At 70.6% G+C, this 112,633-nt stretch carries 105 protein-coding genes (1 of these 105 cut by a window edge); 40 read left to right on the forward strand and 65 right to left on the reverse strand.

Annotation, left to right across the window (positions count from 1 at the left end):
* Positions 1–176 precede the first annotated feature (176 nt).
* A complete protein-coding gene (locus tag ABEA82_RS06680) occupies positions 177–929 on the reverse strand; it encodes a GntR family transcriptional regulator (protein ID WP_345660437.1) in 753 nt (250 codons plus the stop codon).
* 147 nt (positions 930–1,076) lie between these two features.
* Positions 1,077–2,216: a DUF4190 domain-containing protein gene (locus tag ABEA82_RS06685; RefSeq protein ID WP_345660438.1), complete on the reverse strand. Its 1,140-nt coding sequence runs from the start codon at positions 2,214–2,216 to the stop codon at positions 1,077–1,079.
* Between the two features lie 464 nt (positions 2,217–2,680).
* Here ABEA82_RS06685 and ABEA82_RS06690 point away from each other — a divergent pair, with 464 nt between their 5' ends.
* Positions 2,681–2,983 carry a hypothetical protein gene (locus ABEA82_RS06690; RefSeq protein WP_345660439.1) on the forward strand — a complete coding sequence of 101 codons (303 nt, stop codon included), beginning with the start codon at positions 2,681–2,683 and terminating at the stop codon, positions 2,981–2,983.
* A gap of 41 nt (positions 2,984–3,024) precedes the next feature.
* Here ABEA82_RS06690 and ABEA82_RS06695 read toward each other — a convergent pair whose 3' ends face one another.
* Complete coding sequence (locus tag ABEA82_RS06695) at positions 3,025–3,924, reverse strand: LysR family transcriptional regulator (RefSeq protein ID WP_425588489.1); 900 nt, start codon at positions 3,922–3,924, stop codon at positions 3,025–3,027.
* An 87-nt stretch (positions 3,925–4,011) separates the two neighbouring features.
* Between ABEA82_RS06695 and ABEA82_RS06700 the strand changes: the two genes are divergently transcribed.
* The gene (locus ABEA82_RS06700) at positions 4,012–4,842 is read left to right on the forward strand and encodes an oxidoreductase (protein ID WP_345660441.1); all 831 of its coding nucleotides are present in this window, start codon (positions 4,012–4,014) and stop codon (positions 4,840–4,842) included.
* A 22-nt stretch (positions 4,843–4,864) separates the two neighbouring features.
* Here the strand turns inward: ABEA82_RS06700 and ABEA82_RS06705 are convergent, their stop codons facing one another.
* Positions 4,865–5,743: a helix-turn-helix transcriptional regulator gene (locus ABEA82_RS06705; protein ID WP_345660442.1), complete on the reverse strand. Its 879-nt coding sequence runs from the start codon at positions 5,741–5,743 to the stop codon at positions 4,865–4,867.
* A gap of 134 nt (positions 5,744–5,877) precedes the next feature.
* Here ABEA82_RS06705 and ABEA82_RS06710 point away from each other — a divergent pair, with 134 nt between their 5' ends.
* Positions 5,878–6,198 carry a carboxymuconolactone decarboxylase family protein gene (locus ABEA82_RS06710; protein WP_345660443.1) on the forward strand — a complete coding sequence of 107 codons (321 nt, stop codon included), beginning with the start codon at positions 5,878–5,880 and terminating at the stop codon, positions 6,196–6,198.
* A gap of 79 nt (positions 6,199–6,277) precedes the next feature.
* Positions 6,278–6,709, forward strand: coding sequence for a (R)-mandelonitrile lyase (locus ABEA82_RS06715; protein ID WP_345660444.1), 432 nt, complete (start codon positions 6,278–6,280; stop codon positions 6,707–6,709).
* Positions 6,710–6,751: 42 nt separating this feature from the next.
* On the opposite strand, the gene ychF is transcribed toward ABEA82_RS06715, so the two are convergent.
* Complete coding sequence (gene ychF / locus ABEA82_RS06720; RefSeq protein WP_345660445.1) at positions 6,752–7,840, reverse strand: redox-regulated ATPase YchF; 1,089 nt, start codon at positions 7,838–7,840, stop codon at positions 6,752–6,754.
* 169 nt (positions 7,841–8,009) lie between these two features.
* On the opposite strand from ychF, the gene ABEA82_RS06725 reads away from it, so the two are divergent.
* Positions 8,010–8,585 (forward strand): DUF6542 domain-containing protein, encoded by a 576-nt coding sequence (locus ABEA82_RS06725; RefSeq protein ID WP_345660446.1) that lies wholly within the window; start codon positions 8,010–8,012, stop codon positions 8,583–8,585.
* An 89-nt stretch (positions 8,586–8,674) separates the two neighbouring features.
* Here ABEA82_RS06725 and ppgK read toward each other — a convergent pair whose 3' ends face one another.
* A complete protein-coding gene (gene ppgK / locus ABEA82_RS06730) occupies positions 8,675–9,421 on the reverse strand; it encodes a polyphosphate--glucose phosphotransferase (RefSeq protein ID WP_345660447.1) in 747 nt (248 codons plus the stop codon).
* Positions 9,422–9,490: 69 nt separating this feature from the next.
* The gene (locus ABEA82_RS06735) at positions 9,491–10,528 is read right to left on the reverse strand and encodes a 4-hydroxy-3-methylbut-2-enyl diphosphate reductase (protein WP_345660448.1); all 1,038 of its coding nucleotides are present in this window, start codon (positions 10,526–10,528) and stop codon (positions 9,491–9,493) included.
* 193 nt (positions 10,529–10,721) lie between these two features.
* Here ABEA82_RS06735 and xseA point away from each other — a divergent pair, with 193 nt between their 5' ends.
* The 3 genes from xseA (at position 10,722) to ABEA82_RS06750 (ending at position 12,913) form a co-directional block, all read left to right on the forward strand.
* Positions 10,722–11,930, forward strand: a complete 1,209-nt coding sequence (gene xseA, locus ABEA82_RS06740) for an exodeoxyribonuclease VII large subunit (RefSeq protein ID WP_345660449.1) — start codon at positions 10,722–10,724, stop codon at positions 11,928–11,930.
* Between the two features lie 9 nt (positions 11,931–11,939).
* Entirely contained in the window at positions 11,940–12,194 is a 255-nt protein-coding gene (locus tag ABEA82_RS06745) for an exodeoxyribonuclease VII small subunit (RefSeq protein ID WP_345660450.1), read from the forward strand.
* A gap of 128 nt (positions 12,195–12,322) precedes the next feature.
* A complete protein-coding gene (locus ABEA82_RS06750) occupies positions 12,323–12,913 on the forward strand; it encodes a malonic semialdehyde reductase (protein WP_345660451.1) in 591 nt (196 codons plus the stop codon).
* Positions 12,914–13,022: 109 nt separating this feature from the next.
* Here ABEA82_RS06750 and ABEA82_RS06755 read toward each other — a convergent pair whose 3' ends face one another.
* Positions 13,023–13,547, reverse strand: coding sequence for a DUF4245 domain-containing protein (locus ABEA82_RS06755; protein WP_345660452.1), 525 nt, complete (start codon positions 13,545–13,547; stop codon positions 13,023–13,025).
* A gap of 126 nt (positions 13,548–13,673) precedes the next feature.
* On the opposite strand from ABEA82_RS06755, the gene glpX reads away from it, so the two are divergent.
* The gene (glpX, locus tag ABEA82_RS06760; RefSeq protein WP_345660453.1) at positions 13,674–14,708 is read left to right on the forward strand and encodes a class II fructose-bisphosphatase; all 1,035 of its coding nucleotides are present in this window, start codon (positions 13,674–13,676) and stop codon (positions 14,706–14,708) included.
* Positions 14,709–14,808: 100 nt separating this feature from the next.
* Here the strand turns inward: glpX and ABEA82_RS06765 are convergent, their stop codons facing one another.
* Positions 14,809–15,186 (reverse strand): WhiB family transcriptional regulator, encoded by a 378-nt coding sequence (locus ABEA82_RS06765; protein WP_345660454.1) that lies wholly within the window; start codon positions 15,184–15,186, stop codon positions 14,809–14,811.
* Positions 15,187–15,360: 174 nt separating this feature from the next.
* Positions 15,361–16,062: a DUF1707 SHOCT-like domain-containing protein gene (locus ABEA82_RS06770; protein ID WP_345660455.1), complete on the reverse strand. Its 702-nt coding sequence runs from the start codon at positions 16,060–16,062 to the stop codon at positions 15,361–15,363.
* A 180-nt stretch (positions 16,063–16,242) separates the two neighbouring features.
* On the opposite strand from ABEA82_RS06770, the gene ABEA82_RS06775 reads away from it, so the two are divergent.
* A complete protein-coding gene (locus ABEA82_RS06775; RefSeq protein WP_345660456.1) occupies positions 16,243–17,913 on the forward strand; it encodes a fumarate hydratase in 1,671 nt (556 codons plus the stop codon).
* 51 nt (positions 17,914–17,964) lie between these two features.
* On the opposite strand, the gene ABEA82_RS06780 is transcribed toward ABEA82_RS06775, so the two are convergent.
* Both ABEA82_RS06780 and ABEA82_RS06785 read right to left on the reverse strand, forming a co-directional pair.
* Positions 17,965–18,477: a hypothetical protein gene (locus tag ABEA82_RS06780; protein WP_345660457.1), complete on the reverse strand. Its 513-nt coding sequence runs from the start codon at positions 18,475–18,477 to the stop codon at positions 17,965–17,967.
* Positions 18,474–18,989 carry a SigE family RNA polymerase sigma factor gene (locus ABEA82_RS06785; protein WP_345660458.1) on the reverse strand — a complete coding sequence of 172 codons (516 nt, stop codon included), beginning with the start codon at positions 18,987–18,989 and terminating at the stop codon, positions 18,474–18,476. Before ABEA82_RS06785 ends, ABEA82_RS06780 begins: the two co-directional genes overlap by 4 nt.
* Positions 18,990–19,131: 142 nt before the next feature.
* On the opposite strand from ABEA82_RS06785, the gene ABEA82_RS06790 reads away from it, so the two are divergent.
* From ABEA82_RS06790 to ABEA82_RS06800, 3 genes are all read left to right on the forward strand, one after another.
* Positions 19,132–20,517: a class II fumarate hydratase gene (locus ABEA82_RS06790; RefSeq protein WP_345660459.1), complete on the forward strand. Its 1,386-nt coding sequence runs from the start codon at positions 19,132–19,134 to the stop codon at positions 20,515–20,517.
* Between the two features lie 83 nt (positions 20,518–20,600).
* Positions 20,601–21,293 carry a cytidylyl-2-hydroxypropylphosphonate hydrolase gene (gene fomD / locus ABEA82_RS06795; protein ID WP_345660460.1) on the forward strand — a complete coding sequence of 231 codons (693 nt, stop codon included), beginning with the start codon at positions 20,601–20,603 and terminating at the stop codon, positions 21,291–21,293.
* A gap of 301 nt (positions 21,294–21,594) precedes the next feature.
* Positions 21,595–23,739: a SpoIIE family protein phosphatase gene (locus ABEA82_RS06800; protein WP_345660461.1), complete on the forward strand. Its 2,145-nt coding sequence runs from the start codon at positions 21,595–21,597 to the stop codon at positions 23,737–23,739.
* Between the two features lie 98 nt (positions 23,740–23,837).
* Here ABEA82_RS06800 and ABEA82_RS06805 read toward each other — a convergent pair whose 3' ends face one another.
* Positions 23,838–26,129 carry a transglycosylase domain-containing protein gene (locus tag ABEA82_RS06805; RefSeq protein ID WP_345660462.1) on the reverse strand — a complete coding sequence of 764 codons (2,292 nt, stop codon included), beginning with the start codon at positions 26,127–26,129 and terminating at the stop codon, positions 23,838–23,840.
* A gap of 261 nt (positions 26,130–26,390) precedes the next feature.
* On the opposite strand from ABEA82_RS06805, the gene ABEA82_RS06810 reads away from it, so the two are divergent.
* From ABEA82_RS06810 to ABEA82_RS06830, 5 genes are all read left to right on the forward strand, one after another.
* A complete protein-coding gene (locus ABEA82_RS06810) occupies positions 26,391–27,326 on the forward strand; it encodes an SPFH domain-containing protein (protein WP_345660463.1) in 936 nt (311 codons plus the stop codon).
* Positions 27,323–27,583, forward strand: a complete 261-nt coding sequence (locus ABEA82_RS06815; RefSeq protein WP_345660464.1) for a type II toxin-antitoxin system antitoxin — start codon at positions 27,323–27,325, stop codon at positions 27,581–27,583. Before ABEA82_RS06810 ends, ABEA82_RS06815 begins: the two co-directional genes overlap by 4 nt.
* Before the next feature lie 139 nt (positions 27,584–27,722).
* Positions 27,723–28,247 carry a PadR family transcriptional regulator gene (locus ABEA82_RS06820; protein WP_345660465.1) on the forward strand — a complete coding sequence of 175 codons (525 nt, stop codon included), beginning with the start codon at positions 27,723–27,725 and terminating at the stop codon, positions 28,245–28,247.
* Positions 28,244–28,933: an ABC transporter ATP-binding protein gene (locus ABEA82_RS06825; RefSeq protein ID WP_345660466.1), complete on the forward strand. Its 690-nt coding sequence runs from the start codon at positions 28,244–28,246 to the stop codon at positions 28,931–28,933. The genes ABEA82_RS06820 and ABEA82_RS06825 overlap by 4 nt, the downstream gene beginning before the upstream one ends.
* Positions 28,930–31,269, forward strand: coding sequence for an ABC transporter permease (locus ABEA82_RS06830; RefSeq protein WP_345660467.1), 2,340 nt, complete (start codon positions 28,930–28,932; stop codon positions 31,267–31,269). Before ABEA82_RS06825 ends, ABEA82_RS06830 begins: the two co-directional genes overlap by 4 nt.
* A 338-nt stretch (positions 31,270–31,607) precedes the next feature.
* On the opposite strand, the gene ABEA82_RS06835 is transcribed toward ABEA82_RS06830, so the two are convergent.
* Entirely contained in the window at positions 31,608–32,552 is a 945-nt protein-coding gene (locus ABEA82_RS06835; RefSeq protein ID WP_425588500.1) for a LysR substrate-binding domain-containing protein, read from the reverse strand.
* 139 nt (positions 32,553–32,691) lie between these two features.
* Between ABEA82_RS06835 and ABEA82_RS06840 the strand changes: the two genes are divergently transcribed.
* Both ABEA82_RS06840 and ABEA82_RS06845 read left to right on the forward strand, forming a co-directional pair.
* Positions 32,692–33,246 (forward strand): peroxiredoxin, encoded by a 555-nt coding sequence (locus ABEA82_RS06840; protein ID WP_039933591.1) that lies wholly within the window; start codon positions 32,692–32,694, stop codon positions 33,244–33,246.
* A gap of 6 nt (positions 33,247–33,252) precedes the next feature.
* Complete coding sequence (locus ABEA82_RS06845; protein WP_345660469.1) at positions 33,253–33,786, forward strand: alkyl hydroperoxide reductase; 534 nt, start codon at positions 33,253–33,255, stop codon at positions 33,784–33,786.
* Positions 33,787–33,870: 84 nt separating this feature from the next.
* Here the strand turns inward: ABEA82_RS06845 and ABEA82_RS06850 are convergent, their stop codons facing one another.
* The 9 genes from ABEA82_RS06850 to ABEA82_RS06890 all read right to left on the reverse strand — a co-directional run bounded on the left by ABEA82_RS06850 (position 33,871) and on the right by ABEA82_RS06890 (position 43,623).
* Positions 33,871–35,187, reverse strand: a complete 1,317-nt coding sequence (locus ABEA82_RS06850) for an AI-2E family transporter (RefSeq protein WP_345660470.1) — start codon at positions 35,185–35,187, stop codon at positions 33,871–33,873.
* A 135-nt stretch (positions 35,188–35,322) separates the two neighbouring features.
* Entirely contained in the window at positions 35,323–36,024 is a 702-nt protein-coding gene (locus tag ABEA82_RS06855; protein WP_345660471.1) for an aggregation-promoting factor C-terminal-like domain-containing protein, read from the reverse strand.
* Between the two features lie 420 nt (positions 36,025–36,444).
* Positions 36,445–37,770 (reverse strand): RNA 5'-3' helicase PhoH2, encoded by a 1,326-nt coding sequence (gene phoH2, locus ABEA82_RS06860; RefSeq protein WP_345660472.1) that lies wholly within the window; start codon positions 37,768–37,770, stop codon positions 36,445–36,447.
* A 395-nt stretch (positions 37,771–38,165) separates the two neighbouring features.
* Entirely contained in the window at positions 38,166–38,939 is a 774-nt protein-coding gene (locus ABEA82_RS06865) for an isoprenyl transferase (RefSeq protein WP_345660473.1), read from the reverse strand.
* A gap of 837 nt (positions 38,940–39,776) precedes the next feature.
* Positions 39,777–40,571, reverse strand: a complete 795-nt coding sequence (locus ABEA82_RS06870; RefSeq protein WP_345660474.1) for a class I SAM-dependent methyltransferase — start codon at positions 40,569–40,571, stop codon at positions 39,777–39,779.
* Positions 40,572–40,588: 17 nt separating this feature from the next.
* A complete protein-coding gene (locus tag ABEA82_RS06875; protein WP_345660475.1) occupies positions 40,589–41,050 on the reverse strand; it encodes a GNAT family N-acetyltransferase in 462 nt (153 codons plus the stop codon).
* 95 nt (positions 41,051–41,145) lie between these two features.
* A complete protein-coding gene (locus ABEA82_RS06880) occupies positions 41,146–42,027 on the reverse strand; it encodes an LLM class flavin-dependent oxidoreductase (RefSeq protein WP_345660476.1) in 882 nt (293 codons plus the stop codon).
* A gap of 90 nt (positions 42,028–42,117) precedes the next feature.
* Positions 42,118–42,936, reverse strand: coding sequence for a hypothetical protein (locus ABEA82_RS06885; RefSeq protein ID WP_345660477.1), 819 nt, complete (start codon positions 42,934–42,936; stop codon positions 42,118–42,120).
* A 30-nt stretch (positions 42,937–42,966) separates the two neighbouring features.
* Positions 42,967–43,623: a hypothetical protein gene (locus ABEA82_RS06890; protein WP_345660478.1), complete on the reverse strand. Its 657-nt coding sequence runs from the start codon at positions 43,621–43,623 to the stop codon at positions 42,967–42,969.
* 191 nt (positions 43,624–43,814) lie between these two features.
* On the opposite strand from ABEA82_RS06890, the gene ABEA82_RS06895 reads away from it, so the two are divergent.
* Positions 43,815–44,234 (forward strand): DUF192 domain-containing protein, encoded by a 420-nt coding sequence (locus tag ABEA82_RS06895; protein WP_345660479.1) that lies wholly within the window; start codon positions 43,815–43,817, stop codon positions 44,232–44,234.
* 289 nt (positions 44,235–44,523) lie between these two features.
* On the opposite strand, the gene ABEA82_RS06900 is transcribed toward ABEA82_RS06895, so the two are convergent.
* The 17 genes from ABEA82_RS06900 to ABEA82_RS06980 all read right to left on the reverse strand — a co-directional run bounded on the left by ABEA82_RS06900 (position 44,524) and on the right by ABEA82_RS06980 (position 60,091).
* Positions 44,524–45,843: a hypothetical protein gene (locus tag ABEA82_RS06900; protein WP_345660480.1), complete on the reverse strand. Its 1,320-nt coding sequence runs from the start codon at positions 45,841–45,843 to the stop codon at positions 44,524–44,526.
* A 36-nt stretch (positions 45,844–45,879) separates the two neighbouring features.
* The gene (locus ABEA82_RS06905; RefSeq protein WP_345660481.1) at positions 45,880–48,060 is read right to left on the reverse strand and encodes a hypothetical protein; all 2,181 of its coding nucleotides are present in this window, start codon (positions 48,058–48,060) and stop codon (positions 45,880–45,882) included.
* A complete protein-coding gene (locus ABEA82_RS06910; RefSeq protein WP_345660482.1) occupies positions 48,057–48,452 on the reverse strand; it encodes a hypothetical protein in 396 nt (131 codons plus the stop codon). Before ABEA82_RS06910 ends, ABEA82_RS06905 begins: the two co-directional genes overlap by 4 nt.
* 201 nt (positions 48,453–48,653) lie before the next feature.
* Entirely contained in the window at positions 48,654–49,301 is a 648-nt protein-coding gene (locus ABEA82_RS06915; protein ID WP_345660483.1) for an OmpA family protein, read from the reverse strand.
* An 8-nt stretch (positions 49,302–49,309) separates the two neighbouring features.
* The gene (locus tag ABEA82_RS06920; protein WP_345660484.1) at positions 49,310–49,891 is read right to left on the reverse strand and encodes a hypothetical protein; all 582 of its coding nucleotides are present in this window, start codon (positions 49,889–49,891) and stop codon (positions 49,310–49,312) included.
* A 16-nt stretch (positions 49,892–49,907) separates the two neighbouring features.
* Positions 49,908–50,522: a pilus assembly protein TadG-related protein gene (locus tag ABEA82_RS06925; protein WP_345660987.1), complete on the reverse strand. Its 615-nt coding sequence runs from the start codon at positions 50,520–50,522 to the stop codon at positions 49,908–49,910.
* Complete coding sequence (locus ABEA82_RS06930) at positions 50,522–50,755, reverse strand: hypothetical protein (protein ID WP_345660485.1); 234 nt, start codon at positions 50,753–50,755, stop codon at positions 50,522–50,524. The genes ABEA82_RS06925 and ABEA82_RS06930 overlap by 1 nt, the downstream gene beginning before the upstream one ends.
* 138 nt (positions 50,756–50,893) lie before the next feature.
* Positions 50,894–51,823 carry a response regulator gene (locus ABEA82_RS06935; protein ID WP_345660486.1) on the reverse strand — a complete coding sequence of 310 codons (930 nt, stop codon included), beginning with the start codon at positions 51,821–51,823 and terminating at the stop codon, positions 50,894–50,896.
* 20 nt (positions 51,824–51,843) lie between these two features.
* A complete protein-coding gene (locus ABEA82_RS06940; protein WP_425588490.1) occupies positions 51,844–53,259 on the reverse strand; it encodes a sensor histidine kinase in 1,416 nt (471 codons plus the stop codon).
* A 17-nt stretch (positions 53,260–53,276) separates the two neighbouring features.
* Entirely contained in the window at positions 53,277–54,164 is an 888-nt protein-coding gene (locus ABEA82_RS06945) for a DUF5936 domain-containing protein (RefSeq protein WP_345660487.1), read from the reverse strand.
* Between the two features lie 16 nt (positions 54,165–54,180).
* Positions 54,181–55,125 (reverse strand): type II secretion system F family protein, encoded by a 945-nt coding sequence (locus tag ABEA82_RS06950; RefSeq protein ID WP_345660488.1) that lies wholly within the window; start codon positions 55,123–55,125, stop codon positions 54,181–54,183.
* A 9-nt stretch (positions 55,126–55,134) separates the two neighbouring features.
* On the reverse strand, positions 55,135–56,472 hold the full coding sequence (locus ABEA82_RS06955) for a TadA family conjugal transfer-associated ATPase (protein WP_345660489.1): 1,338 nt from the start codon (positions 56,470–56,472) through the stop codon (positions 55,135–55,137).
* A 15-nt stretch (positions 56,473–56,487) separates the two neighbouring features.
* Positions 56,488–56,841 (reverse strand): TadE/TadG family type IV pilus assembly protein, encoded by a 354-nt coding sequence (locus tag ABEA82_RS06960; RefSeq protein ID WP_345660490.1) that lies wholly within the window; start codon positions 56,839–56,841, stop codon positions 56,488–56,490.
* Between the two features lies 1 nt (position 56,842).
* A complete protein-coding gene (locus ABEA82_RS06965) occupies positions 56,843–57,223 on the reverse strand; it encodes a pilus assembly protein (RefSeq protein WP_345660491.1) in 381 nt (126 codons plus the stop codon).
* Positions 57,220–58,470, reverse strand: coding sequence for a CpaE/TadZ family protein (locus tag ABEA82_RS06970; RefSeq protein WP_345660492.1), 1,251 nt, complete (start codon positions 58,468–58,470; stop codon positions 57,220–57,222). The genes ABEA82_RS06965 and ABEA82_RS06970 overlap by 4 nt, the downstream gene beginning before the upstream one ends.
* A gap of 9 nt (positions 58,471–58,479) precedes the next feature.
* The gene (gene cpaB, locus ABEA82_RS06975) at positions 58,480–59,187 is read right to left on the reverse strand and encodes a Flp pilus assembly protein CpaB (RefSeq protein WP_345660493.1); all 708 of its coding nucleotides are present in this window, start codon (positions 59,185–59,187) and stop codon (positions 58,480–58,482) included.
* Positions 59,188–59,257: 70 nt separating this feature from the next.
* Complete coding sequence (locus tag ABEA82_RS06980) at positions 59,258–60,091, reverse strand: hypothetical protein (protein WP_345660989.1); 834 nt, start codon at positions 60,089–60,091, stop codon at positions 59,258–59,260.
* Positions 60,092–60,374: 283 nt separating this feature from the next.
* Here ABEA82_RS06980 and ABEA82_RS06985 point away from each other — a divergent pair, with 283 nt between their 5' ends.
* Entirely contained in the window at positions 60,375–62,063 is a 1,689-nt protein-coding gene (locus ABEA82_RS06985; RefSeq protein ID WP_345660494.1) for a chitinase, read from the forward strand.
* 12 nt (positions 62,064–62,075) lie between these two features.
* On the opposite strand, the gene ABEA82_RS06990 is transcribed toward ABEA82_RS06985, so the two are convergent.
* The 5 genes from ABEA82_RS06990 to ABEA82_RS07010 all read right to left on the reverse strand — a co-directional run bounded on the left by ABEA82_RS06990 (position 62,076) and on the right by ABEA82_RS07010 (position 68,529).
* Positions 62,076–62,525: a hypothetical protein gene (locus ABEA82_RS06990; RefSeq protein WP_345660495.1), complete on the reverse strand. Its 450-nt coding sequence runs from the start codon at positions 62,523–62,525 to the stop codon at positions 62,076–62,078.
* 17 nt (positions 62,526–62,542) lie between these two features.
* On the reverse strand, positions 62,543–63,859 hold the full coding sequence (locus tag ABEA82_RS06995; RefSeq protein ID WP_345660496.1) for an Nramp family divalent metal transporter: 1,317 nt from the start codon (positions 63,857–63,859) through the stop codon (positions 62,543–62,545).
* Between the two features lie 180 nt (positions 63,860–64,039).
* A complete protein-coding gene (locus ABEA82_RS07000; RefSeq protein WP_345660497.1) occupies positions 64,040–64,522 on the reverse strand; it encodes an ATP-binding protein in 483 nt (160 codons plus the stop codon).
* A 96-nt stretch (positions 64,523–64,618) separates the two neighbouring features.
* Positions 64,619–65,530: an anti-sigma factor RsbA family regulatory protein gene (locus tag ABEA82_RS07005; protein WP_345660498.1), complete on the reverse strand. Its 912-nt coding sequence runs from the start codon at positions 65,528–65,530 to the stop codon at positions 64,619–64,621.
* 50 nt (positions 65,531–65,580) lie between these two features.
* The gene (locus tag ABEA82_RS07010) at positions 65,581–68,529 is read right to left on the reverse strand and encodes a LuxR C-terminal-related transcriptional regulator (protein WP_345660499.1); all 2,949 of its coding nucleotides are present in this window, start codon (positions 68,527–68,529) and stop codon (positions 65,581–65,583) included.
* A gap of 276 nt (positions 68,530–68,805) precedes the next feature.
* Here ABEA82_RS07010 and ABEA82_RS07015 point away from each other — a divergent pair, with 276 nt between their 5' ends.
* A complete protein-coding gene (locus tag ABEA82_RS07015; protein ID WP_345660500.1) occupies positions 68,806–70,158 on the forward strand; it encodes a M14 family metallopeptidase in 1,353 nt (450 codons plus the stop codon).
* On the opposite strand, the gene ABEA82_RS07020 is transcribed toward ABEA82_RS07015, so the two are convergent.
* The 5 genes from ABEA82_RS07020 to ABEA82_RS07040 form a co-directional block, all read right to left on the reverse strand.
* Complete coding sequence (locus ABEA82_RS07020) at positions 70,155–70,688, reverse strand: hypothetical protein (protein ID WP_345660501.1); 534 nt, start codon at positions 70,686–70,688, stop codon at positions 70,155–70,157. The genes ABEA82_RS07015 and ABEA82_RS07020 overlap by 4 nt on opposite strands.
* Before the next feature lie 65 nt (positions 70,689–70,753).
* On the reverse strand, positions 70,754–72,232 hold the full coding sequence (locus ABEA82_RS07025; protein WP_345660502.1) for a GntP family permease: 1,479 nt from the start codon (positions 72,230–72,232) through the stop codon (positions 70,754–70,756).
* Between the two features lie 102 nt (positions 72,233–72,334).
* Positions 72,335–72,745, reverse strand: a complete 411-nt coding sequence (locus ABEA82_RS07030; RefSeq protein ID WP_184908926.1) for a RidA family protein — start codon at positions 72,743–72,745, stop codon at positions 72,335–72,337.
* Positions 72,742–73,503 (reverse strand): IclR family transcriptional regulator, encoded by a 762-nt coding sequence (locus ABEA82_RS07035; protein ID WP_345660503.1) that lies wholly within the window; start codon positions 73,501–73,503, stop codon positions 72,742–72,744. Before ABEA82_RS07035 ends, ABEA82_RS07030 begins: the two co-directional genes overlap by 4 nt.
* Positions 73,500–74,534, reverse strand: a complete 1,035-nt coding sequence (locus tag ABEA82_RS07040) for a sugar kinase (RefSeq protein WP_345660504.1) — start codon at positions 74,532–74,534, stop codon at positions 73,500–73,502. Before ABEA82_RS07040 ends, ABEA82_RS07035 begins: the two co-directional genes overlap by 4 nt.
* Before the next feature lie 210 nt (positions 74,535–74,744).
* Between ABEA82_RS07040 and ABEA82_RS07045 the strand changes: the two genes are divergently transcribed.
* Both ABEA82_RS07045 and ABEA82_RS07050 read left to right on the forward strand, forming a co-directional pair.
* Positions 74,745–76,022, forward strand: coding sequence for an amino acid deaminase (locus ABEA82_RS07045; RefSeq protein ID WP_345660505.1), 1,278 nt, complete (start codon positions 74,745–74,747; stop codon positions 76,020–76,022).
* Between the two features lie 11 nt (positions 76,023–76,033).
* Entirely contained in the window at positions 76,034–77,647 is a 1,614-nt protein-coding gene (locus ABEA82_RS07050) for an N-acyl-D-amino-acid deacylase family protein (RefSeq protein ID WP_345660506.1), read from the forward strand.
* A gap of 28 nt (positions 77,648–77,675) precedes the next feature.
* Here the strand turns inward: ABEA82_RS07050 and ABEA82_RS07055 are convergent, their stop codons facing one another.
* Positions 77,676–78,602 (reverse strand): S1 family peptidase, encoded by a 927-nt coding sequence (locus ABEA82_RS07055; RefSeq protein WP_345660507.1) that lies wholly within the window; start codon positions 78,600–78,602, stop codon positions 77,676–77,678.
* A 202-nt stretch (positions 78,603–78,804) separates the two neighbouring features.
* Here ABEA82_RS07055 and ABEA82_RS07060 point away from each other — a divergent pair, with 202 nt between their 5' ends.
* The 4 genes from ABEA82_RS07060 (at position 78,805) to ABEA82_RS07075 (ending at position 81,899) form a co-directional block, all read left to right on the forward strand.
* The gene (locus ABEA82_RS07060; RefSeq protein ID WP_345660508.1) at positions 78,805–79,191 is read left to right on the forward strand and encodes a hypothetical protein; all 387 of its coding nucleotides are present in this window, start codon (positions 78,805–78,807) and stop codon (positions 79,189–79,191) included.
* Between the two features lie 342 nt (positions 79,192–79,533).
* On the forward strand, positions 79,534–79,749 hold the full coding sequence (locus ABEA82_RS07065; RefSeq protein WP_345660509.1) for a hypothetical protein: 216 nt from the start codon (positions 79,534–79,536) through the stop codon (positions 79,747–79,749).
* A gap of 398 nt (positions 79,750–80,147) precedes the next feature.
* Entirely contained in the window at positions 80,148–81,359 is a 1,212-nt protein-coding gene (locus tag ABEA82_RS07070) for a pyridoxal phosphate-dependent aminotransferase (RefSeq protein ID WP_345660510.1), read from the forward strand.
* 120 nt (positions 81,360–81,479) lie between these two features.
* Complete coding sequence (locus tag ABEA82_RS07075; RefSeq protein WP_345660511.1) at positions 81,480–81,899, forward strand: SCO4983 family protein; 420 nt, start codon at positions 81,480–81,482, stop codon at positions 81,897–81,899.
* 223 nt (positions 81,900–82,122) lie between these two features.
* Here the strand turns inward: ABEA82_RS07075 and ABEA82_RS07080 are convergent, their stop codons facing one another.
* Both ABEA82_RS07080 and ABEA82_RS07085 read right to left on the reverse strand, forming a co-directional pair.
* Positions 82,123–83,856, reverse strand: coding sequence for a WD40 repeat domain-containing protein (locus ABEA82_RS07080; RefSeq protein ID WP_345660512.1), 1,734 nt, complete (start codon positions 83,854–83,856; stop codon positions 82,123–82,125).
* 240 nt (positions 83,857–84,096) lie between these two features.
* Positions 84,097–85,926 carry a phosphoenolpyruvate carboxykinase (GTP) gene (locus tag ABEA82_RS07085; protein WP_345660513.1) on the reverse strand — a complete coding sequence of 610 codons (1,830 nt, stop codon included), beginning with the start codon at positions 85,924–85,926 and terminating at the stop codon, positions 84,097–84,099.
* A 329-nt stretch (positions 85,927–86,255) separates the two neighbouring features.
* Here ABEA82_RS07085 and trhA point away from each other — a divergent pair, with 329 nt between their 5' ends.
* From trhA to ABEA82_RS07105, 4 genes are all read left to right on the forward strand, one after another.
* Positions 86,256–86,975 (forward strand): PAQR family membrane homeostasis protein TrhA, encoded by a 720-nt coding sequence (trhA, locus tag ABEA82_RS07090; protein ID WP_345660514.1) that lies wholly within the window; start codon positions 86,256–86,258, stop codon positions 86,973–86,975.
* Between the two features lie 114 nt (positions 86,976–87,089).
* Complete coding sequence (locus tag ABEA82_RS07095) at positions 87,090–88,649, forward strand: DHA2 family efflux MFS transporter permease subunit (protein WP_345660515.1); 1,560 nt, start codon at positions 87,090–87,092, stop codon at positions 88,647–88,649.
* 5 nt (positions 88,650–88,654) lie between these two features.
* Positions 88,655–89,281 carry a TetR/AcrR family transcriptional regulator gene (locus ABEA82_RS07100; protein ID WP_345660516.1) on the forward strand — a complete coding sequence of 209 codons (627 nt, stop codon included), beginning with the start codon at positions 88,655–88,657 and terminating at the stop codon, positions 89,279–89,281.
* A gap of 33 nt (positions 89,282–89,314) precedes the next feature.
* On the forward strand, positions 89,315–90,046 hold the full coding sequence (locus ABEA82_RS07105) for a Mut7-C RNAse domain-containing protein (RefSeq protein WP_345660517.1): 732 nt from the start codon (positions 89,315–89,317) through the stop codon (positions 90,044–90,046).
* Between the two features lie 117 nt (positions 90,047–90,163).
* Here ABEA82_RS07105 and ABEA82_RS07110 read toward each other — a convergent pair whose 3' ends face one another.
* The 6 genes from ABEA82_RS07110 to ABEA82_RS07135 all read right to left on the reverse strand — a co-directional run bounded on the left by ABEA82_RS07110 (position 90,164) and on the right by ABEA82_RS07135 (position 100,211).
* The gene (locus ABEA82_RS07110; protein ID WP_345660518.1) at positions 90,164–92,569 is read right to left on the reverse strand and encodes a galactose oxidase early set domain-containing protein; all 2,406 of its coding nucleotides are present in this window, start codon (positions 92,567–92,569) and stop codon (positions 90,164–90,166) included.
* Positions 92,566–93,759: a glycosyltransferase gene (locus ABEA82_RS07115; protein WP_345660519.1), complete on the reverse strand. Its 1,194-nt coding sequence runs from the start codon at positions 93,757–93,759 to the stop codon at positions 92,566–92,568. The genes ABEA82_RS07110 and ABEA82_RS07115 overlap by 4 nt, the downstream gene beginning before the upstream one ends.
* A complete protein-coding gene (locus ABEA82_RS07120; RefSeq protein WP_345660520.1) occupies positions 93,756–95,405 on the reverse strand; it encodes an ArnT family glycosyltransferase in 1,650 nt (549 codons plus the stop codon). The genes ABEA82_RS07115 and ABEA82_RS07120 overlap by 4 nt, the downstream gene beginning before the upstream one ends.
* A complete protein-coding gene (locus tag ABEA82_RS07125) occupies positions 95,402–96,682 on the reverse strand; it encodes a glycosyltransferase (RefSeq protein ID WP_345660522.1) in 1,281 nt (426 codons plus the stop codon). Before ABEA82_RS07125 ends, ABEA82_RS07120 begins: the two co-directional genes overlap by 4 nt.
* A gap of 146 nt (positions 96,683–96,828) precedes the next feature.
* The gene (locus ABEA82_RS07130) at positions 96,829–98,862 is read right to left on the reverse strand and encodes a thioredoxin domain-containing protein (protein WP_345660523.1); all 2,034 of its coding nucleotides are present in this window, start codon (positions 98,860–98,862) and stop codon (positions 96,829–96,831) included.
* 14 nt (positions 98,863–98,876) lie between these two features.
* The gene (locus ABEA82_RS07135; RefSeq protein ID WP_345660524.1) at positions 98,877–100,211 is read right to left on the reverse strand and encodes a recombinase family protein; all 1,335 of its coding nucleotides are present in this window, start codon (positions 100,209–100,211) and stop codon (positions 98,877–98,879) included.
* Positions 100,212–100,394: 183 nt separating this feature from the next.
* On the opposite strand from ABEA82_RS07135, the gene ABEA82_RS07140 reads away from it, so the two are divergent.
* A complete protein-coding gene (locus tag ABEA82_RS07140) occupies positions 100,395–103,592 on the forward strand; it encodes a tetratricopeptide repeat protein (RefSeq protein ID WP_345660525.1) in 3,198 nt (1,065 codons plus the stop codon).
* Positions 103,593–103,664: 72 nt separating this feature from the next.
* Here ABEA82_RS07140 and ABEA82_RS07145 read toward each other — a convergent pair whose 3' ends face one another.
* Both ABEA82_RS07145 and mca read right to left on the reverse strand, forming a co-directional pair.
* The gene (locus ABEA82_RS07145; RefSeq protein WP_345660526.1) at positions 103,665–103,943 is read right to left on the reverse strand and encodes a hypothetical protein; all 279 of its coding nucleotides are present in this window, start codon (positions 103,941–103,943) and stop codon (positions 103,665–103,667) included.
* Positions 103,936–104,796: a mycothiol conjugate amidase Mca gene (gene mca / locus ABEA82_RS07150; RefSeq protein WP_345660990.1), complete on the reverse strand. Its 861-nt coding sequence runs from the start codon at positions 104,794–104,796 to the stop codon at positions 103,936–103,938. Before mca ends, ABEA82_RS07145 begins: the two co-directional genes overlap by 8 nt.
* A gap of 168 nt (positions 104,797–104,964) precedes the next feature.
* Here mca and ABEA82_RS07155 point away from each other — a divergent pair, with 168 nt between their 5' ends.
* Positions 104,965–105,363 carry a DUF4307 domain-containing protein gene (locus tag ABEA82_RS07155; protein WP_345660527.1) on the forward strand — a complete coding sequence of 133 codons (399 nt, stop codon included), beginning with the start codon at positions 104,965–104,967 and terminating at the stop codon, positions 105,361–105,363.
* Between the two features lie 176 nt (positions 105,364–105,539).
* Positions 105,540–106,037 carry a transcription elongation factor GreA gene (gene greA, locus ABEA82_RS07160; protein WP_345660528.1) on the forward strand — a complete coding sequence of 166 codons (498 nt, stop codon included), beginning with the start codon at positions 105,540–105,542 and terminating at the stop codon, positions 106,035–106,037.
* A gap of 56 nt (positions 106,038–106,093) precedes the next feature.
* On the opposite strand, the gene ABEA82_RS07165 is transcribed toward greA, so the two are convergent.
* The 3 genes from ABEA82_RS07165 to ilvA form a co-directional block, all read right to left on the reverse strand.
* Positions 106,094–106,951 (reverse strand): ABC transporter permease, encoded by an 858-nt coding sequence (locus ABEA82_RS07165; RefSeq protein WP_345660529.1) that lies wholly within the window; start codon positions 106,949–106,951, stop codon positions 106,094–106,096.
* Positions 106,948–107,925: an ATP-binding cassette domain-containing protein gene (locus ABEA82_RS07170; RefSeq protein WP_345660530.1), complete on the reverse strand. Its 978-nt coding sequence runs from the start codon at positions 107,923–107,925 to the stop codon at positions 106,948–106,950. The genes ABEA82_RS07165 and ABEA82_RS07170 overlap by 4 nt, the downstream gene beginning before the upstream one ends.
* A gap of 149 nt (positions 107,926–108,074) precedes the next feature.
* Positions 108,075–109,304, reverse strand: coding sequence for a threonine ammonia-lyase (gene ilvA / locus ABEA82_RS07175; RefSeq protein WP_345660531.1), 1,230 nt, complete (start codon positions 109,302–109,304; stop codon positions 108,075–108,077).
* A gap of 163 nt (positions 109,305–109,467) precedes the next feature.
* On the opposite strand from ilvA, the gene ABEA82_RS07180 reads away from it, so the two are divergent.
* From ABEA82_RS07180 to ABEA82_RS07190, 3 genes are all read left to right on the forward strand, one after another.
* Entirely contained in the window at positions 109,468–109,974 is a 507-nt protein-coding gene (locus ABEA82_RS07180; RefSeq protein WP_345660991.1) for a MarR family winged helix-turn-helix transcriptional regulator, read from the forward strand.
* 269 nt (positions 109,975–110,243) lie between these two features.
* Entirely contained in the window at positions 110,244–110,747 is a 504-nt protein-coding gene (locus tag ABEA82_RS07185; RefSeq protein WP_345660532.1) for a sigma factor-like helix-turn-helix DNA-binding protein, read from the forward strand.
* Between the two features lie 25 nt (positions 110,748–110,772).
* A complete protein-coding gene (locus tag ABEA82_RS07190; RefSeq protein ID WP_345660533.1) occupies positions 110,773–111,021 on the forward strand; it encodes a hypothetical protein in 249 nt (82 codons plus the stop codon).
* Between the two features lie 16 nt (positions 111,022–111,037).
* Here ABEA82_RS07190 and ABEA82_RS07195 read toward each other — a convergent pair whose 3' ends face one another.
* Complete coding sequence (locus ABEA82_RS07195; RefSeq protein WP_345660534.1) at positions 111,038–112,192, reverse strand: cystathionine gamma-synthase; 1,155 nt, start codon at positions 112,190–112,192, stop codon at positions 111,038–111,040.
* Between the two features lie 185 nt (positions 112,193–112,377).
* Here ABEA82_RS07195 and ABEA82_RS07200 point away from each other — a divergent pair, with 185 nt between their 5' ends.
* Positions 112,378–112,633: the start of a hypothetical protein gene (locus ABEA82_RS07200; RefSeq protein ID WP_345660535.1), read on the forward strand. The gene runs 863 nt beyond the window's last position; only the first 256 of its 1,119 coding nucleotides appear in the window; it begins with the start codon at positions 112,378–112,380; the stop codon falls past the right edge of the window.

Here is a 112,633-nt window from a genome sequence, read left to right on the forward strand (position 1 = left end):
CGCCCTCCAGGCACCTCGTCGCACCCTCCCGGAGACATACCTCGGACGCCGCTGCCGACCTGCGCAAACGACGTCCGGCTACAGGCCGTCGACAGCCCCGGATCGTGACGGCCGTCACGGCGATCGCGTGAGCGGGGCGCACGGGGAGTGCGCTCCGGGACTGATGTGAGCGTTCGCTACTTGACCGGAAGGTGGTAGGCGACCCGGTACCGATCGGCCGGAATGACCACGTCGGCCGTCTCGACCGGGCGGCCGGAGGCATAGAACGTGCGTGAGACGACCAGGACCACATGGCCGGGAACGCCCCCCAGGACGAGCAGTTCCTCGGCGAGACCGGGCCGGGCGCCGACCTCCTCGGCGACGTTGTCCACGATCACGTCGATCGCGCGCATGCGCTCGACGACGCCCATGCCGCCGAGCGGGCCCTCCTCCGGCAGCATCACGGGCGTACGGCCCGTCACGGCGAGGGGCTCCCAGGACGTGGAGAGCATCATCACCTCACCGCCCTCGCGGAAGAGGTACTTGGTGCACATCACCCGCTCGCCCGGCTCGATGCCCAGCCGTTCCGCGACCGCGACACTCGCCTCGGCCTGCTCGCTGCTGGACTCCCAGGTGCCGCGCCCCTCACCGTCGGCCTGCTCCTGGCGGAACGGGGTGGCCCCGCCGCTCGGGCGGTATCCGGAGCGGGAGATGCGCCGGGGCACGGGCCGCTCCCGCACATACGTCCCCGAGCCGGAACGGCCCTCGACCAGCCCCTCCGCCATGAGCACCTTGCGGGCCTCCAGGGCGACGGTGTCCGAGACGCCGTACTCCTGGCGGATTCTCGCCTGCGACGGGAGACGGGTGTGCGGAGGCAGCTGACCGTCGACGATCTTCTGGCGGAGATCACCTGCGACGCGCAGGTACGCCGGCTGCTCACCGAATGTCACTGGCCGCTCCCATCAGGTTGTACAGACAGCAACAGCGTGGCAACCGTAGGTTGTGCGGTGCAAGCAAAGGCCAGAGAATCACTCGATGTGATGACATGGTGGCCCCGGGGGCTTTACGCAGGCACTTTCTCCCCGCTATAGCCGCCGTCACACCTGCGCTTCGGAGTCCGCGTCCGCGCGCCCCTCGTACGACGGCGGGGCGGTGGCCAGTCCGAGGGCCTTGCGCGCGGTGACGGTGGCCGGGCCGTCGACGTACGCATACGCCTTGTCGTGGTGCGCGGAGTACGAGTCCGCGTCGGTGGCCGCGCTCGCCCGCGCCCACTCCTCGCGGGCGTCCTCCATGTCTCCGACCAGGTCGGCGACGGGCTTCTCCGCGTCCGACGGCCAGGAGTGCCCGCGCAGTGCCTCGATCTGCTCGCCGAGCACGTCGCGCACCTGCGTGGCCCAGGCCCGGTGGCCGGCCAGGTCGTCCTCGGGGGTGTCCTCGGGCTCCTCGTACAGCGCGGCGTCGACGGCGCCCGCCGCCGACAGGAAGACGACCTGGCCGGTGTCGAGGGTCGTGGGGTCGCCGCGCAGCGAGCCGGTCAGCCCCGCCTTCTCGTCGGTGTTGCCGAAGATGCAGGTGATCGCGCGGTCGCCGTAGCGCCAACTGTCCCTGGACGGCAGGAGGAAGTAGACGTCGACGTCGCCCGGCATCGCCCAGGTGTCCATGGCGTACTGGTCCTGGAGCGCGTAGCACTTCTCGCCGGCGATGTCGGTGACCTTCGCGTCCCCCGGGAAGGCACCGCCCGGCAGCGTGACGACCGCGAACACCTCGCCGTCGTGTCCGCCCGCGCAGGAGACCCGGTCGACGTCGTAGGTGTCGCCCTCCAGCCCGCCGGGCGCGTCGAAGCAGTCGCCCTTGCGGAGCGAGAGGCTCTCGTTGCCCCGCGCGCCGTCCTCGAACGCCTCCCAGGCGTCGGACGCCACGCCGGTGGACAGCGTCACGGCCCACAGCACGATCCCGGCGGACGACAGCACGGCCCCCGCGATCGCCATGCCCCGGCCGCTCTGCCCGCTCCGCCTGATCTGCCACAACGCGACCAGCCCCAGCACGAGCCCGGCGGCCGGGAGGAAGCAGAGCACACCGAGCACGAGCGCGGCGACGGCGAGCGCGTTGACGGAGACCGGGGTGCCGTACGGACGCCCCGCCGGGCCGTACGGACCGTAAGCCTGAGGCCAGTTGGCAGGGGGCGGGCCGTACGGGTCCTGGGGCTGCCGGCTCCCAGGGGGCGGGGGTATGGACACGGGTACGGGGCTCCTGGTCGAGGCGGTGGGCGGGGGATCGGACGTACGGCTGGGCGCATCGTAAGCGGCGCGGCGTTCCGCGGTGGCACCGGTGTTGCGGCCGGGGGTCCTGAAATGACGTGATTTCACGATCACCCGACGAGCCGTCGCGGTTGCTTGCGCCGCGCTGCCGGGGCCCTTTAGCCTGAAAGCGCCAACTGACCCACGGGGGTGGGCAGTCGGCGAAGCGCCCCGGTTTGGTCCACGGGGCCTCGAGGACGGGTGGGGACCCCACATCGACGATGGGGCTCGTAACGAAGCTTGGGTTCTCGCACACCGGACCAGTGCGACAGAACTCGACCATGGAACACAACTGTGGGCCCAACGGCTCGCGGGGGAGGTTCCGTCACCTGTGCACACAGGTGACCGGTCGGGACTGTCGCGGGCTCAACCGGTCACCCCTCGGAAGGGAAGGAAGGACCGGGGTGAGCCCCAACCAGAAGAAGGCCCTGGCAGTGGTCGTGGCGTTCCTGTCCTCCGTCATAGTCGGCTTCGTCTGCGGCCTCACGGTCATGGCCCTGTCCGAGAAGCCCGACGCCGCCATGTGCGTCGGGACCGGGGCCGCCGCGTTCCTGGGCGTCTTCGTCGCCTCCGTCGCGGTCATCGCGCTGTTCGAGTTCAGCGACAGCCGCCCGCTGCCGGCACCTGTGCCACCCGGGCAGGTCGACCACGGGAACACCGGGCAGACACCCCCGACCGCCCCCAGTTCAGGGGCGCCCGCCGCCTGACGAAGGGGCCGTTCGCAGGGCATCTGAAGCCGGGAGCGCTGCTAAGTCCGCCCCGTCACCCGCCGGCAGGCCTCCGCGTACGCCCCTACCAGTGGCCGTCGCCCGTCCTCCCGGCGCCAGGCCAGGACGTAGCGGCTGGGGGTGACGCCGTGCACCGGGCGGGCGGTGACGCCGCCCAGCGTGAGGAGCGGGACGTTCCCCGCGGCCACGAGGCAGACGCCGAGCCCGGCGGTCAGGGCCTCGTACGTCTCCTCCGTGCTCGCGATCTCGGCCCCGATGCGGGGCGGGCGGCCGTCGCGGGCGTCCAGGGCGAGCCAGTAGTCGCGCAGCGGCCCCGTGCTCTCGGGCAGCGCGAGGAACGGCTCGTCGAGCAGGTCCGCGAAGTCGACCTCGCTGCGGGCGGCGAGGGGGTGCGTGTCCGGGAGGGCGACCAGGACCGGTTCCTCGGCGATGACCGTCCAGTCGTAGCGGTCCTGGCCGGGCAGGGGCAGCCAGACGAACGCGACGTCGGCGGCCCCGTCGGCGAGGCCGGCCGTCGGATCCTCCCAGTTCACCTGCCGCAGCCGGATGACGGCCTCGGGGTGCGCGGCCGTGAAACGGGAGCGGATCGCGGGCAGCAGCCCGCCGCGGACCGGGCTGGTGCTCATGCCGACCACCAGTGTGGTGCGCTGCGCCGCCCGGGCCGACTCCACCGCGGCCGCGCCCTCCGACCAGTCCGCCAGCACCCGCCGGGCGTGCGGCAGCAGCGCCGTACCGGCTTCGGTGAGGACCACACCGTGCCGGTCGCGCCGGAACAGCTCGACGCCCAACTGCCGCTCCAGCGCCCGGACCTGCTTGCTCAGGGCGGGCTGGGACACGTACAGGCGCTCGGCGGCGCGGGTGAAGTGCAGTTCCTCGGCCACCGTCACGAAGTAGCGCAGCTCCCGCAGATGAACGTCCATAACCACTGGTTATCACCACAGGTCTTGGACGGGCCACCGGACCCGGCGAGAGGGTGAGGGCATAACGACACGAGACGGGGAGCTGTCATGAACAAGGTATGGCTGGTCACGGGCGCGAGCAGCGGTTTCGGGCGGGCGATCGCCGAGGCGGCGCTCGCCGCGGGCGATGTGGTGGTCGGTGCCGCCCGGCGTCCCGAGGCGCTGGACGACCTGGTCGCCGCCCACCCCGACCGGGTGGAGGCGCTGCGCCTCGACGTCGCCGACACGGGCGCGGCCGAGGCCGCCGTACGGGACGTCCTCGCGCGGCACGGGCGGATCGACGTCCTGGTCAACAACGCGGGCCGGACCCACGTCGGGGCTTTCGAGGAGACCACCGAGGACGAGCTGCGGGCCCTGTTCGACGTGCACGTCTTCGGCCCGGCCGCCCTCACCAGGGCCGTGCTGCCGCACCTGCGGGAGCGGCGGTCGGGCGCGATCGTGCAGATGAGCAGCATGGGCGGGCAGCTGTCCTTCGCCGGCTTCTCGGCGTACAGCGCGACGAAGTTCGCCCTGGAGGGCATGTCCGAGGCGCTCGCGGACGAGGTCGCGGAGTTCGGCATCACGGTGCTGATCGTCGAGCCGGGCGCCTTCCGCACGGGCCTGTTCGAGACCGGGCGGGCCGGGGTGAGCGCGGACAGCGGCCTGTACGGCAAGGTGGGCGAGACCCGTGGCGTCGTCGCCGGTGGCGACGGCACCCAGCCCGGCGATCCCGCCAAGGCCGCCGCGCTCGTGCTGGCCGCACTGGACGCCGACACCACGCCGCTGCGGCTGCCCCTCGGCGACGACGGGGTGAGCGCGGTCCTCGGCCATCTCGACCAGGTGCGGGACGAGGTTCTGGCCTGGGAGAAGCGCAGCCGGGACACCGGGTTCGACAACTGACGGGCCCTCACGAGCGGCCCGGTTATGGGTCGGTGATCCGGTCCTCCGGCTCCTCGGTGGCGGCCCAGGCGGCGAGGAGCCGGAGGGCGTCGTGGTCGGGTGTGCCGGGGGCCGCGCTGTAGGCGGTGAGGGTGAGGCCGGGCAGGGCGGACAGTTCCATGGCGTCGAAGTCGAGGGTGAGGACACCGACGGCGGGGTGGTGGAAGGACTTGCGGCCGGTGCGGTGCAGGCGCACGTTGTGCTTGGCCCAGGCGGTGCGGAACTCCTCGCTGCGGGTGACGAGCTCGCCGATCAGACCGGTCAGCCCGGCGTCGTGAGGGGCCCGCCCGGCCTCGGTGCGCAGCAGGGACACGGTGGTGTCCATGGACTCCTCCCAGTCGGGGAAGAAGTCGCGGCCGCGCGGGTCGAGGAACTGGAACCGGGCGATGTTGGCCGTCTCGGTGCCGGCGTCGGGGAACAGCGGGGAGTACAGGGCGCGGCCGAGGTCGTTGGTGGCGAGGATGTCCAGGCGGCCGTTGCGGATGAAGGCCGGGCAGTCGGTCATCGACCGCAGGACGCGCAGGACGCTGTCCGGCAGCGGGCCGCGGGAGCGTCCGGTGCGGCGGCGGGCGGGGCGCTTGGCGGCGGCGCGGGCCAGGTCGAACAGGTGGGCTCGTTCGGCCTCGTCCAGCTGAAGGGCATTCGCGACGGCGTCGAGGACCTCCTCCGAGACGCCGGCGAGACGACCGCGTTCGAGACGGACGTAGTAGTCGATGCTGACACCGGCGAGCAGGGCGACCTCTTCGCGGCGCAGGCCCGGCACACGCCGGTTGCCGCCGTAGGCGGGCAGACCCGCCTGCTGCGGGGTGATCCTGGCACGACGGGAGGCCAGGAACTCACGGACGTCGCTCTCGGTGCTCACACGCTCCAGGCTAGGCCGGGCGGTCCGGGTGTGGGGGGTTCTGTCAGTACCTGTAACGGCGGTCCCTTCCCCACCACTTCCGGCTGACGTTTCCTCGAACCGGCAACCCAGGATCCGACCGAGGAGCAGCAATCATGCCGAAGCAGTCCGCGCCCCAGGAGCTGGCCGGGATCGCGCCCAAGCTCGTGGAGGTCACCGACGAGGTCCTGTTCGGTGACGTCTGGGAGCGCCCCGGGCTGTCCCCGCGCGACCGCAGTCTGGTGACCGTGAGCGTGCTGGCCGCCCTGTACCGGGCCGAGCAGTTGGACTACCACCTAGGGGTGGCCCTCGACAACGGCCTGAGCGTCGAGGAGCTCTCCGAGGCGATCACGCACCTGGCCTTCTACGCGGGCTGGCCCAACGCCATGACCGCGATCACCCGGCTCAAGCGCATCGCCGACGAGCGAGCCGCCTGACCCGACGTCACGGCACTCCCCCCGGCCCCCGGCCCTCCGCACTACGCACTACGCACTCCGCACGACAGGGAAGAAACTCGTGGATCACGTCACCAGCACCCCCACCCTCAAGGCCCCGGCCGAGCGCTTCACCGGCGACGTCTACCTCAACATGATCTCGACCCCCACCGAGCCGGCCCGCCTGGCCGCCGCCCTGGTGCGCTTCACCCCCGGCGCCCGCACCAACTGGCACTCCCACGCCCTCGGCCAGGTCCTGCACATCACCGACGGCGTCGGCCTGGTGGGCACCCGCGACGGCGATGTCGTCCGCGTCAGCGCCGGTGAGACGGTCACGTGCCCGGCGGGCGAGGAGCACTGGCACGGCGCCCTCGACACCAACCTCATGGCCCACATCGCCATGGTCGTCGGCGACGGCACCGGCGACGGCACGACCTGGCTGGAGCCGGTCACCGACGAGCAGTACACCGCGGCCCTCGCGACCGTCACCGACGGGCTCGCCGACCCGTCGTGAACATCGTCGGAGCTGTCCGCCGCGGTGTTGCGCCCGAGAGGTTCAGACGTTGAAGCGGAACTCCACGACGTCCCCGTCCTGCATCACGTAGTCCTTGCCCTCCATGCGGGCCTTGCCCTTGGCGCGGGCCTCGGCGACCGAGCCGGTCTCCACCAGGTCCTCGAAGGAGATGACCTCGGCCTTGATGAAGCCCTTCTGGAAGTCGGTGTGGATGACGCCGGCGGCCTCGGGGGCCGTGGCGCCCTTCTTGATGGTCCAGGCGCGGGATTCCTTGGGGCCGGCCGTGAGGTAGGTCTGCAGGCCGAGGGTGCGGAAGCCGACGTGGGCGAGGGTGGCGAGGCCGGGCTCGTCCTGGCCGACGGACTGGAGGAGTTCGAGGGCCTCGTCCTCGTCGAGCTCGGCCAGGTCCGCCTCCAGCTTGGCGTTGAGGAAGATCGCCTCGGCGGGGGCCACCAGGGCTCGCTGCTCGTTCTTGAAGTCCTCGTCGGTCAGCTCGTCCTCGTCGACGTTGAAGACGTAGAGGAACGGCTTGGTGGTCAGCAGGTGCAGGTCGTGCAGGAGCTCGTTGCGCTCGGTGCCCTGGACGATGCCGTGCGCGAAGAGCGTGTCGCCCTTCTCCAGGATCTCCTTGGCCTCCTCGACCGCCTTGACCTTCGGCGCGAGGTCCTTCTTGATGCGCGACTCCTTCTGGAGCCGGGGCAGGACCTTCTCGATCGTCTGGAGGTCCGCGAGGATCAGCTCCGTGTTGATCGTCTCGATGTCGTCCTTGGGCGAGACCTTGCCGTCGACGTGCACGACGTTCTCGTCCTTGAAGGCCCGGATGACCTGGCAGATCGCGTCGGACTCGCGGATGTTCGCGAGGAACTTGTTGCCCAGGCCCTCGCCCTCGGACGCACCGCGGACGATGCCCGCGATGTCGACGAAGTCGACGGTCGCCGGGAGGACGCGCTGGGAGGAGAAGATCTCGGCCAGCTTTCCGAGGCGGGGGTCGGGGACGCCGACCACGCCGACGTTCGGCTCGATGGTGGCGAACGGGTAGTTGGCCGCCAGCACGTCGTTCTTGGTCAGGGCGTTGAACAGGGTCGACTTGCCGACATTCGGCAGACCGACGATTCCGATCGTGAGCGACACGTTGCGACTTCCCGTGAGTGGAGGGCCAGGAGGCCAGGAGACCGGCCGATCCACCAGTCTACGGCGTGCCCGGAACCGTCCCGGGCGGCGTATCGAACGCTTGGCCAAGCCTCGACGCTCGGCGTGTCTGAGGGGCCATTCGGCATATTGAACGACCTAAGTTGGTGCGGTGGAGCGATACAGGACGCGACCTGCCCAGTACGGACCGCGACGTGACCGGCCGGGGTCGTCCCTGCCGCCCCAGATGGGACGGGCCACGGGCGATGGAGCGGTCCGGCGGCCGAGGCCGCAGCGCCGTCCGGGGGCTGTGCGGCGGCCGGTACCCGAGTCGGCTCCCGCTGCGGGCGGAATGCCGAACCCCCGGCTGACCGGGCTGGGCAGCGGACTGTTCTGCGCGGCGGTGATGTTCCTGCTCGGCGGGGTCTGCGCCCTGCTGTTCGGGGCGTCCCTCACGGCCTACGGGGTGCTGTTCCTGCCGGTGTGCGTGCTGACGGCCGTGTGGGTGCGCCGGGGGGACCTGATGACCGCGCCCGTCGTCGTGCCGATCGCGTTCGCCGTGGGGCTGCTGCCGGTGGCGGACAGCGACGGGGGTGTCGCCGGCAGGCTGATGGGGCTCGTGACGGCGCTGGCCACGCAGGCGGGGTGGTTGTACGGGGGGACCCTGATCGCCGGGCTGATCGTGATCGTCCGGCGGATCCGGCTGGTGCGGTTGCGGCGGGCGGCCGGGGCTCGCCCGCCGGTGTGACGTCCGGTGACGTGACGTCCGGTGTGTGACGTCTGGCGCTGTGTGGCGTCCGGCGGTGTGACGCCCCGTATCAGGGCGGTATCAGTGCCCTAGTGGCCCGCGGCCCGCATCGCCGCCCCCACGATCCCCGCGTTGTTCTGCAGCTGCGCCGGGACGATCTCCGCCTGGATGCCCTCGATGTAGGGCAGGAACTTGTGGGACTTGCGGCTGACGCCGCCGCCGATGATGAACAGGTCGGGCGAGAACAGCATCTCGACATGGGCGAGGTACTTGCGCAGGCGGTGCGCGGCCCAGTGTTCCCACGACATGTCGTGGTCCTCCCTGGCCTTGCTCGAGGCCCGCTTCTCCGCGTCGTGCCCGTCGAGCTCCAGATGGCCCAGCTCGGTGTTGGGGACGAGGACGCCGTCGGCGAAGACGGCGCTGCCGATGCCGGTGCCGAGGGTCAGCAGGATCACCGTGCCCGTGCGGCCGCGGCCGGCGCCGAAGTGCATCTCGGCGACGCCCGCCGCGTCCGCGTCGTTCACCACCGTCACCGGCAGTCCGCCCAGCCGCTCGCCGAGCAGCGCACGCGCGTCGGTGTCGATCCAGCTGTCGTCGACGTTCGCCGCCGTGCGGATCGTGGCGCCGTCGGTGACGACGCCCGGGAACGTGACCCCGACCGGCCCTGTCCAGCCGAAGTGGTCGACGACCTGCTTGACGCCGTCGGCCACCCCGCCGGGCGTGGCCGGGTGCGGGGTGAGGACCTTGTGGCGCTCCTGCGCCAGGTCGCCCCTGTCCAGGTCCACCGGGGCGCCCTTGATCCCGGAACCGCCGATGTCCACACCGAAGATCTGCATGGCCCTACGTTACGACGTACGACTGACAGTCACGGGCCGAACAGCGGTGGCTGCCCGACCCGTCCGCGATCACTTCGCGGAATTTTCACCGGTCCCGATCCCGGTCCCGGCCCCGCCGCGCTCGGCGACCAGCGACGCCGCCTCCTCGCGCAGGTCGCGGCGCAGCTCCTTGGGCAGCGAGAAGGTGATGGACTCCTCGGCCGCCTTGACGATCTCGACGTCCTCGAAGCCGCGCTGGGAGAGGAACTCCAGGACCTGCTCGACCAGGACCTCCGGCACCGAGGCGCCCGAGGTGACACCGACCGTGGAGACGCCCTCCAGCCAGGCCTCGTCGATCTCGTCGGCGTAGTCCACGAGGTAGGCCGCGCGAGCTCCGGCGATCTTGGCGACCTCCACGAGCCGCTTGGAGTTGGAGGAGTTGCGGGAGCCGACCACGATCACGAGGTCGGACTCGGCGCCCATCTGCTTCACGGCCAGCTGGCGGTTCTGCGTGGCGTAGCAGATGTCGTCGCTGGGCGGGGAGATGAGCTGCGGGAACTTGTCCTTCAGGGCGTCGACGGTCTCCATGGTCTCGTCGACGGACAGCGTGGTCTGGGAGAGCCAGACGACCTTGGACGGGTCGCGGACCTCGACCTTCGCCACATCGCCCGGCCCGTCGACGAGCTGGATGTGGTCGGGGGCCTCGCCGGAGGTGCCGATGACCTCCTCGTGGCCCTCGTGGCCGATCAGGAGGATGTCGTAGTCCTCGTCGGCGAAGCGGACGGCTTCCTTGTGGACCTTGGTGACCAGCGGGCAGGTGGCGTCGATGGTGGCGAGCTTGCCGCGCTCGGCCTCCTGGTGGACGACGGGGGCCACGCCGTGGGCGGAGAACATGACGATGTTCCCCGGGGGCACTTCCTCCGTCTGCTCGACGAAGATCGCACCCTTCTTCTCCAGGGTCTGCACGACGTACTTGTTGTGGACGATCTCGTGCCGGACGTAGACCGGAGCGCCGTACTGCTCCAGCGCTTTCTCGACGGCGATCACGGCGCGGTCCACACCCGCGCAGTAGCCACGGGGGGCGGCGAGCAGGACACGGCGGCCAGGCGAAGCAGACATGCGTCCCATCGTAAGGCCGCGTTCGGCAGGGCGAAGATCACATCCGTGTGACCCTCCCGGGAAGACTGACGGGACGCGAGCCGAATGACGGATGCCCAATGCCGCATGACGGATGCCGGATGCCGGATGCCGGATGCCGAACGACGGATGCGTGCGCGAGCGGTGAGCGGTGTTGTCAGCGGTGCCCACTACGCTCGCGGGCATGGCTGTGAACACGTCTGCGGAGTCCCCGCTGCCCGTCGGTGAGGTGTCGCGGCTCATCGGGGGGTGGATCGACCGGCTCGGGGCGGTGTGGGTCGAGGGGCAGATCACGCAGTTGTCGCGGCGGCCGGGCGCGGGTGTGGTGTTCCTGACGCTGCGGGACCCGTCGTACGACATCTCGGTCAGCGTCACCTGCTACCGGCAGGTGTTCGACGCGGTGGCGGACGTGGTGAGCGAGGGTGCCCGGGTCGTCGTCCTCGCGAAGCCGGAGTGGTACGCCCCGCGGGGCCAGCTGTCGCTGCGGGCCACCGAGATACGGCCCGTCGGGGTCGGGGAACTGCTCGCGCGTCTGGAGCAGCTGAAGAAGGCGCTCGCGCGGGAGGGCCTCTTCGCGCCGGAGCGCAAGAAGCCGTTGCCCTTCCTGCCGCAGCTCGTGGGGCTGGTGTGCGGGCGGGCCTCGGCCGCCGAGCGGGACGTCCTGGAGAACGCCCGGCACCGCTGGCCCGCGGTGCGCTTCGAGGTGCGCAACGTCGCCGTGCAGGGCGTGCACGCCGTGCCGCAGGTCGTGCAGGCCGTGAAGGAGCTCGACGCGATCGAGGACGTGGACGTGATCATCGTCGCGCGAGGCGGCGGCAGCGTGGAGGACCTGCTGCCGTTCTCCGACGAGCAGCTGATCCGGACGGTCGCGCAGTGCCGTACGCCGGTGGTGTCCGCGATCGGTCACGAGCCCGACAACCCGCTCCTCGACCATGTCGCCGACCTGCGCGCCTCCACCCCGACCGACGCGGCCAAGAAGGTCGTGCCGGACGTCGGCGAGGAGTACGAGCGGGTGCGGCTGCTACGGGACCGGGCGCGGCGGTGCGTGGCCGCGCTGATCGAGCGGGAGGAGCGCGGGCTGGCCCACGCCCTGGCCCGGCCGTCGATAGAGGACCCGCACCGGATGATCGACGAGCGGGCCGACCATGTGGCCGACCTGCTCGACCGGGGCCGGCGCTGCCTGCGGCACCAGCTGGACCGGGCCGACTCGGAGCTGACGCACACGCACGCGCGCGTGGTGGCCCTCTCCCCCGCCGCGACGCTGAAGCGCGGGTACGCCGTGCTGCAGAAGGCGGACGGGCACGCCGTCCGCGACCCGGGCGAGGTGGAGGCCGGCGAGGCCCTGCGCGCGCGGGTCTCCGAGGGGGAGTTCTCCGTACGAGTGGACACATAGGGTGGGTGGATGACCAGCGAGGTTGATGAGACGCCGGACATGACCGAGGCGCTCGGGTACGAGCAGGCGCGGGACGAGCTGATCGAGGTCGTCCGGCGCCTGGAGGCGGGCGGTACGACGCTGGAGGAGTCCCTCGCGCTCTGGGAGCGGGGCGAGGAGCTGGCCAAGGTGTGCCGGCGCTGGCTGGAGGGCGCGCGGGCTCGGCTGGACGCGGCGCTGGCGGACGAGGCCGTGCAGGACGAGGACGAGGGCGACAGGCCCTAGTCACGGGCGGTGCTGCACTGCGGGGTGACTTACGACACCCTCAGGTTAGTTGAACGTTGAACTTCATTCGCGTACGGTCGGAGACGTCAGCCGATCCACCGGACCGACAGTCGAGAGAAAGTGCGTTCATGTCCCTCGTTCTTGACCCCGCCGCCCAGGACCTTCTGTTCCGCGAGGCCCGTTCCGCCAACACCTTCACCGACGAGCCGGTGACCGACGAGCAGGTGCAGGCGATCTACGACCTGGTCAAGTACGGTCCGACCGCCTTCAACCAGACCCCGCTGCGCATCACCCTGGTCCGCTCCCCCGAGGCCCGCGAGCGCCTGGTGGCGCACATGGCCGAGGGCAACCGGCCCAAGACGGCGAGCGCCCCGCTGGTGGCGATCCTCTCCGCGGACAACGAGTTCCACGAGGAACTGCCGCACCTGTTCCCGGCCGCCCCGCAGATCAAGGACGTCTTCTTCTCGGAGCGCCCGGCCCGCGAGAACGCCGCCGCGCTGAACGCCGCCCTCCAGGCCGCGTACTTCATCGTCGGTGTCCGCGCCGCCGGCCTCGCCGCCGGCCCGATGACGGGCTTCGACTTCGAGGGCGTCCGCAAGGAGTTCCTGGACGACGACCACACCCCGCTGATGGTCGTCAACATCGGCCGCCCGGGCCCGGACGCCTGGTACCCCCGCTCCCCGCGCCTGGAGTACGACCAGGTCGTCAAGACGGTCTGAGAGCCGTACACCCGGCCTGAGAACCAAGAACAGGAAAGGCCCCCGGCAGCGTGCCGGGGGCCTTTGCCACGTGCCGGGGGGCGTGTGCGGCGGGGAGCGCCGGAGGGCGTCACTCCGTCTTCAGCGCGTCCGCCATCTTCGTCAGCTGCGCGAACGACGCCGTGCCGGTCACGACCGTCGTCGAGCCCTTGGTGCCCTCGAGGACCAGCGCGTCGTACCGGCCGCCCGCGTAGCGGGTCCATGTCCGGCCGTCGATCTTCTCGGTCCGTCCGGTCTCCTTCGCCCCCTGCGTCCGCTCGTCGACGAAGACGGGGCGCCGCTGAGTGGACTGCTCGACCGCCACGTACTCCCCCTCGGGATCGTGGAAGCCGAGGTGCCAGGCCTCGAACTCGTCACCCTGATAGCGGACGGAGGTGGCCTTCCATGCGTCGGGCAGGCCGTCGGGCGCGGCCACGGGGTACGAGGCGGCGCGGCGTGCCGTGAGCAGTTCGACCCGGTAGTCGACGCGCTTGGTCTCCCGCGGGCTGTCGTCGTGGGGGATGAAGAGGTATATGACGCCCGCGACGAGGACGATGACCCCCATGGAGAGGATCATGTCCCGGGCCGTCTTCTGCTTGCCGTTCGTGCCTGCCACGCCCTCTATCGTCGCAGGTCTCCGGTTTGCTCATCCGTGGGGGCCCCTGCTCATTTTGCCGTCCCGGAGATAGAGTCAAGGACTGAACCCTCATCCGGCCGTCGTCGTACAGAAAGGTGCGCTCCGATGACCGAGCATCATCACTTGCCGTCCGAACTGGATGTGCCCTCCGAGGCCCCCGACCGCAACCTCGCCCTGGAACTGGTCCGGGTGACCGAGGCGGCGGCGATGGCCGCGGGCCGCTGGGTGGGACGCGGTGACAAGAACGGCGCCGACGGAGCCGCGGTACGTGCCATGCGGACCCTCGTCTCCACCGTCTCCATGAACGGCGTCGTCGTCATCGGCGAGGGCGAGAAGGACGAAGCCCCGATGCTGTTCAACGGGGAGCACGTGGGCGACGGGACGGGGCCCGAGTGCGACATCGCCGTGGACCCGATCGACGGCACCACGCTGACCGCGAAGGGCATGACGAACGCGATCGCGGTGCTGGCCGCCGCCGAGCGCGGCTCCATGTTCGACCCGTCGGCGGTCTTCTACATGGACAAGCTCGTCACCGGGCCCGAGGCGGCCGACTTCGTCGACATCAACGCGCCCGTGTCGGTGAACATCCGCCGCGTCGCCAAGGCCAAGCGGTCCGCGCCCGAGGACGTGACGGTGGTGATCCTGGACCGGCCGCGGCACGAGGGCATCATCAAGGAGATCCGGGACACGGGCGCGCGCATCAAGCTGATCTCCGACGGCGATGTGGCCGGCTCGATCCTGGCGCTGCGCGAGGGCACGGGCGTCGATCTGCTGCTCGGCATCGGCGGTACGCCGGAGGGCATCATCTCGGCCTGCGCCGTGAAGTGCCTGGGCGGAACGATCCAGGGCAAGCTGTGGCCCAAGGACGACGAGGAGCGGCAGCGGGCGATCGACGCGGGGCATGACCTCGACCGGGTGCTGACGACGGAGGACCTCGTCACCGGCGAGAACGTGTTCTTCGTGGCGACCGGGATCACCGACGGTGAGCTGCTGCGCGGTGTGCGGTACCGGGCCGAGACGGCCACGACCGACTCGATCGTGATGCGCTCGCGGTCGGGGACGGTGCGGAGGATTTCCTCCGAGCACCGCCTGAGCAAGCTGCGGGCGTACAGCGCGATCGACTTCGACAAGGGGAAGTAGCGCCGCCTGGCGGGGCGGGGACTGCGGATCACCGGCGTGTGCGGCCGGATCGTGGTTGATCGCGCAGTTCCCCGCGCCCCCAGGAAGTGCTGCTCGGCTGTCAGCCTGCCGCGGCTATCCGGTTCGCCGAGCGCGCCGCCTTCTTCAGTTCCATGTCGCGGCGGCGGCGCCGGGCCAGGACCACGCGGCGTTCGGCGGCGGTGAGGCCGCCCCAGACGCCGTAGGGCTCGGGCTGGAGCAGGGCGTGTTCGCGGCATTCGACCATGACCGGACAGCGGGCGCAGACCCGCTTCGCCGCCTCCTCCCGGGAGAGCCGGGCGGCCGTGGGCTCCTTGGACGGGGCGAAGAAGAGGCCGGCCTCGTCGCGCTGGCACACCGCCTCGGTGTGCCACGGGGCGTCCTGGTCCCTGTCTCGCGCTGGCACCCGCGGGGCCGGAACGGCAGCTACCTGCAGGGACGAATGCGGCGGTTGCAGCACGGTCTACTCCTGACGACGGCTTCGCGAGCGAGAGACGATGCAGCAAGCCCTACCCGCTGTACGCGCGCCTATGCACTGAGTTCCGAACCGCTGGTTTCGCCCCCGTTCCAGGAGTCCGCGGGCCGGTGTCACCGGTGACCGATTTGCTCCGAACCGCGGGCGGATTCGCGACTGTCAATGGTTCAGATGCTTGCGCAAACTCTTGTCGACCTTGCGGTGCACCCGGTCCAGTATGTCCGCGACGACCTTGCCCCGCCGGGGGCGCGCCTCGACGCTGCCCAGGACGGCCCAGCCGTCGACGTAGACCACCGGGGCCTGCGGTTCGCCCGAGTCGAGGGTGTCCACCTCGAAGCTGCCGAGCACGCCGCCGCCCATGCCGCGCAGCGAGACGTTCTCCGGGACGCGGATGTCGACGCTGCCGAAGATCGCGAACGACTTGATGACGACCTGCTGGTGGTCGAAGAGGGCCTCACTGAGGTCGATCTCGACACTGCCGAAGACCGCGTACGCGTGGATTCGGCGGCCCGTACGCCAGCGGCCCTTGCGGACGGCGCTGCTGAAGATCGCGACCACATTGTCGTCCGGGTCGACCGGAATGGCGCCGGCGGTGGGGCGGTACGGGGCGGGTTCCGGGGCGCGGCCGGGGCCCTGGCGGTGTGCCGCGGGCAGGTCCCGTATGAAGACCTCCAGCTCACCGACCGTCTTGGCGCTCAGCACCCCCTCGACCCGCTCCGCGTGCTCGTCCGCGGTGAGACGGCCCTCGGCGAGGGCCTCGCGCAGGATGTCGGCGACGCGGTCGCGCTCGGCGTCGGAGGCGCGGAGTTCGGAGCCGACGGGCGAGCCCTGCTTCTGAGGGTCTGACTTCTGAAGGTCCACGGCAGCAGCGTACCGAAACACGATAGATCGCGACACCCCCTGTATCGCGGTCGGGTGCGACGCCGAGTGTGACGAACTGAGCCTTACCTCACGAGCTCAGCTGTCAGCGGCAGGTTCTAGTCTGGTGGGCGCTCGCCGGAGGAGGCGGGCCGCCGTCTGTCGAGTGAGGAATGGGCGAAGATGCCTGAGTTCGCGTACACCGATCTGCTCCCCCAGGGAGAGGACACCACGCCGTACCGGCTGGTGACCTCCGAGGGTGTCTCCACCGTGGAGGGGCCGGACGGGCGGACCTTCCTCAAGGTGGAGCCGGAGGCGCTGCGCAAGCTCGCCGAGGAGGCCATCCACGACATCCAGCACTACCTGCGGCCCGCGCACCTGGCCCAGCTGCGCCGCATCATCGACGACCCCGAGGCCTCCGGCAACGACAAGTTCGTCGCACTCGACCTGCTGAAGAACGCGAACATCGCGGCCGCCGGCGTGCTGCCCATGTGCCAGGACACCGGCACGGCGATCGTCATGGGCAAGCGCGGGCAGAACGTGCTCACGCAGGGCCGTGACGAGGAGGCCCTGAGCCGCGGCATCTACGACGCCTACCAGAACCTCAACCTGCGCTACTCGCAGATGGCTCCGCTCACCATGTGGGAGGAGAAGAACACCGGCTCCAACCTCCCGGCGCAGATCGAGCTGTACGCGACCGACGGCGGCGCCTACAAGTTCCTGTTCATGGCGAAGGGCGGCGGCTCGGCCAACAAGTCGTTCCTGTACCAGGAGACGAAGGCCGTCCTGAACGAGGCCTCCATGATGAAGTTCCTGGAGGAGAAGATCCGCTCGCTGGGCACGGCGGCCTGCCCGCCGTACCACCTCGCGATCGTGGTCGGCGGCACGTCCGCCGAGTACGCGCTGAAGACCGCCAAGTACGCCTCCGCGCACTACCTGGACGAGATCCCGGCGGAGGGGTCGGAGCTCGGGCACGGCTTCCGGGACGAGGACCTGGAGCAGAAGGTCTTCGAGCTGACGCAGAAGATCGGCATCGGCGCGCAGTTCGGCGGCAAGTACTTCTGCCACGACGTGCGCGTGGTCCGCCTGCCCCGGCACGGCGCGTCCTGCCCGGTCGCCATCGCCGTGTCCTGCTCCGCCGACCGCCAGGCCGTCGCGAAGATCACCGCCGAGGGCGTCTTCCTGGAGCAGCTGGAGACGGACCCGGCGCGGTTCCTGCCGGAGACGACGGACGAGCAGCTCGAGGAGAGCGGTGACGTCGTCAGGATCGACCTGAACCAGCCGATGGAGACGATCCTCGCCGAGCTCGGCAAGTACCCGGTGAAGACCCGGCTGTCCCTCACCGGTCCGCTGGTCGTGGCCCGTGACATCGCGCACGCCAAGATCAAGGAACGGCTGGACGCGGGCGAGGAGATGCCGCAGTACCTGAAGGACCACCCGGTCTACTACGCGGGTCCGGCCAAGACGCCCGAGGGCTACGCGTCCGGCTCCTTCGGTCCGACGACGGCCGGCCGGATGGACTCGTACGTGGAGCAGTTCCAGGCGGCGGGCGGCTCCAAGGTGATGCTGGCCAAGGGCAACCGCAGCAAGCAGGTCACCGACGCGTGCGGCACGCACGGCGGCTTCTACCTCGGCTCCATCGGCGGCCCGGCCGCCCGGCTCGCCCAGGACTGCATCAAGAAGGTCGAGGTCGTCGAGTACGAGGAGCTCGGCATGGAGGCCGTCTGGAAGATCGAGGTCGAGGACTTCCCGGCGTTCATCGTCGTCGACGACAAGGGCAACGACTTCTTCCAGGACCCGGCGCCCGCGCCGACGTTCACGTCGATCCCGGTACGGGGCCCGGGTCTGGCGTAGGCGGATGAGCGGACGCCCGCCCCTGATTGGCGCAGGGGCGGGCGTCTCGGATCAGCGTCCGCCCGCGCAGAGGACCACGCTGATCGTGTCGCCGGACTTGACGACCTTGGGGGTGTGCGGGCTGACCGCTATGACACTGCCCGGCTTGCAGCCCGTGACCGGCCGCTCGGAGACCGTGCCGAGCTTCGTCTGCATCTTGCTCATGTAGGCCTTGAAGCCCCGCAGGTCCCACCCGTGGAAGTCGATCGGGAAGGGCCTGCCGCTGTCGGCGTCGATGCCGTACAGCACGGTGGCGGCGTCGTGGTTCTCGGCCTCGGTCGACCTGCTCGGCGTGGAGTGCGAGCCGCCGGCGACCGAGGTGGCCAGGGCCGTTCCCCCGCCTCCCAGGATGAGGACGGCGGCGACGGCGGCGATGCCGGCGTTCCGCCTGCGGCGGGTACGGCGCACGATCCCCGGCGCGTCGAACGCGGGCGTGTCGGCGGAGTCGGCGTAGTTCTTCAAGACGTTCACCAGTTCCTCTTCGAAAGGTGTGCAGCCGGAGGGCCGCGCATCGTGCGACGTCATCGGATTCCTCCCTGGGGCTGCCGCGGTGAAGGGCGGGAGAGTGCGGGGACCTCGCTCCTGAGCTTCTCCAGGCCCCGGGCGAGCTGTGAGCGCACGGTGCTGGGCGAGATGGCCAGGTCGGCCGCGATCTCCGCGTCGGAGAGGTCGTGGAAGTACCGCAGCACCACGACCGTACGCATCCGCATGGGCAGTCGCTGCAACGCGCGCACCAACTGGTCCCTGCTGTCGACCTGTCCGTACTCGTCGGACGGCGCGGCCCGGTCCGGGCCGTCCGGCTGCGGCACCGTACGCCGGAAGCGCCGCCAGCGGTCGTTGGCCAGGTTCACCATGATCCGGCGCACGTAGGCGTCCGGGGCGTCCTTGGCCGCTATGGTGCGCCACTTGCGGCAGGCCCGCTCCAGGGTCTCCTGGACCAGGTCCTCCGCCGCGTCCCGGTTCCCCGTCAAGACGAGGGCGCCCCGGAACAGCGCGGCCGACCGGGCGGTGACGAAACCTTGGAAGTCCGTCTCCACACGCTCCTCCCTTCCTGTCACCCCTCCACGACGTGGACATGTCCTCGTCTGCTGCACGGCCGTATGGAGACCTGGGTCACACCTTCGGACCCGAACCGTGGCAGTCCGGAACATCCGCACCATCCGGATCGCTGTACGGGGTATGAGCGAATACCGGATCGAGCACGACTCCATGGGTGAGGTACGCGTCCCGGCGGACGCCAAGTGGCGGGCGCAGACGCAGCGCGCCGTCGAGAACTTCCCCGTCTCCGGCCAGCGCATCGAACGCGCGCACATCGAGGCCCTCGCCCGGATCAAGGGGGCCGCCGCCAAGGTGAACGCGCGACTCGGGGTGCTCGACAAGGAGATCGCCCAGGCGATCCAGGAGGCGGCCGAGGAGGTCGTCGAAGGCAAGTGGGACGAGCACTTCCCCGTGGACGTGTTCCAGACGGGGTCGGGGACCTCGTCCAACATGAACACCAACGAGGTCATCGCGACGCTGGCGAGCGAGCGGCTCGGCCGGGGCGTGCACCCCAACGACCATGTGAACGCCTCCCAGTCCTCCAACGACGTCTTCCCGTCGAGCATCCACATCGCGGCCACGGCCGCCGTCACCCGTGACCTCGTCCCGGCCCTGGACCACCTCGCGCGCGCCCTGGAGCGCAAGGCCGAGGAGTTCGCCGACGTCGTGAAGTCCGGGCGCACCCACCTCATGGACGCCACGCCGGTGACCCTCGGTCAGGAGTTCGGCGGCTACGCGGCGCAGGTGCGGTACGGCATCGAGCGCCTGGAGGCCTCCCTGCCCCGGCTCGCCGAACTGCCCCTCGGGGGGACGGCCGTCGGCACCGGCATCAACACCCCGCCCGGTTTCTCCGCCGCCGTGATCGAGGAGGTCGCCCGTACCACCGGGCTGCCGCTCACCGAGGCCCGTGACCACTTCGAGGCGCAGGGCGCCCGGGACGGCGTCGTGGAGACCAGCGGGCAGCTGCGGACCATCGCGGTCGGTCTGACGAAGATCGCCAACGACCTGCGCTGGATGTCCTCCGGGCCGCGCACCGGCCTCGCCGAGATCGCCCTGCCCGACCTCCAGCCCGGCTCCTCGATCATGCCGGGCAAGGTGAACCCGGTCATTCCGGAGGCCGTGCTGATGGTCGCCGCGCAGGTCGTGGGCAACGACGCGACCGTCGCCACCGCCGGCGCCGCGGGCAACTTCGAGCTCAACGTCATGCTGCCCGTCATCGCGAAGAACGTCCTGGAGTCGGTCCGGCTGCTCGCCAACGTGTCGCGGCTGCTCGCCGACCGGACCGTCGACGGCATCACCGCCGACCGCGAACGGGCCCGGGAGTACGCCGAGTCCTCCCCCTCCGTCGTCACCCCGCTCAACAAGTACATCGGGTACGAGGAGGCCGCGAAGGTCGCCAAGAAGGCCCTGGCCGAGCGGAAGACCATCCGTCAGGTCGTCCTGGACGGCGGGTACGTGGAGCGCGGCGACCTCACCATGGAGCAGCTCGACGAGGCGCTGGATGTCCTGCGGATGACACGTCCGTGACGATCGGAGGCGTGCGTGCGCCCGGCGCGTGAACCGTGACACGCGCCGCAGCGTCGTATGCCTATGGCACCTAATATCTGTGCATGGCAGAGGGCGGAGCGGTGAGACGCGTGGAAACGGGTGGTGCGGCTGGCTTCTGGGCGCCCGGGAGCCGGATCCTGTGGCGGTACCGGGAGAACGGCGGCGCGCGTTTCCACATCGCGCGTCCCGTCACCGTCGTACGGGACGACGCGGAGCTGCTCGCCGTGTGGCTGGCGCCCGGCACCGAATGTGTGAAGCCCGTGCTCGCCGACGGCACGCCCGTGCACCAGGAGCCGCTGGAGTCCCGCTACACCAAGCCCAGGACCGTGCAGCGCGACCGCTGGTTCGGCACCGGTGTCCTGAAGCTCGCCCGGCCCGGTGAGCCCTGGTCCGTGTGGCTGTTCTGGGAGCCGGGCTGGCTCTTCAAGAACTGGTACGTGAACCTGGAGGAGCCGATGGCCCGTTGGGAGGGCGGCGTCGACTCCGTCGACCATTTCCTGGACATCTCCGTCCACCCGGATCGCAGTTGGCACTGGCGCGACGAGGACGAGTTCGCCCAGGCCCTGCGGGACGGGCTGATGGACGACCGGCAGGCCGGGAAGGTACGGGCGGCGGGGCGGGCCGCGGTCGAGGTGATCCGCGCCTGGGGGCCGCCGTTCTCGGAAGGATGGCAGCACTGGCGCCCGGATCCGTCCTGGGCTGTACCGTCACTTCCGGAGGACTGGGACCGTACGCCCGCGCATGTGTCCTCATGAGACCCTTGATGCGCCCCCGGGCAAGAAACGTAGGATCGTCCTCCGCAAGGGCGCGCGGCGGCAACTACGGGAGCACGCGCTGAGCTTGACCGATCGTCACCGAGGGGCGGCAGGACGTGAGCGAGGGGTACGAGGGCAACACCGGCGGGGCCTGCGTCAAGGCCCCCGTGGACCGCAGACGGTCCGCCGGTGGCACAGGCACAACCTCTGACCACGCGGAAATTCCGTTCCTGGGGCACGTAATCCGGGTATCGGAGTTTCGGCGGGACCACCTGCACCTCTGGCGTGCAGCCCCGGACGGATGGATTCGACACGCGTGACGGAGCAGCCGACCTCCTGCGAGCGCCCGCAGCCGGGCGTCGACCCCGCGGACCCCCGCGGGGCGCTCGTGCATACCTCGACACCGGTTCGTGCGCCCGGCACGGGCGCCTTACCCGTACAGGGCCGCTCAGGCGGCGACGCCACCGTTCCGGTCTCGACGGCTCACACTTCGCCGGGTACGTCGCAGCCGGGCACCTCCACGCCGTTCGGCAAGGGCAAGGACACCGTGAGCGACCCCGCCTCCGAGCACTCCCAGCCGGGTGCCGAGCAGACCGCCGAGCGCGACACCCCGCGGCCGCGGCCCTCCCCCGAAGGCATTCCGGTCCAGCCGGCCGACGAGCAGGACCGGCCGGCGCCGAACCCCGAGGGACAGGAGCGCCGCAGCGGGCAGCCCCTGCCGCCCGGCCGGCCCACGCCGATGCGGCGGGACGGCGACCGGCTCAGGTTCGTCGGTGCCGCCACCCGGCGGATCGCCCGGGGCATCGACCTCGACGAGATCGTGATGGGGCTGTGCCGGGCCACCGTGCCCACGTTCTCCGACGCGATCCTGGTCTATCTGCGCGACCCGCTGCCGGTCGGCGACGAGCGGCCCACGGGCCCGCTGGTGCTGCGGCTGCGGCGCACCGACCGGATACCGGCGGAGCGCGACACCGAGAACGGCTTCCTGCCGGCCGCGCAGCCCGAGCCCAACGAGCTGGACACGGTCGGCGCCGAGTTGTGCGAGGTACGGCCCGGCAGTGCGCTCGCCGAGGTGCTGCGCGGTGTGCGCCCGGTGTTCACCGACGCCCCCGCGGCGCGTGCCGCGCTGCCCGAGCTGCTCGGTGACGGCGGTGAGTTCGCCGTGCCGGAGGGCCAGCGTGCGATCCTCGCGCCGCTGCGCGGCCGGCGCCGGGTCATCGGCGCCGCGCTGTTCCTTCGCCGCCCGGAACGCCTCGCCTTCGAGGCGGACGACCTGCTGGTGGCCGCGCAGCTCGCCACGCACAGCGCGCTCGGCATCGACAAGGCCGTGCTGTACGGCCGCGAGGCCTACATCGCGGACGAGCTCCAGCGCACCATGCTGCCCGAGACGCTGCCCCGCCCCACCGGCGTGCGGCTCGCGTCCCGTTACCTCCCGGCCGCCGAGACGGCCCGGGTCGGCGGCGACTGGTACGACGCCATTCCGCTGCCGGGCAGCCGTGTCGCCCTGGTCGTGGGTGACGTCATGGGCCACTCCATGACGTCCGCCGCGATCATGGGCCAGCTGCGCACCACGGCCCAGACGCTCGCCGGGCTCGACCTGCCGCCGCAGGAGGTGCTGCACCACCTCGACGAACAGGCCCAGCGCCTCGGCGTGGACCGCATGGCGACCTGCCTGTACGCCGTCTACGACCCGGTATCGCACCGCATCACCATCGCCAACGCCGGTCACCCGCCGCCCGTCCTGCTCCATCTGGGCGGCCGGGCCGAGGTGCTGCGGGTGCCCGCCGGTGCTCCCATCGGGGTCGGCGGTGTGGACTTCGAGGCGGTGGAGCTGGACGCGCCCGCCGGGGCGACGCTGCTGCTGTACACCGACGGTCTGGTCGAGTCCCGTCTCAGGGACGTGTGGACCGGCATCGAGCAGCTGCGGGAGAAGCTCGCCGCGGTCGCGCAGCTCACCGGGCCGGACCATCCGCCGCCCCTGGAAGCGCTGTGCGACGAGGTGCTCGACATGCTCGGCCCGGGCGACCGGGACGACGACATCGCGCTGCTCGCCGCCCGCTTCGACGGGATCGCGCCGAGCGACGTGGCGTACTGGTTCCTGGAGCCGGAGGACGCCGCCCCCGGCCGGGCCCGCCGCCTGGCCCGGCGCGCCCTGGCGCGGTGGGGCCTGGAGGAGCTCAGCGACTCCGTCGAGCTGCTGGTCAGCGAGGTCGTGACGAACGCGGTGCGGTACGCGTCCCGGCCGGTCACCGTGCGGCTGCTGCGCACCGATGTCCTGCGCTGCGAAGTGGGCGACGACGTCCCCCAGTTGCCGCGGCTGCGGCAGGCCCGCGCCACCGACGAGGGCGGCCGTGGCCTGTACCTGGTGAACCGGCTGGCCCGGCGCTGGGGCGCGACCCGGCTCAGCACCGGCAAGGTGGTGTGGTTCGAGCTGAACCGGAGCTGACCGTCGCGCACGCGTGACGGCAACCGGGCACGGCAGGACGACAGCACCGCACAGCGCGAAGGGCGCCCGGTCTCGACCGGGCGCCCTTCGCGCGTCTCCTATCCTTCTTCGCCCCGTCTGATCGGGTCGAACGGGTCGCCGTCGGTCGGCGGTGACGTACCCGGACTCGCCGGCGGCGAGACGGTGGGCGGTGTCGTCGACGGGCTCGTCGACGGTGTGGTGCTCGGCTCCTCCGTCGTCGGCGGCGGGGACGACGACGGCTCCTCGGTCGTCGGCTCCTGCGTGGGCTCCTCCGTCGTCGGCTCCTGGGTGGGCGTCGGCGTCCACGTCGGCTTGACGGCCGCGCCCTGCTGGGTGTCCAGGTCGAACTCGGTGACGTCGCCCATCACGCCGAAGGTGTACTCGGCCCAGATCTTCGCCGGGAAGTCGCCGCCGTTGATCCGGGCCTCGCCGGCCGCCTTGTACATCGGCATGTGCTTGTAGGGCGGCTTGGTGTCCTCGCCGAACAGGCCGACCGAGGTGACCAGGTTCGGTGTGTAGCCGGTGAACCAGGCCGACTTGTTGTTGTCGGACGTACCCGTCTTGCCCGCGACCTGCTGGCCGTCGCGCCGCGGGTTGTCCCGCACGGACGTCCGGGCGGTGCCGTCGTCGACCACGCCGGTCAGCACCGACGTCACCGAGTCGGCGGCCTCGGGGCTGATGACCTGGTCTCCGACGGCATCGGGCATGGTCACGGTGCGGTTCAGGTGCTCCGCCGACTTCACGACGGCCGGCGTGACCTTCTTGCCGTGGTTGTCGAGGGTCGCGTAGACACCGGCCATCTGCAGGGGGCTCGCGCCCATGCTGCCCAGGGTCTGGGCGGGCACGGCCTCCATGTTCTCGGTGTCCATGCCGAGCTTGCCGGCGACCTTCACCACCTCGGACATGCCGACGTCGACGCCCATCTGCGCGAAGACGGAGTTGACGGACTTGTTCATCGCCGTCTGGACGGAGATCGGGCCGTAGTTCCGGTCGTCCTCGTTCTCGGGGGCGAAGCCGACCTTGCTCCCGTTGTCCATGACCTGGCGCTTGCTCGTGCCGTCGTAGACCGTGTTCGCGGTGATCGGGTCGCCGTCCTGCGTCTTCGCCTGCTCCTCCAGGGCAGCGGCCAGGATGACCGGCTTGAAGGTGGAGGCGGGCTGGTAGTCGGTGCGGGTGGCGTTGTTGGTCCAGTGCTTGAAGTAGTCCTGGCCGCCGTACATCGCGACCACGGCGCCCGTCTTCGGGTTCACGGACGCGGCACCCGCCTGGATGTACGCGTCGACCTTGCGCTTTTCGGGGTCGAGCTTGCTGGTCAGCTGCTGCTTGACGGACTTCTCCAGCGCCGCCTGCTTCTTCTTGTCGATGTTGAGCGTGATGGTCCAGCCGCCGGCGCTGACCATCGCCTCGGCTTCCTTGCGGCTGCTCGCGGTGCCCTCCGCGACGAGCTGCTTCTCCAGGGTCGCGTTGGCCGCGTTGACGAGGTAGCCCTTCTGGCCCTCCATGCCGGGGGCGGGCTTGGGCTCCTCGGGCACCGGGAACTTCATGCCGGCGCGCTCGGACCGGCTGAGCCAGCCCTCCTCGACCATGTTGTCCAGGACGTAGTTCCAGCGCGCCTTGACCAGCTTCTTACCGCCCTCCGAGGCGACGGCCCAGTCGTACTGGCTGGGGGCCTGGAGCAGCGCGGCGAGGTAGGCGCCCTGCGCGACGTCGAGCTTCTCGGCGTCGGTGCGGTAGTAGGCCTGGGCGGCGGCCTGGATGCCGTAGGCGTTGCGGCCGTAGTAGCTGGTGTTGATGTAGCCGGCGAGGATGTAGTCCTTGGACTTCTCCCGGTCCAGCTTCAGCGAGATGACCAGTTCCTTCAGCTTGCGCGAGACGGTCTGTTCCTGGGACAGGTAGTAGTTCTTGACGTACTGCTGGGTGATCGTCGAACCGCCCTGCGAGCCACGGCCGGAGAGCGTGTTGAACAGGCCGCGGGCGGTGCCCTTGAGGTCGACGCCGGCGTCCTTGTAGAAGGTCTTGTTCTCGGCCGCGACGAAGGTGCGCCGCACGTCCTTGGGGACCCGGGACAGGTCGACGACCTCGCGGTTGACCTTGCCGTCCCGGGCCATGATCGAACCGTTGCTGTACTTGTAGATGTTGCTCTGCCGCTTGGCGTCGGCGTTCCCCTCGGGGATGTCGATCACCATGTACAGCACGATGAAGGCGCCCATGCCGAGCAGGCACAGGGCGAAGAAGGTGCCGACGATCTTCTTGAAGGTGAAGAGCCTGCGTATGCCGCTCTTCCCGGCCACGGCCGACGAACGGTGGCTCTTGGGTGCCGCCCGGCGCCCACCGCGCTGTCGGGCGCGTCTCTCTTCCGCTCGTCCCATGAGTCCGATCTGCTCCGCTTCGTTCATGTGTGCTCACAAGTCACACAGGTTCGCCGCTCAGGTCAGCTCAGAAAGCTAACACCGGGAGATAAGAGATAGGGCTGTCGATCCGGCCCTTTGCGGACGTGACAATCAGCACCCATCCCCACCGGAACCGACGTTCCAGACACCCGCAGGGTTGCCAGAACCCGAAAAAGTGATATCACTTAGATAGGCGGAAGCTAGGCAGAAGCGGCTTCCCAGGAGAACGGGGGATCACCCATGTCCACATCGGAACCGCAGGTCACGGCGGACGTGCCCGAGATGCCGGCACCCCGCGTGCGGGAGTTCACCGCGCACAGCATCGGCGGCGGGCTCGCCCTGCTGCTCGGCCTGCTCGGGCTGCTGGCCGGCGCCGGGCTGATCGCGACCGCCACGTCGGTGGCCGGGGCCGGGGCGAAGGCCGCGCTGATCGTCTCCGGCATCCTGGTCGCCCTCGCGGCCTTCCTGGCCATGTGCGGGCTGAACATGGTGGCGCCCGGCGAGGCCCGGGTGGTCCAGCTCTTCGGCCGCTACCGGGGGACGATCCGGCAGGACGGCCTGCGCTGGGTGAACCCCTTCACCTCGCGCACGAAGATCTCGACGCGCGTCCGCAACCACGAGACCGCCGTCCTGAAGGTCAACGACGCCTACGGCAACCCGATCGAGCTGGCCGCGGTCGTGGTGTGGCGGGTCGAGGACACCGCCCAGGCCACCTTCGAGGTGGACGACTACATCGAGTTCGTCTCCACCCAGACCGAGGCGGCCGTGCGGCACATCGCCATCGAGTACCCGTACGACGCCCACGAGGAGAACGGCCTCTCCCTGCGCGGCAACGCCGAGGAGATCACCGAGAAGCTCGCCGTCGAACTGCACGCGCGCGTGGAGGCCGCCGGGGTGCAGATCATCGAGTCGCGCTTCACGCACCTCGCGTACGCCCCCGAGATCGCCTCGGCGATGCTCCAGCGGCAGCAGGCCGGGGCGGTCGTCGCCGCGCGGCGGCAGATCGTGGACGGAGCGGTGGGCATGGTCGAGGCGGCGATCGCCCGGATCACCGAGCGGGACATCGTGGAGCTGGACTCCGAGCGGAAGGCGACCATGGTCTCCAACCTCATGGTCGTGCTGTGCGGGGACCGCGCCGCGCAGCCGGTCCTCAACACCGGGTCCCTCTACCAGTGACGGTCCCCCCCGAAGGTCCGGGTTCGCGGCGCCGGCCGCAGCAGCAGCGCAAGCAGGTGCTGCTGCGGCTGGACCCGGCGGTGTACGAGGCGCTCGCACGGTGGGCCGGGGACGAGCTGCGGTCGGCCAACGCGCAGATCGAGTTCCTGCTGCGCAAGGCCCTGACCGAGGCGGGGCGGATGCCCCGGGAGACCGGGCCCATCCCCCGGCGCGGCCGGCCGCCCGGGGGCTCCGCCGGCGGGCCCCCGCCGGACTGAACGGCCTCGTCCCCGAGCACCGTGACCGCTGTTGCGGAACCGTGACAACAGGCTTTCACCTGCACGCCCGCACCGCCCGGCATGATCTGCACACTCGGCGTATACATGCCGCGTATACATGGTGTGTAGAGTGCGTCGCATGTCCATCGGTCACACTCTCCTGGGACTCCTGGAGTCCGGCCCGCGGCACGGTTACGACCTGAAGCGGGCCTTCGACGAGAAGTTCGGTCACGACCGGCCGCTGCACTACGGCCAGGTCTACTCGACGATGTCCCGCCTGCTGAAGAACGGGCTCGTCGAGGTCGACGGCATCGAGGCGGGCGGCGGGCCCGAGCGCAAGCGGTACGCGATCACCGAGGCCGGTATCACCGACGTCGAGCGCTGGCTGGCGACGCCCGAGAAGCCGGAGCCGTACCTCCAGTCGACCCTCTACACCAAGGTCGTCCTCGCGCTGCTCACCCACCGCGACGCCGGCGACATCCTCGACACCCAGCGCTCCGAGCACCTGCGCAGCATGCGGATCCTCACCGACCGCAAGCGCAAGGGCGACCTGGCCGACCAGCTCATCTGCGACCACGCGCTGTTCCACCTGGAGGCCGACCTGCGCTGGCTCGAACTGACCGCGGCCCGGCTGGACAAGCTCCGTGAGGCGGTGACCCGGTGACCGCTCCCGCTGGTTCGCTGCTCATCGCCCAGGATCTGCGCAAGACCTACGGGCCGACCACCGCGCTCGACGGCGCCGGGTTCTCCATCCACCCGGGCGAGGTCGTCGCCGTGATGGGGCCGTCCGGGTCGGGCAAGTCGACGCTGCTGCACTGTCTCGCCGGGATCGTGACGCCCGACTCGGGCTCGATCACGTACGACGGGCGCGAGGTGACCTCGATGAGTGACTCCGAGCGCAGTGCGCTGCGCCGCTCGGAGTTCGGCTTCGTCTTCCAGTTCGGGCAGTTGGTGCCGGAACTCACTTGCGTGGAGAACGTCGCGCTGCCGCTGCGGCTGAGCGGGTCGTCCCGCAAGGCGGCCGAGCGGACCGCGCTGGCGTGGATGGAACGGCTGGAGGTCGACGACCTGCGCAAGAAGCGGCCCGGCGAGGTGTCCGGCGGCCAGGGGCAGCGGGTCGCCGTCGCCCGCGCGCTGGTCACCAACCCGCGCGTGCTGTTCGCCGACGAGCCGACCGGAGCGCTCGACTCGCTCAACGGCGAGCGCGTGATGGAACTGCTCACGGAGGCCGCCCGGTCCACCAACGCGGCCGTGGTGCTCGTCACCCACGAGGCCCGGGTGGCCGCGTACTCCGACCGCGAGATCGTCGTACGGGACGGCAGGTCGCGGGACATGGAGCGGGTCGTATGAGTGTCAGGCAGTGGAGCCGGGACCTGGCCATGGGGACCCGGTTCGCCTTCGCGGGCGGACGCGAAGGATGGACCCGGGCGGCGCTGACGGCTGTCGGCGTCGGGCTCGGTGTGGCGCTGCTGCTGCTCACCACGGCCATCCCGAACGCGCTGGCGGAACGGGACCGGCGCGAGGAGGCGCGCAGCGACCACACCTTCGGCCAGCAGGAGATACCCAAGGCCGACGACACCCTGATCGTCGTGGACGCGGACACCACGTACCGGGACCAGGACGTCCGCGGGCGCCTGCTGGAGCCGGAGGGCCCCAAGGCCCCGCGGCCGCCGGGGGTGGCGGCGTTCCCGGCGGACGGCGAGATGGTCGTCTCCCCCGCCCTCGAGGAACTCCTCGCCTCCGACGACGGGAAGCTCCTGCGGGAGCGGCTGCCCTACCGCATCTCGGGCACCATCGGCGAGCAGGGCCTCGTCGGCTCGCAGGAACTCGCGTACTTCGCGGGCGGCAAGGGACTCGAGAAGCTGCTGGAGGGACCCGCCAGCGGGGCCCGGATCGACAGCTTCGGCAACCCGGACCTGGCGCCGTCCGACCCCTGGGACCCGGTGCTGCTCCTGCTCGTCCTGGTCGTCTTCGTGGTGCTGCTGATGCCGGTCGCCGTGTTCATCGCGGCGGCCGTACGGTTCGGCGGCGAGCGGCGCGACCGCCGGCTCGCGGCGCTGCGGCTGGTCGGCTCCGACAGCCGGATGACCCGGCGGATCGCCGCCGGCGAGGCCCTCGCCGGTTCCGTGCTGGGACTCGTCCTCGGCACCGGGTTCTTCCTGATCGGACGGCACCTGGCGGCATCCGCCGAGGTGTTCAGCGTCAGTGTGTTCCCGAGCTATCTGAACCCCTCCCCGCTGCTGGCCGCCCTGGTCGCCGTGGCGGTGCCTACGGCCGCGGTGCTGGTGACCCTGCTCGCCCTGCGCGGGGTGGTCATCGAGCCGCTCGGCGTGGTGCGCACGGCCAAGCCCGCGCGGCGCCGGCTGTGGTGGCGGCTGCTGCTGCCGCTGGGCGGCCTCGCGATGCTCTACCCGATGATCGGACAGGGCCGTGACGACGGGACCTTCAACCAGTACCTCGTCGTCGGCGGCGTCATGCTGCTGCTCGTCGGCGTCACGGCGCTGCTGCCCTGGGTCGTGGAGACGGTCGTGGCCCGGCTGGGTTCGGGCGGGATCGCCTGGCAACTGGCCGTGCGCAGGCTCCAGTTGAGCAGTGGCACGGCGGCCCGCATGGTCAACGGCATCGCGGTGGCGGTCGCCGGGGCGATCGCCCTGCAGATGCTGTTCGCCGGGGTGGAGGGCGACTACACCAGGGCGTCGCAGTACGACGTCTCCCGGGCCCAGATGAGCGTGGACGTGCCGGACGGTGCCCGGACGGCGTCCACCATCGGGGAGTACCGCGACACCAAGGGCGTGCGTGAGATCACGGCCCTGTCCGACGTCTATCTCGGCGACCGGCGCGACGAGCCGGACTCCTTCGCCCAGGTCACCGTGGCCGACTGCGCGTCGTTGCGCGAGGTGGCCGCGCTCCCTTCCTGCCGCGACGGTGACGTCTTCGCGGTCAAGGGCTCGAAGTACGACAGCGAGGGCGATCACCTGTCCACGCCCGGCACGACGTTGTGGGCCGACCCGGAAGACAGCCCCCGCTCCGGCGACCACTCCGTCTCCTGGACCGTGCCGAAGGACATCCGGCAGGCCCAGCCCCGTGAGGACCCCACCGGGTACGAGCGCGGCGGCATCCTGATCACACCGGGCGCGCTGCCCGCCAAGCTCGGGGCGCATCTCTCCACGCAGCTCTTCCTGAGCCTGGACCTCTCCGACCCGGACGCCTACGACCGCGTGCGCAACACGGCCGCGCGGTACGACCCGGCGGCCCAGCCCATGACCTGGCACAGCATCGAGCGCAACGACCGCTACGCAACCATCCGCACCGGTCTGTCCGTCGGAGCCGCGTGTGTGCTGGCCCTGATCGGGGCGAGCCTGCTGGTCTCCCAGCTGGAGCAGCTGCGCGAACGCCGCAAACTGCTCTCGTCCCTGATCGCCTTCGGCACCCGGCGCCGCACCCTCAGCATGTCGGTGCTGTGGCAGACGGCGATCCCGATCGGGCTGGGGCTGCTGCTGGCGGCGACGGTGGGTATGGCCCTGGGCGCGGTCCTGCTGCGGATGACCAACATGTCGATCCGGGTGGACTGGCCGAGCGTGCTCTCGATGACCGGCATCGGCGCGGGGGTCGTCCTGGTGGTGACACTGCTGAGCCTGCCGCCCCTGCTGAAGCTGATGCGGCCGGACGGATTGCGCACGGAGTAGGACACCCGGCCGGGACCGCTCGTGCCTCGTCCGTCTCGCTGTCGCCTGACGGCCGAGGCGCGAGCGGCCCCGGCCCCATCCGCCCGATGTCCGGGCCGACGCAGGCGGGGGCCACGTCACCCTCAGCCGCCCGCGTGCCGGCCGACAAAAGCAGAAGCCACGCCGGACCTGCCAGCCAGCCGCCCGGCCTTCCGGCCTTCCGGCCTCCCCGTCGACGGCTACGGCTACGGCTACGGAACCCACAGCACCCCCGACGCCCCGGCCGACCACGACAAGAGCCACATCACCCCAGCCCCCAGACCCCAGGCCGGCGACGAGAAGGCCGCCCCCCAAGCCGTTCAGGTGTCCTGGCCCACGACCCGTACGGGCAGGGGGCGGAGGGCCTGGCGCAGGGCGGTTGCCAGTTCCTCGTACTCGGCGCCGCGCGCTGCCCCCGCCCGCATCGCCAGGGCGACCCGGCGGGTGGGGGCCGGGTCGGCGAAGTACCCGGTGAGGAGCTGGTTGCTGCGGGAGGTCTCGACCTTGAGGGCCGTGCGCGGCAGCAGCGTGACACCGAGCCCGCCCGCGACGAGCTGCACCAGCGTGGACAGCCCGGCGGCGGTCGTGGTGACCGGCGCGTCCTCGCGGCCGGCCTCCCGGCAGATGTCGAGGGCCTGGTCGCGCAGGCAGTGCCCCTCGTCCAGGAGCAGCAGGTGCAGCTCGCGCAGCGCCTCGCGCGGGATGCCCTCGCGTCCGCCGAGCTCGTGGTCGAGAGGCGTGACGAGCACGAAGTCCTCGTCGAACAGCGGCAGTTCGGCCACGCCCGGCACGCCGAGGGGCACGGCGAGCAGCAAGAGGTCGAGCCGGCCGCTGCCGAGGCCGTCGACGAGGGAGGCGGTCTGCTCCTCGTGCACCTGGAGGTCGAGGTGCGGATACCGGTCGTGGACGAGCCGCAGGACCGTGGGCAGCAGATAGGGCGCCACGGTCGGGATGACGCCCAGCCGCAGCACGCCCGTGAACGGTGCGCGCACCGCCTCGGCCTCCTCCATGAGCGCGCCCACTTCTTCCAGCACCGCCTTGGCCCGGACGGCGATCCGCTCACCCTCCGGTGAGAGCAGCACCTTGCGCGTCGTACGCTCGAGGAGCGTCACTCCGAGTGTTTCCTCCAGCGCCGACACGGCACCCGAGAGAGCGGGCTGGCTCATGCCGATCGCCCCGGCCGCGTCCCGGAAGTGGAGGTGCTCGGCCACGGCCGCGAAGGCCCGCAGCTGCGCGAGGCTGGGCTGCCTGCGCTTACTACCCACAGTCACTGATAACTACCTCCGATCAACCCGACCGAGTGTAGCTATTTCCGTAATCAATCGAGCCTGTGCCAACATCAATAACGTCCAACCCATGGGAAACAACCGCAATCCGGGTGTTTCTTCGCTGCAAGGAGAGTGTGTGCTCACCGTCGGTGACAAGTTCCCCGAGTTCGAACTGACCGCCTGCGTCTCGCTGGAGGCGGGCAAGGAGTTCGAGGAGATCAACCACAAGACCTACGAGGGCAAGTGGAAGGTGATCTTCGCCTGGCCCAAGGACTTCACCTTCGTGTGCCCCACCGAGATCGCCGCCTTCGGCAAGCTGAACGAGGAGTTCGCCGACCGCGACGCGCAGGTCCTGGGCTTCTCCGGCGACTCCGAGTTCGTCCACCACGCCTGGCGCAAGGACCACGACGACCTGCGCGACCTGCCGTTCCCGATGATGGCCGACTCCAAGCACGAGCTCATGCGTGCCCTCGGCATCGAGGGCGAGGACGGCTTCGCCAAGCGCGCGGTGTTCATCGTGGACCAGAACAACGAGATCCAGTTCTCGATGGTGACCGCGGGTTCGGTCGGCCGTAACCCGAAGGAGGTCCTCCGGGTCCTGGACGCGCTCCAGACGGACGAGCTCTGCCCGTGCAACTGGTCGAAGGGCGACGAGACCCTCGACCCGGTCAAGCTGCTCTCCGGGGAGTGATCTGACATGTCGCTGGACACACTGAAGTCCTCGATACCCGACTACGCCAAGGACCTGAAGCTCAACCTGGGCTCGGTCATCGGCAACTCGGACCTCCCGGCCCAGCAGCTGTGGGGCACGGTCCTGGCGACGGCGATCGCCTCCCGCTCCCCGATCGTGCTGCGCGAGCTGGAGCCCGAGGCGAAGGCGAACCTGTCGCCGGAGGCCTACACGGCGGCGAAGTCCGCGGCCGCGGTGATGGCGATGAACAACGTCTTCTACCGCACCCGGCACCTGCTGTCGGACCACGAGTACGGCAACCTGCGCGCGGGTCTGCGGATGAACGTCATCGGCAACCCGGGCGTCGACAAGGTCGACTTCGAGCTGTGGTCCTTCGCGGTCTCCGCGATCAACGGCTGCGGCATGTGCCTGGACTCGCACGAGCAGGTCCTCCGCAAGGCCGGCCTCGACCGCGACGTCATCCAGGAGGCCTTCAAGATCGCCTCCGTGATCCAGGCGGTCGGCGTCACGCTGGACGCCGAGGCGGTGCTGGCCGAGTAATCCCCGGCCGCACGTCGCACGTCGCAGGGCCCCGCTCACCTGACCGGTGGGCGGGGCCCTGCTGCTTTTCCAGGAGCGAGCGGGCTACTCCGAAAGCGACTCGGACGGCCCGGGTTGCTGTGTCGCCCCCACCGGTGCCGCCCCGCGCGGCCGCGCCGCGTGCCGCAACGCCGACTTCCGTGAGTACTCCCGCAGATATCCGGCGACCGTGTTCGTCACCGCCACCAGGGGCACGGCGACGACCGCGCCCCCGATCCCGGCGACCATCCCGCCCGCCGCGACCGACAGCACCACCGCGAGCGGATGCACCCGCACCGCCCGCCCCAGGATGAACGGCTGCAGAATGTGCCCCTCGATCTGCTGCACCGCCAGCACCACCACGAGCGTCATGACGGCCGTGAACACCCCCTGGGTGACCAGCGCGACCACCACCGCCAGCGCCCCGGACACCACCGCGCCCACCAGCGGGATGAACGCGAACAGGAAGATGAACACGGCCAGCGGCACGGCCATCGGCACATCGAGGAAGTAGATGCCGAGACCGATGAAGATCGCGTCGATCAGCGCCACGATCACCGTGCCCCGCACATACGCCGTCAGTGTCCGCCAGGCCGCCGGCCCGGCCCCGGCCATCCCCGGCCGCGCCGCCGCCGGCACCAGCCTCAGCGTCCACTCCCAGATGCGCTTGCCGTCGTAGAGCAGGAACAGCGTCGAGAAGACCGCCAGCAGAATCCCCGTCAGCGCCTCGACGACGACCGTCACGCCCTCCAGCCCCGCCGAGGTGATCTGATCGGTGTTCGCCCCGACCGCCTCCCGCAGGTTCTTGGCGATCTCGTTGATCTGCTTGTCCGTGACGTGGAAGGGGCTGTTCAGCAGCCAGTTGCGCAACTCGTCGATGCCGTCCTGGATCTGGCCCGAGAGGTCGTCGATGTTCTCCATGACCTGCCAGGTCACGAACCAGCCGATCAGCCCCATGACGACGAACCCGAGGATCGCCGTCATCGCCGTGGCCGGCCCGCGGGGCACTCCCACTCGCCGCAACCGTGCCACGGTCGGCTGGAGCAGCGCGGTGATGAGCAGGGCGCTCACGAACGCCAGCACCACCAGCTGGACGGCGCTGATGACCCGCATCAGCACCCACAGCGTGCCCGCGAGGACGAGCAGCCGCCATCCCGCCTCCGCCGCGACCCGCACTCCCCACGGCACGGCCGAGGCGGGGTCGGGCCGGGCCGGGACGTCAGGCGCGTAGTCCGGGGGCGGCGGCACGTGTTCGTCGGGACCCGCGGGGGACTCGGACGCCTCCCGCTCCCGTTCTGCCTCGGCGCGGCGCTCGTTCCACTGCTCGCTCATCTCGGTCAGTCCGGCACCGAGCCGGCCGAGCCACCCTGGCACACGCGACATGATCCGTCCTCTTCCCCCGTCTCTCCGCAGCACTCCCCCGGGAGCCGTCCGTCCCGACCGTACATGGCGCGAGCCCCGCACCGTTGAACGGTGCGGGGCTCGGGCAAGAGTGTGCTGCGGCTCAGGGCCGCGGGCTCAGTACCAGTTGTTGGCCTGCCAGAACGACCAGGCGTCACACGGGCTGCCGTAGCGGTCGTTCATGTAGTTCAGGCCCCACTTGATCTGGGTGGCCGGATTGGTCTGCCAGTCGGCGCCGACGGACGACATCTTGGATCCGGGCAGAGCCTGGAACATGCCGTAGGCCCCGGAGGAGGGGTTGACGGCCTTGTAGTTCCAGTCGGACTCGTGGTCCACGATGTTGCTGAAGCACTGGAACTGACCCGACGGCACGATCTGCCGCGCCATCGCCTGAATCTGCGCGATGGTGTAGGAGCTCGAGACGGGGATGTCGGAGATGTCCTTGGAACGGCTGGCGGCGGCATCCTTGGCCTCCGCGCGCTCCTTGGCCTCCTTGGCCGCCTTGGCTGCCTTCTCGGCGGCCTCCTTCTTGGCGATGGCCGTCTCGGCGGCGGCCTTGCGGGCGGCCTCCTCGGCGTCCTTCTTGGCGCTCGCGTCCGCCGCGATGGCCTGTGCGTCGGCCTGCTGAGTCAGGGACGCGGTCTGCACCTGGGCCTGCTGGCCCGCGGGGATGTCCGCGAGCAGCGTGGTGCCGCTTGCCGTCGCTTCGGCGTCGTTGTTCTGCGCGGTGCTGCCCGAGGCAACGCCGACGACGCTTCCGACAGCGGTGACCGCCGTGGCCGAGGCCACTGCGAATCCCCGGACCGAGATCCGGCTCACACGGTTTTCCTTCCAGCATCGCCCGCTTCGGTGACCCTCGCGGACGCAATCGTGCCCCTGGCACTGGCCTCCCCAACTGCGGGGTCACGGGAGGCGCGGGCCCGGTGGGCAACTCCCGCGAAGGGAGCGCCGCGTAATGCTCGGGCGGCATACGACATCGCTATGGAGTTGAAGCTGTGCTCTTTGTGGTGCCGTACCGCTGGGGGTACAGGTGTGTCGTATGCGGGGCCTGACAGGAGTGAGACTCTGCCGTACCACGACGGGACAAGGCAATTCTGAGTTGCGTGTGAAAGCTCACATCCCGTTTGACGCGGGAAATTCACAGGAACCGCAAGACGCGAAGACGCCGCCCGGCTAGGCTCTTCGCCTTTCCGGACGGCGCCAACTACTGCGTAACCACCCCTCCTTGGGGCGGGACGGTCAGATCTGTCCGTCTTCGAGCATTTCGGTCACAAGGGCTGCGATCTGGGACCTCTCGGACCGGTTCAGGGTCACATGCGCGAAGAGCGGATGGCCCTTCAGCTTCTCGACGACGGCGACGACACCGTCGTACCGGCCGACCCTGAGGTTGTCCCGCTGCGCCACGTCATGGGTGAGAACCACCCGTGAATTGGCCCCGATCCGGGACAGAACGGTAAGAAGTACGTTCCTTTCCAGCGACTGCGCCTCGTCGACGATGACGAACGCGTCGTGCAGCGAGCGGCCGCGGATGTGGGTGAGCGGCAGGACCTCCAGCATGCCGCGCGCGGTGACCTCCTCGATGACCTCCCGGCTGGTGACCGCCGACAGGGTGTCGAACACGGCCTGCGCCCAGGGGCTCATCTTCTCGGCCTCGGAGCCGGGCAGATAGCCGAGCTCCTGCCCGCCCACCGCGTACAGCGGACGGAAGACCATCACCTTCTGGTGCTGACGGCGCTCCAGCACCGCCTCCAGTCCCGCGCAGAGCGCCAGCGCCGACTTTCCGGTGCCGGCCCGGCCGCCCATGGACACGATGCCGACGTCCGGGTCGAGCAGCAGATCGAGCGCGATCCGCTGTTCGGCACTGCGGCCCTTGATGCCGAACGCCTCACGGTCCCCGCGTACGACCCGGATGTTGCCCTCGGGTGTGACGCGCCCGAGCGCCTTGCCGCGCTCCGACTGGATCGTCAGGCCCGTGTGCACCGGCAGGTCGGCGGCTTCGGGCACGTAGACGTGCCCCTCCTCGAAGAGGATGTCCACCTGTTCGCCGGGCAGGGTCAGTTCGGACATTCCGGTCCAGCCGGAGGAGTCCGTGATGGCGAGTTCCGCGCGGTACTCCTCGGCGAGGAGTCCGACGGAGGACGCCTTGATCCTGAGCGGGAGGTCCTTCGACACGACGGTGACGTCGAACCCCTCGGCCTGCAGATTGCGGGCGACCGCGAGGATGCGGGAGTCGTTGTCCCCCAGGCGGTAGCCGGTGGGCAGCACGCTGGGGTCCGAGTGGTTGAGCTCGACACGGACGGTCCCGCCGAGGTCCCCGGTGGGGATGGGGGCGTCGAGGCGGCCGTACCGCACCCGGAGGTCGTCGAGCAGGCGCAGGGCCTGCCGGGCGAAGTAGCCGAGTTCGGGATGGTGCCTCTTCGCCTCCAGCTCTGTCACCACGACGATGGGGAGCACCACCTCGTGCTCGTCGAAGCGGCTGAGAGCGCCTGGATCGGCCAGCAGGACGCTGGTGTCGAGGACATAGGTGCGCCGGTCTGGCTTGTGGCGCTTTGTGCTGGTCACCACGGAAGGACGTACCCCCTCGGATGAGGTCGGGGAGCGACGGAGTGGAGCTGGACCGGTTGCCGGCCGCTTCGCACGGGCCGAGAACCGGCCCTCCGCCTCTTCGTCCGTGCTGTGACCGCACGATCGGGCTGGTGCAAAGGGCCTCCCGGGCGGACGGCCCCGTGCCGTCCGCTGAGATCCGACACCCGTGGTTCGGGCGTCGACCTGTCTGACTTATGCCCTCGAACGAGCGTCGCCATGCCACGGCATATGACGGCGGGCCGGTGAACTCCGTGTGACATCCGTCTTCGGAGGGGTACCGGAAAGGGTTGTGACGTGCGGTGACAGCGGTGCCCGGCGGCCTGCGGCGCCTTGTTGAAACAGGGACGTCAGCAGGGACGCCCCGGGTGCGGGAATCAGCCGCCGAAACGCCGGTGGCGCGCGGCGTAGTCACGCATGGCGCGCAGGAAGTCGACCTTGCGGAAGGCGGGCCAGAACACGTCGCAGAAGTAGTACTCGGAGTGGGCGGTCTGCCAGAGCATGAATCCGGACAGCCGCTGCTCGCCACTGGTGCGGATCACCAGGTCGGGGTCGGGCTGGTCGCTGGTGTAGAGGTGACGTCCGATCATGTCGGTGTCGACGGCCTCGGTGAGCTCCTCCATCGAGGTGCCCCGCTCCTGCGCGTCGAGCAGCATCGAGCGCACGGCGTCGGCGATCTCCTGCCGGCCGCCGTAGCCGATGGCGACGTTGACCAGTATCCCGTCCACGTGCGCCGTGGTCTCCTCGGCCTCCTTCAGGACCGTCTGCATCCCGGAGGGCAGCAGGTCGGGCGTGCCCACGTGGTGCACACGCCAGCGGCCGTCGGCGGCCAGGGTGCGGACGACGTCCTCGATGATGCCGAGCAGGGGGACGAGTTCCTCCTGCGGACGGTCGAAGTTGTCCGTGGACAGCAGCCAGAGGGTGACGACCTCGACATCGGTCTCGGAGCACCAGCCGAGGAACTCCTCGATCTTTCCGGCACCGGCCCGGTGGCCGTCGACGGTGCTGGAACCGGCGGCCTTCGCCCAGCGCCGGTTGCCGTCCATGATGACGCCGATGTGCTTGGGCACCTGAGCGTGGTCCAGGTGGCCTTCCACCCGGCGTGCGTACAGCCTGACCAGCAGGCCGCGCAGCTTGTCGCGCAGGTTCACGTGATTGTCAGCCCCTCCGTACGGATCGGACAGGCCGCGGCATGCGGCCCGGTCGTGGCCGCGGGCGGTCCCTGCCCGTATGGCGGTCCCCGGAGGCGAAGCCTACCCCCGCTGCCGTCCCGGGCCGCCAAGCGGGTGCGGAACGAATGGTTCCGGCCGAGGCCGTGGCGCGCCCCGGCGCACAAAGAAAACGGGCCGGTCCGTGGGGGGGATACGGACCGGCCCGAGGGGGGGTTTCCACCATAACCCTTCGTAAGTGATGCTGCGTGCATCGGCGTGCCACAACTACTCTCCGGAGCCGCCCGACAGCGCGCCGGTGCCCGCGGAACCGGTGGTTCAGGCCTCAGATCTGGCCGAAAGATGGCCGACACGCAGGGAAATCGTGAGCACCGAGGCGAAAGCCGTGATCTCTCCACTCCTGGAGACTCTCTCGGCGCGTCGCCCTCCACACCCTCCGACGGGTGACCCCACCTGCGAACGCCCGCTTGACTCCGGCACCGGCCTGACCATGGAGGGGCCCTGCACCGCGCAGCCCCCTCCACTGCGCGGTACCGCCCGCGCAGCTTTGCTCACGCGAATCACCTTGGCCTGAATTTACGTCAGTCGCGACCTGAAGGCGAGCCGCGAGCGATAACGATGTGAAAACCCTCGTCGGGAGATGCGCAAGTGGGGTGAGCGAGACGAGTGACGAGAGCGGTTGCTGGGATGTACCGGTGCGTGTGACGTCGAACAGGGCAAACGGGTGATAGGGCGAAATCAGTCCTCTTTCACTCTTCTTCCACTCCTCATTCACTCCGCTCGCGGTTACCTTGCGGTCCTCTTGCGGTCCTCTTCAAATCAGAGGGACGGCCTGCGTGCCTCGAAGAGCTGGCGACTGCTGTGGGCGACGAAGGGCCCCTCGGCCTCGATCCGCTCGTGCAGCGCGCGGAGCTGCGGCTGATACGCCTCGACGGTGAAGCCGGGCACCATCCACACCACCTTCCGCAGGAAGTGCACGACGGCACCGATGTCGCTGAACTCCATGCGCAGCCGCTCCGCCCGCAGATCGACGACCTCCAGCCCGGCCGCCTCGGCGTCGGCCCGTTCCCGGTCGGGATGCCGGGCGCCCCGCACCTCCTCCGGCTGTGGCCCGAGGAAGTGTTCGACGAGTTCGAAGACGCTGCCCGGCCCCACGTGCTGGGCGAAGTACGTCCCTCCGGGCCGCAGGACGCGGGCGATCTCGTCCCAGTACGGGCGGACGGGATGCCTGCTGACGACCAAGTCGAAGGCACCGTCGGCGAAGGGCAGCGGGCCGTCCTCGAGCGCGGCGACGACCGCGACTCCGTGCGGACGGAGCAGGGCGGTGGCCTTCGCCACGTTCGGCGGCCACCCCTCGGTGGCCACGACGAGCCCGGGCGCCTGCCCGGCCCGGCCGAGCGCGAACTCCAGCACTTCCCCGCCGCCGGTCTGCACGTCGAGCACGGCACCGGCCCGCCCCAGCCGCTCGGCCATCGACACGGCGTACCCCCAGGAGGGCCGCGCCTCGGTGGCCCGCCCTTCGAACCAGGAGAAGTCCCATCCCTCCGTGGGGACGGAGGCACCCTCTGTGACGAGGTCCTCGAAGGTGCGGCGGGGGTGGCGGGTCTCTGCCATGAGGGGAGTACTCCCGGTCAGGAAAGGACGAGCAGGACGTGCTCGTCCTCTCCGTGCCGGACGATGCCGGTACGGAGGAAGCCGAGCTTTTCGAGCAGACGTACGGAGCCGGTGTTGCCGTTGAAGGGGTCGGCGTACAGAGGCCGGTTCTTCTCGCACTCCAGGAACAGGGTCAGGGCCCTGCTCCCGATGCCGCGTCCCCAGTAGGCGCGTCCGAGCCAGTACCCGATGAAGCGGCGGTCCCCGTCCCACCAGGCGACGACACTGCCGGCGACCTCACCGGCCACGGTCACGGTCCGCACGAGCACGGTGTCGTCCCCGAGGACCCACTCCCTCCAGTGGGTCATGAAGGCCTCCCGCGGCCGCGGCGTGAACCTGGACCGCCGGACGGCCTCCTCGTCGTGCTCGTAGGCGAGGAACGCCTCGAGATCGTCGTCCACCACAGGGCGCAGCCGTACGTCATCGTCGTCGATGCTCATGCCGGTGAGTCTGGCACCCGGCACTGACAGTGCACTCGGCACTGTGCACTCGGCACTCCGTACTCCATGCTCCGTTCTCCGTACTCCGTGCTCCGTCACGGAACAAGCGGGCGTACTTCTTCCGCCGCGAAGCGCACGAACCCCTCGGGATCCGGTTCGTCTGCGGTGGGCTGGAGGACGACGGTGTCGGCCCCGGCCTCCACCAACCGCTCGACGGCCTTGGCGACAGCACCCGCGTCCCCGGCGACACCGAGCTCCGGAACGGCTTCGAGCCCCTCGGCGGCCAGCTCGGCACGCAGCCGGTCGTCGGCGCCGGCCCCGGTGGCGGTGAGCAGATAGACGACGACGGGGTGCGCCCCGTCCCCACGGCCGGCCGCCTCCCGTCCTTCACCGATGAGCCGCCGTGCCTCCCGCACTCCTGCCGCATTGGTGCCGGCGGTGAGGACGGTCCCGTCGGCCGCCTCCCCGGTGAGCCGCAGTGAACGGGGCCCGGTGGCCCCGGCCAGCACTCCGACTCCACGGTCCGTCGGGGGCGGCCAGTCGAGGGCCACGTCGTCGAGCTTGACGTACCGCCCGTCGGTCGTCACCCGCTGCCCGTCCAACAGCGCCCGCAGCGCGAGGAGATGCTCCCGCAACAAGGTCACCGGTGACTCGACCCGCGCCCCCACCTGGCCCATCCAGTCCTGCACACCATGCCCCACCGCGACGGTCGCCCGCCCCGGAAACATCCTGGCCAGCGAAGCGATCTCCATCGCCGTGATGGCGACGTTCCGCAACGGCACGGGCAACAGCCCGACCCCGACCCGAACCCGCTCGGTCCAGGCGAGAGCGGCGGCTGCCGTGGAGACACCCCCCTCCCTGAAGCAGTCCTCCCAGAGCCAGAGCTCTTCGAGCCCGGTGTCATCGGCGACCCGGGCGACGGCTCGAAGCCGCTCGGGGGCGAGCTGGGGGCGGAAGACGGCACCGAGTGTGGTCATGGGGTCTTCCTATCCGGGGCAGGACGCGACGGACAAGACGTTTTAGGCCCTGCGGGAGCGGTCGCACGACACACCAGGGCCTCGCGATCGTCAGCGGTTGACGGACTGGATCTCCTGGACCACGACGTCTTGCTGAGCACCGAACGTGCCGTCAGGCAGGGGCCGTTCGCCCTGAACGCCGGTGCCTGTCCAGTGAATCTTCCAGGTGACCGTCGCCCGGAGCTGGTACGAGCCATCGCCGGAAGAGCGCAAGTACTTGACACCACACGGTGGGGCCTCGCCGGCCTTGCCCTTCGCGTACGGTTCACCGATCGAGCCATCCGCATTGATCCGGCACTCGCCCGAGCCGGGGTAGGTAACGGCGTCATCCGTGCCCGGCTCGATCTTCAGAGAGACCGGTTCAGCAGTGGTCGTCGCCTGAATGTTCAGCAAGGGGACGCCGGCCGTCACCGACACCGGCTTGAACTTCGCCGCATCCAGCCAGGCCCAGGTCGGCAGGTTCACCTTCGTGGCTTCCTGGGGTGCGAGTTCGACTGCGGTGGAAGGCACCCGGATCTCGGCGTAGGCGAACTGGGCGAGCACCTCGGGCGTGATGGCTTCGGGAACGTCCGGGGGCGGCGGGTCTCCGTTGTCCACCCAGAAGATCGGCTTGTCGCAGTCGAGGGCCCCTGGATCCCCTTCACGCCCCGGCGTGACATAGGAGTCCCACCAGTAGCCCTTGCCCTTCTTGTCCTTGTTGAAATCCTTGTAGGGGTGACCGTCGACGTAGTGGTCGCGTTGCTCGGCGTCCCATTCGTACCCCGTCGACTCGGCCTGCCAGACCGGCTCCAGGGTCTTTTGCAGTTGATCAGGGGTGTACTTCGGGGCGTAGTAACAGGCGGGCGGCGTCCACGTCGTAGCTGATCTCACCGAGCCGGCCGACCGGCCTGACCCGTTGGCTCAAGGCTGGCACCTGTCGCTGCCTCTCTGCGAAAGAATCTTCTCGATGACCCACACACCCTCGTCGTTCTTTCGCAGCTGGGTGTTGTAGAGAACGTAACTGTTCTTCGACGCCGGTGTTTTGTTGACCTTCTTCTTCAGGTACATGTCGTAGGCCTTGCTCTGGTCCTCGCAGTACACGAGCGACCCACGATCCTTGCCCCGGGTGTTCACGACGGGGTCGTAGAAGCGGTATGCGCCGGTGACGCGCGCCTTGGCCTTGACGTACGCCTCGATGAACGTCTGCGTCCCTGCGGCGGCTTCGCCCTCGTAGTAGTAGAGGTATGCCTTGTCGATCGCGTCCTGGTTGACGATCGCCAGGTCGACGGCCTTGATGGACTGCTCACTGTCCGCCAGGATCGCGTCCTTCTCCTTGTTGCCGGTCTTCGGCCAGTCGAACGTGTAGGAGAGGTCGGACGGGAGCTCGATCTTGGGCCGACCGGCGGGGGCCGGGTCGGATGCGGTCGGGGATGCCGACGCCTCACTTCCCGTGTCGGCTCCCGCGATCTTGTCGTTGTCCTTGTTCTTGGAGCTGTCATCGCTCCCGCACGCGGACAGCGTCAGGGCCGCAGCGGCGGTCAGCGTGAGCGCTGCGAGGAGGGTGGGGCGGCGGTTCACGGTCGGCTCCCGGTCAGAGGCGAGGCTTCTCTTGAGCGAAGCAAAGCTATACAGAGGTGTGGGGCCGCACCAGGGTGAAGCTGGTGAACTGACGGGGCATGGGCCCGTGGGCCCATGTGGGGCCTGCTTCTTCGGGGATACGTTCGGGTTCGGACATCGGTGGCGGGTGGGACGCGCGGAGGTGGGGCGGTATGGGGCGGCGCTGGGGGGACGGGCACGGGGAACTGGTCGTGCACGGGCGTGAGGAGCCTTCCGTACGCGTTCCCTTGGAAATCGCCACCTCCTATCGGGCCCGCACCAAGGGGTTGTTGGGGCGGGACACCGTCGACGGAGCGATCCTCCTCTCCCCGGCGAGCGGCGTGCACACCTTCCGGATGCGCATACCGATCGATGTCGCCTACCTCGATCGGCACCTTCGCGTCATCGCCGTGCGCACCATGCGGCCGGGACGACTGGGGATGCCTCGGCTGCGGGCCCGGCATGTGGTGGAGGCGGCCGCGGGTGTGATGGGTGCGTGGGGGGTACGAGAAGGAGCTCGGGTGGAGGTTGTCGCGGGCAGCGGAGGCGGCTCTAGGCGGACCGTGCCGTGGAGCGGTCCGCCAGGTCGCTGACATCGCCAGGCGTCACCCCGATCACGGGAGACCTCCGGTAGATCGCTGACCTTCGCCGGCTTGCCGTTCCGGGCGGGCTTGAACTCGCTGAAGACCGACGTCCAGCGGTCCGCCGTCTCGATTTCCACCGTGGCCTTGCGGCCTGGCTCCTTGCTCGCCCACTTCTTGAGTGTCCGCGTTCTGCTCGTCGTGCGTCATGAGTCCCCCAGGTACTCCATCGCGCTCATCGGGTCCTCCATCGCTCACCCTCATCTTGGTGGCCTTCGGGACATTGGTCGGGCTGAAGACGTCATCGCGCCCACTCCTGCGCGGCATTCCTCGTCGTGACCGGCAGGCTCGGGTCGAAGGCCAGTCGCGCCAGCGCTTCCATGCTGCCCGGCACGTCGTCCGCGCGGTGGAGGAACCAGATGGCCTCCTGTACCGCGCTGCCGCACCGGGCGCAGCGCTCAGCGAGTTCCGCAGCCCAGAGGGTTGTTGCCGACAGAACAGCCGGTTCCTTATCGCCTGCCGCTTCCCCGCCTTGCGGGAGGTCAGCGAGCCAGCGGAAGACGGCTGCGGCGACCCGGTCAGCGATCCTCGTGCACCAGACCTTGGCGAAGGCCTCGGCGTCCGTGCCTGGAAATTCGCACCCCAACGCCTGGCACTCGCGCCACGCCTCGTCCATCCGCTCGCGAGTCACCAGCCGTGGGTACGGCATCAGGGCGCGCACCACCTCAGCGATGGCACGACAGTCCGCTGGAGCGCCACTGCTCATCTGCGCGTCATCCGGCGCCCGCTCGACAGCCAGACACGCCTCCAGTGCTGAACGAGCCCGGGCGAGGCTGTGGGAATCCGGCGGGGTCGCGCCCCAGTCGAAATCGGTATGCCAGGAATATGGAAGGCCCTGGAGCCCTTCGGGCAGCAACGGCTCCTCGTTGCGGGTGACTTTCCGGGCCCGAACTTGGTACACCGGTCGGCGCAGTCCGAGAAGCCGGGACCGCACATACGGGCGGAAGTCCCGTACTGCGTCGTCGCGTACGAGCTCCATCAGGGCCTGTTCGCCGCGCGGGCGACCAAGCGAGACGAGTACGCGCACGGCCGCCTCGACCGCTACTCCGACCCGCACGAAAGCGGCTGCGAGCAGCGCGGCGTCTTCGGCCTCACCATCGTTCAGCAATCCGGCGGTGGTTGCACGCTCGATGAAAGCGAAGGCGTCGTACGCCAGTGCCTGTCGCACCGAGGCGGCCCACTCCACCGCCACCCTGTCGACCCACTGTTCAGTCGGTGGTTGAGGCACCGTAGGGATGCCCATGTCAGCCCAGGTGCCGACCACTTGCACCACCCGCTCACGAGTGACCTGGGACGTGGTCGGCATGATTCGGGTCAACCAAGCGTCTGCCTCGTCCAGGGTGTGGTCATCCCGGTCGTCGTAGAAGTCGCGTAGCTCCTCGTCCCAGTCGTGCACATTCTGCCGTCGATCGGGCAGGCATGTGCGCAGCACGTGCCGAGCCTGCTCACGTCTCTCCTCCGTGGGGGCAAGTGCCTCCAGAGCCTGCGACCTGCGGTATGTCAGGTCGTGCCAGGGCGCTGGCAGCTCGCGCATCGCAGTGGGCAGCAGGTAGGTATCCACAAGTCGCTCTCCGTTCGTGACCTTCCGAGGCAAGCATCATGAGACACCCAGGTAACCCATAGCATCCTTCGGATTCTTCATCCTGGACCAATCCATCGTCCCAGCCTGCTTTCGGGCCTGGATCTCTTCCTCCATCCGCTTGAGCTGGCTCGGGGAGATGTCCGTACCTGCGATCCGTACCGGTACCCCGTTTTTCGCCATTGTTCCGGCCGGTGTCCCGTCGGGCTTGTACTTGACACCGTCCCGCTTTCCGCTCTTGTAACCACTGAAGATATTGGTCCATTTCTCAGTGGTCTCGATCTCGACGCGTGCAGCCCTGTCTGCCTTGCCCTTCCCTGTCCATGTAGACAGATCTTCAACCTGTCGTTCGAAGTCGGCCTTGATGGTGGCATTACCTGTGTTCTTGACCTCTACGGCGTGAACCTTGCCGTCTTTGCCTCGATAGAGCACGTCTGCGTCGTTGATCTCGGAGATGTTCACCGTTTCGCCGTTGCCGAGATCGACGTTCTCCTTGCCGAAATCCTTGCCGACAGCAGTGTGCACGGTTGTGCCAGGTGCTGCCTCGCCGTTGGCAGCCCGCTGGACGGCGTTCAGCTCAGCACGTGCCTGACTAAGTTCGTCGGTGTTCTTGGCATTCGTGATCTTGCTGGTCAGCGACGAACGTGCCTCCTTGGAGATGCTCTTCGTCCTGGCCAGTTTTGATATCTCGTCCAGCGCCTGGGCCGCGTCCTCCGTGCCGATCTCCTTCTTGTCCGGATCCGGGTTGTCCTTTGCACGCTGAACGAACTCGTCGATCTTTCGCGGCGCGTGCTGGACGCCCTCGTCGTCAAGTGCCTTCCTGGCGGCCTCATGGCGATCCGCCAACTCGGCCCCGTCTGCGGCCTTGTCCGCTTCGTCCGCTTGCTCTCGGGCCTCCCTCGTCTGTTCCTTGGCCTCCTCGTCGCAGCCGCCCTCCGCGAGGATGACGTGCGGGGAGTCGGACGGTCCGGCGGCGAGGATCGTGGTGCCTGAGTTGGAGGAGCCGGTGATGAGGCCGGTGGTGGTTCTGGGCGGGTTTCCGCCGTACGGGATCCGGCGGGCCGGCGCCGCGATGGTGCAGCCCGACTCCCGGGCCTGCTTCTCGGCCGCGTCCGCTGCCTCGTCGGCGTCCTTCGCCGCCTTCCGAGCGCCCTCGGCATCACCCGCCTTGGCCGCCTTGCGGGCCTTCTCCGCCGCGTCCGCCGCCTTGTCGAGGGCTTCGCCGACCTCGGCCAGCTTCTTGAACTTGGTGAACTTCGTAATGGTCTTCGGGCTGAAGATGCCGACGACGTTGACCACGGTGTTGCCGATGGAGGCGCCGTAGTTGCCCTCCTTCCAGTTCTCCTTGTCGACGAACGTGTCGACCGCCAGGTCGGAAACGAAGTCCTCGGGCGAGTTGACCCAGCCCCAGACGGAGGAGAGGTAGTTACCCTTGTCCCACTCCTTGCCCAGTTCGTCGGCCTTGTCGCCCCACCAGTCAGTGGTGTAGCCCTTCAGGCCGTTCCAGGTGTCCTTGACCGAGCCGACCGGGTCGCTGACGACGTCCATGGTGTCGGCCAGGAAGCTCTTGGTCGGGGCCACGAAGAAGCCGCGGACATGGTCCATGAAGGTCCTGTCGTGGCGTTCCTGGTCATGTACGTCGTCCCATAGGGACTTGTCCTCGAACGGGCCCGGAGCGAGCGGGATCGTGTCGTTCGGGCCCGCGCCCTCGTAGGTGATGATCTGGGCCGACGCGGGGATGCCGCTGCCGCCCGTGTCACCGGCGCCCGTGGCTGTGCTTGTGCCGTCGCCGGATTCCGTGCCGCCGTCGGCTTCCGTGCCTTCCTGGGTGCCCGCACCGCCCTGGGTGCCCGCACCGCCCTGGGTGCCCGCACCGCCCTGGGTGCCCGAGCCGCCTTGGGTGTCCGAGTCTCCCTGGGTGTCCGCATCGCCGTTTGTGCCCGTGCCGCCGTCGGCGCCGGCGTCCGTATCGCCCTGCTCCGCGGCGTCGTTGTCCCCCGCCGCACCCGTCTCCGTACCGTCGCCCTGCGGAGCGGGGCAGGCGGTGCCCGTCACCCTGCAGACCGCCGACTGGATGCCGTCGGCGATGTGCCCGCCTAGGCCACCGAGCGAGAGCGCGACGATGATCGCCGCGACCACTGCGATGAGCCCCGCGTACTCCACCGCGGTCTGGCCCTCGTCCCGCCGCCAGCGGATCATCCGCTCCAGGCTGAACGCCCGCCGCTCCTCCCGTCCTGGGGAGCGCTCTCGAACCACTCACGCGACCGGGCCCGGCGCAACAGCACGATGACCGCCACCGGCATCGCCGCCTGCGTGATGCCCCGCAGATCACCGTGCATCAGCGTGCCGAACGACAACCACACGACCCACGCCTGTACGGCGATCAGGGCGCGGCTCGTCCATACCCCGCCCCGCCACAGGCGCCGGGCCAGGTAGACCCCGGCCACGCTGGGCAGCGAGTCGTAGACCAGGATCCCGAAGATCTCGCCGGAGTAGTACGAAACCACCGACAGCACGGTGACCACGTACACCGCCGTCAGCGCGAACTGCACCCACAGCAGCACCTGCGCCCAGCCCAGTTCCCTCGGCAACGGTGAACGCCGAACCCAGGACGGGCTGTTCTGTGCACCCCCCGTTCCGTAGGGGGGTATCCGGTCACCGGCAGGGGACATGTGCGACCTCGGCTCAGCTCGATAAACGGCCGTTCAGGGCGGTTACCGAGCCGAGGCTAAGGAACGTCGATCACTCACACATGGGCCCGTAGCCCCAACCCTGGGCCCACTTTCGGTGACTCAACTCTCTGTGCGCGGAAAGGAGACCTCGACGCGGCGGTTCTTCTTGCGGCCGGTCTCCGAGGAGTTGTCGGCGATCGGGTACTGCTCGCCGTATCCACGAACCTCGTACGTCACGTTGGAGTCGGTCAATTCCTGGTCCAGGATGTTCTGTACGGCGTCGGCGCGTTTCCTGGACAGGACGTCGCCGTGGGCGGAGGAGCCGAGGTTGTCCGTGAAGCCGAAGACGCGGACCTTCGTCGCGTTCTGCGTCTTGATCTCCTCGGCGATCGCGGAGATACGGGCTTTCGCTTCGCCGCTGAGTTTCGCGCTGTCCTTGCCGAAGAGCACCTCGGCCTGGAGGGCGAATTTGACGTCGGCGTTGGTGTCTTCGCGGCGTTCGTCGCCGCTTTGGTCTTCTACGACCTGTTTGATGTCGAGGACCTTGGGTTCGGCGAGGGTGGCGCCTTCGGGGAGTTTGAGGTCCGGGTCGTTCGGGTCGACCTCTACGGGGGCGGAAGCGGAGGCCTCGGTGCCAGGGGGGACGCCGGGGGTCTCGTCCGCGTTTGCCGACACGGCGCCGTAGATGTTCGTCGCGACCATGAGGGTGGCGGCGGTGAGGACCAGGGCGAGACGTGGAGTCGCCGTCCGGATGGGCGTGGGGGTCATGGCCTTCCTCACCCGGAGATCTTGATGGTGCCGCTGGAGAATGTCGGTACCTGCAAGTTGACCTCGGCCGTACTCGTCGGCGGTGCCGGGAACTGCATGAAAACCGGGAGGGTCTGCCCTGCTTCCAGATTCCCGAGGCCCGTCGTGGTGAGGGGACGTCCTTCCGTGTCGCGCAGCGTGTAGTAGCGCTTCTTTCCCTTGGTATCCACGATGGTGGCGCCGCCCAGCGAGGGTCCGTGCTTGATGACCTCCGTCTCGTCACCGCTCGTCTGAGGAGGAACCACCACGGATTTGTCTCCGTCGTTCTTTACGAGTCCGTTCACAGTCAGGAAGCCGCCCGAGTCCCTCGCGGCAGACGTGATCTGAAGGAGCAGCCCGTCCGTGCCCCTCAGTTCGGCCAGCGGCGTCTCCGCTTGGCCCTCCTGAGCACTCGGCTTGGATCCACTGTCTTTCGAGGCGGACGCCGAGGGACTCGACTTGTCATCGTCGTCTCCGCCGCCGCCACAGCCGGCCACGCCGAGGGCCAGTCCGGCCGAGACAGTGAGCGCGATCATCCCCCTGCGGGCCTTCGCAGTGAACCGAATGCTCATCTCTCTGCTTCCTTCATCACTCGTCGTTCGCTTGTGGGTCGGCCAGGTGGACGTCGAAGAGGTCCTCGGGATCAGGCAGAACACCGAGATCATCCGGGTCCAGTTCCCAGTCCCGGTCCTCGCAGGTGAGCTGCGGCAGTATGTCGGGGGAGGCATCCCCGGCCGTGAGCTCGAAGTCGCACAGAGGCTCGATCACGGCTGTGGCCTGCGCATCGGACTTCCGGTCTTCCGTGCCAGGCACGACGGAGTCACCGACGGACTTGTTGGTCTCCACTCTGACAGTGAAGCGCAGCAGGCCCTCCGGTTCGCAGCTCAGCACGTGAGCGTCGTTCTGTGCGGCGAGATCATTCGCGCGCCAGCACGATGGTGCGAGCCCTTCGGCGTTGCCCTCGAAAATGCCCTGCCACTTGGTGGGGTCCAGTACGTCCTTCACCCACTCGCCCGCGAGTTGGTCCCGCTTGTCCTGAGCCGCCGCGAGAGCCGCAGCGTCAGCTGCCGTCTGAGCGCCGTTCCTGTTCGCCGCGGCCTGGCCGACCGCGAAGTAGGCGAACGCGAGAAAGAGCAGGCCTCCCACCACCGTGATGTAGATGGGGAAGGCCTGCCCAGCGTCGCCGTACCGGCGAGGTTGCATCAAGGAGCGACCTTGGCGATCTGCGCTTGGATTTTCCCGAGGATCGTCTGACCGATGTTCGTGCCGGTGATCGCCAGCACGATCGCCACCACCACCGCGATGATCCCCAGATACTCGACCGCCGTCTGCCCCCTGTCGCCCGCGCGGCGGCGCAGTGCCTCGGTTGTCGTGTTCTTCCAGCCGTTCACACGGACCTTGGTCGCGACGGCGGTCTTCAGCATCAGGTCGCTCATGTGGTTCCCCTCCGGTTACGGCGGTGCCGACATCGATGTGAGGAACGTACGGTCCGGCGGCCCGTTCCGCAGAGGGTCCCAGGGCCCAATCTCGGGCCCAATCGTGCGGAGACGGCCTCCGGTGCTCCCCCCGTTCCGTCACCGGAGGTCACCCCAGCCACGGTGGGAGTTCCGTGTCGTGCCGAGCCATTTCGCGGCGGCCTCGGAGCGGCTGGTGCTGTGGAGCTTGGCGAAGATGCGGTTGATGTGGTTCTTGACGGTCTTCTCGCTGATGAAGCACGTGGCGGCGATCTGCTGGTTGTTCATGCCGGACGCGATGAGGTCCATGATCTCCGCCTCCCTCGTGCTCAGCTGGAACCGCGACCTGGAGGAAGACTGTCCCACATTCGGTTGCACTTGCGAAAGGCTTTCCGGAGAAGTGGGTGGGGGTGGGATGTGGGGCAGCCCCAAAGGTACTGGTGCAGTGGCTAGTTGGGGGTTTGTATGCCGTTGCGTGGAGGTGGTGATTCCGTATGCAGTCGCACTTGACTGCTGGCTGCCCAGGCCCTCGGGGAGGGTGGCGGCCGGGCCCTTGGACTCTCGTAGCTGGGCCAGGAGCGCGCCCGCCGCCGTGGGGGTGAAGTGGGCCCTGCCCTGCCTGATGTCCCGTACCGCGTCGACCAGCTGGTCGGCCGTGAACTCGCCGTGGACGAGGTAGCCGCCGGCTCCTCGGCGGAGGGCCTCCTGGACGATCTCCGACTCCCTGCTGTACGTCAGCATCACGACCGGGGCGATCCGCACCAGGTACGGGAGGGCCGAGATGCCGTCCACTCCGGGCATGCGGACGTCCAGGAGGACGACGTCCGGGCGGTGCCGGTCCGCGGCCTCGCAGGCCTGGCGACCGTCCGCAGCCTCCGCCACGACCGTGATGTCGGCACGGCCGGAGAGGAGCGCGGTGAGGCCGGCCCGGACCACCGGGTTGTCGTCCGCCACGACGACTCGGAGGCTGGACGGCGGCAGAGGCGCGGGCTGGGGCGGCGAGGTCGGGGGTGTGCTGCCAGGGTGGGGCTGTGGTGTCCGGTCCGGCATCGGGGGCCTCCTCTCGGGGATCAATGGGGTTGTTCCGTAGGGGTGATCAGGGCCGCCAGCGGGAGTTCCAGGCGGACTTCCGTGCCTCGGGGGTGGGCGCCGCGGCCTATGCGGATGCGGGCTCCCACCGCGGCGGCGCGTTCCACCATGCCGACCATGCCGAAGTGGCCCGAGCGGCGGAGCTGTTCCAGGGTGGTGGACGAGGGGAGGCCGCAGCCGTCGTCGTACACGCTGACGCAGAGCAGGTCGCCCTGGACTCCGGCGCTGACGTCGATGCGGCTGGGGTGGGCGTGGCGGTGGGCGTTCTCCATGGCTTCCGCGGCGATGGTGAGGAGTTGGCGGGCCACCGCGGGCGGGACGGGGGGCACGGGTCCGTGGCCGGTGGGGCGGTAGACCGTCGGCAGGCCGGTCTCGGCGCCGAAGGCGTGGGTGCGGGCCGCCAGTTCGGCCAGGACGTCGGTGGCCTGGTCCGGGTCCGATTGGCGGCGCAGGTCGGCCAGGAGTTCGCGGGATTCGGCGGCTGCCCGGCGCGCCGAACGGGCCACGAGTGCCGCCTGCCGCCTGACCAGGTCCGGGTCCATGCGGTCGGTGTCCGCCGAGCCGGCCAGGCTGTCGGCGGTCAGGGCCACGCCGTGCAGGGTCTTGGCCACCGAGTCGTGCATCTCGCGGGCCAGCCGGGCGCGTTCGGCGCTGACCGCTTCGGTGACGGCGAGCCGGGCCTGGACGGTGGTGAGGGCCTGGGTGGCCGCGCCGAAGCGGAACATGAGGTTGCGCAGGCTCGAGCCGACGGCACCGGCGATGACGCAGAGGCCGGGCAGGAAGGACGACTCGGCGATGCCGGGGTGCGGGTCCTGCTGTGCCGCGTGGATCAGGAGCAGGAGCAGGGCCTGGAGGCTGGCGAAGACCGCCGCTCCCCTCCAGCCGTAGACGAGGCCGGCGAGGAGCGGGGTGCAGACGCTGACGTAGGCCAGGGTGCTGTCGGGGCCCGCGGAGATGAGCAGGAGGGCGCCGAAGAGGGTGTCCGCGGCGAGGAGCGTGGGGTGGCGCAGGAGGAGGGGGCCGAAGCGTTCCCAGTCCCTGAAGAGGACGTAGGAGGTCATGAAGGTGACGACCACGGCTGCGCCGACGAGGCGGGTGGCGAGGCCGTCGTTGGCGTTGAGGAGGGCGGTGGGGGTGGCCAGGGCGATCATGGCCAGGCGGAAGCCGAAGACCTGGCGGCACATCGCTTGCAGGGCGTTGACCTGGAGGGGGATCGCCGGGTTTGCGGGTGCGGGCCCGTCGGTGGGTGGGATCGACTTCCCATCCGCACCACCGGTGCGGGTTTCGTCGTCGAGTGCGGGCAGCGTCGGCGGTGCCGGGGCCTCCGTCGGTGTCGCGGCGGCGCGAGCGGGGCGGCGTAACCGTCGCAGCCCGTGTCGTTCCCCTGTCATCGCCATGCCGTCGCCGTCCCTTCCTACTTGCCCGTGACCGCGCCGAAGTCCGTGCCCGAGCCCAGGATCAGGCCGGCTCCGAGGAGGAGCATGGTGGCCGGGACCATGAAGGTGGTGATCATCATCGTCGCCTTGGGGACGGCCCGCGCGGCCTTGCGGCGCGCGTTCTGCGCGTCCGTGCGCCGCATGTCCTTGGCGAGGGAGACGAGCGTGTCGACGATCGGCGCGCCCAGTTCCTCGCCCTGCTGCAACGCCGTGACGAACATGGCGACCTGCTCGGAGTCGTTCCGTCGGCGCAGTTCCGCGAAGGCCTCGCGGCGGCTCATGCCGAGGTCCATCTGGCGCAGGGTGATGCGCAGTTCGTCGGCCCACGGGCCCTCGTACCTGGACGCGACCCGGTCCAGGGCCTGGCGGAAGCCGAGGCCCGCGCTCACCACGACCGCGAGGACGTCCAGGAAGTCCGGCAGGGTCCGTTCGATGACGTCCTTGCGGATGCGGATCGCGGACCAGATGCCGACCTCCGTCCAGAACGCGCCGAAGGCCAGCAGGAGGAGGGCGACGAGCCACTGGCCCCGCATCAGGAACACCAGGAAGCCGACGCCCCCGAGGAACCCGTAGACGGCTCGCCGGGCCGCGTAGCGGTCTATCGTCAGGCCGCCGGGGTTGCCCGCCAGGTCGATCTTGCGGCGGTACTTGGCGACCTGCTTCGGGCCCATCAGGCGGAGCACCGCGGGGGCGTAGCGCATGCCCATGCGGTCGATGAGCGAGTCGACCGCGCCGGTGCGGGTGGCGCCGACCTCCAGGGCGAGGGCGAGGTCGCCGGGGAGTCTGGCCTCGGCCCGGTACATGCGGATGCCGGCGAAGACACCCCAGACGCTGAGACCCGTGAGCAGGGCGAGTAGCAGTCCCATGGATTCCCTCCGGTCCTCAGACGTCGATGCGGGACAGGCGGCGGATGAGGACGAAGCCGACGGCGTAGAGGGAGAAGGCGATGATGACCGCTCCCTGACCGAAGGGGGAGCCGGTCATGCGGTCCAGGGCGCCGTCCTTCACCCCGTTCATCAGGAAGAGCGAGCCGACGCCCAGGACCGGGACGGCGTACGACGTCATGGTGACCTGGGAAAGCTGGGTGCGGACCTCGCGCCGGGTCTCCTTGCGTTCCTCCAGCGTCTCGGTCAGGTTGCGCAGGGCGCTCACCACCTGGCCGCCCGCCCGGTTGGAGAGGACCAGGGTGGTGACGAGGACGACCAGCTCGCGGGAGGGGAGGCGGTCGGCCATCTCGCCCAGTGCGTCGTCCATCGACGCGCCGACGGCCAGCTGGGCGGAGACCTTGCCGAGTTCCTCGCCGGCCGGGGCCTCCATCTCCTCCGCCGCCATGCCGATCGCCGTGCGCAGGGCGAGGCCCGCCTGGGTCGCGTTGGCGAGGATCCTGGCCATTTCGGGGAGCTGGTTGATGAACTTCTCGATCCGTTTCTGCCGCTGCCAGTTGAGGAACTGGATCGCCACCCCGATGCCCAGCAGGCCCGCCAGCGGGCCGAAGAACGGGGCCAGTGCGGCCTGGCCGATCAGCCACAGGCCCGCGACCATGGCGAGCATGTAGACGAAGAACTCGCCCGGCGTGACGTCCAGGCCGGTCGCCGCCAGCCGGAGTTCGAGCTTCCTGCCGAGCCCGGTGCGCCGCAGTCGGCGGTCCAGGGTGCCGAAGTGCCGGCGGCGGCCCCCGGCCGGGTTCTGGCCGGTGGCGGACAGGCGGTCGACCAGCGCCTGCCGCTGTGCCTTGCCTGAGGCGTAGGAGTGCAGGCCGGCCACCGCGAGGACACAGGTCAGCAGGGTGATGCCGGTGGTGAGCGTGATGAGCTGGTGCAGATCCATCGGTCGGTCCTACCTGGCTTCTCGGGTGGCTAGCTGGTCCGCGGAGCGGGCGATGCCGAAGGCCTGCGGGATGGGCTGGTTCGCCATGTAGAGGCGGTCGGCGGTGCGGCGCGGGAGGGGGAAGTGCTCGAAGACGCCGTGGATACGGCCGTCGGGTGTCATGGGCTGTGCGTGGAAGCGGGCGACCGTGACCAGGCGGTACGGGTCGCTGCCGTGGCTGTCCATCAGGGCGATCTCGGTGATGCGGCGGGCGCCGTCCGCGAACCGGGTCAGCTGCACGATGACGTCCACCGCGCTGTTGATCTGGTCGTGCAGGGCGACGAAGGGGATCTCCACGTCCGACATGGACGCGAGGGTCTGGAGCCGCATCAGCGCGTCCTCGGCGCTGTTGGCGTGGACGGTGGCGAGGGAGCCGTCGTGGCCGGTGGACATCGCCTGGAGCATGTCCAGCGACTCGCCGCCGCGGACCTCACCGACCACGATCCGGTCGGGGCGCATCCGGAGGGAGTTGCGGACCAGGTCGCGGATGGTGACCTGGCCCTTGCCCTCGACGTTCGGCGGGCGCGACTCCAGGCGGATCACGTGGGCCTGCTGGAGCTGGAGTTCGGCGGAGTCCTCGATGGTGATGATGCGCTCGCCCTCGGGGATGAGCCCGGAGAGGGCGTTCAGCAGCGTCGTCTTGCCGGTGCCGGTGGCTCCGGAGACGATGACGTTGAACTTCGCCTGCACCAGGCCCGCGAGCAGGTACACCATGTGGTCGTCGAGCGAGCCGAGGCCGGTCAGTTCGTGGAGCGTGAAGGAGCGCGGGAAGCGGCGGATCGTGAGGGTGGCGCCCGTCAGGGACAGGGGCGGGATGATGACGTTGACCCGCTCGCCGGAGGGGAGGCGGGCGTCGACCATCGGGTTCGACTCGTCGACCCTGCGGTTGACGGTCGAGACGATCCGTTCGATCGTCTGCATCAGCTGGTCGTTCGAGGCGAAGCGCAGCGGCAGTTGTTCGACCCGGCCGCCGCGTTCCACGAAGATCGCGTCCGGGCCGTTCACCATGATCTCCGTGATGGAGGCGTCCTCCAGGAGGGGCTCCAGAATGCCCAGGCCCAGGGCCTCGTCGACGACCCTGCGGATCAGCTGGGAGCGCTCGACCGTCGACAGGACCGGGCCCTCGCGGCTGATGATGTGCCCGAGCACCCGCTCCAGCCGCGCCCGGCGCTCGGCGGCGGCCAGCGAACTCATCTCCGCGAGGTCGATCTCCTCCAGGAGCTTGGCCCGGTAGGAGGCGACCAGGTGACCGTCCTCGCCCCGGCTCCCGTTCTCCTCAGGGGTGTTGATGCGTGCTCGCAGGCTCATGGATCCGTGCTCCGATCAGTGGTCGAGCGGCATCGTCGCGGTCTTGCGGGCCGGGTCGAAGGTCCAGCCGGGCACGAGGGAGGGGATCTCCACCGTGGCCGTGACGGTGACCTCGTCCCCGCCGTACGACGCCGGGCAGCCGGTCACGTCGAGCCAGCCGCTCACCGCCGCCCGGCAGTCGGCTTCGTACGGCCCCTCCAGCGACGCGCTGCGCGCCCCGGTGCGGGCCGCCGTACCGGCCTGCTGCGCCGTGTAGGCGATCAGGCCGAGCTGTACCGCCGCGAGGGCGACGAGCAGCAGGATCGGCAGGAAGCCGATGTACTCGATGGCGACCTGGCCGCGGTCACGGGCCGTGCGGGCAGGAGGCATCTCAGTCCGCCTCCTCGACCGCGCCCGCGTGTCCCCTGACCGGGATCGGGACGGACAGCGTGCCCGGGAAGAGGAGGGGGACTTCGAGCGTGACGTCCGCCGTGACATAGCCGGAGCCACCGCAGGTCACCTCGGCGCCGGATCGCCACGCCTCCGACAGATGCTGGAGACCGGCGGCCTCGCAGGCACCGGCGCGGGCCCCCGGCTCCGCCGCCGTCCCCTGCCGCACGGCCTCGTCCGCGGCGTTGCCCGCCAGGATGAAGGTGTAGCCCACGAGGACTACCTGCCACAGCGCCACCAGCGTCACGATGATCGTCGGTGTCATGCCGAGGAACTCGATGGTGACCTGGCCCCGGTCCCGCTCTCTCGAGGGCACGCTCATCCCTCCCTGCGCCGGCGGAAGCTCACCGACCCCCGGTCGCCGCCCCGGAACCGGCCTGCCCGGTGGGCGCCCTCGGATGCCTTGACCAGGCCGAGTTCACCCGCGAGGCCCCACAGGGCCTGCTTCACCGTGCTCTTGTTCTCCAGTTCGTGGATCCGGCCCGCGTCCACGACGCCCTGGAGTTCCTTGAAGTGGGCGGGGATCGCGGTGGCGGCGACCGCCGTGCCGGTGATCTTCTGGATCAGCGGGGGCTGGATCTCGGTGTTGCGGGTGTACCGGTTGACGACGACGGTGGTCTCCTCGGCCTTGCGGATCTGGAGCCGGTCCCACATCCGTACCGCCCGTTTGGCGCCCCGTACGGCGACCACGTCCGGCGTGGTGACCAGCAGGGCACGGTCGGCCATCTCCACGGCCGCCGCCCCCGCGCCGCCGATCTGGGCGCCGCAGTCGACGACGACGACCTCGTAGCGGGAGCGCAGGGCGCTGACGATCTGCCGGGCGGCGCGGTCGGTGACGTCCTCGCCGCGTTCTCCTTCGGCGGGGGCGAGCAGCAGGGCGAGACCGGTGTCGTGGCGATAGACGGCGTCGGCCAGGACGCGCGGGGAGATGTCCGTGATGGCGGCCAGGTCGACGACGGAGCGGCGGAACTGCACGTCCAGGTAGGAGGCGATGTCGCCGGTCTGGAGGTCCATGTCGACCAGGGCGGTGGCGCGGCCGGAGGCCTGGGCGGCCAGGGCCAGCTGGATCGCGGTGAGGGTGGCGCCCACGCCGCCCTTGGCTCCGCTGACCGTGACGACGGTGCCGCCGACGCCGGTGAACACGTCTTTTCCGGCGCCCAGGTGCCGTCGGACGCCGACGGACCACTGGGCGACCGCCTGGACGCGGCTGGCCAGTTCCTCGTAGCTGAGGGGCAGGGCGACCAGGCCGCGGGCGCCGTAGTCCATGGCGGCCTGGAAGAGGCCGGGGCTCGCGTCGGAGGTGACGAGGATGACGCCGACGGCCGGGAAGCGCAGGGCCACTTCGCGGATCAGTTCCAGCGCGGGGACCGGGCCGATCCGCTCGTGCACCACCACGACCTCGGGCAGTTCGTCGACGGACTCGGCGGCCAGGCGAGCGAGGGTGTCGACGAGCTGGGTGGAGTCGACGACCGGGGAGACGGGTTCGGCGTCCGGGAGCTGGCTGAGCAGCGTCGTGACGGACCGGACGGCGTCCGCGTCACCGACTGCCGGGAGGATCCTCGTGGGCATGCGAGCCTCTCACTTGTCCTTCGCGAGTTCGTACGTCCGGTCCTGCTCCGGGACGGTGGTGTCGCCGCCGGGTGCGACGAGGGCGAGCCGGACCCGCTGGGCGAACGACTCGGCGTAGGTGACGCGCTGGGCGTCGAGGGCGGACAGCGCGAAGGTGATGGGGACGGCGTCGGTGGGCTGCCGGCCCCGGTTGCTCTCGTCCGGCTTCAGCGCGGTCAGTTCGCCGACGTCGATGACCTTGGCGTTGGTCACGATGATCTTCGACTGGTCGGGGTCGCTCTCGCGCTTGCCCTCGAAGGTGGCGTACACGTTGACCGAGGAGCCGGGTGTGATCTTGCCGGCCACGCCGGTGGCCGCGTCGATCATGATGGCGACCTCCTGCTGGCCCGGCCGCAGAGCCGGCCGGCGGACGATCATGTCGGACTGGAGCAGGGAGCCCGCGCGCAGGGTGGTGACGGCGATCTTGCCCTGGATCTCCCGCAGGTCCGTGACCGCGTTGGCCGACAGCCACCTCTCGGGCATCTTGGTCTTCTCGAACTGGCCCGCGGTCAGGGTGGTGTAGGGCGGCACGTCGGACTTCAGCCGGTAGGCGGTGACCTCGGGGCCGACCTTGGACTTCACGTCGCTGATGACGGAGAGCACGCCGGCGAAGGCGCCGAGGGCGCAGAGGACCGACAGGAGCAGGAGAATCACGCCGCGGCGCTGACGGGAGTTCATGAACCGTGCAACCTCGTTGGGGGTATCGGTCGAGCCGGATCGGAGCAGTGCTGACGAGCGGTGTCAGGGCTCACCCGACGGCCGTTCGGTTCTCGGGCTGTTCGGGGGGCGGGCTGTCGTGGACGGGTGGCATGACCGAGCAGAAGACGCAGCGGTCGCCGATCACGTCGATGCCGCACCAGTGGCAGGAGCCGCGCCGTACGGAGGTGACCAGTTGGTAGAGGACCGACAGGTCGGGCAGGTAGCTGCAGAACTCGACCATCTTGCCGGTGCCCCACCAGCCGGGTGATTCGGCGGGCAGGGGGACCTCGCGCAGCCCCTGCGCCTTCCAGGACGGGGCGAGGGTGCCGGTGACCCAGTCGGACGGCAGCTGCCCCTTGGCGACCAGCATCCACGTGCCGAACTCGGGGCCGGGGAGGGCGGCTTCGGGGGTGATCCTGACGAGTTGTGGCTCGGGATGGGCGAGGACGCCGAACTGGCTGCCGGGGACCCAGGACTTGGCGTGCGACTTCAGGCCGACGGGGACGCGGTCGAGCCGTGCGACGGAGCCGAGCAGCGCCCCGGCGTGGATGTAGTGGACGAGCAGCCGGCCGGCCGAGGCCAGGACGCCCGGGCTGATGTCGCAGGAGGCGAGTTGTCTGAGCTGACGTGCGAGGACGGCGATGCCGAGCGGGGGCAGTTCCGGCCGGAAGAGCGCGATGCGGTCGCTCTCCATCAGGGAGCGCAGGGTGTGCAGGCGTCGCTGCACGGCGGTGGGGGCGGCCGGTGAGCAGACCACGATCACGTGCCCGTGCTGCTCGACCAGGGTCTGCATCTCGGCGAGGGCGTGCTCCAGGGGGCGCCGGTCGACGTCCCGCAGCACGACGGCGGGCAGGGTGCGTTCGTCGTGTGGCGGCAGCGCCATGTCGGCACTGGTCACGGCGATGGCAGTTGACACGCGCAGCTCCCCGATTCCCCAAGCCCGTCGGAGCGCCGGTGGGTCACTCCGGCACACCTTGATGACTTCACTGCGTGACTACCTCAGCACTGTATCCACGGCTCTGTGGCCGGAGAACAGCGTTTGTGTAGCTCTCGAGGAACTGTGGTGGCACAAGGTGCGTCAAAACGGGGCAGGTTGAGCATCTCTCCGCTCCCCCGATTGGTCTGAACCTATTGACAGGACCGTTGGTCTGGACCACTTTCTTGTCATGTTCAGATACAGGCGACACCCACGGCTGTGGCCGGGCGCCCTCATGGCCGCCCTGGCCCTCACTGTCACGACCGTCGGCCAGGCGTCCGCCGCCGACGTCAACAACGCCAGGAACGCCGGCTTCGAGTCGGGCCTGAGCGACTGGACCTGTTCCGCGGGCAGCGGCACGGCCGTCTCCTCCCCGGTGCACACCGGCACGGCGGCGCTGAAGGCCACCCCGGCGGGGCAGGACAACGCCCGCTGCGGTCAGACGGTGAAGGTGCGGCCCGACTCGACGTACACGCTGGGCGCCTGGGTGCGGGGCGGGTACGCCTACCTGGGCGTGACGGGCACCGGCACGACGGACGTGTCCACCTGGACCCCGGACTCCTCCTCATGGAAGCAGCTGTCGACGTCCTTCAGGACCGGCCCCTCGACGACATCGGTGACGGTGTACACGCACGGCTGGTACGGGCAGGCCGCGTACTACGCCGACGACGTCTCGGTGTACGGGCCCGACGGGGGCGGCGGCACCGACCCGGGTCCCACCGTCCCGGCCGCGCCGAGCGGCCTGAACGTCTCCGGCACGACGTCCTCCTCGGTGTCGCTGGCCTGGAACACCGTCTCGGGCGCCACCGGCTACAACGTCTACCGCGACGGCACCAAGGTGACGGCGGTGACCGGCACCTCGGCGACCGTCACCGGGCTCGCGGCCTCGACGGCCTACTCCTTCCGGGTGACGGCGGTCAACGCCGCCGGTGAGTCGCCGAAGTCGGCGGCGGTGACGGGGACGACGAACACGCCGAGCGGCCCGGGCCCCGCCCTCCCCAAGCACGCGGTGACCGGCTACTGGCAGAACTTCGACAACGGCGCCACGGTCCAGAAGCTCGCCGACGTCCAGTCCCCGTACGACATCATCGCGGTCGCCTTCGCGGACGCGACCCCGACGCCGGGCGCGGTGACCTTCGCCCTGGACTCGGCCGGCCTGGGCGGCTACACCGTCGACCAGTTCAAGGCGGACATCAGGGCCAAGCAGGCCGCCGGGAAGAAGGTCGTCGTCTCCGTCGGCGGTGAGCGCGGCGCGGTCACGGTGAACGACGCGGCCTCCGCGACGAACTTCGCGAACTCGGTGTACTCCCTGATGCAGACGTACGGCTTCGACGGCGTCGACATCGACCTGGAGAACGGGCTGAACGCGACCTACATGACGCAGGCGCTGCGGTCGCTCTCGTCGAAGGCGGGCTCGTCGCTGGTCATCACGATGGCGCCGCAGACCATCGACATGCAGTCGACGTCGAACGCCTACTTCCAGACGGCCCTGAACATCAAAGACATCCTCACGGTCGTCAACATGCAGTACTACAACAGCGGTTCCATGCTGGGCTGCGACGGCAAGGTGTACAGCCAGGGCTCGGTGGACTTCCTCACCGCCCTGGCCTGTATCCAGCTGGAGGGCGGCCTCGCCCCGTCCCAGGTCGGCCTGGGTCTGCCGGCCTCGACCCGGGGCGCGGGGAGCGGCTATGTGGCGCCGTCGGTCGTGAACAACGCCCTGGACTGCCTGGCCAAGGGCACGAACTGCGGTTCGTTCAAACCGCCCAGGACGTATCCCGGCCTGCGGGGCGCGATGACCTGGTCGACGAACTGGGACGCGACGGCGGGCAACGCGTGGTCCGCCGCGGTGGGGCCGCATGTGCACGCGCTGCCGTAGGCACCGCCGGCCTCACCCCGCCGGACGGTAGTGGCCGAGCACCCAGGCCAGCTGCGGGAACCACTCCTGGAGCCGCGACCTGGGCTTGGCCTCCACCAGGCACTCGAAGAACCGGCCGTCCACATGGATGACGGCGACCATCAGCGCCTTGCCGTTGGGGCTCGCCTGGTAGTGGACGCTGCGGATCTCGGGCCAGCGGAACTCGATCGACAGCCCCGACGACTCGAAGGCGACGCCGGACGCGTCGACGACCACCGCGTTGCGCTTGTCGACGGCGAGGAAGTCCGGGCCGGCCGGTGCCGGTTGGGGCGGGACCTGGCCGTACGGAGGCGGTGCGGGCGCGTGCGGCGGCGCGGGCGCGTACTGCGGCGGCGCGGCTGCGTACTGCGGAGGTGCGGGGGCGTACTGCGGCGGGGGCGGGCCGAAGCCGGGGCCGGGAAGTGGAGGTGGCTGCTCGGTCATCCGTCGATTCTCCCTGCCTAGAAGAACTCCCCCCACGGCTGGTCCCAGATCTGCTTCACGCACAGGACCAGGAACAGCAGCCCGGCGATGCCGAGCATGGCGTTGCTCACCGGACCGTTGCGCCACTCGCGTGGCGTACGGGAGGAGTTCAGGAGCCAGATCAGGGTGGCGGCGAGGAACGGCATGAAGGCCGCGCCGAGGACGCCGTAGATGATGACCAGGCGGAACGGCTGGCCCTCGAAGAGCAGGATCATCGGCGGGAAGGTCAGCCAGAGCAGGTAGGCGCGGAAGGGCCAGGAGCGTTCGCGGGTCCCCGAGGCGACCTCCTCGCCCTTGGCCTGCCCCGTGCCGGTCAGCCGGGCCACGAAGTCGGCGAACATCAGGCTCACGCCGTGCCAGACGCCGATCAGCGAGGTGAAGGACGTGGCGAAGAAGCCGACCAGGAAGAACTTCGCCGTGGCCGCGCCGTACTCCTTCTCCAGGATGTCGCTCAGCTGGACCAGGCCCTTGTCGCCGCTCGCGATCGCGACGTTCGCGGAGTGCAGCATCTCCGCGCCGACGAAGAGCATGGCGATCACGAAGATGCCCGTCGTGATGTAGGCGACGCGGTTGTCGAGGCGCATGACCTTCATCCAGCCGGTGTCGGTCCAGCCCTTGGCGTTGACCCAGTAGCCGTACGCCGCGAGCGTGATGGTGCCGCCGACGCCGCCGATCAGGCCCAGGGTGTTGAGGATCGAGTCCTTCTCGTCGGGCAGCACCGGCAGGAGCCCCGCGAAGGCGTCGCCGAGGTTCGGGGTGACCCGGATCGCCAGGTACACCGTCACCACGAACATGACGCCCACCAGGATCGTCATGACCTTCTCGAACACCGCGTACTTGTTGAACCAGACGAAGACCAGACCGACCAGACCGCAGGCGATGCCCCACCACTTCAGGTCCATCACGTCCGGGAACAGCGCCTGGAGCGGCAGCGCGCTCGACGACATCGCCGCCGCGCCGTAGACGAAGCCCCACACGACCACGTACACGGCGAAGAACCAGGTGGTCCAGCGGCCGAGGCTCGCCCAGCCGTCGAACAGGGTGCGTCCCGTGGACAGGTGCCAGCGGCCCGCCGCCTCGGCCAGTGAGATCTTGACCAGGCAGCCGATGATCGCGGCCCACAGGAGGGTGTAGCCGAAGTTGCTGCCCGCGATCAGCGTGGCGACCAGGTCACCGGCCCCGACCCCGGTCGCGGCGACGACGATGCCGGGCCCGATGTACTTCCAACTGGCCTTGCGCGGCTGAGGGGGGTGCTGGGCTTCGTTCTCCGTGGTGTTGCCCGTGATATCCGCCATGAAGGTCAAGAAACATCAAAGAGGCCGGGCCGACAAGAGGGCGTGAGGCAATCGGCCTAGGGGCGCGGGGCAGTGCCGATATGCGGCTCCGCCGCGTGGGCGCGACCAGCCACAACAGACCCGCGGACCGGGAGCAGGCCAAGGCGGCTGGACGAACCGCCAAGGCCCCCCAGCGGAGCGTCACGGCTGTCGCCGACCACAGCCGTCCGCCCCGCACGTACCGAGTTCGAACCACACGGTCTTGCCCGGCCCGTCCCGATGGCACCCCCAGCGCCGGGCGAGCGCGTCCACCAGGAACATCCCACGGCCGCTCTCCCCGGTGCCCGCGTCCACCACCCGGGGCACCCGGCGCTCCGCGTCGGCCACCTCGCAGCGCAGTACGCCGTGCGCGGCGAACAGGGTGAGACGGAAGCGGCTGCCGCCGTGCAGCACGGCGTTGGTGGCCAGTTCACCCACGAGCAGTTCGGCCACGTCCACCACCTCACCGAGTTCGGCGAGGCCCCAGTCCTCCAACTGTCTGCGCACCTGCGCGCGGGCCTCGCGGACGGCGGCGGGGCCGGGGCCGTACTCGACACTCAGGTGGCCCGCTCCCAGGGGTGGTTGCGGGAACGGGCCGTACCGGGCGTCGGGGTCCGGGAGGTGTCGCCCGGAGAGTCGCAGCATGGGTCCAGGGTGTCTCCCGGGGCGGGCCGGCGCAGGGGGAGGACTACCCGATCCCCTACCTGCTCGTGCAGGTGAGGGCCGTCCCCGGGGACGGCGTCACGCGTACTGGAGGCGGACCGTGGAGCCCTCGGCGTCGTCGCGGATGTCGACGTAGGCGCAGACCTGACGGGCGTACCACAGGCCCGGCCCGGGCTCCTGGCCGGAGGACCGGGGCGGGACGAAACCGGCGAGCGGGTCGCCGACGGGGCGGGCCGAGCGCAGTTCGCAGACGCAGGCGGGCGCCTCGCCCCACAGCAGGGCGGTGCCGTCCAGGGGTGCCAGGGCGGCGGCCGCTTCGGCGACAGCCGTGGCGAACAACTCGGCGTCGGCGGCGGCGAGTCCCCGCGCCTCCGCCCAGGCCTGCACGGCGGCGGCGTGCGGTCCGGTGAGGGGCTGCGCACCGGCCGGGGGCAACGGGAGGGGGACGGCGTCGAGTTCGGCGGCGAGCCGCACCGGGTCCTCGTACACGTCCGTGTCGGGGTGGGCACGGCGCGCCGCGGCGACGACGGCGAGCCCCGCGGTGCGGGTGTCGTAGGCGCACAGGGCGATGGTGGCCATGGGCGCGAAGAGGAGGTTGGCGAGGGACTCGTAGCGGATCCACTCGGTGGTCTCACGGGCCGAGCGGCCGGCGCGGCCGCTCCAGACGGGCTCCATGAGCAGGTGGATCCGGCCGCCCGGGCCCGCGTTGCCGGTGAGGTAGGCGGCGGCCCGGGCGACGGCGTTGGCGGCGGAGCCGGTGTACCAGTCGGTGTGCGGGACGTGGACGACGTCCTTCGCGTCGCTGCCGAGGGCGTCGCGCAGGAGGTCGAGGTTGCGGGGGTCGGCGATGGCGACGGGCGGTGGTTCGCCGGGTGCGGCGAGGCCTTCGCCGAGGAAGGGCAGGGCGGCGGCCACGAAGGCGTCGTCGGAGTCGAAGACGGCCATGCGGTGGTCGAACGCGGCGGGCGTCGCGGGCTGTCGGGTGGTCATACGGTCCCCCTCGGGAGGTGGGCGGTTCGCCTGGTCTGTGGTGGGGCGGGTCAGCGCTGTGCCGTCACCCAGGCGGCGATCTGGCTGCGGTTGCTGAAGCCGAGCTTGCTGAGGATGCGTTCGACGTGGCCTTCGGCGGTGCGGCGGGCGATCACCAGACGGTCGGCGATCTGCTGGTTTCCGAGCCCTTCGGCGACGAGCCGGGCCACCTCGGTCTCGCGGCGGGTGAGGCGGACCGCGGTGTCCTCGTACGGGGCCTCCGGCGCTCCGGGGCGGGGGCGGGCCGGTTCCTGGAGCGCCTGGGCGACGAGTTCCGCGAGGCCGAGGGCTGCGCCGCGCCGGTGCGCCCGCTCGAACGCGTCCGGTCCGAGGGCCAGTCGGGCCCGCTCCTCGGTGTCCCTGCGTACGGAGGTGAGGGTGCGCGCGCCCCAGCGGGCGGCGTCGATGTCGGTCCAGACGCGGTCGGCGCCGCCGAGCAGCACGGCCGCGTGCCGGTGGGCGCCGCGTTCGACGGCGATGGACGCGAGCAGGTCGAGGGTGAGGGCGATGCCGATGACGTCGTGGACGGCGAGTTTCAGGCGCAGGGCGTCACGGGCGTGCCGCTCGGCCAGGGGCCAGTCGCGGCGGACGGTGTGCGCGAGGGCCAGCATGCGCAGTACGTACGACCGTACCCACTGCTCGCCGTGCCGCTCGCAGAGCGCCAACGCGTCCTCGCACACCTTCACGGCACGGCCCGCCTCGCCCAGGAAGCCCAGCGCGCACGCGAGTTCCACCTGGTCGAGGCCCACGAAGCTCAGGTGCTGACCGGGCACGGGGCCGCGGGCGACGGTGGCCTCGAAGTGCACGAGCGCGCCGGGCAGATCGTCGCCGAACAGCTTCAGGACGCCGATGACGTACTCGGCGTGCGCGGCCTCGGCGGCGTCGCCCAGCGCCCGGGCGAGGGCCAGGGCGTCGCCGGCGTGGCGGCGGCCCCGGGGGAAGTCCTGGGTGGCGGCCGCCAGCAGCCCGGCGACCCACAGGCCGCGGGCCCGTTCCCGGGTCGGCTCGGGGTTGGCTGCCAGCGCCCGGTCGAGCCAGTACAGGCCCTCGCGGGGGGCTCCGCAGGCGTGCCAGTAGAACCAGAGGGCGCCGGCGATCCACAGTCCGGCGAGGGCTTCGCCCGGGGTGGAGAGGCTGAAGTCGAGGGCGGCGCGCAGGTTGTCCCGGTCGGCGCGCAGCAGGGCGACGGTCTCCGGCTGCCCGGGCCCGAACCAGCCCCGCTCGCAGTCCTCGACCCGCCGCAGCATCCAGTCCCGCTGCCGCCGCCGGGCGGCGTCCTCCTCCCCCGCCGTCCGCCGCAGCCGCTCGAGCCCGTACTGCCGCAGCGTGTCGAGCATCCGGTACCGGACACCACCGGGCCCCGGCTCCCGGCCCAGCACCGACTTGTCCACGAGCCCGGCGACGGCGTCGAGAACTTCGTCGGTACGAAGTCCGACGGGAGCGGTCCCGGCATGCCGGTCCCCTGCGGCGTCAACGGCCGGGGGCGCGGTGATACTGCCCCGGTCCGACACGGCCGGGGGTGCGATGACGCCGCCCTGGCCGGACACAGCCGGGGACGCCACTTGGCCGGACACCACCGGAGGCGCCATGACGCCACCTTGGCCAGACACCACCGGAGGCGCGATCACACCGCCCTGGCCGGGCACAGCCGGGGACGCGATCACACCGCCCTGGCCAGACACCACCGAAGGCGCCATCACACCGCCCTGGCCGGACACCACCGGAGGCAGTGTCAGGGTGCCGGGGCACGGCACGGGGTGGGGCGGGGCCGGGCCGCCGGGGCTGACGCCGGGGTGGGAAGCGACCGGGAGATCGGGGCGCGAGGCGGGCAGCGGCGCGAGCCCGCCGGCCGGGCCGGGCACGGACGGCACCGCGCCCCCGGGAGCCCCTGCGAGCGGGGGCAGCGTCACGGTCGCCGCGAGCGCCTGCGCGGGCCGGGCACATTCACCGGACGTCACTCCCCGCACCGCTCCGCCGGCGCGGCCCGCCGGACCCTCCGGCCGGAGAACCTGCTTCGGCACCAGGCCGGTTCCCCGCCCGGCCTCCCCCGCCCCGGGACCGGCCGCGCACACCGCCTCCGCCGTTTCCAGGTCGAAGCTGCCCGCGAGGACCGACAGCCGGGCCCACACCGACTGCTCGGGGCCGGTGCACAGGTCGTGGCTCCAGGCGACCGCCGCCCGCAGGGTCTGGTGGCGGGGCAGGGCGGCGGGGCTGCCGGTGGTGAGGAAGCGGTAGCGGTCGTCGAGGCGGTCCAGGAGCTGGTCGACGTCGAGGACGCGCATCCGCACCGCGGCGAGTTCGATGGCGAGGGGCAGACCGTCGAGGCGGCGGCACAGGCGGGCCACGGATTCCAGGTTGCCGCGGGTGAGCCGGAAGCCGGGGACGACCGCGGCGGCCCGGTCGGCGAAGAGGGTGAGGGCCGGATACCCCTCGGCGGCGGACAGGTCGCCGTCCGGGTCGGGGACCGGCAGCGGCCGTACCTCCAGCAGGTGTTCCTCGGTGAGCCCGAGCCGGTGCCGGCTGGTGGCGAGGACGCGGACTCCCCCGGTGCCGTGCAGCAGCGCCGCGGCGAGCCGCGCGCAGGCGCCCACCAGATGCTCGCAGTTGTCGACGACGAGGAGCAGCCGCCGGTCCCGCACCTGCTCGACGAGGGCGTGCAGCGGCGGCTGGGCGGAGTGGTCGTGCAGCCCGAGCGCGTCCGCGGCGGCGAGGGGCACGAGTGCCGGGTCGTGCAGTCCGGACAGGTGCACGAAGCGCACGCCGTCCGGGAACGCCCTCCGCACACGGGCCGCGATGCGCGCGGCGAGCCGGGTCTTGCCGACACCGCCCGGCCCGGTCAGCGTCACCAGCCGTGCGCGGGCCAACAGCTCGCGGCCCTCGTTCAGTTCGCCACGCCGGTCGACGAAGCTGGTCGTCTCGACCGGCAGTTGGTGATCCCGTCGTGGCGCTGATCCGCCCATGATCAGCCAGTCCTCTGGAGGAGTGTGGTCCCGGGGGGCCCGGACAGTCCGGATCCCCCTGCGCGAACCTTCACTCTCTCCCGCCGCGTACTCGTATGCACGCGCGCGTCACACCCGTGGGTGTACTTCGCTCGGGACACCTCGACCTCAGCGTCGCACGCGTACACTGCGCGGCCACTTTCAGTCTTGACCTGCTCATGCCATTAGCAGAACGATATGCGCCACCCGCACCACGCACGTCGCACGGAACAACCCCACCTCCCACAAGGAGATTTCATGCGACTTCGCACACGAGGCCCCGGTGCCCGCACCGGCAGACGCGCCGCGGCACTCGCCTCGCTTCTCGCGCTCGCCCTGGCGGCGCCCCTCTACTCGACGACCACCGACGCCACCGCCGACAGCGCGCCCAAGGCGGCCGTCCCGTCCGACGACGTCCGGCAGTACGAGGTCCATCTGCACTCGACGGCCGCCGACCGCACAGCACTTCAGCGCACCGGCGTGACGGTGGACGAGGCGCACGGTCACGGGGTCGTCGTCTCCGGCCGCGCGGACCAGATCAGGAAGCTGCGCGCCCAGGGCTACGAGGTCACCGCGCTCGGCGCGGTCCCCGACCGGTCGGCCGGAAGGGGCGACGTCCGGCTGTTCGACTTCCCGTCCGCCGACTCGCGCTACCACAACTACGCGGAGATGACGAGCGAGATCAACTCGATCGTCTCGGCCAACCCGTCCATCGCGAGCCAGCGTGTGATCGGCAAGTCGTACCAGGGCCGGAACATCGTCGCCGTCAAGATCAGCGACAACGTCGGTACCGACGAGTCCGAGCCGGAGGTGCTGTTCACGCACCACCAGCACGCCCGTGAGCACCTCACCGTCGAGATGGCGCTCTACCTGCTGCGCGAGCTGACCGACGGCTACGGTTCCGACTCGCGCGTCACCAGCATGGTGAACAACCGCGAGATCTGGATCGTCCCGGACGTCAATCCGGACGGCGGCGAGTACGACATCGCCACCGGCTCGTACCGCTCGTGGCGCAAGAACCGCCAGCCCAACTCGGGTTCCTCGTACGTCGGTACGGACCTGAACCGCAACTGGGACTTCCGCTGGGGCTGCTGCGGCGGCTCCTCGGGCTCGACGTCCTCCGAGACGTACCGCGGGTCGTCCGCCGAGTCCGCGCCCGAGGTGAAGGTCGTGGCCGACTTCGTGCGCGGCCGGGTCGTCGGCGGCAAGCAGCAGATCAAGGCCGGCGTCGACTTCCACACGTACAGCGAGCTGGTGCTGTGGCCGTTCGGCTACACGTACTCCGACACGACGACCGGGATGACCGCGGACGACAACGCGGCCTTCAAGGCGGTCGGGCAGAAGATGGCGGCGAGCAACGGGTACACGCCGGAGCAGTCCAGCGACCTGTACATCACGGACGGGTCGATCGACGACTACCTCTGGGGCGCGCACAAGATCTTCGCGTACACCTTCGAGATGTATCCGCGGTCCGGGGGTGGGGGGTTCTACCCGCCCGACGAGGTGATCGAGCGGGAGACCTCCCGTAACCGGGACGCGGTGCTCCAGTTGCTGGAGAACGCGGACTGCATGTACCGGTCGATCGGCAAGGAGAGCCAGTACTGCGGCTAGCCGGCGTCTTCCTCGAAGTAGGCGTCCAGCACCGCGTCCAGCTCACTGTCCCACTCCGTGAAGCGGCTCCTGGCCGGCGCCTCGATCTCGATCGGGTACCAACGCCGGTCAGGAGTGTGGACGGTGACGGTGTAGCGCTTGCCGAAGCGGGCGGTCTCCGTCTCGACCGCGCCGATCTCGTCCCAGCGGAACTCGCACTCCTGGTCGTCCAGGACGAGCCGGACGCCTCTGTGGTCGGCGACTATTCTCGCGCGGCGGTCGGACGCCTCGAAGACGGGCCCGTCGGGCACGGCGTCCTCTTCGGACTCCGGGGCGGCCTGTTCGGACTCCTCGGCCTCCTCGGCCTTCCCGGCGTCCTCGACCTCCCCGGTGTCCTCGGCGTCCACCGCGTCCGCGACCTCAGGCTCCTTCTCCGGCCCGTCCTCCCCCGTCTTGTCTGCGGACGCGGGTGACGTGAGCCCGGGGATGAAGGCCGGGTCGAATCCGGCGCCTTCCAGGGGCTGGCTGCTCGAACCTATGCGCTGCTCCACAGCGGAGCAGTATGGTCGACAAACCTGTGTCACACACAGTCGGCCCCGGCATCGTTATCAGACGCCTACACGAACAAGCTCAGCACCGCCGCCACCACGAACCCCGCCACGGACAGCACACTCTCCAGCACCGTCCACGACTTGAGCGTGTCCCGCTCGCTGATGCCGAAGTACTTGGCGACCATCCAGAAGCCGCCGTCGTTGACGTGCGAGGCGAAGATGGAGCCGGCCGAGATGGACATGATGACGAGGGCCACGAAGGCCTGGGAGTGGTCGCCCTCGGAGAGGAGCGGCGCCACGATGCCCGCCGTGGTCACGATCGCCACCGTCGCCGAGCCCTGGGCCACGCGCAGGACCACGGAGATCAGGTAGGAGAGGACGATCACCGGCAGGCCCACGTCGTTGAACGTGTCGGAGAGGGCCTGGGCCACGCCGCTGGCCTTGAGCACGGCGCCGAAGATGCCGCCCGCGCCGACCACCAGCAGGATGTTGCCGACCGGCTTCAGGGACGCCGTGGACACCGTCTCCAGCGACTTGCGGGACCAGCCGCGCCGGATGCCGAGCAGGTAGTACGCGAGGAACAGGGCGATCGTGAGCGCCACGAAGGGGTTGCCGAAGAACTCGACCACCGAGCGGAGGGTGGACGGGTCCAGCGCGATCGAGGAGAAGGTCGCGGCGAGGATGAGGACCAGCGGCGTGCCGATGATGGCGAGGACCGTCGACAGGGACACCGGCTGCTCGCGCGGCGCCACCCCGGCGGCCCGCTGCTCGTCGATGACGGCCTGCTTGGCCTCCTCCGCCGCCTCGACCATGTCCTGCGGCACGGGGACGAAGATGCGGCGGCCGATCCACGCCGCGTACGCCCACGCGGCCAGCACGGCCGGCAGACCGCAGACGATGCCCATGAGGATGACCCAGCCGAGGTCGACGTGCAGGAGACCGGCGGCGGCCACCGGGCCGGGGTGCGGGGGCAGGAAGGCGTGGGTGACGGAGAGGCCCGCGAGCAGCGGCAGGCAGTAGAGCAGGATCGACTTGCCGGACCGCTTGGCGGCGGCGTAGACGATCGGTGCCAGGACGAAGATGCCGACGTCGAAGAAGACCGGGATACCGAAGATCAGGCCGGTGAGGCCCATGGCGAGCGGGGCGCGCTTCTCGCCGAACAGGCCGAGCAGGCGGCCTGCCAGCACCTCCGCTCCGCCGCTGACTTCGAGGATGGCGCCGAGCATGGTGCCCAGGCCGATGATGATCGCGACATGGCCGAGGATGCCGCCCATGCCGGACTCGATCGTGGAGACGGCGTCCGACTTCTGGACCGTGCCGAAGAGTTCGGTGACGGACAGTCCGGCGGCGAGGCCGACGGCTATGGAGACCGCGAGCAGGGCGACGAACGGCTGGAGTCTCATCTTGATGATGAGGAACAGGAGCAGCACGATGCCGAGCGCCGCGGTGAGCAGCAGTCCGGCAGTGCCGTCGACGAGGAGGAGCAGGCCTCCGGTGTGGGGTGGTGTCTCGGCAGGGGCGGATGCGGCGAGCGGAAGGGACATTCGGGGGTCCTCTACTTAAATGCATACGGCTTCTGGGTAGGGGGGAGCGCGGCACGGCGCATCGGTGGCGCCGCGCCTCATGGAGCGGTGGTGCGGGGGGTGTCAGCCGAGGACGGCCAGCGCGTCGATCTCGATGAGGAGACCCGCGGGCAGGCCCACGTAGACCGTGGTGCGCGCGGCGGGCGGCTGAGTCAGGCCCTGCTCCTCGAAGTACGCGTTGTAGATCGCGTTCATCTCGGCGAAGTGGTCGACGTCGGTGAGGTAGACGCGGATCATCATCACGTCGTCCCAGGAGGCGCCGCCCTCCTCCAGGATGGCCTTGACGTTGGCCAGGGTCTGGAGGGTCTGCTCGCGCAGGGTGGGTCCGGCGGGGGTGGGGGCCTTGCCCTCCTCGGCGGGCAGGAAGCCGACCTGGCCGGCGACCTGGAGGATGTTGCCCTTCCGTACCCCGTGCGAGAACTTCGCCGGCGGGGTGGTGTGGGTCTTGGGGGTGAGTGCGATCTTGTCCGTCATACGGTGCCCTTCACTGGTGTTCTGCCGGAGTACTCCCCGCTGATGGCGTCCGCCGTACGGCGCACCAGCGGCAGGAGGGTGAGGAGTTCGTCCGCGGTGACGACGACGTTCGGCGCGGAGACCGACATCGCGGCGACGACCCGGCCGTCGGCGCCGCGGATGGGCGCGGCGACGCAGTTGATGGACTCCTCGTGGCCGCCGAGGTCGGTGGCCCAGCCCTGTTCGCGCACCTTCTCCAGCTCGCGCAGGAACGCGGTGGCGTTGGGTGTCGAACGGGCCGTGTAACTGGGGTAGTCGAGCTTCTCGGCGACCGCCCGCCGCTCGTGCTCGGGCAGGTCGGCCAGCAGCAGCTTCGCGACCGCGGCGACGGTGATGGCGACGGGCTTGCCGATGCGGGAGTACATCCGCACGGGGTAGCGGCTCTCGACCTTGTCGATGTAGAGGACCTCGTTCTCCTCGTACACGGCGAGGTGCACGGTGTGGCCGCAGCTCTCGTTGAGACGGACCAGGTGGGGGTGGGCGATCTCGCGGACGTCGAGGTTCTCCATCGCCTCCTGGGCGAGCGCGAAGAGCCGGGCGCCGAGGCGGTAGCGCTGGTCGGACTGGCGGTAGACCAGCCCGTGCTCGTGGAGGGTGCGCAGCAGGCGCAGGGCCGTGGACTTGTGCACGCCGAGGCGGTCGGCGACCTGCCCCAGGTCGGCGGGGCCCTCGGCGAGCAGCGGCAGGATGCTGAGCGCGCGGTCGACGGTCTGGCTCATGGCGTACGTACCTCCTCCTCGGCCCGCTGGGTGTCCTCGGTCCAGCCGGGGCCGAGTCGCAGTCTCCCCCATGCCGCGTCGTCGAGGGCGACGAGCCGGTCGGCGTGATCCCGGGCGGGCGGGGTCGCGAGGTCGCCGGGCACGGTGAGGGCGGCGGCGGCCATCAGGTGCCCGTGCCGCAGCCGGTCGCGGGCGGGCAGTCCGCGCAGGGTGGCGGAGAGGAACCCGGCGGCGAAGGCGTCCCCGGCTCCGACGGCGGCGACGACGTCGACGCGGGGCGCGGGCACGAAGGTGACGTCCTGCTTCTCGAAGACGGTGGCGCCCGCGGAGCCCTGCTTGACGACCAGCACCTCGGGTTCGGGGAGGGCTGCGCGGACGGCCTCCGGGCCGTGCAGCCCCCAGGCCTCGTCCTCCCCGACGAACACGAGGTCGGCGCCCCGGGCGAGGTCCCGCATCACCCGGGGGGCGTCCGTGTCGCGCCAGAGGCCGGGCCGGTGGTTGACGTCGAAGGAGACCAGGGGGCGGCCGGGGCGGCGGGTGGTCAGCTCGCGCATCAGGTCCAGGCAGGAACCGGAGAGCGCGGGCGTGATGCCGGACAGGTGCAGCACGCGCCCGGCGCGCACCGCCGCCGGGTCGGGGTCCGTCACGCTCATCGCCGAGGCCGCGGAGCCGGCCCGGTAGTAGGCCACCTCATGGGCGTCGGTGGCCCGGTCGCCGGCGGTGCGGAAGTAGATGCCCGTGGGCCGGTCGGGGTCGCGCCGGACGTGGGCCACGTCGACCCCGTACCCGCCGATCGCCTCCACCAGGTGATCGCCGAACGCGTCGTCCCCCACCCGGCTGATCCACCGCACGGAGTGTCCGGCGGCGGCCAGCACGCACGCCACGTTGGACTCCGCGCCTCCGATGCCCCGGTCGAAGGAGGGGACGTCGGCGAGGCGGCCCGGCCGGGAGGGCAGGAACGTGACCATGGACTCGCCGAGCGCGACGACGTCCACGACGTCGGGGGCGTTGCAGGGTCCGGTGGGGGTCACGATGCTCGTAGCTCCTCGTCGGGTCGGTCGTCGGGTCGGGTCGTCGGGTCGGTCGTCGTGCCTGGTCGTCGTGTCGCGTCGTCGTGCCGGGGCGTCGTGCCCGTCGGTGGCGGTTTCATTGACCGCGGGTGGCCGAGATGTTAGACAGCGTTGAGCGATATACGCAATGAATGTTGCAAAGGCTGCAACACTGCTGATCAGGGAGGCTCCATGACAGCCGACACCGCCGCCGAGTCCCTCGCCCGGCTCGCCGCAGAGCGCGTCGACCACCGCTTCAAGGGCCTCCCGCCGGACGCCGACGGCCTGACCGTGGGCGAGCTGGCGGCCCAGCGCCGCAACCTCTTCACCGGCGGCTTCGCCACGCCCGTGCTCGCGCTGTCCGCCGAGCGGCTGAAGCACAACCTGAAGCTCATGGAGGTGTACGCGGACCGGCACGGTCTGGCCTTCGCGCCGCACGGCAAGACCTCCATGGCGCCCCAGCTGTTCCACCGGCAGATCGAGCACGGGGCGTGGGGCATCACGCTGGCGGTGCCGCACCAGGTGCGGGTGGCGCGGGCGTTCGGGATCCGGCGCGTGTTCCTCGCCAACGAACTGGTCGACCCGGCGGCCCTGCGCTGGATCTCCGCGGAGCTCGAAGCCGACCCGGACTTCGCCTTCGTCTGCTACGTCGACTCCGTGCGCGGGGTGGAGCTGATGGACGCGGCACTCGGCGATGCCACGCGCCCCGTGGACGTCGTCGTCGAACTCGCCGCCGGTGAGGGCGCCCGTACCGGGGTCCGTACGGAGGCGGAGTGCGCGGCGGTCGCGGACTCGGTGGCGGGCGCCCGGAGCCTGCGGCTGGTCGGCGTCGCGGGCTACGAGGGCGAGGTGCCGCAGGCCGACCCGGAGCGGGTGACGGCGTGGCTGCGGCGGCTGGTCGCGCTCGCCGCCGACTTCGACAAGGCGGGGCGCTTCGCCGGGCTGGACGAGATCGTCGTCAGCGCGGGCGGCAGCGCCTGGTTCGACGCGGTCGCCGACGTCTTCGCCGAGATCCCCGCACTCTCCTTGCCGGTGCTGAAGCTGCTGCGCTCGGGCGCCTACGTCTCGCACGACGACGGCCACTACCGGAAGCTGACCCCGTTCAACCGGGTGCCCGAGGAGGGCGCCCTGGAGCCGGCGTTCCGGCTGTGGACGCAGGTGGTGTCCCGGCCGACCGCCGAGCAGGCCTTCGTCAACGCGGGCAAGCGCGACGCGGCCTACGACCTCGACCTGCCGTTCGCGCAGGTGGTCCGCCGGGACGGCGCCGAGCGCCCGGCCACGGGTGTGTCGGTGACGGCCCTGTCCGACCAGCACGCCTGGCTGCGCACCACGCCGGAGGCGGATCTGGAGGTCGGCGACTGGGTCGGGCTCGGTCTGTCCCATCCGTGCACGTCGTTCGACAAGTGGCCGCTGATCCCGGTCGCGGAGGCGGACGGCACGGTCGTCGACTACGTGCGTACCTACTTCTAGGAGGCCACGGCATGGAAGAGCTCGTCATCCGGGACGCCGACGTCGTGGACGGCTCCGGCGCTGACTCCTACCGGGCCGACGTGGTGGTCGACGGCGGCCGGATCGTGTCGATCGTCAAGGAGGCGTCCGCGGCCGGCTGCCAGCGCCCCGAGGCACGCCGGGAGCTGGACGCGGAGGGGCTGGTCCTCTCCCCCGGCTTCGTCGACATGCACGCCCACAGCGACCTGGCCCTGCTGCGCGACCCCGACCACAGCGCCAAGGCCGCGCAGGGCGTCACGCTGGAGGTGATCGGGCAGGACGGTCTGTCGTACGCGCCGGTCGACGACCGCACGCTCGGCGAGGTGCGCCGCGCGATCGCCGGGTGGAACGGCTCCGGTGACGACATCGACTTCGACTGGCGTTCGGTGGGCGAGTACCTGGACCGGCTGGACCGGGGCATCGCCGTGAACGCGGCCTACCTGATCCCGCAGGGCACGGTCCGCGCGCTCGCCGTCGGCTGGGAGGACCGGGAGGCCACGCCCGAAGAGCTGGACCGGATGCGGCGGTTGGTCGCCGAGGGCATGGAGCAGGGCGCCGTCGGCATGTCGTCGGGGCTGACGTACACGCCCGGCATGTACGCGAAGGACGCCGAACTGACCGAACTGTGCCGGGTGGTGGCGTCCTACGGCGGCTACTACTGCCCCCACCACCGCTCCTACGGCGCCGGCGCCCTGGAGGCGTACGAGGAGATGGTCGCGCTGACCCGGGAGGCGGGCTGCTCCCTGCATCTCGCCCACGCCACGATGAACTTCGGCGTGAACAAGGGCCGGGCGCCGGAGCTGCTGTCCCTGCTGGACGAGGCGCTGGCGGCCGGGGCCGACATCACCCTCGACACCTACCCCTACACACCCGGCTGCACGACGCTCGCGGCGATGCTGCCGAGCTGGGCGAACGAGGGCGGTCCGGAGCAGACCCTCAAGCGCCTGGCGGACGAGGAGACGGCGGCACGCGTCCGCCACGACCTGGAGGTCACCGGGTCGGACGGCTGCCACGGCGTGCCCATCGAGTGGGACACGATCGAGATCTCGGGGGTGGGCGATCCGGCCCTGACGGAGTTCGTCGGCCGGACGGTCCAGGAGTCGGCGGACGCGCGGGGCGAGTCCCCCTGGGTGACGGCGCGCGGGCTGCTGCTGGCCGACCGGCTGGCCCCGACGATCCTCCAGCACGTCGGCCACGAGGAGAACGTCCGGGCGATCATGCGCCACCGGGTGCACACCGGCGGCTCGGACGGCATCCTCCAGGGCGCGAAGCCGCACCCGCGGGCGTACGGCACGTTCCCGCACTACCTCGGGCACTACGTGCGGGAGTTGGGGGTGATGTCGCTGGAGGAGTGCGTCGCGCACCTCACGTCGCGCCCGGCGGCCCGCCTCCGGCTGCCCGACCGGGGCCTGGTGCGCGAGGGATACGTGGCCGACCTGGTGCTCTTCGACCCGGCGACGGTCGCGGCGGGGTCGAGTTTCGCCGAGCCGCGGGTGCTCCCGACGGGCATTCCCCATGTGCTGGTCGGCGGGCGGTTCGTGATCGAGGACGGCCGGCGCACGGACGCCCTGGCGGGCCGGTCGGTCCGCGGGATCCCTCCCGCGTGACCGCCCGGCCCCGGGCTCGTGCGCTGCCCTACGGCTTGGGCAGGACGCAGCCGCTCGCGCTCAGGTCGAGCTTGTTGTCGATGCCGAAGCAGGACGGGATCCGGTAGGTCTCCTGGGCGTAGTTGATGCCCTTGCGGACGGTCACGTTGCCGTTCGCGTCGACCTCGCAGGGGTTGTTCACCGTGCAGCGCTCGCCGTCCTCGTTGCCGGTGTTGTTGATGGCGACGACCTTGCCGGAGGCCTGGTCGACGACGGGCGAGCCGGACGTGCCGCCGATGGTGTTGCAGGCGGAGGTGTAACGGACCGAGTCCTTCCAGGTCCAGTCGCCTTCCTTCAGGGTGGGCACGAACCCGTCGATGTCGCAGCTGTAGATCCGCTTCCAGTAGCCGGAGGGGATGCTGATGGCGGAGCCGGCGACCGGGTGCGAGTCGTTCAGCGTCAGCGCGTTGATGCCGTACGAGCTCTTGATCTGCGCGTAGCTGGTGGTGAGCTGGTAGAACGCGACGTCCGTGTCGGTCATCGTGCCGTACGCGAGCTTGGCGGCGCGCAGGGTCGCCACGCGCGAGCCGGAGGCGTTGAGCAGCCCGAAGGTGCGGCTGGAGGCCTTGTCGACGAGAACCTCGCCGGGGCCGGGGAAGCCGCTCTCCAGACAGTGTCCGTTGGTCATCACCAGCGCCGGGTCGTTGTCCTCGGAGTCCGGCATGCGGACGACCGAGCCGGAGCAGTTGTTGAGGGCCACGGTCCCCGCGAAGTTGACGCCCTTGGGCGCCGGGTTGGTGATCCCGGACAGGGTCTCCGTTGCGGACGTGACCACGCCCGAGACGGCGGACGTGACCTTGCCCGGGTCCGCAGCCTTGCCGACGCCTGTGGGGGCGGTGTCGGCAGCGGTCGCGGGGGCCGCGCCGGCCCCGGCTATCGCCAGGGCGAAGAACGCGGCGGCGAGAGGTTTTCTCATGGGGGGTCCCCTCTTGCGACGGAGGCGGCCGGAAATCTTCCGGCCGCCCGCAGTGTTGTCATGCGCATTGTGATCGCCGCAAGGGGGGCGGGGCAAGGAGTTGTTTCCCGCCCGGGGCAGGTCAGTTCTGCCCGACCCTACTCAAACTCCCTGACGGCCCGGTCACTTGGGGCCCTTGGTGCCGCCGGGACCGTGTCCGGGCTTGTCCCCGGATCGGCCCGGGGCCGACGTGGGTGCGGTGGGGGCGGAGGCCGCCGGGGTGCCGGGCGTGGAGCCGCCGTCCGAGGGACTCGCGGACGCGGACAGGGTCCTGCTCGCCGCGCCGGACGGACTCACGGAGGCGACGCCGGACGGCTCGCCCTGGCCCGGCTCCGAAGACCGGGCGACGAGCGGGGCGTTCGGGGGCGACGCGCGGCCGGGTGCCGTGGGGGTCACCACCGGCGACTCCCCCGCGGTCGGACCCGTGCGGCTGGTCTCCCCTCCGCTCGGGCCCGTGGAGGCCGGAGGCGACTCCGAGAGGGAGAACCCCGCGATCAGCGCGGCCACCGACACGGCACCCAGGGCTCCGACGACGACACCCACCCGCTGAGCCCGCGACGCCCCCGGTCGCCGCCGGGAACGATGCCCCGGGCCGGACCGGCCGTGGCCCGGTATGACCGGGAGCTCACGGGTGTCACCCGGGCCGGGCACGGGGGGTATGGCGACTGTGGGGGGTGGGCCGGGCATTGGGGCTGGGCTGGGCGTTGGGGCTGTGCCGGGCGCAGGAGTCGTGTCAGGGCTGGGGTCCATGCCGGATGCAGGGGCCGTGCCAGGCGTGGGGTAAGCGCCGGGCACGGGGGCTGGGCCGGACAGCGGACCCTCTCCGGGCATCGGACCCGCTCCGGGTACGGGATGCGCGCCGGGTGCGGATCCCGCGCCGGGTGCCGACGCCGTGCCAGACATCGGGAAGGCGCCGGGCATAGGGGCCGTGCCGGGCATCGGACCCACTCCGGGTACGGGGTACGCGCCGGGCGCGGAGCCCACGCCGGGTGCCGACGCCGAGCCAGACATCGGGAAGGCACCGGACATAGAGGCCGGGCCGGGCATGGAACCCGTGCCGGGCACAGAGGCCGTGCCGGGCACAGAGGCCGTGCCGGACGTGGGGTAGGCACCGGGCATGGGGCCCGCGCCGGGGGCGGGTCCCGCGGTGTGCGGGACGTCCGCACCGTGCTCGGTGCCGGCGCCGTACCCGCCGTGACGGGCGTTCGCGCCCCCGGCGCCGCCTCCGGCACCGTAGGGCTCCTGCCAGCCGTGTGCCGCCGCCGGGTCGGCGTACGCGTCGTACGCCAGGGGTGGGGCGGCCTGCGGCAGGTACACGTTCGGCGGTCCCTGCGGCTCGCCGCTCGTCGCTCCGTCGGCGTATTCGGATGGCTTGGGCATGGCGGCGCATTCTAGGGACCGAAGGGGCTGGTGGGACAGCGTGCGGCGATATCCACTCAAACCGCCGCGTCTCACGTGGCGGAAAACACGACCCGCGAGGCATTACCGGGCCGTAAGCTCCCAGACATGCAGGTGATCCAGTCGACCAAGCTCGCCAACGTCTGTTACGAGATCCGGGGCCCGGTGCTCGAGGAGGCGATGCGGCTGGAGGCGGCCGGCCATCGGATCCTCAAGCTGAACACCGGCAACCCGGCAGCGTTCGGCTTCGAGTGTCCGCCCGAGATCCTGGAGGACGTCCTCCGGAACGTGTCCTCGGCGCATGGTTACGGCGACGCGAAGGGACTGCTGGCCGCGCGCCGGGCGGTCGTCATGCACAACCAGACCCTCGGCATCGAGACGGACGTCGAGCACGTCTTCATCGGCAACGGCGTCTCCGAGCTGATCGTGATGGCGATGCAGGGCCTGCTGGACGACGGGGACGAGGTGCTCGTGCCCGCCCCGGACTATCCGCTGTGGACCGCCGCGGTGTCCCTGTCCGGCGGCACCGCCGTGCACTACCGCTGCGACGAGCAGTCCGACTGGATGCCGGACCTCGCCGACGTCGAGCGCAAGGTCACCGACCGCACCAAGGCGATCGTGATCATCAACCCGAACAACCCGACCGGGGCCGTCTACGACGAGGCGATGATCAAGGGCCTGACCGACATCGCCCGCCGCCACAACCTGCTCGTCTGCTCGGACGAGATCTACGACAAGATCCTCTACGACGAGGCCACGCACACCCCGACCGCCTCCGTCGCCCCCGACCTGCTGACCCTCACCTTCAACGGCATGTCGAAGGCGTACCGGGTGGCCGGCTACCGGGTGGGCTGGATGTCGATCTCCGGGCCGCGCGCGCACGCCGACTCCTACATCGAGGGTCTGACGATCCTGGCGAACATGCGGCTGTGCGCCAACATGCCGGGGCAGCACGGCGTCGTCGCCGCGCTCAGCGGACGGCAGACGATCAACGACCTGGTCCTGCCGGGCGGCCGGCTGCGCGAGCAGCGGGACGTCGCCTACGAGCTGCTGACCCAGATCCCGGGCGTGACCTGCGTGAAGCCGAAGGGGGCGCTGTACCTCTTCCCGCGCCTCGACCCGAAGGTCTTCAAGATCAAGGACGACCGGCGGATGGTCCTGGACCTGCTCCGGCGCGAGAAGATCATGGTCGTCCAGGGCACCGGCTTCAACTGGCCGGAGCCGGACCACTTCCGGGTCGTGACCCTGCCGACGGTCGGCGACCTGAGGGACGCGGTGGGCCGGATCGGGCACTTCCTGGACGGCTACAGCCAGACCTGACCCGAGACCGCACCGGCCCGCTCACGCTATGTGTGCAGGCAGTCCGGGTTTGTGAACAGCTCAACTTTAGACGAAATCTAAGCTAGGATGGCTTCCTGTAAGCACACAGGAGGCCCTCCCATGTACGAGCCGATCCGCGCCAAGTCGGTCCACAGCACGGTGGACGGCCCCGACCCCGACTTTCCCCACCGTTCCCGTGAGGAAGAGCTGGACATCCAGCTCGCGGGCCATCTCGCCGCCCTGCTCGCCGTCACGGACGAGCTGCGTGCGACGCAGGCCTCGGCCGACCTGGACACGGCGGCGGAGCGGCTCGCGGAGCAGGTGGCCCGGCTGCGCGGGGGACGCACCCCGGTTCGTGCGCCGATGAGCGGCCGTCGCGAGGCCGGCGCCGCGGCCCTGCACCGGCGGGCGCACACCCTGGCGGGTCGCGCCCTGGTCGTCGCCGCCTCCCGCGCCGACACGGCGGCCGCGATCCTGGCCGCCGAGCGGATGGACGCGCACACCGCGGCCCTGGAGCCGCGCGAACTCGCCTCCCGCTGAGCCCCTGAGGGGCTCCCTTGAACGGCCCCGGTCCGCGCGCACCCGCAGCGACGCGCGGACCGGGTGCCACGCACTGCGTCGGCTTGAGCCGTGTATCGCCGTGGGGGTCACGCCCGTTCGTGAGTGCGGGTTCCGTGTGGCTTGTCGCGCCCACGCGGCGGAGCCGCACATCGATACAGCCCCGCGCCCCTTGGGGGCGTGCCCCCTCACGGCGTCGCAAGGACTAGCGCCTGACGTACACCTCCGCCGAAGCCGTTGAGCTCTGGTGCAAGGCGTCGCCCGGCCAGCTGACCGTGTAGGTCACCTCGCGGCGGGTGCGCGGGATGTCGTTGATCGTGAAGGTGCCGTCGGCGCCGACCGTCACCGAGGACAGGGTGCCCGCGCCCAGGCGGTCCTCGCGTACGACCTTGAGTACGGCCCGCTCCGGCAGCGCCTTGCCCTGTGCCTCGAACCTGCCGGTGATCTCGATGCCGTCGGACATGCTCACCTCCTCCGGTGCGGTGAGCGCGAGGGAGGTGGGGGCCTTGCCGACGGTCACGGTGTGGGTGATGTCGGTGGCCGGGCGGTGGGTCAGGTCGCCGAGGTAGGACACGGTGTACGTGGCCTCGCCGACGAGGTCGGGCTCGTCGAGGACCGTGAACGTGCCGTCCGCCTTGACGGTGGCGGTGCCCAGGTCATGGGTGCCGTCCGCGTCGGTGCGGGTCGCCCTGACCTTCAGTGGCTCGGCGGGCGCCGGTCCGTCCTGCTCCAGCCTGCCGCGCACGGCCAGCGGCTCGCCCGCCACGGCCTGGGCGGGGCTGTGGGTGAGGTCCCCGGTGAAACGGGTGTCGTACTGGACGGCCGGCGGCTTGATGACGTGCAGCCAGTACTGCCCGCCCGCCGTGTCGGTGGTGACCGCGAACAGCCGGGAGCCGTCCGCCGACCACTCCATGCCACGCGGCACGACCCGGTCCCCGTCGAGGCTGCCCTCGAAGACGAACTCCAGCGGGGCGGTGGAGTCGCCCGGGTCGGCGGGCTGCACCAGCAGGTCGGGGACGGCGCCGGTGGCGGAGGAGCCGCGCGCGATGTACTTGCCGTCGCCGCTGAAGGCGACCGCGCTGGCGGTGGCGCCCTCGGGCAGGGCCCGGTAGCCGGTCGCCGCGTCCGACAGGTCGTCGGAGTCGAGCAGCCGGGTGCCCGCGCCGGCGTCGGCGAGGGCGACCTTGTCGCCGTCGGCGGAGAACGCCAGGTCCTTGAGGTTCAGGGCGCCGTCGCCCTGGCCGTCGGCGAAGCGCCGTGCGGCCTTGCGGACGAGGGCGCTGTCGCCGGTGTCGTACACCGCGAGGAAGGGGTCGGCCGCCTTCGCGTTGCGCGGCTGGCCCATGAGCATGCGGTTCCCGGGCCCGGCCTCCAGCAGCAGATCGCCGTAGTCGTTCCAGCCGGTGCGCGTGTGCACGCCGTTGACGAACGCGTCGAGCTGGGTCTCGGAGGTGGCGCACTGGGAGGTCGAGGACGCGTACGGCGTCGTGAACCAGAGCTGGCCGCCGGACTGGGCGACCTCCCGCCCGCACGTGTCGGTGCTGACGTAGGCGAGGACGGTGCGTTCGTAGGTGGTGGTGTCGTAGGCCTCCACACGGTCGCGCAGACCCGCGTACAGCTTGTTGCCGTCGGCGCTGACCGCGAGGCCGGAGACATGGGCCTGGTTGGTGGTGAGGGTCGTCAGGCGCTCGCCCTCGAAGTTGTAGACGGCGATGGTGCCGGAGTTGAGGTAGTAGCCGACGTTGCTGTCCGCCACGAAGACCCGCTGGTGGACGTTGTCGACGGCCAGCGCCGAATACGACGAGATCGGCAGCTTGGCCACGGTGTCGGAGGCCGCCGCGTGCGCCGCCGGTGCGGCGGCGACGGTCAGGCCGGTCCCCGCGAGTAACGCGGCGGACAAGGTGGCCGCGAGCCGTCTTGAACGGTGTGCAGTGTTCAACTGTGCCCCCCACAGGCTGTGTCGAGCGCCTCGCCGGGTGAGGTGAGGCACCTGTGAAGGGAATGAAACAGGCGTGCGGATCTCGTGAGCAAGGGGGCGCGGCGAAGCCCGCGGAACAGGGGCCCGCACGCCGTTGTGCGGGCCCCTGCCCCAAGGTGGTGCTGTCACCGCGGCCGGCCGTGACGATGTTGCTGGTCAGGGCACAGTCGGTGGACCGGCCGCGGAGTTCTGGTGGGCTCTTCAGCCCAGGCGCCGCACCAGGGCGTGGTACTCGTCCCACAGCTCCTTCGGCGTGTGGTCGCCGAAGGTGTTGAGGTGGTCGGGGACCAGGGCGGCCTCCTCGCGCCAGACCTCCTTGTCGACCGTGAGCAGGAACTCCAGGTCGCCGTCGGACAGGTCCAGACCGTTGGTGTCGAGGGCGTCCTTCGTCGGCAGGACGCCGATCGGGGTCTCGACCCCCTCGGCCGTGCCGTCCAGGCGTCCCACGATCCACTTCAGGACGCGGGAGTTCTCACCGAAGCCGGGCCAGACGAACTTGCCCTCGTCGTCCTTGCGGAACCAGTTGACGTAGTAGATCTTCGGCAGCTTGGACTGGTCCTTGTCCTTGGCCACGTCGATCCAGTGGGCCATGTAGTCGCCCATGTTGTAGCCGCAGAACGGCAGCATGGCGAACGGGTCGCGGCGCAGCTCGCCGACCTTGCCCTCGGCGGCGGCGGTCTTCTCGGAGGCCACGTTGGCGCCGAGGAAGACGCCGTGGTTCCAGTCGAAGGACTCCGTCACCAACGGCACGGCGGTGGCGCGGCGGCCGCCGAAGAGGATCGCCGAGATCGGCACGCCCTTGGGGTCCTCCCACTCCGGCGCGATGATCGGGCACTGCGAGGCCGGGACGGTGAAGCGGGCGTTGGGGTGCGCGGCCGGAACGCCCGACTCGGGGGTCCAGTCGTTGCCCTTCCAGTCCGTCAGGTGGGCCGGGGTCTCCTCCGTCATGCCCTCCCACCAGATGTCGTTGTCGTCGGTGAGGGCGACGTTGGTGAAGACGGAGTTGCCCCACAGCGTCTTCATCGCGTTGGCGTTGGTGTGCTCGCCGGTGCCGGGGGCGACACCGAAGAAGCCGGCCTCGGGGTTGATGGCGTAGAGCCGGCCGTCCTCGCCGAAGCGCATCCAGGCGATGTCGTCGCCGATGGTCTCGACCGTCCAGCCCGGGACGGTCGGCTCCAGCATGGCGAGGTTGGTCTTGCCGCAGGCGCTCGGGAAGGCCGCCGCGACGTACTTGGCCTCGCCGCGCGGCGGGGTCAGCTTGAGGACCAGCATGTGCTCGGCCAGCCAGCCCTCGTCACGCGCCATCACGGAGGCGATGCGCAGGGCGTAGCACTTCTTGCCGAGCAGGGCGTTGCCGCCGTAGCCGGAGCCGTAGGACCAGATCTCGCGGTCCTCCGGGAAGTGCGAGATGTACTTGGTCTGGTTGCAGGGCCAGGGGACGTCCTCCTGGCCGGGCTCCAGCGGGGCGCCCAGGGTGTGCACGGCCTTGACGAAGAAGCCGTCGGAGCCGAGCTCGTCCAGGACGGCCTGACCCATGCGCGTCATGGTGCGCATCGAGACGGCGACGTAGGCCGAGTCCGTGATCTCCACACCGAGCGCGGACAGCGGCGAGCCGAGCGGGCCCATGCAGAAGGGCACCACGTACATGGTCCGGCCGCGCATCGAGCCGCGGAACAGGCCGCCCTGACCGTCGGTCCCCTGGAAGATCTCCCGCATCTCGGCGGGGGCCTTCCAGTGGTTGGTCGGGCCGGCGTCCTGCTCCTTCTCGGAGCAGATGAACGTCCGGTCCTCGACCCGAGCGACGTCGGTCGGGTCGGATGCCGCGTAGTAGGAGTGGGGGCGCTTGATCGGGTCGAGTTTCCGGAAGGTGCCCTTCTCGACGAGCTCCCCGCACAGTCGCTCGTACTCGGCCTCGGATCCGTCACACCAGACCACGTTGTCCGGCTGGGTCAGCTCGGCGATCTCGTTCACCCACGAGATCAGCCCCTGATGAGTGGTGGGGACGGTGGGAGCCGCGATGTCGCGCGCCACGATTGCTCCTAAATGAGGGATTTTTTGGTGATGTGGAGGCCCCGTGGGGGCTGCGACCCGGATGCTTCACGGTTTGACTTGGCGCTCATCCGGTGCCGACCGCACTCATTTGATCATCCGACGAACCCGCCCATCTGTCCAGAGGAGCGCACAGGTGAGCAACGTGAGGATCGCCACGGTTTCTCGCACACGCTTTGCGTGCACGTTGGGTTCATCTGACCGTTCGTTTGCGTAACCACCGGAAGGTCACGATGAGAGGATGGCCACTCTTCGTCGGTCAATGCGCCCGACTGATGGGCCACTTACGGTTCCGTAGCTACCATTCGGCCATGACTGCGTTCGTCCCCGACGCGCCTACGGACAAGGACACGCCGGCCGACGGCCGCGGTCCGGTGGCGCTCTCCCTGCCACATCCGGTGAAGCCCAAGCTGCGCGGCTGGCTGCACCTCGGCATGTTCCCGGCCGTCCTCGTCGCGGGTCTGGTGCTGACCGCCCTCGCCGACTCGACCAGAGGACGCATCGCGTGCAGCATCTACGCACTGACGGCGTGCCTGCTGTTCGGCGTGAGCGCGCTGTACCACCGGGGCAACTGGAGTCCGCGCATGGACGGCGTCCTGCGCCGTCTGGACCACGCCAACATCTTCCTGATCATCGCGGGCACGTACACGCCGCTGACCATGCTGCTGCTGCCGGGCGCCAAGGGGCAGTGGCTGCTGTGGGGCATCTGGGCCGCGGCGGCGGCCGGCATAGCCTTCCGCGTCTTCTGGGTCGGCGCCCCGCGCTGGCTCTACACGCCGTGCTACCTCGCGATGGGCTGGGCGGCCGTCTTCTACCTGCCGGACTTCATGCGGACCGGCGGCATCGCCGTCCTGGTCCTGGTCATCGTCGGCGGCGTGCTCTACAGCGCGGGCGGCGTGGTCTACGGGATCAAGCGGCCCAACCCGTCACCGCGCTGGTTCGGCTTCCACGAGGTGTTCCACTCGTTCACCCTGGCGGCCTTCATCACGCACTACGTAGGGATCTCGCTGGTGGCGTACCAGCACGCGTAACCCCGCTCGCTCGATCTTTTCCGGCCACGGCTCTCCAGCCGTGGCCGTTTTTCGTTGCGCCGGAAGTGGACCACCGATTGACAGTCTCTATCTTTTGAGAGTTACTCTCATTTCATGGCTACTGTCACTGACGGGGTCGCGTACGACCCCCGCCGCTGGTGGGCCCTCGGGGCCCTGGTCGCGAGCATGCTGACGCTCGGCTTCGACATGACGATCCTCAACGTCGCGCTGCCGACCATGGCGGAGGACCTGGGCGCGAGCACCGGCGAGCAGCAGTGGACGGCGGACGCCTACGTCGTCGTCTTCGCCGCGCTGATGCTCCCGGCCGGGCTGCTGGGCGACCGGTTCGGGCGGCGGCTGATGCTGATCACCGGGCTCGGGATCTTCCTGGCCGGCTCGGTCCTGGGCGCCCTGGCCGGGGACGTGACCTGGGTCGTCGCCGCTCGTGCCGTGATGGGCGTCGGCGGCGCCCTGGTCATGCCGCTCGCCCTGTCGGTGCTGCCCTCGCTGTTCGGCCCGGACGAGCGTGCCAAGGCCATCGGCGTCATGTCGGCCGCCTCCGCGCTCGGCATGCCGCTCGGCCCGATCCTGGGCGGCTGGCTGCTCGACCACTACTGGTGGGGCTCGGTCTTCCTGATCAACGTCCCGATGGTCGGCATCGGCATCACGGCCTGCCTCTTCCTGCTCCCCGAGACCCGGGACCCCGCCTCCCCCAAGGTCGACGCCATCGCCACGGCGCTCACCGTGACAGGCCTCGGCGCCCTCGTCTACGCCATCATCGAGGCGCCCACGCGAGGCTGGGGCGACCCCCTGGTGGCCGGGTTCCTCGGCGCGGCGGCGATCCTGCTGGCCGGGCTGGTGCTGCGCGAGCGCCGGGCGTCACGGCCCATGCTCGACATGGAGCTGCTCGGCCACCGCGGCTTCCTGGTCAACACGATCACGGCGACCCTCGTCACCTTCGTCCTGGCGGGCCTGCTGTTCCTGCTGCCGCCCTACCTCCAGGCCGTCCTCGGCCACGACGCCCTCGGCACCGGGCTGCGGCTGCTGCCGATGATGGCCGGGCTGATGGTCGCCGCACGCGGTGCCCAGCCGGTCGCCGCCCGGTTCGGTCCCCGCGCGGTGGTCACCTGCGGCCTGGTGGTGCTGGCCTTCGCCGCGTTCCTCGGCAGCCGGACGACCTCCGACTCCGGCTACGGCTTCACCGCGCTGTGGCTGACCGTCACCGGCCTCGGCTTCGGCTTCGCGGTGGTCCCGGCGATGGACGGGGCGCTGGCCGCGCTGCCCGCCGCCCGGGCCGGCAGCGGCTCCGGGCTCCTCATGACACTGCGCCAGGTCGGCAGCGCGATCGGCATCGCCCTGCTCGGCAGCCTGCTCGCGGGCGCCTACCGGGACCGGCTCGACGTCACCGGACTGCCCGCCCGGGCCGCCGACACCGCCGGGGAGTCCGTGGTCGCCGCGCACCTCGTCGCCGAGCGGACCGGCACACCCGGCCTGGCCGCCTCCGCGAACAGCGCGTACGTGCACGGCATGGGCGTCGTCCTGCTGGTGAGCGGCGTCACGGCGCTGGTCGCCGCACTGCTCGCCGGGGCGTTCCTGCCGCGTACCCGGCCCGCCTCGGACACGGGGAGCGAGACCCCGGCCGTGGCCGCGCCCGAGGCCGATGCCCGACAATGACGTTCATGACGGCCGCACGCACCACCCCCGCCGACCGCCCTCCGATGGGACTCCGGGAGCGGAAGAAGATCAAGACCCGCCAGGCGATCCGCACCGCGACCTACGCGCTGATCGAGGAGCAGGGTTACGACGCCACGACGATCGAGCAGATCGCCGACCGCGCCGAGGTGTCGCCGTCGACCGTCTTCCGCTACTTCCCGACCAAGGAGGACATCGTCATCACCGACGAGTGGGACCCGGTGATGCTGGCGGAGGTGCGGGCCCGGCCCGAGGACGAGTCCTGGGCCGACGTCCTCAGGCACGTGATGCGCACGGCCCTCGACCTGAGCCTCGCCGAGGAACCCGAGGTGACCCGGCTGCGGACGCGGCTCGGGGTCGAGGTGCCCGCCGTCCGGGCCCGCATGATCGAGAGCATGTCCGCCACCGGCCGGCTGCTGCGCGAGGCCCTCGCCGAGCGCTCCGGGCTCGACCCCGACAGTCTGGAGCTACGGGTCTTCGCGATGTCCGTGATGGGCGGGCTGATGGAGGTCTCCCACTACTGGGCCGAGACCGGCCACCGGGACGACATCAGGGAACTCGTCGACCGTGCCCTGGACGTCCTGGAACAGGGCCTGCCGACCGGAAAACACTGAGGCGGCGGCCCGTCACCGTGGCATCCTGACCGGGTGAACGGTCCCGAGATCCACGTCGAGTTCGCACCCGAACTGCACGTCTTCGTCCCCCGGGCCCGGCGGTCGGACACCGTACGGGCCGCCACCGACGGCGTCTCCAGCCTCGGCCATGTCATCGAGTCGCTGGGCGTTCCGCTGACCGAGGTGGGCGCGCTGCTCGTGGACGGCCACGAGGTGCCCGTCTCGCACGTCCCGGTGGCCGGCGAGTCGGTGACCGTACGGACTGTCGCCCGGCCCCAGCGGGTGCCGGGCGCTCCCCTGCGGTTCCTCCTCGACGTCCACCTCGGCACGCTGGCGCGGCGGCTGCGGCTGCTCGGTGTGGACACGGCGTACGAGTCGACCGACATCGGCGACCCCGCCCTCGCGGCGCGTTCGGCCGCCGAGCGGCGGGTCATGCTGAGCCGCGACCGGGGGCTGCTGCGCAGGCGTGAGCTGTGGGCGGGGGCGTTCGTGTACAGCACGCGTCCTGAGGAGCAGTTGTGGGACGTCCTGGGCCGGTTCGAGCCCGAGCTGCTGCCGTGGACGCGGTGCACCGCCTGCAACGGGGTGCTCCGCGAGGCGACCAAGGAGGAGGTCGCCGGGCAGCTGAAGCACGGCACGCACGCGACGTACGACGTGTTCGCGCGGTGCGGGGCGTGTGGGCGGGCGTACTGGAAGGGTGCGCATCACGAGCAGTTGGAGGCCATCGTGGAGCAGGCGCTGACCCTTCGATCCGAGCGCCGTTGATGGTTGGGGGTCGTGGAGGACTGCGCGGCCGTCGTGGCTGGTCGCGCCCACGCGGCGGAGCCGCAAAATTGATGCGGCCCCGCGCCCCTGAGGGGGCGCCCCTGACGGGGGCGTCGACTAGTGCCTGGTCAGGTCCCCCTTGCCGCAGGCGATCCCGTCCCTGTTCCGGTCCAGGGCCAGTGGATCGTCCTTGCCGTTGACCTTCAGGCGGCCGTAGTCGTTCGTCTTCAGCCACTCGCAGCGGGACGCCGTCGTGTCCTTCACCTCCGCCGGGAAGTCCGTCGGCACGCAGACGTTGATCGAGCCGTAGTGGCGGTCGCAGCCGGAGATCGTCGGGCTGACCTTCTGCGAGGTCCGCTTCTTGCCGGGCCTCACCACCTTGCCCGTGGGCTCGTCCGCGAAGTCGTGGACATGGGCCGAGGCGTCGGTCGCCTTGAGGGCCTGCGGACCCTGGAGGTGCACCCACTCGGCCACCGAGGGAACCCCGTTCGCGTCGACCGCGAAGAGCATGTACCAGCCGGGCGGGGCCAGGTTGGGGTTGCTCGTCACGTTCACATCGACGTTGTTCCCGTCGACGGACAGCGGCAGGTCCACGAACCGCTGGTTCGGGTCGGAGGAGTGCGTGACGGCGGCCGGGCGGATCAGCTCGGCCTTGGCGATGGGGCGGTCCACGGTGATCCGCTGGGTGTCGCCGTAGTTCCACTCCGTGTCGATGACGGACGTGATCTTCGGACGCGGGCCCTTGAACAGGTAGGGCGGGCTGTAGACCGACACGTCGTGGTTCCAGGAGCCGTTGCCCGGATTGTCGCCGGTGGTCATCACACGGCCGTCGGGCAGCAGGAACGCCGAGGAGTGGTAGCCGCGGGCCTCGGGGTCGACGGCCACCGGGTCGAACGTCTCCGACTCCGGGTCGAAGATCGACGTCTCGTAGACCGGGTTGGCGCGGTTGTGCAGGGCGCCGCCCGTCTCCAGGACCTTGCCGTCGGGCATGAGCACGGCGGAGACGTACATCTTGCCCTGGTTCCCGGTCTGCGGGACGGGCCCGTCGCCGAGGTCGACCGTGCCCTGCGGGATCGGCGGTCCCGCCACGTACGACGGGTTCGGCTGCTTGAGGTCGATGATGTCGGTCAGGCGGTTCGCCTCCGGGTTGGAGTCGATGTTGCCGCCGCCGAGAGTGAGGACCTTCTGGTCCTGCGCCGGGGGCAGCAGCACGCTGGCCGACTGGTCGCGCTCGTCCTTCCTCTGCAGGCCCGGGACCTGGGTGATCGTGTTGGCGTCGTAGTCGTAGAACGCCGAGCCCGTGCCGGGGATGTTGTCGCCGAAGACATGGCTGCCCGAGTAGAAGAGACGGCCGTCCTGCATGAGGATCATCGACGGGTACAGGCCCCAGTAGGACCAGGTCTGGTTGACCTTCCAGGTCGGCTGCCACCGCTGCTCCGCCTGGGAGAACAGTTCGGCGGTGACCGAGCCGGTGGAGTCCTCGCGCAGGCCGCCGAAGGAGATGACGTCACCGTTGCCGAGGATCGTCGCCGACGGGTACCAGTGGCCGTCGTTCATGTCGTTGGTCTTCGAGTAGGTCTCGGTCTCCGGGTCGAAGACGTACGAGTCCTTGTAGCCCTGGTAGCCGATGCGGCCGTCCGCCGACGGGAAGCCCTTGTTGCCGCTCATCACCAGCACGCGCCCGTCCTGGAGCTGCACATGGCCGGCGCAGAACATGTCCTTCGGGGTCGGGATGATCTTGTACGAGCCGTCTGCGGGGTTGTACACGGCGCTGGTGAAGGTGCCCGCCTCGAACATCGACTCGTCGTTGCCGGAGCCCGCGATGAGCAGCACCTTGCCGCCCCGGAGGACAACGGAGTGCATGGAGCGCACGGGGTTCCGCGTGGGCAGGACGTCCCACTTCCCGTTCGCGCAACTCTCCGCCGTGCCCGTGCACTTCGGCGGCTGGACCGGGTCGGGGACCTGGTCCATCCGGTAGTCGTCGGTGGTCGCCGAGCCGGTGCCGTAGACGGAGACGCCCCAGGAGATGCGGTCGGTGCCGGCCGGGACCTCGGGTGTGCGGACCGTGGCCTCGGTCCAGTCGCCCGCCATGTCCAGCGTCTTGAGGTCGGTCCAGTACTGCCAGCCGGCCGTGGCGTCGTGCCGGAACAGCGTGATCGCCGCGTCCGGGGTGGTCGTCTTGTACCAGAGGCCGAGGTCGTACTGCTTGCCCGGCGTCACGACGGGCGCGCACTCGGCGGACTCGGTGATCAGGGCCTTGCGGTCACCGTCGACGCGGCGCGTCAGCTCGACCTTCATGGCCTTGCCGCCGGTGCGCGCGTCGGTCGTGGTGGTGAAGGTGAAGTCGTTGTCGCCCCAGCCGGACTTCTCCCAGCAGTACGGCATGTCACCGGGGCCGGCGGTCTCGAAGCCCGGGTTCCTGATGAGGTTGGCGGCGGAGGCGGGCTGGGGTGCGGTCAGGAGCAGGCCCGAGGTGAGGCCCGCCACGGACAGGAGTGCGGTCGTTCTGCGACGAAGGTTCACGCGGCTCTCCTCGCGGTACGGCTGTCGCGCGCGGGCTTCTCGCGTCCCCGGCGCGGCAGGTAGACCAGCGCTTCGGTCCCGGCGAAGCGCAGGACGAACGTCGTCACCAGCGCGAGCGCGGTGGCGGACAGCACGCCCAGGTGGAACTGGTGCACGAACAGGGCGATCAGCGGGATGCGCAGCACCAGGTCGGCGTTGGCGAGCAGCGCGAACCGCCCGGCCCGGTCCCACCAGCGGCGGTGGCGGCGCCGCTCGCGGAACAGCAGATGCTCGATGAGCAGGAAGTTCCAGGCCACGCCGAGCTGGTTGGCGAGGATCTCCGCCGGTACGTAGTGCATGCCGAGCGCGTTGAGCGCCCACAGGCCGACCAGGTTCGGAAGGAAGCCGGTGAGCCCGATCAGGCCGAAGCCGATCATGCGCGCGACCGGTGAGGCCGTGCGCAGCCCGGCCAGGTGGCGCAGGAAGCGCAGGCCCTCCCGCGCGGTCGACTTCGACTCCCCGGCGAACCGGTCCTGGAAGACGAAGGGCACCTCGGTGACCGTGCGCGGGCGGCTGCGGACGGCGAGTTCGAGGAGGATCTTGTAGCCGAGCGGCTGGAGTACCTCCGCCGTGACCGCGCTGCGGCGGATCGCGAAGAAGCCGCTCATCGGGTCGCTGATGCCCTTCAGCCGGCGGGGGAAGAGCGCCTTGGTCAGCCAGGTCGCCCCGCGCGAGACGAACACGCGGTAGCTGCCGGCGAGTCCGGCCCGGCTGCCGCCCTTGATGTACCGGGAGGCGACGACCAGCCCGGCGTTCGCCCGCTCGCCGGTGGCGACCAGGTCGGGGACGAGGGACGGCGGGTGCTGGCAGTCGCCGTCCATGACGACGATCCAGTCCGACGTGGCGGCCTTCATGCCCTCGACGACCGCGCCGCCGAGCCCGCCCACCGGCTCCTCGCGGTGCAGCACGGTCACCGGGAACGGGCAGTCCTGCGCCGCCCTCTCGATGACCTCGGGCGTGTCGTCGGTGGAGTCGTCCACGAAGACGACCTCGCAGGGCAGCCGGGCCGGGACGGCCTCGGTGATCTGGCGCAGCAACTGCCGTACGTTCGCGGACTCGTTGAAGGTCGGTACGACGATGGTGACGGCCCCCGGTTCGGGGATCTCGGCGGTCTCGACGACCTCGCCGGGGACGGTGGACTCCTGGCTCATCGGGTGCCTCCGGCGGTGGTCTTGATCTGGCGGATCTCGATGCGGTCCGCGCCGGAGCCGAAGGTGGCGACCGGGTCCGAGTGCTCCATGGCGGCCTTGACGTTGGGCAGGTCGGCCGCGTCCCGCCGGACCGTCGGTGAGGCGACGACGTAGTCCAGGTCCTTCCAGCCGCGCGGCATCGTCTTCGTCACCGCCGGGTCGAGGTCGGCCTTGTAGAACCAGATGACGCCGAGCCCCGGCCGGTAGCCGTGGTGGACGAGGTCGAGCCAGAGGGCGTCGTCGACCAGCACCCGGGTCCGCTCCGGGTCCTCGACCTCGGTGGCCAGCCACTTGGAGGCGGCCTGGTAAGGGGCGTTGGCGTCGGTGGTGACGGCGGTGCGGGCACCGTCGTACCAGCGGGGTACGACATAGGCACCGGCGGCGAGTGCCAAGACCGCGGCGAGCGCGTACCGGCCCACACTGACGTACCGTTTCTCCGCCTCGGAGCGCCAGCGGCTCAGCACGGCGTGCGCGACGGAGGCGGTTCCGCCGGCGAGCACGAGCGCGAGGAACGGCAGGGCCTGGATGACGTACATCGCGGGCAGATAGCCGTTGGGGCGCAGGGCGAGCGCGGCGAAGATCGCGACGGCCAGGGCCGGTCCGGCCAGGGCCCGGGCGGTGACCGACCAGCGCCAGGTGGCGAGCAGCAGCAGGGCGCCCGCGAGGCCGCCGAGGGGCAGGATCCTGTCGTAGTACAGCCATGACTGGAGCACGCCCCAGGAGCCGGAGCCCTGGTCGAGGATGAAGCCCGAACCGGGCCTGGTCATCTGGTACTTGACGCCGTCCCAGAGCGACACGTGCCCGGCGCCGGGCAGTAACTCGCCCTTCAGCAGGGCGAACAGGGGGTAGGAGAACCCGATCAGGGCGCAGGCCGTGACGGCGCCGGTGAGGGCGAACTTGCGGGTGTCCCGGTGGGAGTGCCGCCACATGGTGAGGAACAGGGCGGGCAGGACGATGAGCATCGTCTCCTTGGTGAGGACGGCCGTGGCCGCCGCGATCCCCGCGCCGAAGTGATGCCAGAGGTGGCGGCTCGGGGAGGCGGCCAGGGTGAAGGCCAGCAGCGTCCACATCACCGCGAGGTTGTCGAGGAAGATCTCCCGCTGGAGGACCACCGCCAGCGGGGAGAGCCCGAAGAACACCATGCCGAGCCCGGCCGCCCAGCGGGGCAGCGCCAGGCGGCGGCCCAGCACGTAGACCAGGACCGCGCTCACGCCGCTGATCACCAGCATCGCGGCGCGCATGGTGCCGACCGTCATCGAGTCGGGGCTGATCAGCGCCGGGATCCAGGTCAGCAGGGCGATCTGGAGCCAGCCGAGGGGCGGATGGTCGTACCAGTAGGTGTAGTGGGCGAGTCCGTCACCCTGCTGGACGGACCAGGCCTGGGCGAGGTAGGTGCCCTCGTCGTCGCTGAGGGCCGGGTAGTCGGCGATGTTCCAGCCCTGCACGACGAGGATCGCCACGAGGAGGACACCGCACAGGACCAGGTCGGGGCGGGAGGAGCGCAGCCGGCTCGGCGGCTCCGGTCTCCGGTGCGCACCGGTTTGGGGCGCGGGCTGCGGCTGCGCGGGGACCTTCGGGGTGGTCGCCGCGGGGAGGGTGGAGGTCACGCGGGAACGTCCTCTCGGGTCACGGGAACGCCCTGCCGGGCCTCGTCGAGATGCGCGCCGACATGCGTCGTCAGCTCCCAGTCGTTACGGCCGCGCTGCTCGCGCCACACGGCCCGTACGGCCGCCCCGGCGAGCAGGACCTGGTAGAAGGGGCCGCCCAGGACCAGCTTCAGGTAGTGCGCGAAGCGGACGCGCAGTCCGTACTGCCGGCCGAAGTCGTGCAGTCCGACGATCTCGAAGACGAAGGTGACCAGGGCGGTGACGGCCGGCAGGAAGGTGATGAAGGCGATGCCGACGGGCACGTCCAGGAAGAGCGCGATCGCCACGTTCAGCGGGATGATCAGGCCGGTGAAGGCCTGCATGAACGGCGTCATCAGGGTGTAGCGGGCGAGGAGGCGCTGCCCGAGGGTGGGCAGTTGCTTCCAGTCCTTCTTCCGGTACACCTGGAGGAACCCCTGGTTCCAGCGGGTGCGCTGCTTCAGCAGGGACATCAGCGAGCCCGGGGTCTCCTCCCGGGTGACCATGTCGGAGTCGTAGGCGACGACGACCTTCTTGCCGACGCTGGAGAGGCGTACGCCCAGGTCGCAGTCCTCGGCGAGGCAGTTCGGGTCCCAGCCTTCGGCTTCCCGCAGGACGTCCGTGCGGACGAAGACGGTGTTGCCGCCGAGCGGAATGAAACCTTTCTGCGCGTGCAGGTGGAGCCGTGAGCGGAACCAGAAGAAGTACTCCAGGCAGTTGCGCAGGCTGTACCAGCTGGAGTGGAAGTTGATCAGCTGCACCCCGCCCTGGACGACGTCCGCGCCGGTGGTGCGGAAGGCGTGGTCGACGTGCGCGAGGAGCTCGGGGTGGACCTGGTCCTCCGCGTCGAAGACGCCGACGACGTCGCCGCGGCAGTGCGGCAGGGCCGTGTTCATGGCCTTCGGCTTGTTCTTCTTCGCGTGTGTGTCGACGACGACACGGACCCGCCGGTCACCCGCTGCGGCCTTCTCGGCCACTGCGGTGGTCTCCGGGTCGTCGTGCCCGACGATCACGATGATCTCGAAGTCGGTGTGGCTCGACTCCAGCAGCCGCTGGATCGTGTGGTCCAGCACCGCCTGTTCGTGCCGGGCGGGCAGCAGCAGCGAGAAGGAGACGTGCTCGTCCCCGTCCGGACTGCTGAACCGCGTGGAGGCGAGCACTTCCGGCGTACGCCAGGCGTGCATCTGCCACCACAAAGTGAAGGCCGCCATCCAGAACAGGGCCAGCGAAACGACGGCGATGAAAACAGACGTCAGCAAACAGATCCCCCCAGATCCCAGAACCCCCAGGCGTGACGGTGTGCCGGTGCGGCCCCGTCCGTCACGTCACCGTGCAGAGATTAGGGGGGAACTGTGAAGCCCGGGGGCTGTTCAGATAAAGAGCGTGTTTCCCTTGATTCCCGACTTCAGTCGCTCAGCACCGCACGCAACCGGTCAACTTCCGTTGTCGGCGCGTCACATGTGAAGTTACGGCAGACATACGCGGTTGGTTCACCGCCGACCAGCGGACGGTCCGCGAGCAGCGGGAACTCCTCGCTCCCTAGGGAGCCGACGGCGACGACCGCACCGGGCGCGGTACCGAGAAGTGCCGTGCGGTGCAGGGCCCTTGTGCCCTCGTGATCGAGGGACGGCCCCACGATCGCGACCTCACGCGGCCCGTCCAGCGCCGCCTCCGCGGCGGCGAGCCCCCAGCCGATGAACCGAGGCACGCGCGGCCCGAGCGCCTTGACGACGCCGAGGGCCTTCCAGGCGGCGGTGCGGTGGGGCTCGGAGCCGGTGTGCGCGGCATAGCCCAGCAGGGCGTTCGCCGCCGCGGTCCAGCCGGACGGGGCGGCGTTGTCCGTCGGGTCCTGCGGACGGCGGATGAGCCGCTCGGCGTCGGCGGCCGTGTCGAACAGGGCGCCCGACTCCGCGTCGGTGAAGCGCACCAGGACGTGGTCGAGGAGGAACCCGGCGAACTCCAGCCAGACGCCCTCACCGGTGACGGACGCGAGCGCGAGAAAGCCCTCGGCCACGTCGGCGTAGTCCTCCAGCACGCCCGCGTTGGCGCCGGCATGGCCGTCCTTGCTGGTCCGGGTGAGCCGGGCCTGCTCGTCCAGGTGCAGCCGGACCAGGAGGTCGCCGGCGGCGACGGCGGCCTCGACGAGGTCGGGCCGGTCGAAGTAGGCGCCGGTCTCGGCCAGCGCGGCGATCGCGAGGCCGTTCCACGCGGCGACGACCTTGTCGTCCCGGCCGGGCGCGGGCCGCTCCGCCCGCTTCGCGAGCAGCCGCTCCCGGACGGAGGCGACCTTCTCGGCGTCGAACAGACCGTCCTGCTGCGGAAGTTGCAGCACCGACTGGCCGTGCTCGAAGGTGCCCTCCTCGGTCACGCCGAAGTACCGCGCGGCGAGCTCCGCGTCCTGCTCGCCGAGCGCCTCACGCAACTGCCCGGGCGTCCACACGTAGTACGCGCCCTCGACGTGCTTGCCGGTCCCGTCGTCGCTGTCGGCGTCCAGCGCGGAGGCGAACCCGCCCTCCGCGGTGCGCAGCTCGCGCACCATGAAGTCCGCCGTCTCCAGGGCGACCCGACGGGCGAGCTCGCTGCCCGTGGCACGCCAGAGGTGGGCGTAGACACGGCACAGCAGGGCGTTGTCGTACAGCATCTTCTCGAAGTGCGGCACGATCCAGTCACGGTCGACGGAGTAGCGGGCGAAGCCGCCGCCGAGCTGATCGTAGATACCGCCCCGGGCCATGCGCTCGCAGGTGTCCCGCGCCATCTGCAAGGCGCCCTCGGCGCCGGTGCGGGCGTGGTGGCGCAGCAGGAACTCCAGCGCCATGGACGGCGGGAACTTCGGCGCCCCGCCGAATCCGCCGCGCTGCGGGTCGTACTCGCGGGTGAGCGCGAGCAGCGCCTGCGCGAGCTCCTGCTCGCCGGGGGCCTGGTCGTCGCCGTAGGAGATCTCCCGCCCGGCCAGATCCCGGACGATCTTCCCGGCGACCTCGGTCACCTCGTCCCGCCGCTCCTCCCACGCCTGCCGCACGCCTTGGAGAACCTGCCGGAAGGAGGGCATGCCCTGCCGGGGGGCGGGCGGGAAGTACGTGCCGAAGTAGAACGGCTCGGCCTCCGGGGTGAGAAAGACGGTCATCGGCCACCCACCGTGCCCGGTCGCCGCCTGCACGGCCTCCATGTAGACGGCGTCGACGTCGGGGCGCTCTTCGCGGTCGACCTTGATGTTGACGAAGTGCTCGTTCATATAGGCGGCCGTCACCTCGTCCTCGAAGCTCTCCTTCGCAAGGACGTGGCACCAGTGGCAGCTCGAATAGCCGACGCTCAGGTGCACCGGAACGCCTCGCCGACGCGCCTCCTCGAAAGCACCTCCCGACCAGGGCCACCAGTCGACGGGGTTGTCGGCGTGCTGAAGGAGGTAGGGGGACGTTTCGTGCGCCAGTCGGTTCGGCATACTCCCATCCTGCCTCACAGTGGGCACCGGGCCTCGGAACGCGCCCCCCGGCTCCCACCGCCCTTCTCGGGACCACCGGCTCCCGCGCTGCGCCACACCGGCTCGACGCGGGAGTGGTCCCAGGTGGGGTCCCCTTTGACACCGGGGCGCACCACACAGTGGGTGACGACGGAGGCCACCGTTTCTCGCTTCTCGGCCAGGCCCGCCGTGCCGGCCTGCCAGCGTCGGTACACGGCTTCCGAGGGCCGCACGTGCGGCGGTGCTTCGTGGAACAGCAGACGTTCGAGGGCTTCGTCGGCCAAAGGTCCGCTGATGCTGCACCGCCTGCAAGAACGGCAGGCGTAGACGTACGGGCTCCTTCGGCTTCCGCCCTTCTGCACGCACAACGCGCCTCCGCAGAGCGGTCCGTCGGGGCGCTGCGCGCCACAGCGCAGAACGCCGCTGGCGAGACGGCTGGGAGCCATGGTTCTGCCGGTGAGCCGCGGAGCGCCGCTGCCTCGGTGCATGAAGAGGCTCCCCGGGGAGAACGTCTCGCACACCGCCTTCCACTGCTCCGGCGTCACGATGGGCTGCCACTGCCCCAGTACCGGTTGCCCCGTCTCCGGCACGAGCAACAACTCGCCCTTGTTGGCCCTGTAGCCACACACCCGGGGCGCCGTCATGATCTGCGTCACGGTTTGCGCGTTGGGCCTGCCGCCCCTCGTTCCGGTGATGCCGAGTTCGCACCACTCTCGGGCGATGGCCCGGACAGCCTTGCCTCCGATGCGGTCGGAGACCGCTCTACCGACCAGGGCCGCCTCGACCGGGTGGAGCTTGATCCTGTCTTCCTGCCAGCCGAACGGTCGTGGTCCGCTGTGCGGCACCCCCTCCACCGCTCGGGCCCAGTGCCAGTCCGCCACTCGCCGGCTCCGTGCTTGCGTCTCCGTCATCGCGGCCTCCAGCGACCGCACGGCCCGCAGAAACCCCTCGCGGGAGTACGGGTCTCGCACGCCCTGCGGGTCGACCAACACGCGCCCCGGCCCGCTGGTGAGTGCGGCGAAGAACCGGGCAAGGTCCTCCGGGCGGCGATACAGCCGGTCGTCCGCGACGCAGACGACTCCCCCGATCACCTGTCCCTCAGCCGTGTACCCACGTGTCAGTTCGTCGACCAGTCGATCGAATCCAGGTCTCGCCGCGCCCTGCTTCGAAGCGCTGACTCCGTTGTCGGTGTACTCGCCGATGATCAGACATCCGTGTTGGTGCGCGGTCCGCTCATTGATCCGCAACTGGTGGCGCACTCCATGCCCGTCCCGCTGCCGGAAGTCCTCGGACGTACGGGCGTAGCACGCGACTGGAATCAGTCCGTTCACCGCACGCTCCACTTGGCCGGTCACACTTTCTCCCCCGTTCGACAGCCAGCCCGACACTCGCAACAACGAGCGAGTAGTCCTGAGGTCACCGGACTGCATCCGTTGATCGTCGCCCCCTCGCGCTCACGCCCTTCACGAAGGACACTCGTACGCAAAGGAGTTGCCGCCGGAGGGGGACGTGACATGCGGGACAGTCATCGGGCGGAGGCCGAGCGGCTGTTGGGGCGGGCCGTGGAGGAAGAGGTGCGCCGGACGGGCGGGCGCACCGACGGGAAGGTGCTGCTCGCGCGGGCGCGCGGGGCGCTCGACGCGCTGGCGCAGAGCTCGGCCGAGGAGTACGAGGCCTATACGCGCGCCCTGGACGAGGCGGCGGCCGGGCAGGTCACCTTCGGGCAGCGCTATGCCCGGGAGGGCGCCGGGACACCGTTGCTGGTGGCCGGGGTCGCGGCGGTGGCGGCCGTCGTCGCCGACCTGGCCCTCGGCACCGGTGCCGGGACGGCGGTGAGCGCGGGTGTGACCGTCGGGGTCGTGGGAGCCGCGGCGACCGTCGTCAAGGTGGTCGGCTCGCATCTGCCCGCCGCGCACCGGCGGGCCGGGGCCGTGAGCCAGCCGGGCGGGCCGGAACAGTTGCGGTTGCAGTGGCTGACGGCGCTGGAGGTGCGGGGCATCCGGCCGTTCCTGGACCAGGAGCGGGTGCGTGCCGCCTCCACCGGGCCGAAGGCCACGGGGCCGCGGCTGCGGGGCGCGGACAAGAGCGCGGCGGCACGTGGCCGCAACGTGCTGTCGCAGTCCTTCGGGCAGCTTCCGGAACCCGCGGATCCGTTCGCGGGGCGGCGCGCCGAGCTGGCGCAGATCCGGCAGTGGGTGCAGGCGGCCCGGGCGAGCACGCAGACGCAGCCGACGGTGGTGGTCCTGCACGGCCCGCCCGGCAGTGGCCGTACGACGCTCGCGGTGCAGGCCACGCACGGTCTGAAGGACTACTTCCGCGGTGCCTGTGTCGTCGACCTGCGTGCCGAGGGCCCGGGCGAGTCCCCGCTGTCCACCCGCAACGCCCTGCTGCATCTGCTGAACCGGCTCGGCGCGCCCCGCGAGCAACTGCTGTTCCGCGAGCGCTCCTCCCCCGACCAGCAGGTCAAGCGGCTGAGCGAGCTGTACCACCAGCATCTGACGGGCCTGCCGGTCACGGTCGTCCTCGACGATGCCTCGGACGCCGAGCAGGTGCGTGCCCTGGTCCCGGAGCGGTCCGACAGCCTGGTGCTGGTGACGGCGCGGGGCCCGCTGGATCTGGGCGACCTGCCCGCGCGGGTGCACCAGCTGGCGGTGGAGCCGCTGGACGCGGCGGGCGCGGAGGAACTGCTGGGCGCGGCGGCCCAGGACCGTTCCGGGCCGTACGACGCCGAGTCCGCCGACCGGGTGCGGGAGCTGTGCGGCGGGCTGCCGCTGGCGCTGCGCATCGTGGGGTCGTGCCTGGGCCCGCGTTCCCCGCGGGCGCTGGCCACGGACCTCGGCGCGTACGGCCCGGTCGAGCCGGTCGAGCGCGCCCTGTGGCTGCGCTACTCCGACCAGTCGGAGACCGTACGGCGGCTGCTGCGGAGGCTGGCCCTGGCCGGCCGGGCCTCGCTCGGGGCCGCCGCGGCCGCCGCGCTGCTGGCCACCGACGAGGCGGAGGCGAAGCGCCACCTCCAGGCGCTGACCCGCGCGGGGCTGATCGACCACGTGCGGGGCGACCGCTACCGGCTGCACGACCTGGTCCGCGCCTTCGCCCAGGCCCGGCTGCTCGACGAGGAGGAACCGGCCGAGCGCACGGCGGCGCAGGAGCGGCTGATCGTGAACTACGCCGAGTTGGCCGACTCGGTGCTGCGGATGGTCGACGGCAACATGTCGACCCGCACGAACCGTTTCAGCCCGTACGGTTTCACCTCCCTGGACGAGGCGCTGCGCTGGCTGGACGACGAGTCGAGCTTCATCACGGCGGCGCTGCGGCACGCCGAGGGTGTGAACCAGGCGGCGGTGCTGAACCTCCTGGGCGCCCTGTGCGACTACTGCCTGCTGCGTGGCGACCTGTACCGCCTGGGCGAGATCAGCGAACTCGCGCAGGCCGTCGACGAGGGGCTGCTGGTCCGCTCGGTGCAGTGGCGTACCGGCATCGCGGCGCGGCAGCTCGGTGAACTGGACAAGGCGCGTACGACTCTCGCCTCGGTCGTCGACCTGTACCGGGAGGCCCATCACGACGCGGGCGCGGCCCGTGCCCTGTGCTCCCTCGGTATCACCCTGCACCACCAGGGCAACCTGACGGAGGCGTCGGCGAAGCTCCGCGAGGCCCTGGCGCTCCAGGCCTCTCCCGAGCTGGCGACGGACCGTGCCTGGACGATGCATGCCCTGGCGGCCGTCGAGCGGGACCGGGCCCGGGTGGCTCAGGCTCTGGAGCTGCTGACGGAGTCCCTGGTCCTGCACCGGCGGGGCGAGTCGGTGCACGGTCAGGCGTGGGCTCACTTCCAGCTCGGCCAGCTGGGCCTGCGGATGGGCGATGTCCCGCGCGCCGAGTCGGAGCTGCGCGCCGCCCTGGACCTGTACGGCCGGACGCGCGACGCTCGCGGCGAGGCCTGGGCCCTGACCCAGCTGGCCCGGGCCCGGCTGGTCGACGGGGACGCGTCACCGGCCGTGGAGGAGCTGCGCGGGGCCGCCGCCCGGCACCGCGACAACGAGGACGCGCGGGGCGAGGCGTGGACGCTGTACTACCTGGGCCAGGCGCTGGAGGAGACGGGCAACCTCGATCAGGCGGTGCGTGAGCTGGAACGCTCCCGCACGATGTTCTCCCGTATGCGCGATGTGTACGGGCTGGCCTGTGCCCGCCACCACTCGGCCCGGGCCACCCGTGACCTGCGTGCGGCCCAGACGGGTTCGCTGCGCAACTCGGGCTTCGCCCGGCAGCTCCTGGTGGATGCCCGGGCCGACTTCCAGCGCATCGGTGTCGCCCACGGCGAGGCCTGGACCTGTCTGGAGCTGGCGGTGGTGGACGCGGGCAACGCCCGCACCCAGCAGGCGCTGGCCCTGTGCGACGAGGCGGTGGACCTCTTCACCTCGTACGGCGACCGCCGGGGCGAGGACTGGGCCCGTTTCCTGCGCTGCACGCTGCTGCCGTACGCGGCGCCCGGCGGCGCGGAGGTCGGCACGGCGGTGGCCCAGGAGGAGCTGGCCCAGCTGTCCCGGGCGGCTCATCCGCTGCGCGACGAGAAGCTCGACGAGTACGCGGACGCCTGGGCGCTGCTGCTGGAACGGGGAGTGAGTCTGGAGGCCGGCTGGCAGGCCTGGGAGCTCGGGATGACGCCGAGCAGGCATGCGCGGGAGGTCATGGGGGTGGCGGTGGGGTCGAAGGCGTAGGGCGCGCGGGGTGCGCGTGGTACCCGTCGGCGGCGGGCGGCCGCTGACGGGTACCGCCCCCGGGAGGGGGCGTCAGCCTTGCTTCTTGCCCTGGCCGGAGGCTTCCGCCTCCGGTTCCGTGGCCGCGGGCTCCGTCTCCGCCTGCTCGGCCTTGGGGTCCGGGACCTGCGTGAAGTCGACCCTGTTCATGTGCCGGCTCATGGACTTCATCAGGGCCCACACCGCCAGGGCCATCGCCGCGAAGACGATGAAGCCGAGGACGCCGGGGGTGACCTTGTCCTCGTCGACCTCCTTGGCGAAGGAGACGAGATGCGTCATTGCCAGGCTTGCGCTTGCGCTCATGTCAGGCATTGTCGCGGATGCCCGCAAAGAGGTCGTCCTCGGGGAGGGAGGTATCGACGAGGGACTTCGCCAGCTCGTACTCCTCCGTCGGCCAGACCTCCTTCTGGATCTCCATGGGCACCCGGAACCAGCCCCCGTCCGGGTCGATCTGCGTGGCGTGCGCGATCAGCGCCTTGTCACGGATCTCGAAGTAGTCGGCGCAGGGGACGTGCGTGGTGAGCGTGCGCTCGTTGCGGCCGAACTCGTCCCAGCGCTTGAGCCACTCCCCGTAGGGCGACTCCATGCCCCGGTCCAGCAGCGCCTGGTGCAGCGCCTCGGTGCGGGGGCGGTTGAAGCCCTGGTTGTAGTACAGCTTCTGCGGCTGGTACGCGGGGCCGTACTCCGCCTCCGGGTACTTCTCGGTGTCCGCCGCGCCCTCGAACGCCACCATCGAGATCTTGTGGGTCATGATGTGGTCGGGGTGCGGGTAGCCGCCGTTCTCGTCGTAGGTGGTGATCACCTGGGGACGGAAGGCGCGGATCTTCCGCACCAGCTCGCCGGCCGCGTGGTCGACGTCCTCCAGGGCGAAGCAGCCCTCCGGCAGCGGCGGCAGCGGGTCGCCCTCGGGCAGGCCCGAGTCGACGAAGCCGAGCCATTCCTGCTTGACGCCCAGGATCTCCCGGGCCTCGTCCATCTCCTTCTTGCGTACCTCGTGGATGTGCTCCTCGATGTACGTGTCCCCCTGGAGCTTCGGATTGAGGATGGAGCCGCGCTCCCCGCCCGTGCAGGTCACGACCAGCACGTCCACCCCCTCGGACACGTACTTCGCCATGGTCGCCGCGCCCTTGCTCGACTCGTCGTCGGGGTGGGCGTGGACGGCCATCAGTCGCAACTGGTCAGTCAAGACTCAATCCTCAGTAAGTCGGCGCCCTGTGTGCGTCGGCGCAATCTGCGGCTTCTATAGTGACCGAATCGGCGGGCGAATAATTCCGGGACCGGGTCCTGGAGCCCCTTCCGGGGCCTTCGTCCCGGCCCTGTCTGGAGGACGATCATGAGCACGGCGAGTACGCGACTGCCCGAGGGGCGCTACGGCCGTACCTCGGACGAGCGCGCGGACCGCAAGCTCAAGGTCATCGGTGCCGTGCTCGGGGCGGCGCTGCTGGGGCTCGTCGGCTGGTTCGGCTATCACTACGTCGGCCAGAACGAGATCAGCGCCGAGGTGATCAGCTTCGAGCTCGGCGAGAAGTCCGTGCAGGTTCATCTTGAGGTGCACAAGGACGCCGGTGCCGACGGTTACTGCACCGTGCGTTCGCAGGCCGAGAGCGGCCAGGTCGTGGGGCGGGGCGACTTCCACTTCGACGGGGACGCCACCCGCATCGACAAGGTCGTCACGCTGCGTACGACCTCTCCGGGGACGACGGCCGAGTTGCTGGGCTGCCACGCCGACTGACGACAACCGGCCACCTGGAATACGTAGGGCCTGACCTGCGCTGAGAGTAATCTGGTGGCTTATGTCCTCCCCCTTGCGCCCCTGAATTGTTAGGCTCGTGGTTTCGCCCATCCGTGAAGGAACATTCTTCTGGGTAGGGCGATGCTTTGTATTCCCAGTACCTACGAGGAGCACCTGTGACCCAGACCAGCGAGAACGTCACCTGGCTGACCCAGGAGGCGTACAACAAGCTCAAGGCTGAGCTTGAGTACCTTACTGGTCCCGCGCGGGCGGAGATCTCCGCGAAGATCGCTGCCGCGCGCGAGGAGGGCGACCTGCGTGAGAACGGCGGGTACCACGCGGCCAAGGAGGAGCAGGGCAAGCAGGAACTGCGTGTGCGCCAGCTCACCCAGCTCCTCGAGAGCGCCAAGGTCGGTGAAGCGCCCGCGGCGGACGGTGCGGTGGCGCCCGGCATGGTCGTCACGATCGCGTTCGACGGTGACGAGGACGACACGCTGACGTTCCTGCTCGCCTCCCGCGAGTACGCGAGTGCCGACATCGAGACGTACTCCCCGCAGTCCCCGCTGGGTGCCGGCGTGATCGGCCACAAGGTCGGCGAGGACGCGCAGTACGAGCTGCCGAACGGCAAGAAGGCCTCGGTGAAGATCCTGAAGGCCGAGCCGTACGAGGGCTGACCGGCCACGAAGAAGCTTGACGTGCCCCCGGCGTCCTTCGGGCGCCGGGGTTTTTGTCATGCCGTCGCGGAGCGGTACTTGCGCACCGCCAGCGTCCGGAAGACGACCAGGATCAGGATCGAGTAGATCAGCGAGGCCCAGACGGGGTGCTGCATGGGCCAGGCGTCGGACGGTGACTGGCCCGGGTTGGCGAACAGCACACGGCAGGCCTGGACCGTGGCGCTGAAGGGGTTCCACTCGGCGATGTGGCGCAGCCACGGGGTCATGTGGCTGGTGTCCACGAACGCGTTCGAGATGAAGGTGACCGGGAAGAGCCAGATCAGCCCGCTGGAGGTGGCGGCCTCGGGGGTCCGGACGGACATGCCGATCAGGGCGCCGATCCAGGTGAACGCGTAACCGAGCAGGAGCAGCAGCCCGAAGGCCGCGAGGACCTTGGCGGCGTTGGTGCTGCCGTCCGACCCGACGCGCCAGCCGACCAGGAGGGCGACCACCGCGAGGACGACCAGGGTGAGGGCCGTCTGCACGGAGTCGGCGAGGGTGCGCCCGGTGAGCACCGCGCCGCGGGCCATGGGCAGGGAGCGGAAGCGGTCGATGAGTCCCTTGTGCATGTCGTCGGCGATGCCGGCGCCGGAACTCGCGGTCGCGAACGTGACGGTCTGCGCGAAGATGCCCGCCATCAGGAAGTTCTTGTAGTCGACGGCACTGGTGCTGCTGCCGATCTGCATGGAGCCGCCGAAGACGTAGGTGAACAGCACCACGAACATGATCGGCTGGATCAGCCCGTAGATGATCATCTCGGGGATCCGGGACATGCGGATCAGGTTCCGCTTGGCGACGACCATCGAGTCGCGGATCGACTGGCTCACCGGGTTCGCGGCCGGCGCGACCCGCACGGTGTCGGTGACGGCGCTCACTTCGCGGCCTCCTTGTCGTTCTCCTCGTTCTTCACCTCGGCCACGTGGCCCGTGAGGGACAGGAAGACGTCGTCGAGGGTCGGCCGGCGCAGGCCGATGTCGTCGATCTCGATGCCCCGCGTGTCCAGTTCCCGGATGACTTCGGCGAGGAGTTTGGCGCCGCCGGTCACGGGCGCGGTGAGCTTGCGCATGTGCTCCTCGACCGTGGTGTCGCCCTTGCCGAAGCCGGCGAGGACCTCGGCGGCGGCCCGGATGTGCTCGCGCTCGTGCACCACGACCTCGACGCGCTCGCCGCCGGTGCGGGCCTTGAGCTGGTCGGAGGTGCCCTGGGCGATGACCCGGCCGTGGTCGACCACCGCGATGTCGTGCGCGAGGTGGTCGGCCTCCTCCAGGTACTGCGTGGTCAGCAGCAGCGTCGTACCGCCGGAGACGAGCTGCTTGATGACCTCCCACAACTGCTGGCGGTTGCGCGGGTCGAGGCCGGTCGTCGGCTCGTCCATGAACATCACGGGCGGCGAGACGACGAGGGCCGCGGCGAGGTCGAGCCGGCGGCGCATGCCTCCGGAGTAGGTCTTGGTGGGCCGGTCGGCGGCGTCCGCGAGGTGGAACTGCTCCAGCAGCTCGGCCGCGCGCTCCTTCGCCGCCTTCGCCCTCATCTGGTAGAGCTGCCCGACCATCTGGAGGTTCTCGCGGCCGGTCAGGTACTCGTCGACGGCCGCGAACTGGCCGGACAGGCCGATGGAACGGCGGACGGCGTCGGGCTGCTTCAGCACGTCTATGCCCGCGACGACCGCACGCCCGCTGTCGGGCCGCAGCAGGGTGGTCAGGCAGCGGACGGTGGTCGTCTTGCCCGCGCCGTTCGGCCCGAGCAGGCCGAGGACCGTGCCCTCGGGCACGTCGAGGTCGACGCCGTCCAAGGCCTTTACGTCACCGAAGGTCTTGACCAGACCTTCGGCATAGATGGCGCCAGGCATATGAGTCTCCACGTCTTCGGGGATCGCCGGACAGGTGAGTGGCGCATCACACCAACACACCATAACGCGATGTATCGCGTCTCACAATCGATTTTTCCGTGTGTCGTTTCCGGGGAGAAGAAGGGATCTTGACCGGCTCGTGCGCCGGCTCAGCCCATGACCGTGTAGCCCGCCTCGCGCAGCGCCTGACCCACCTCGGCGCAGTGCGCCGGGCCCTTCGTCTCCAGGTGCAGCTCGACCTCCGCCTCCGTGAGTCCGAGCCGAGGGTCGGTTCGCACATGACTCACATCGAGGACGTTAGCGTCAACCACTGACAACGCACCCAGAAGTGTGGCGAGAGCTCCCGGACGGTCCGTCAACCGCAGCCGGACGGCCAGATAGCGGCCCTGTGCGGCCATGCCGTGCCGCAACACCCGTTGCATCAGCACCGGGTCGACGTTGCCGCCGGACAGCACGGCGACGACCGGCCCCTCGATGGTGCCGGGCTCGCTGAGCAGCGCCGCGACCGGGCTCGCCCCGGCCGGCTCCACGACCAGCTTGGCCCTCTCCAGGCAGAGCAGCAGCGCGGCGGACAGCTCGTCCTCACTGACCGTGCGCACCTCGTCGACCAGCTCGCCGACGATCCCGAACGGCACGTCGCCCGGCCGCCCGACCTTGATGCCGTCGGCCATCGTCGCCGGGTTCTCGACCGTGACCGGCCGGCCCTCCGCCAGCGAGGGCGGGTACGCCGCCGCGCCCTCCGCCTGCACGCCCACGATCCGCACGTCCGGACGCAGGGCCTTCACCGCGACGGCGATCCCGGCGGCCAGCCCGCCCCCGCCGATACCGACGACGACCGTGCGCACCTCGGGGCACTGCTCCAGGATCTCCAGGCCCACCGTGCCCTGACCGGCGATGATGTCGGGGTGGTCGAACGGGTGGATGAACACCGCGCCCGTCTCGGCGGCGTACTCCTGTGCCGCGGCCAGCGTCTCGTCGACGACCTGGCCGTGCAGCCGCACCTCGGCCCCGTAGTCCCGGGTGGCGCTGACCTTGGGCAGCGGGGCACCCTTCGGCATGAACACCGTGGAGCGCACGCCGAGCAGCGCCGAGGCCAGGGCGACGCCCTGCGCGTGGTTGCCGGCGCTCGCGGCGACGACACCGGCGGCACGCTCCTCGGGCAGCAGACCCGCGATCCGGACGTACGCGCCGCGCAGCTTGAACGAACCGGTCCGCTGGAGGTTCTCGCACTTGAGGTGCACCGGCGCGCCGACCGCCTGGGACAGGTACCTGCTGCTTTCCAGCGCGGTCACCCGCGCCACACCCGAGAGCATCTTCTGCGCTCCGCGCACGTCGTCGAGGGTGACGGGTCGCAAGGAGTCAGCCGTGCTGTAGCTCATGACTCCAGCATCGCAGTTCACGGGTGGGAACGACTGTTGTGACCAACCTCCGAGACCCGCTTTGCGCAGCGCCGGTACGGCCCGCCTTCCGGCCGCGTACCCTGTCCCCCAATCTGCCAGCCCTCCACGAAGTGAGCCCCCGGCCATGCCCACAACACCTGAAATGTCGATGGACATGACGACCGTCGGTGACACCGGTCTTCTCGACACGCTGCAGCACGAGGTGGCGCTGTTCGCCCGTCGTGCCGAACAGACCCGGCTCGGCGGAGTCGGGCAGGTGCGCAACTCCATGGACCGCGCCGCGTACCTGCTGCTCAACCGGCTCGACAAGGAAGGCCCGATGGGCGTCAAGGCGCTCGCCGCGAGCATGGGCATCGACTCGTCGACGGTCACCCGGCAGGTGGCTCCGCTCGTCGACACCGGCCTGGTCAAGCGCACCTCGCACCCCGAGGACGGGCGGGCCGTGGTGCTCCAGCTCTCCCCGCGCGGGCAGGCGCGACTGGAGGAAGTGCGCTCCTCCCGACGGCAGTTGATGGCCGAACTGACCCACGACTGGGAGCCGGAGGAGCGCGAGGCGTTCTGCTCGCTCCTCACGCGCTTCAACAGCGCGCTGTCCGCCCGGATGGCGGTACCGGGGGTACCGGGGCCGGAGGCGCAGTCGCAGTCCTGAGGACGGGGGCCGTCATGCGCCGAGGGCCGGCTTGTGGGGGCCGGTAGCCCATTCTGAGGGCCAGAAGCCGGTACTGAGGGCCGAGGGCCTGTTCCTCGCCGTTCCGGGGGCCGTACGCCGCCGGTCCGCCGCCCCGACCCGGTGCGCGGCTCTTGACCACGGGGCCGCCCCTGGCCTGATATGAGACCGGGGACCCGTCGTACACGGGCGTCGCGTCCGTGCCCGGCCGGGCCCCGCATCCTCAGGGTCGCCGGCAGGCGGGAGGCGCGGTGCGACAGCGGCATGCGTCCCAGGCAACCCGTCGGGCCCGCGAGTTCGAGGCGTTCGTCGCGGGCGCGGCCGGGCGGCTGCTGCACGCCGCCACACTGCTCACCGCCGAGGCACCGGACGACAACCCGCGCGCCCGGCGCCTGCTGACGCTGTCGCTGGCCCACACGTACGCGTGCTGGGACCGGCTGCGCGGCGAGGATCCCTACGACCGCACCCGCCAGTACCTGGCGACCCGCTTCGAGCACGGCGCGTGGCACCAGTACGGCGGATTCGGCCGCTCCCGTCCGCACCCCGCGAGCCCGCTGGCCCCGCTCACCCCGCAGGAGCGGCTGATCCTCGTGCTCAGGCTCTACGAAGGCGTCGGCGAGGAGCAGACGGCCGCGCTGCTGGGCCTGTCGACGGAGCGCGTCCGGGCCATCTGCCACCGGGCGACGGCGACCCTGCTGCGCCGGTCACGGAACCCCGGGGCCGCCGTGCCGGCCGCGAAGGCGGTGCCGTCATGAGCTGTGCGTGTCACCGGAGCCTGGCATGAGGGGGAACGACCGTGAGGCCGCCGTGCGGCGCCTCATGGAGCAGACGCCGCGGCCCGTGCCGCCCGAGATCCACACGGAGGCGGTGCGCCGGGGCGGCCGCATGCTGCGGCGCAGGGCGCTCGCCCGCCGCGTGCTGTGGCTGCTGGCGTTCGCGGCGGCCGTGGCTTTCACGGTGTGGGCGATGACGGCCCACCCGTGGGTGGAGCCGCCGTCGGACACGACTCCACCCCTCACCGGCTGGTGACCCCGAGGGGAAGCCCTCAGCCGAGCGCCTGCTTGAGGTCCTCCAGCAGGTCGTCGGCGTTCTCGATGCCGACGGACAGCCGCACCAGGTCGCCGGGGACCTCGAGGGCCGAACCGGCCACGGAGGCGTGCGTCATGCGGCCGGGGTGCTCGATCAGCGACTCGACGCCGCCCAGGGACTCGCCCAGCGTGAACACCTTGGCGCGGTTGCACACCTCGACGGCCGCCTGCTCGCCGCCCTCGACACGGAACGAGACCATGCCGCCGAACGCCTTCATCTGCTTGGCGGCGACCTCGTGGCCGGGGTGTTCGGGCAGGCCCGGGTACAGGACGCCGGTCACGCGCGCGTGCCGGGTGAGCATGTCGGCGACCTTGGTGGCGTTCTCGCTGTGCCGGTCCATGCGCACGGAGAGGGTCTTGGTGCCGCGCAGCACCAGCCAGGAGTCGAACGGGCCGGCGACGGCGCCCATCGCGTTCTGGTGGAAGGCCAGTTCCTCGCCCAGGTCGGCGTCGTCGGTGATCAGGGCACCGCCGACGACGTCGGAGTGTCCGCCCATGTACTTGGTCAGCGAGTGCACGACGATGTCCGCGCCCAGGGAGAGCGGCTGCTGGAGGTAGGGCGTGGCGAAGGTGTTGTCGACGACCAGACGGGCGCCGGCGTCCCGGGCGACCTGAGCGACGGCGGCGATGTCGGTGATGCCGAGCAGCGGGTTGGAGGGGGTCTCCACCCACACGACCTTGGTCTTCGGGGTGAGGGCGGCCCGTACGGCGGCCGGGTCGCTGGTGTCGGCGACCGACCACTCCACGCCCCAGCGGGCCACGACCTTGGCGAAGAGCCGGAACGTGCCGCCGTAGGCGTCGTTGGGGATGACCACGTGGTCGCCCGGGCTCAGCAGCGTACGCAGCAGGCAGTCCTCGGCCGCCAGTCCGGACGCGAACGCGAGACCACGACGGCCGCCCTCCAGGGCGGCGAGGTTCTCCTCCAGCGCGGTCCTGGTCGGGTTGGCGCTGCGGCTGTACTCGTAGCCGCCGCGCAGGCCCCCGACGCCGTCCTGCTTGTAGGTGGACACCTGGTAGATCGGCGGGACGACCGCGCCCGTCAGGGGGTCGGCGGTGTTGCCCGCGTGGATCGCGAGCGTCTCGAAGTGATGACTGATGTGCCTGTCGCTCATGGGCACCGAGGGTAATGCGCCAAAGCGAGGAGTGCCGAGGAAGAGGCGACGCGAGCCGGGACGCGAGCCGGGAGCGGGGCCTTCCCGGCGGGGCTGCCGGCGCTGCGGGCGCCACGCGGTCGGGTTTTCCACAGGTTCGGGGGCCCTGTTGGCCAATTGTCGGCGGGGTCTGGTTCGCTTGTTCCATGGAGATTCTCTGGGTCCTGATCGCACTGGTCTTGCTGGGCTTCGTGCTGCTTCCCTTCCTGCGGCGCGGGCGTGGTGCGATCGGCTTGGTCTCGCCCGACCACCCGGACGCCGCGGACCCGGCGAACTACGGCTTCGTCCGCGAGGAGGAGCTCGACATCCGCATGCCCGGCCCCGACCAGGACCTGCTGGACGTCCTGGACGTGGTGCAGCGCACGCAGGACTACCGCGCGGCCCAGCAGCTCCTCGCGGGCA

This window comes from Streptomyces venetus (assembly GCF_039540295.1).
Taxonomy (GTDB): Bacteria; Actinomycetota; Actinomycetes; order Streptomycetales; family Streptomycetaceae; genus Streptomyces; species Streptomyces venetus.

What these genes read in the sequence shown, in the direction of transcription:
- ABEA82_RS06695 (WP_425588489.1), bottom strand. Translation starts at nt 3,924, where the DNA reads ATGGACGTTCATCTGCGGGAGCTGCGCTACTTCGTGACGGTGGCCGAG.
- ABEA82_RS06700 (WP_345660441.1), top strand. Translation starts at nt 4,012, where the DNA reads ATGAACAAGGTATGGCTGGTCACGGGCGCGAGCAGCGGTTTCGGGCGG.
- ABEA82_RS06710 (WP_345660443.1), top strand. Translation starts at nt 5,878, where the DNA reads ATGCCGAAGCAGTCCGCGCCCCAGGAGCTGGCCGGGATCGCGCCCAAG.
- ppgK (WP_345660447.1), bottom strand. Translation starts at nt 9,421, where the DNA reads ATGCAGATCTTCGGTGTGGACATCGGCGGTTCCGGGATCAAGGGCGCC.
- ABEA82_RS06735 (WP_345660448.1), bottom strand. Translation starts at nt 10,528, where the DNA reads ATGGGACGCATGTCTGCTTCGCCTGGCCGCCGTGTCCTGCTCGCCGCC.
- xseA (WP_345660449.1), top strand. Translation starts at nt 10,722, where the DNA reads ATGGCTGTGAACACGTCTGCGGAGTCCCCGCTGCCCGTCGGTGAGGTG.
- ABEA82_RS06745 (WP_345660450.1), top strand. Translation starts at nt 11,940, where the DNA reads ATGACCAGCGAGGTTGATGAGACGCCGGACATGACCGAGGCGCTCGGG.
- ABEA82_RS06750 (WP_345660451.1), top strand. Translation starts at nt 12,323, where the DNA reads ATGTCCCTCGTTCTTGACCCCGCCGCCCAGGACCTTCTGTTCCGCGAG.
- glpX (WP_345660453.1), top strand. Translation starts at nt 13,674, where the DNA reads ATGACCGAGCATCATCACTTGCCGTCCGAACTGGATGTGCCCTCCGAG.
- ABEA82_RS06775 (WP_345660456.1), top strand. Translation starts at nt 16,243, where the DNA reads ATGCCTGAGTTCGCGTACACCGATCTGCTCCCCCAGGGAGAGGACACC.
- ABEA82_RS06780 (WP_345660457.1), bottom strand. Translation starts at nt 18,477, where the DNA reads ATGACGTCGCACGATGCGCGGCCCTCCGGCTGCACACCTTTCGAAGAG.
- ABEA82_RS06790 (WP_345660459.1), top strand. Translation starts at nt 19,132, where the DNA reads ATGAGCGAATACCGGATCGAGCACGACTCCATGGGTGAGGTACGCGTC.
- fomD (WP_345660460.1), top strand. Translation starts at nt 20,601, where the DNA reads ATGGCAGAGGGCGGAGCGGTGAGACGCGTGGAAACGGGTGGTGCGGCT.
- ABEA82_RS06800 (WP_345660461.1), top strand. Translation starts at nt 21,595, where the DNA reads ATGGATTCGACACGCGTGACGGAGCAGCCGACCTCCTGCGAGCGCCCG.
- ABEA82_RS06805 (WP_345660462.1), bottom strand. Translation starts at nt 26,129, where the DNA reads ATGGGACGAGCGGAAGAGAGACGCGCCCGACAGCGCGGTGGGCGCCGG.
- ABEA82_RS06810 (WP_345660463.1), top strand. Translation starts at nt 26,391, where the DNA reads ATGTCCACATCGGAACCGCAGGTCACGGCGGACGTGCCCGAGATGCCG.
- ABEA82_RS06820 (WP_345660465.1), top strand. Translation starts at nt 27,723, where the DNA reads ATGTCCATCGGTCACACTCTCCTGGGACTCCTGGAGTCCGGCCCGCGG.
- ABEA82_RS06830 (WP_345660467.1), top strand. Translation starts at nt 28,930, where the DNA reads ATGAGTGTCAGGCAGTGGAGCCGGGACCTGGCCATGGGGACCCGGTTC.
- ABEA82_RS06845 (WP_345660469.1), top strand. Translation starts at nt 33,253, where the DNA reads ATGTCGCTGGACACACTGAAGTCCTCGATACCCGACTACGCCAAGGAC.
- ABEA82_RS06850 (WP_345660470.1), bottom strand. Translation starts at nt 35,187, where the DNA reads ATGTCGCGTGTGCCAGGGTGGCTCGGCCGGCTCGGTGCCGGACTGACC.
- ABEA82_RS06870 (WP_345660474.1), bottom strand. Translation starts at nt 40,571, where the DNA reads ATGGCAGAGACCCGCCACCCCCGCCGCACCTTCGAGGACCTCGTCACA.
- ABEA82_RS06875 (WP_345660475.1), bottom strand. Translation starts at nt 41,050, where the DNA reads ATGAGCATCGACGACGATGACGTACGGCTGCGCCCTGTGGTGGACGAC.
- ABEA82_RS06880 (WP_345660476.1), bottom strand. Translation starts at nt 42,027, where the DNA reads ATGACCACACTCGGTGCCGTCTTCCGCCCCCAGCTCGCCCCCGAGCGG.
- ABEA82_RS06895 (WP_345660479.1), top strand. Translation starts at nt 43,815, where the DNA reads ATGGGGCGGCGCTGGGGGGACGGGCACGGGGAACTGGTCGTGCACGGG.
- ABEA82_RS06905 (WP_345660481.1), bottom strand. Translation starts at nt 48,060, where the DNA reads ATGATCCGCTGGCGGCGGGACGAGGGCCAGACCGCGGTGGAGTACGCG.
- ABEA82_RS06915 (WP_345660483.1), bottom strand. Translation starts at nt 49,301, where the DNA reads ATGACCCCCACGCCCATCCGGACGGCGACTCCACGTCTCGCCCTGGTC.
- ABEA82_RS06920 (WP_345660484.1), bottom strand. Translation starts at nt 49,891, where the DNA reads ATGAGCATTCGGTTCACTGCGAAGGCCCGCAGGGGGATGATCGCGCTC.
- ABEA82_RS06925 (WP_345660987.1), bottom strand. Translation starts at nt 50,522, where the DNA reads ATGCAACCTCGCCGGTACGGCGACGCTGGGCAGGCCTTCCCCATCTAC.
- ABEA82_RS06930 (WP_345660485.1), bottom strand. Translation starts at nt 50,755, where the DNA reads ATGAGCGACCTGATGCTGAAGACCGCCGTCGCGACCAAGGTCCGTGTG.
- ABEA82_RS06935 (WP_345660486.1), bottom strand. Translation starts at nt 51,823, where the DNA reads ATGCCGGACCGGACACCACAGCCCCACCCTGGCAGCACACCCCCGACC.
- ABEA82_RS06940 (WP_425588490.1), bottom strand. Translation starts at nt 53,259, where the DNA reads ATGGCGATGACAGGGGAACGACACGGGCTGCGACGGTTACGCCGCCCC.
- ABEA82_RS06945 (WP_345660487.1), bottom strand. Translation starts at nt 54,164, where the DNA reads ATGGGACTGCTACTCGCCCTGCTCACGGGTCTCAGCGTCTGGGGTGTC.
- ABEA82_RS06950 (WP_345660488.1), bottom strand. Translation starts at nt 55,125, where the DNA reads ATGGATCTGCACCAGCTCATCACGCTCACCACCGGCATCACCCTGCTG.
- ABEA82_RS06955 (WP_345660489.1), bottom strand. Translation starts at nt 56,472, where the DNA reads ATGAGCCTGCGAGCACGCATCAACACCCCTGAGGAGAACGGGAGCCGG.
- ABEA82_RS06960 (WP_345660490.1), bottom strand. Translation starts at nt 56,841, where the DNA reads ATGCCTCCTGCCCGCACGGCCCGTGACCGCGGCCAGGTCGCCATCGAG.
- ABEA82_RS06965 (WP_345660491.1), bottom strand. Translation starts at nt 57,223, where the DNA reads ATGAGCGTGCCCTCGAGAGAGCGGGACCGGGGCCAGGTCACCATCGAG.
- ABEA82_RS06970 (WP_345660492.1), bottom strand. Translation starts at nt 58,470, where the DNA reads ATGCCCACGAGGATCCTCCCGGCAGTCGGTGACGCGGACGCCGTCCGG.
- cpaB (WP_345660493.1), bottom strand. Translation starts at nt 59,187, where the DNA reads ATGAACTCCCGTCAGCGCCGCGGCGTGATTCTCCTGCTCCTGTCGGTC.
- ABEA82_RS06980 (WP_345660989.1), bottom strand. Translation starts at nt 60,091, where the DNA reads ATGGCGCTGCCGCCACACGACGAACGCACCCTGCCCGCCGTCGTGCTG.
- ABEA82_RS06985 (WP_345660494.1), top strand. Translation starts at nt 60,375, where the DNA reads ATGTTCAGATACAGGCGACACCCACGGCTGTGGCCGGGCGCCCTCATG.
- ABEA82_RS06990 (WP_345660495.1), bottom strand. Translation starts at nt 62,525, where the DNA reads ATGACCGAGCAGCCACCTCCACTTCCCGGCCCCGGCTTCGGCCCGCCC.
- ABEA82_RS06995 (WP_345660496.1), bottom strand. Translation starts at nt 63,859, where the DNA reads ATGGCGGATATCACGGGCAACACCACGGAGAACGAAGCCCAGCACCCC.
- ABEA82_RS07000 (WP_345660497.1), bottom strand. Translation starts at nt 64,522, where the DNA reads ATGCTGCGACTCTCCGGGCGACACCTCCCGGACCCCGACGCCCGGTAC.
- ABEA82_RS07005 (WP_345660498.1), bottom strand. Translation starts at nt 65,530, where the DNA reads ATGACCACCCGACAGCCCGCGACGCCCGCCGCGTTCGACCACCGCATG.
- ABEA82_RS07010 (WP_345660499.1), bottom strand. Translation starts at nt 68,529, where the DNA reads ATGGGCGGATCAGCGCCACGACGGGATCACCAACTGCCGGTCGAGACG.
- ABEA82_RS07015 (WP_345660500.1), top strand. Translation starts at nt 68,806, where the DNA reads ATGCGACTTCGCACACGAGGCCCCGGTGCCCGCACCGGCAGACGCGCC.
- ABEA82_RS07025 (WP_345660502.1), bottom strand. Translation starts at nt 72,232, where the DNA reads ATGTCCCTTCCGCTCGCCGCATCCGCCCCTGCCGAGACACCACCCCAC.
- ABEA82_RS07030 (WP_184908926.1), bottom strand. Translation starts at nt 72,745, where the DNA reads ATGACGGACAAGATCGCACTCACCCCCAAGACCCACACCACCCCGCCG.
- ABEA82_RS07035 (WP_345660503.1), bottom strand. Translation starts at nt 73,503, where the DNA reads ATGAGCCAGACCGTCGACCGCGCGCTCAGCATCCTGCCGCTGCTCGCC.
- ABEA82_RS07045 (WP_345660505.1), top strand. Translation starts at nt 74,745, where the DNA reads ATGACAGCCGACACCGCCGCCGAGTCCCTCGCCCGGCTCGCCGCAGAG.
- ABEA82_RS07050 (WP_345660506.1), top strand. Translation starts at nt 76,034, where the DNA reads ATGGAAGAGCTCGTCATCCGGGACGCCGACGTCGTGGACGGCTCCGGC.
- ABEA82_RS07055 (WP_345660507.1), bottom strand. Translation starts at nt 78,602, where the DNA reads ATGAGAAAACCTCTCGCCGCCGCGTTCTTCGCCCTGGCGATAGCCGGG.
- ABEA82_RS07070 (WP_345660510.1), top strand. Translation starts at nt 80,148, where the DNA reads ATGCAGGTGATCCAGTCGACCAAGCTCGCCAACGTCTGTTACGAGATC.
- ABEA82_RS07075 (WP_345660511.1), top strand. Translation starts at nt 81,480, where the DNA reads ATGTACGAGCCGATCCGCGCCAAGTCGGTCCACAGCACGGTGGACGGC.
- trhA (WP_345660514.1), top strand. Translation starts at nt 86,256, where the DNA reads ATGACTGCGTTCGTCCCCGACGCGCCTACGGACAAGGACACGCCGGCC.
- ABEA82_RS07095 (WP_345660515.1), top strand. Translation starts at nt 87,090, where the DNA reads ATGGCTACTGTCACTGACGGGGTCGCGTACGACCCCCGCCGCTGGTGG.
- ABEA82_RS07100 (WP_345660516.1), top strand. Translation starts at nt 88,655, where the DNA reads ATGACGGCCGCACGCACCACCCCCGCCGACCGCCCTCCGATGGGACTC.
- ABEA82_RS07115 (WP_345660519.1), bottom strand. Translation starts at nt 93,759, where the DNA reads ATGAGCCAGGAGTCCACCGTCCCCGGCGAGGTCGTCGAGACCGCCGAG.
- ABEA82_RS07130 (WP_345660523.1), bottom strand. Translation starts at nt 98,862, where the DNA reads ATGCCGAACCGACTGGCGCACGAAACGTCCCCCTACCTCCTTCAGCAC.
- ABEA82_RS07140 (WP_345660525.1), top strand. Translation starts at nt 100,395, where the DNA reads ATGCGGGACAGTCATCGGGCGGAGGCCGAGCGGCTGTTGGGGCGGGCC.
- ABEA82_RS07145 (WP_345660526.1), bottom strand. Translation starts at nt 103,943, where the DNA reads ATGCCTGACATGAGCGCAAGCGCAAGCCTGGCAATGACGCATCTCGTC.
- mca (WP_345660990.1), bottom strand. Translation starts at nt 104,796, where the DNA reads ATGGCCGTCCACGCCCACCCCGACGACGAGTCGAGCAAGGGCGCGGCG.
- ABEA82_RS07155 (WP_345660527.1), top strand. Translation starts at nt 104,965, where the DNA reads ATGAGCACGGCGAGTACGCGACTGCCCGAGGGGCGCTACGGCCGTACC.
- ABEA82_RS07170 (WP_345660530.1), bottom strand. Translation starts at nt 107,925, where the DNA reads ATGCCTGGCGCCATCTATGCCGAAGGTCTGGTCAAGACCTTCGGTGAC.
- ilvA (WP_345660531.1), bottom strand. Translation starts at nt 109,304, where the DNA reads ATGAGCTACAGCACGGCTGACTCCTTGCGACCCGTCACCCTCGACGAC.
- ABEA82_RS07180 (WP_345660991.1), top strand. Translation starts at nt 109,468, where the DNA reads ATGTCGATGGACATGACGACCGTCGGTGACACCGGTCTTCTCGACACG.
- ABEA82_RS07190 (WP_345660533.1), top strand. Translation starts at nt 110,773, where the DNA reads ATGAGGGGGAACGACCGTGAGGCCGCCGTGCGGCGCCTCATGGAGCAG.
- ABEA82_RS07195 (WP_345660534.1), bottom strand. Translation starts at nt 112,192, where the DNA reads ATGAGCGACAGGCACATCAGTCATCACTTCGAGACGCTCGCGATCCAC.